Here is a 108,420-nt window from a genome sequence, read left to right as displayed (position 1 = left end):
TGCCGCTGACCACGAACGGCAAGCTGGACCGCAGGGCGCTGCCCGCGCCGGACTTCGCCCGGCTCAGCACAGCCCGCACCCCCCGCAACCCCCGCGAAGAAACCCTCTGCGGTCTCTTCGCCGAGGTCCTCGGCCTGGAGGCCGTCGGTATCGACGACAGCTTCTTCGACCTCGGCGGGCACTCCCTCCTCGCCACCCGCCTCATCAGCCGCATCCGCACCACCCTCGGCACGGAAATCGGCATCCGGGCGCTCTTCGAGACCCCGACCGTCGCCGGCCTCGCCAACCTCGCCGACCAGCTCACCGACACCACTCCCGTGCGGCCCGAACTCGTCCCCGCCGACCGGCCCGAGAAACTGCCGCTGTCGTTCGCGCAGCGCCGGTTGTGGTTCATCAGCCAGCTCGAAGGCCCCAACGCCACCTACAACATGCCCCTCGCCGTCCGCCTCACCGGCACCCTCGACGAGCAGGCACTCCAAACAGCCCTCCACGACGTCGTCACCCGCCACGAGAGCCTGCGCACCGTCTTCCCCGAGAACACCGACGGACAGCCCTACCAGCGCATCCTCGACGTGGTGGAACCGGGCGGGATCCTGAGTGTCGTCCCGGCCGACGCCGCCGGACTTCCCGCTCTGCTCGCCGCCGAGGCCAGCCGCGCATTCGACCTCGCCAGCGACCTTCCCCTCCGCGCACGCCTCTTCACCACCGGCCCGGACGAGCGCGTACTCCTGCTCGTCATGCACCACATCGCCGGAGACGGCTGGTCGACGGCACCCCTGATGCGGGATCTGTCGCAGGCCTACGCGGAACGCTGCCGGGGACTGTCCCCCGAGTGGAACGAACTGGCGGTGCAGTACGCGGACTACGCCCTGTGGCAGCGTGAGCTCCTCGGTGCCGAGGACGACGACCGCAGCCTGGTCGCCCAGCAGGTCGCGTACTGGCAGGAGCAGCTCACCGGCCTTCCCGAGGAGTTGCAGCTCCCGGCCGACCGGGCCCGCCCGGCCGTGGCGTCCTATCGAGGCGGTTCGGTGCCGCTGGTTCTCGACGCGCAGTTGCACCAGCGGGTCGTCGACCTCGCGCGCGCTCAGGGCACGAGCGTGTTCATGGTCATGCAGGCCGCCCTCGCCGCCCTGCTCACCCGCCTCGGCGCCGGCAACGACATCCCCATCGGCTCACCCATAGCCGGCCGTACCGACGACGCACTCGACGACCTCGTCGGCTTCTTCGTCAACACCCTCGTCCTGCGCACCGACACCACAGGCAACCCGACGTTCCGGGAGCTGCTGGAGCGGGTCCGGGAGACGGACCTCGCGGCCTACGCCCACCAGGACCTGCCGTTCGAGCGGCTCGTGGAGCTCGTCAACCCCGTCCGGTCCATGGCCCGGCACCCGCTGTTCCAGGTCATGCTGGCCTTCCAGAACAACACCGCCGCCGGCCTCGACCTGGTCGGTGTCGACGCCGACGTCGAGCCTCTCGACCAGGTCACCGCGAAGTTCGACCTGGGATTCACCCTGGCGGAACGTTTCGGCGCCGACGGAAGCCCGTCCGGCATCGAGGGTCAGGTCGAGTTCGCCGCAGACCTTTTCGACGCGACCACCGTGGAGCTGGTGGCGAAGCGGCTCGTGCGGCTGCTCGACGCTGTCGTGGCTGATCCCGAGCGGACCGTCGGGCGGGTGGAGATCCTCTCCGGCGAGGAGCGACAGCGACTGCTCACCGAGTGGAACGACACGTTCCATGAGGTCCCGGAGACCACTCTGCCCGACCTCATCGAGCAGCAGGCAGCCCGCACTCCTGACGCCACTGCCGTGGTCTTCGAGGGCGAGGAACTCACCTACGCCGAGCTCAACAACCGGGCCAACGAGCTCGCCCACCGCCTCATCAGCACGGGCACCGGTCCCGAGCACATCGTCGCCATCTCGCTGCCCCGATCCGTCGAGCTCATCGTCTCGCTCGTGGCGGTCCTCAAGACCGGGGCGGCCTACCTCCCCGTCGACCCGGACTACCCGGCCGACCGCATCACCTACATGCTCGGCGACGCTGCACCCACCTGCGTCATCACCGACACGCAGACCCTGCCCGTCGTCGAGTCCGCAACCACTCCCGTGATCGTCCTCGACGGCCCCGGGACCATCACCGAGCTCACGGGCAACCCCGACAGGACTCTGCGTCCCGGTCAGCCCGCCTACGTCATCTACACCTCCGGTTCCACCGGCCGGCCCAAGGGCGTGGTCGTCCCGCACAGCGGAATCGTCAACCGTCTGTTGTGGATGCAGTCGCGTTACGAACTCACCGCCGACGACCGCGTCCTGCAGAAGACGCCCTCCAGCTTCGACGTCTCGGTCTGGGAGTTCTTCTGGCCCCTGATCACCGGCGCCCGCCTCGTCGTCGCCAAGCCCGACGGCCACAAGGACCCCGCCTACCTCACCGGCCTCATACGTAAGCAGCAGGTCACGGTCACCCACTTCGTGCCGTCCATGCTCCAGACCTTCCTGGCCCACCCGGACGCCGGCCGCTGCACCACGCTCCGCCACGTCTTCGCCAGCGGCGAAGCACTCCCCCACGCAGTCCAGACCCAGTTCCACCGGGCCCTGGCCACCACCCCGCTGCACAACCTCTACGGCCCCACCGAAGCATCCGTAGACGTGACGGAATGGGAATGCCGCAACGAGGACGGAAACACCACCGTCCCCATCGGCGCACCCATCTGGAACACGAGCGCCTACGTCCTCGACGACCGCCTCCAGCCCGTCCCGCCCGGCACCCCCGGCGAGCTCTACCTCGCCGGCGCCGGACTCGCACGCGGCTACCTCAACCGGCCCGCCCTCACCGCGGAACGCTTCGTAGCCGACCCCTTCACCGGCACCGGCGCACGCATGTACCGCACCGGCGACCTCGTACGCCACCGCACCGACGGAACCCTCGAATACCTCGGCCGCACCGACCACCAGGTCAAACTCCGAGGCTTCCGCATCGAACTCGGCGAAATCGAAGCCGCCCTCACCACCCACCCCCACGTCGCCCAGGCGGTCGTGCTGGTGCGTGAGGACCAGCCCGGCGACAAGCGACTGGTCGCCTACGTCGTCGCCGAGAGCGCAAACCTGTCGACGGACACCCTCCGAGCAGCCCTCGCCGGACGCCTCCCCGACTACATGGTCCCCAGCACCGTCCTCACCCTCGACGCCCTCCCCCTCACCCCCAACGGCAAGCTCGACCGCGCCTCCCTCCCCGCACCCGACTACACGGCCCTCACCACCAACCGCACACCCCGCAACCCCCACGAAGAGACCCTCTGCGCTCTCTTCGCCGAAGTCCTCGGCCTCGACACCGTCGGCATCGACGACAACTTCTTCGAACTCGGCGGCCACTCCCTCCTCGCCACCCGCCTCATCAGCCGCATCCGCACCACCCTCGGCACCGAACTCGCCATCCGCACCCTCTTCGAAACCCCCACCGCCGCCGGCCTCGCCGACCAACTCACCGGCACCACATCCACACGACCCGAGCTGGTCCCGGCAGTCCGCCCCAACCGCTTGCCGCTGTCCTTCGCGCAGCGCCGTCTGTGGCTCATCAGCCGGCTCGAAGGCGCGAACGCCACCTACAACATCCCCATGGCGGTCCGCCTCACCGGCACCCTCGACGAGCAGGCACTCCAAGCAGCCCTCCGCGACGTCGTCACCCGTCACGAGAGCCTGCGCACCGTCTTCCCCGACGACGCGGACGGTCAGCCGTACCAGCAGGTGCTGCAGCCCGGCCGGGCCGTCGAGCTGCTCGCGTTCACCGAGGCCGAGGTCACCGGCGAGGCCGAGCTGTCCGCCGCCCTCCACGAGCACGCGGGCTGCGGGTTCGACCTGGCCGTCGATCTGCCGCTGCGGGCCTGGCTCTTCACCACCGGCCCCGACCAGCACGTACTCCTTCTCGTCATGCACCACATCGCGGGCGACGGCTGGTCCCTGGCCCCCCTCGCCCACGACCTTTCCGTTTCGTACACCGCACGCCTTCAGGGCTCTGCCCCCGCCTGGACGGCACTGCCCGTGCAGTACGCCGACTACACGCTCTGGCAGCGCGAGCTCCTCGGCGACGAGAACGACCCCGAGAGCGTCATCACCGGCCAGGCCGCGTACTGGAAGCAGACCCTCGCCGGGATTCCCGAGGAGCTGGAGCTGCCGTTCGACCGGGCGCGTCCTGCCGTCGCCTCCCACAAGGGCGGTTCGGTGCCGCTGGTTCTCGACGCGCAGTTGCACCAGCGGGTCGTCGAGCTCGCGCGTGCCCAGGGCACGAGCGTGTTCATGGTCATGCAGGCCGCCCTCGCCGCCCTGCTCACCCGCCTCGGCGCCGGCAACGACATCCCCATCGGCTCCCCGATCGCGGGCCGCACCGACGACGCGCTCGACGACCTCGTCGGCTTCTTCGTCAACACCCTCGTCCTGCGCACCGACACCACAGGCAACCCCACCTTCGAAGAGCTCCTCCAGCGCGTCCGCGACACCGACCTCGCCGCCTACGCCCACCAGGACCTGCCCTTCGAACGCCTCGTGGAACTCCTCAACCCCGTCCGCTCCATGGCCCGCCACCCCCTCTTCCAGATCATGCTGACCCTGCAGAACAACACGGAGGCCGGTCTCGACCTCCCGGGCGTCGACTTCGGCCTCGAGCCCCTCGATCTCACCACCGCCAAGTTCGACCTCGGTCTCACGCTGACGGAGCGCTTCACTCCGGACGGCGCCCCGGCGGGCATGGACGGCTGCACCGATTACGCGACGGACCTTTTCGACCGCTCCACCGTCGAGCTGCTCTCGCAGCGACTGGTCCGACTGCTCGAAGCCGTCGTCACCGACCCCACCACCACCGTCGGACAGCTGGAGATCCTCTCCGACCAGGAGCGACACCAGCTCCTCACCGGATGGAACGACACCCGCCGCGACATTCCGCGGACCTCCATCCCCGAGCTGTTCGAGCAGCAGGCGGCCCGTACTCCCGACGCCACCGCCGTGCTCTTCGAGGGCAAGGCCCTCACCTACGCCCGGCTCAACGCCCGCGCCAACCAGCTCGCCCATCACCTCATCAGCACGGGCACCGGCCCCGAGCACATCGTCGCCGTCGCTCTGCCCCGCTCGCCCGAGATGCTCGTCGCGCTCATGGCCGTGCTCAAGGCCGGGGCGGCGTACCTGCCCGTCGACCCGGACTACCCGGCCGACCGCATCACCTACATGCTCGGCGACGCGGCACCCACCTGCGTCATCACCGACACACAGACCCTGCCCGTCGTCGGGTCCACCACCGCTCCCGTGATCGTCCTCGACGACCCCGGCACCGCCGCCGGACTCGCGGCCCGTACCGACAGCGACCCCGAACGGACCGCGCACCCCGACCACCCCGCCTACGTCATCTACACCTCCGGCTCCACCGGCCGGCCCAAGGGCGTGGTGATCCCGCAGAGCGGAATCGTCAACCGCCTGCTGGCGATGCAGGCGCGGTACGAACTCACCACCGACGACCGGGTGCTCCAGCAGTTGCCGTCGAGCTTCGACGGCTCGGTGCGCGAGCTGTTCTGGCCGCTGATCACCGGGGCGGTGACGGTGCTCGCCAAGCCGGACGGGCACAAGGACCCGGCGTACATCAGTGCGTTGATCCGCGACAGCAAGGTGACGATCGCGGGCTTCCCGGCCTCGATGCTGCAGGCGTTCCTCACCGCCCGGGGCGTCGGCGAATGCACCTCGCTGCGCCACGTCTTCGTGGGTGCCGAGGCGGTCCCCTCCTCGCTGCAGACGGATTTCTTCAAGGCGCTCGACGTTCCGCTGCACAACGTCTACGGCCCGACCGAGACGACGGTCGACATGACGGAATGGGAGTGCCGGGACGAGGGCCGGGCCGACGTCTCGGTCCCGATCGGCGTCCCCGTCTGGAACACGCGGGTGTACGTGCTCGACGGCGGGCTGCGTCCGGTGCCCGTGGGCGTGGCGGGTGAGCTGTACATCGCGGGAGTGGGCCTGGCGCGCGGCTACCTCAAGCGCCCCGCCCTGACCGCGGACCGCTTCGTGGCCGACCCGTTCGGGGACCCGGGCGAGCGGATGTACCGGACCGGTGACGTGGTGCGCCGACGCGCCGACGGAAACCTGGAGTACGTCGGCCGGGCCGACGACCAGGTCAAGATCCGGGGCTTCCGCATCGAACTGGGCGAGATCGAGGCCGTCCTCGCCGCGCAGCCGCAGGTCGCCCACGCGGCCGTCGTCGCACGCGAGGACCGGCCGGGCGACAAGCGGCTCGTCGCCTACGTCGTGCCTGCCGGCGACGCCCGTCCGGCGCCGGCCGAGCTGCGCGCGGCGGTGGCCGGACGACTGCCGGAGTACATGGTTCCGGCCGCGGTCATGGTTTTGCCCGCCCTGCCGTTGTCGCCGAGCGGCAAGCTGGACCGCAAGGCCCTGCCCGCTCCCGACTTCGAGGCCCTCTCCACCGGGCGCCGTCCGCGCACGCCGCAGGAGGAGATCCTGTGCGGGCTGTTCGCCGAGGTGCTCGGCCTGGAGCGGGTCGGCATCGACGACAGCTTCTTCGACCTCGGCGGGCACTCACTGCTCGCCACGCGCCTCGTCAGCCAGGTGCGGGCGGCCCTCGGTGTGGAACTGCAGATCCGTGAACTGTTCGAGGCGCCGACAGTGGCCGGTCTGGCCGGGCGGCTCCCGGCGTCCGGCCAGGCCCGTCGCCCGGCACTGCGGCGGATGCGCAGGCCCGACTGACGCAGCGAAGACCGACAAAAGCAGTGGTTCGTTCCGTGTGCCGGCAGAACGGCACCAAGCCTGTTCGCCGTTTTGTACCGCCCTTTGGGCCCACGCGCGATGTGGGTTCAAAAATGAAGGAGATGACATGATTCCTTTGTCGTTCGCGCAGCGGCGGCTGTGGTTCATCAGCCGACTGGAAGGCCCGAGCGCCACGTACAACGGACCGCTCGCGGTGCGTATGTCCGGTGCGCTGGACCACGACGCCCTGCAGGCGGCCCTGGGTGATGTCGTCGACCGGCACGAGAGCCTGCGGACCGTCTTCCCCGAGGGGCCGGAGGGGGAGCCGTACCAGCGGATCCTGGGGCAGGCCGAGGCGGCCGGGCTGCTGGCGTTCGTCAGGGCGGAGGTCGCCGACGAGCAGGAGCTGACGTCGGCGCTGGAGCGCGCGGCACGCTGCGAGTTCGACCTGGCGCACGACCTGCCCCTGCGCGCGTGGCTGTTCGCCAAGGGTCCGGACGAGCACGTCCTGCTGCTGGTGCTGCACCACATCGCCGCGGACGGCTGGTCCATGGCGCCCCTGGCCCGGGACCTGTCCTCGGCGTACGCGGCGCGGACCGGGGGCCTGGCCCCCTCATGGGACGAACTGCCGGTGCAGTACGCGGACTACACGCTCTGGCAGCGTGAACTCCTCGGCGAAGAGGACGACCCCGAGAGCGTCGTCTCCAACCAGGTCACGTATTGGCGGAAGACTCTGGAGGGCGTTCCGGAGGAGCTGCGGCTCCCCTTCGACCGGCCCCGCCCGGCCGTCGCCTCGCACAAGGGCGGCTCGGTGCCGCTGGGGCTGGACGCGGAGCTGCACGGGCGGATCGCGGCACTCGCACGTGCCCAGGGCACGAGCGTGTTCATGGTGATGCAGGCCGGCCTCGCCGCCCTGCTGACCCGCCTCGGCGCGGGCACGGACATCCCCATCGGCTCGCCCATCGCCGGCCGTACCGACGTGGCGCTGGACGATCTCGTCGGCTTCTTCGTCAACACCCTCGTCCTGCGCACGGACACCTCGGGCGACCCGACGTTCCGGGAGCTGCTGGAGCGGGTCCGGGAGACCGACCTCGCGGCCTACGCCCACCAGGACCTGCCCTTCGAGCGGCTCGTCGAGGTCCTCAACCCGACCCGGTCCATGGCCCGGCACCCGCTGTTCCAGGTCATGCTGGCCTTCCAGAACAACACCGCCGCCGGCCTCGACCTGCCCGGCATCGACGTCGGCCTCGAACCGCTGGAGATGGTGGCCGCCAAGTTCGACCTCGGGTTCCACCTCGGTGAGTCCTTCGCCGCGGACGGCAGCCCGGCGGGTGTCGAGGGGCATGTGGAATACGCCGCGGACGTCTTCGACGCGGCCACCGTGGAGCTGGTGGCGAAGCGGCTCGTGCGGCTGCTCGACGCCGTCGTCGCCGACCCCGAGCGGCCCATCGGACGAGTGGAGATCCTCTCCGGCGAGGAGCGGCAGCAGCTGCTCACCGAGTGGAACGACACGTTCCATGAGGTCCCGGAGACCACTCTGCCCGACCTCATCGAGCAGCAGGCAGCCCGTACCCCTGACGCCACTGCCGTGGTCTTCGAGGGCGAGGAACTCACCTACGCCGAGCTCAACAGCCGGGCCAACGAGCTCGCCCATCGCCTCATCGGCACGGGCACCGGCCCGGAACAGATCGTCGCGATCGCGCTGCCCCGCTCCGTCGAGCTGATCGTCTCGCTCGTGGCCGTGCTCAAGGCCGGTGCGGCGTACCTGCCCGTCGACCCGGACTACCCGGCCGACCGCATCGCCTACATGCTCGGCGACGCTGCACCTGCCTGCGTCATCACCGACACGCAGACCCTGCCGGTGATCCCCCGGTCCGATGTCCCCGTGATCGTCCTCGACGACCACGCCGGCACCACCACGGCCGACACCGTCGACAACCCCGACCGGTCCCTGCGTCCTGGTCAGCCCGCCTACGTCATCTACACCTCCGGCTCCACCGGCCGCCCCAAGGGCGTGGTCGTCCCCCACAGCGGAATCGTCAACCGTCTGTTGTGGATGCAGTCGCGTTACGAACTCACCGCCGACGACCGAGTCCTGCAGAAGACGCCCTCCAGCTTCGACGTCTCGGTCTGGGAGTTCTTCTGGCCCCTGATCACCGGCGCCCGCCTCGTCGTCGCCAAGCCCGACGGCCACAAGGACCCCGCCTACCTCACCGGCCTCATACGTAAGCAGCAGGTCACGGTCACGCACTTCGTGCCGTCCATGCTCCAGACCTTCCTGGCCCACCCGGACGCCGGCCGCTGCACCACGCTCCGCCACGTCTTCGCCAGCGGCGAAGCACTCCCCGGCCCCGTGCAGGCCCAGTTCCGCAACACCCTCGCCACCACCCCGCTCCACAACCTCTACGGCCCCACCGAAGCATCCGTAGACGTCACCGAATGGGAATGCCGCACCGAAGACAGCAGCACCACCACCGTCCCCATCGGCGCACCCATCTGGAACACAAGCACCTACGTCCTCGACGACCGCCTCCAGCCCGTCCCGCCCGGCACCCCCGGCGAGCTCTACCTCGCCGGCACCGGACTCGCACGCGGCTACCTCAACCGGGCCGCCCTCACCGCGGAACGGTTCATAGCGGATCCCTTCACCGGCGCACGCATGTACCGCACCGGCGACCTCGTACGCCACCGCACCGACGGAACCCTCGAATACCTCGGCCGCACCGACCACCAGGTCAAACTCCGGGGCTTCCGCATCGAACTCGGCGAAATCGAAGCCGCCCTCACCGCCCACCCCCACGTCGCCCAGGCGGTCGTGCTGGTGCGTGAGGACCTGCCGGGTGACCAGCGGCTGGTCGCCTACGTCGTCCCGGACGAGGGTGCGGAGCCGACCTCCGATGCTCTCCGCTCGGCCATAGCCGGGCGTCTCCCCGACTACATGGTCCCCGGCACCGTCCTCACCCTCGACGCCCTCCCCCTCACCCCCAACGGCAAGCTCGACCGCGCCTCCCTCCCCGCACCCGACTACGCCGCCCTCACCACCAACCGCACACCCCGCAACCCCCACGAAGAAGCCCTCTGCGCTCTCTTCGCCGAAGTCCTCGGCCTCGACACCGTCGGCATCGACGACAACTTCTTCGAACTCGGCGGCCACTCCCTCCTCGCCACCCGCCTCATCAGCCGCATCCGCACCACCCTCGGCACCGAACTCGCCATCCGCACCCTCTTCGAAACCCCCACCGCCGCCGGCCTCGCCGACCAACTCACCGAAGGCTCGGAGGCGGCACACCCGGCGCTGATGCCGGCGGAAGTCCGCCCCGAGCGCCTGCCGTTGTCGTTCGCGCAGCGCCGGTTGTGGTTCATCAGCCAGCTCGAGGGGCCGAACGCCACCTACAACATGCCGCTCGCCGTCCGCCTCACCGGCACCCTCGACGAGCAGGCACTGCAGGCAGCCCTCCACGATGTGGTCACCCGGCACGAGAGCCTGCGCACCGTCTTCCCCGAGGACACCGACGGACAGCCCTACCAGCGCATCCTCGACGCCAGCGACCTCGGCCCCGTCCTCGGCATCGCCCCGGTCGACGCCGCCGAGCTCCCCGCGCTGCTCGCCGCCGAGGCCACCCGCGGATTCGACCTCGCCACCGACCTCCCCCTCCGCGCCCGCCTCTTCACCACCGGCCCCGACCAGCACGTACTCCTGCTCGTCATGCACCACATCGCCGGAGACGGCTGGTCCATGGCGCCCCTGGCCAAGGACCTTTCCGCCGCGTACGCCGCGCGCCTTCACGGCCGTGCGCCCGCCTGGGCACCGCTGCCCGTGCAGTACGCGGACTACACGCTCTGGCAGCGTGAACTCCTCGGCGACGAGAACGACCCCGAGAGCCTGATCGCCCGACAGCTCGCCCACTGGCAGCAGGCCCTCGCCGGTGCCCCCGAGGAGCTTCAGCTTCCGGCCGACCGGCCGCGTCCCGCCGTGGCGTCGTACGAGGGCGGTACGGCCTCCTTCACGGTCGACGCCGCCGTTCACCAGGGGCTGCTGGACCTGGCGGCGGAGCACCGGTCCACGGTGTTCATGGTGATGCAGGCCGCCCTCGCGGCGCTGCTCACCCGCCTCGGCGCGGGTGAGGACATCCCGATCGGCTCGCCGGTCGCCGGCCGGACCGACGACGGGCTCGACGACCTCGTCGGCTTCTTCTCGAACACGCTGGTGTTCCGCGTCGACACGTCCGGCAGGCCGAGCTTCGCCGATCTGCTGGAGCGGGTCCGTCAGGTGGACCTGGCCGCCTTCGCGCATCAGCACGTCCCGTTCGAGCACGTGGTGGAGGCGCTCAACCCCACGCGCTCGATGGCCCGGCACCCTCTCTTCCAGGTGATGTTCGGGTTCGAGAACAACGCCGAGGCGGTGCTGGAGCTGCCGGGGCTGAGCGTCGGCATGGAGCACGTGGCCGCCATCCGGTCCAAGTTCGACCTCGGTGTGCACGTCAGTGAGCAGCGGGGCGCCGACGGTGCCGCGACGGGGCTCTCGGGGACCTTCGACTTCGCGAAGGACCTGTTCGACCAGGGCACGGTGGAGACGATGGCGCGCCGCTTCGAGCGGCTGCTGGCGGCGGTGGTCGCCGATCCGCACGCGCCGCTGAGCCGGGTGGAGGTGCTGTCCGAGGACGAGCGCCACCGGCTGCTGGTGGAGTGGAACGACACCCGGCACGAGGTGCCGGCGGCGACGGTTCCGGCGTTGTTCGAGGAGCAGGTGGCCCGTACGCCCGATGCGCCGGCGCTCGTGTTCGAGGACACGGTGCTGAGCTACGCCGAGGCGAACGAGCAGGCGAACCGGCTGGCGCGGCTGCTGGTCGGCATGGGCATCGGTCCGGAGCGGGTGGTGGCGCTGGCCTTCCCCCGCTCGGAGAAGATGGTCGTGGCGCTGCTGGCCGTGCTGAAGGCCGGGGCCGCCTATCTGCCCATCGATCCTGAGTATCCGGCGGAGCGCGTGGCGTTCATGCTGGAGGACGCGGCTCCGGCGTGTGTGCTGACGGTTCGCGGGGCGGCGGGGCTGCTGCCCGCCGACGGTCCCCGGCAGGTCGTGCTGGACGACCCGGCGACCGTGGCGAGCCTGGCCTCGCTCGCCGGTACGGATGTGACCGACGCGGAGCGCACGGCGCCGTTGTCGCTGTCCCACCCGGCGTACCTCATCTACACGTCCGGCTCGACGGGCCTGCCCAAGGGCGTCGTGGTCGAGCACCACAGCCTGACGAACTACACGGTGCGGTGCTGGAGCGCGTACCCGGGTGTGAAGGGCACCGTGCTTCTGCACGCCTCGTTCGCGTTCGGGGCGATCGTGACGACGCTGCACGCCGTGCTCACCGTCGGCGGCTGTGTCCGTGTGTCGGCGATCGAGAACGTCGCGGCGGAGGATTTCGGGGACTTCACGTTCCTCAAGGTCACGCCCAGCCATCTGCCGCTGCTGGCCGACAGGTTGTCGGGGTCGTGGGCGGGGCAGCTCATGATCGGCGGCGAGGGCATCTCGGTGGAGCGGCTCCAGGCCTGGCGCGCCGCCCATCCGGACGCCGCCGTGGTCAATCACTACGGTTCGACCGAGGTGACCGTGGGCTGCCTGGACAATCCGATCGAGGTCGGGCGGCCGCTCGACGTCACGGGTCCGGTGCCGATCGGCCGGCCCATGTGGAACACCCGCGTCTATGTGCTCGACGACGGGCTGCGGCCGGTGCCGCCGGGCATGGCGGGTGAGCTGTACGTCGCGGGCGCCCAGGTGGGGCGCGGGTACATCGGGCGTCCGGGGCTGTCCGCGGAGCGGTTCGTGGCGGATCCGTTCGGCGGTCCGGGTGAGCGGATGTACCGGACCGGGGACGTCGCCCGGTGGACGGCCGACGGCCTGCTGCAGTGCCTGGGCCGTGCGGACGACCAGGTGAAGGTGCGCGGCTTCCGGATCGAGCTCGGCGAGATCGAGTCGGTGCTGGCGCAGCATCCGGGGGTCTCCCGTGCCGTGGCGCGGGTCCGCGAGGACGTCCCGGGCGACCAGCGGCTGATCGCCTACGCGGTGCCCGCGCCGGCGGCCGGCGCGGATTCGGGTGCGGTCCCGCTCGACGCGCGGGAGCTGCGGGCCTATCTGATGGACCGGTTCCCCGCGTACATGGTCCCGGCCGCCGTGGTGGTGCTGGACGCGCTGCCGTTGAACCCGAACGGCAAGCTCGACCGCGCTGCCCTGCCCGCGCCGGACTTCGACGCGCTGGCCGGGGGCCGTGAGGCGCGGACGCCGCGGGAGGAGGTGCTGTGCGGGCTGTTCGCCGAGGTGCTGGGCGTGGAGCGGGTCGGCATCGACGACAGCTTCTTCGAGCTCGGCGGGCACTCGCTGCTCGCCACGCGTCTGATCAGCCGGGTCCGTTCGGCGCTGGGCGCTGAGCTCGGCATCCGGGTGCTGTTCGAGGCGCCGACCGTCGCGGGCCTGGCCGGCCGGCTGGCCGAGGGCGGGGGCGAGGTCGTACGGCCGTCGCTGCTGCCGGCGGTCCGGCCCGGGCGGCTGCCGTTGTCGTTCGCGCAGCGCCGGCTGTGGCTCATCGGCCGGCTCGAGGGCCCGAGCGCCACCTACAACGTGCCCATGGCGCTCCGCCTCTCCGGGCCGCTCGACGTAGCGGCCCTCAGGGCGGCCCTGGGCGATGTCGTCGCCCGGCACGAGAGCCTGCGGACGGTCTTCCCCGAGGACGCCGACGCCCAGCCGTACCAGCGGGTGCTGGAGCCGGGCGAGGCCGCCGGGCTGCTGTCGTTCACCGAGACCGCGGTTTCCGGCGGGCAGGACCTGGGCGTGCTGCTGCGGAGGGACGCGGGCTTCGCGTTCGATCTGGGCGCCGACCTGCCGCTGCGGCTGTCGCTGTTCGCCACCGGCCCGGACGAGCACGTCCTGCTGCTGGTCATGCACCACATCGCCGGGGACGGCTGGTCCATGGCGCCCCTGGCCCGGGACCTGTCGACGGCCTACGCCGCACGGATCGAGGGGGCGGCGCCCGGCTGGGCGGCGCTGCCGGTGCAGTACGCCGACTACACGCTCTGGCAGCGTGAACTCCTGGGCGACGAGAACGACTCCGGGAGCCTGGTCGCCCGGCAGCTGGCCCACTGGCAGCAGACGCTGGCCGGCGTTCCCGAGGAGCTGCCGCTGCCCTTCGACCGCGGCCGGCCGGCCGTGGCGTCGCACGAGGGCGGCTCCGTGTTCTTCGGTGTCGACGCCGCACTGCACGGGCGGGTCGTCGACCTCGCGCGTGCCCAGGGCACGAGTGTGTTCATGGTGATGCAGGCGGCCCTGGCCGCTCTGCTGACCCGCCTCGGCGCGGGTACGGACATCCCGATCGGCTCCCCGGTCGCGGGCCGTACCGACGACGCGCTCGACGACCTGGTCGGCTTCTTCGTCAACACCCTCGTCCTGCGCACGGACACCTCGGGCGACCCGACGTTCCGGGAGCTGCTGGAGCGGGTCCGGGAGACGGACCTCGCGGCCTTCGCCCACCAGGACGTGCCGTTCGAGCGGCTGGTGGAGGTGCTGAGCCCGGTCCGTTCGATGGCGCGGCACCCGCTGTTCCAGGTCGTCCTGACCCTGCAGAACAACGCGGCGGCCACGCTCGGCCTCCCCGGCGTCGACGTCGCCGTCGAGCCGCTGGGGCCGGGCGCCGCCAAGTTCGACCTGGGATTCACCCTGGCGGAACGCTTCGCCGCCGACGGAAGCCCGTCCGGCATCGAGGGGCAGGCCGACTACGCGACCGAACTGTTCGACCGTTCCACGGTGGAGCTGCTGTCGCAGCGATTGGTGCGTCTGCTCGAAGCCGTCGTCGCCGACCCCGAGCGGACCGTCGGGGAGGTGGAAGTCCTCTCCGACCGGGAGCGGCACCAGATCCTGACCGAGTGGAACGACACCTCCCACTCCCCCGAGGTCCCCGCGGTCACGATCCCCGAGCTGTTCGAGCGGCAGGCGGCCCGCACGCCCGATGCCACCGCCGTGGTGTTCGAGGGTGAGGAGCTCAGCTACGCCGAGCTCAACAGCCGGGCCAACCGGCTCGCCCACCACCTCGTGGACCGGGGCACCGGCCCCGAGCAGATCGTCGCGATCGCGCTGCCCCGCTCCGCCGAGCTGGTCGTCGCCGTCCTGGCCGTGCTCAAGGCCGGGGCCGCCTACCTGCCCATCGACCCCGACTACCCCACCGACCGCATCGCGTACACGCTCGCGGACGCCCGGCCCGTGCGCGTGCTGACCGACGCGCGGACCGCGTCCCGCCTGCCGGGGAGCGGTCCCGACCGGGTGGTGCTGGACGATCCCGCGACCGGGGCGCTCCTGCGCGGCCTGCCGCACACCGACCCCGGCCGGGGCGATTCCCTGCGGCCCGGCCACCCCGCGTACGTCATCTACACCTCCGGCTCCACCGGCCGGCCCAAGGGCGTGGTCGTCCCGCACCGGAACGTGGTGCGGCTCTTCGGCGCCACCCAGGACACGTTCCGCTTCACGGGCGACGACGTGTGGACGCTGTTCCACTCCTTCGCCTTCGACTTCTCCGTCTGGGAGCTGTGGGGCCCCCTGCTGCACGGCGGCCGTCTCGTGGTCGTCCCGCACCGGACCTCCCGCACCCCGGCCGACTTCCTCGAGCTGCTGGTCCGGGAGAAGGTCACCGTCCTCAACCAGACGCCGACCGCGTTCCACCAGCTGGCGCAGGCCGACGCCGAGAACCCGGCGCTCGGCCGGGACCTGGCGCTGCGCCTGGTCGTCTTCGGCGGCGAGGCGCTCGAACCGGGCCACCTCAAGGGCTGGTACGAGCGGCACGCCGACGACGCGCCCGCGCTGGTGAACATGTACGGCATCACCGAGACCACCGTGCACGTCACGTGGAAGACCCTCACCCGTGAGTCGGCCGCCGCCGGGTCGGGCAGCCTGATCGGGCAGCGGATCGCCGACCTGACGACGTACGTCCTCGACGACAGGCTGCGGCCGGCTCCCCTCGGGGTCCCCGGCGAGCTCTACGTCGCCGGTGCCGGTCTCGCCCGCGGCTACCTCGACCGGCCCGCCCTCACGGCGGAGCGGTTCGTGGCCGATCCCCACAGCGCCACGGGTGCGCGCATGTACCGCACCGGTGACGTCGTACGCCGCCGGGCAGACGGGAGCCTGGAGTACCTGGGCCGGGCCGACGACCAGGTCAAGATCCGGGGCTTCCGCATCGAACTCGGCGAGATCGAGGCCGCCCTGGCCGCACAGCCGAACGTGGCCCACGCCGCCGCCGTCGTCCGCGAGGACCGGCCCGGCGACAAGCGGCTGGTCGCCTACGTCGTCGCCGAGAGCGCGGAGCTGTCGACGGACGCCCTCCGGGCGGCCCTCGCCGGACGCCTCCCCGACTACATGGTGCCCAGCACCGTCCTCACCCTGGAGGCCCTCCCCCTCACCCCCAACGGGAAGCTCGACCGCAAGGCCCTGCCCGCACCCGACTACACGGCCCTCACCACCGGCCGCAGGCCCCGCACGCCCCAGGAAGAGGTCTTCTGCGGCCTCTTCGCCGAGGTCCTCGGCCTGGAGACGGTCGGCATCGACGACAACTTCTTCGAGCTCGGCGGCGACAGCATCCTGTCGATCCAGCTGGTGAGCCGGGCCCGGAAGGCCGGTCTGGTCGTCTCGCCCGCGGACGTGTTCCGCTGCAAGACCGTCGAGGCGCTGTCCGCGGTCGCCGTCACCGCCGAGGCGGACGGGGCCGTGGCGGAGGATCCGCTGGAGGGGACCGGTCCCCTCCAGCCGACGCCGATCGTGCACTGGCTGCGTGAGCGCGGCGGCCCGATGGAGGGGTTCAACCAGTCCGTGCTGCTGAGCGTGCCGGCCACCCTGGGCCAGGTCCGGCTGACCGCGGCCGTGCAGGCGCTGCTGGACCACCACGACGCCCTGCGCATGCGGCTGTCCCGGACGGCCGGCGACGGCCGGTGGGAGCTGGAGATCGCGGAGCGGGGCGCGGTGCGCGCCGACGCGTGCGTCCGCCGGGTCGACGTGGCCGGTACGGACGAGGAGGCGCGGCGCGCGGTGACGGCCGAGGAGGCCCTGGCCGCGCGGGACCGACTCGCTCCCGACGACGGGGCGATGGTCCAGGCCGTGTGGTTCGACGCGGGTCCGCGCGAGTCCGGGCGGCTGCTGCTGGTGCTGCACCACCTGGTGGTCGACGGTGTGTCGTGGCGGATCCTGCTGACCGACCTGGAAGCGGCGTGGGCGGAGCTGGCGGCGGGCCGCAGGCCCGCTCCGGAGCCGACCGGTACGTCGCTGCGCCGCTGGGCCGACGGGCTGACCGCCCTCGCGCGCAGCTCGGCGCGGGCGGCGGAGCTGACGACCTGGCAGGGCGTCCTGGAGGGCGACGACCCGCTGCTGGGCGGCCGGGCGTTCGACCCGCGGGTCGATGTGGTCGGCTCGGCCCGTTCGGTCACCATGTCACTGCCGGTGGAGGAGACCGAGGCCCTGCTCACGCGGGTGCCGGCGGCCTTCCACGCCGGGGTCAACGACGTGCTGCTGACGGGCCTGGCCCTGGCGGTCGCCGACCGGCGCCGGCGGCTGGGGCGGGGCGGCGACTCCTCGGTGCTGCTGCACCTGGAGGGGCACGGCCGCGAGGAGGCCGTGGTCGGGGCCGATCTGTCGCGGACGGTGGGCTGGTTCACCAGCATCTATCCGGTGCGCCTGGATACGGCCGTCGGCGACTGGGACGAGGTGTGGGCCGCCGGGCCGGCCGTGGGCGATGCGCTCAAGCGGGTCAAGGAGCAGTTGCGGGCGCTGCCCGACAACGGGGTGGGCTACGGCCTGCTGCGCCACCTCAACCCGGAGACGGGCCCGGTGCTGGCCGCTCTGGCGCAGCCTCAGATCGGCTTCAACTACCTCGGCCGGTTCGCGGTGGGCGAGCGGGCCGGGCACGGGGCCGGAAGCGGTGTCCCGGGTGCCGGGGACTGGCGTCCGGTCGCCGAGGACACCGGTCTGACGGGCGCCGACCCGCGCATGCCGCTGCCGCACGCGCTGTCGGTCAACGCCATGACCGAGGACCACGCGGACGGTCCGAGGCTGACGGTGACGTGGTCGTGGCCCGGGGAGCTGCTGGCCGAGGCCGACATGCGTGATCTGGCCGAGGCGTGGTTCCGGGCGCTGCGGGTGCTGATCGAGCACACCCGTGATCCGGAGGCCGGCGGGCACACCCCGTCCGACGTGCCCCTGGTGTCCCTCTCCCAAGCCGACCTTGATCTGGTCCAGAAGATGTGGAGGTCGTCCAAGTGACGCCGCAGTACGGTGGCAGCGCCACTCTCCCCCAGCTCACCGGCGATCTCGCCGCGCTCGTCGCGGCGGTGCGCGAGGCCGTGGTGGGCGCGTCGGCGCCGGCGCAGGCCGCGGACCGGGTGGCGGAGCGGCTGCGGCCGTTCCTCACCCGTCCCGGGCTGCTGGCGCAGCCGCAGTGCGAGGGCGACCCGGCGGGGTACCGCCAGCACGTCCTGCACACGGAGCCGGACGGGAGCTTCTCCGTCGTCGCCCTGGTCTGGCTGCCGGGTCAGGAGACCCCGGTGCACGATCACGTCTCGTGGTGCGTGACCGGGGTGCACGAGGGCGAGGAGACCGAGCACCGCTACCGCGTCGTCGGCGGTGACGGCGGCGAGCGGCTGCTGGCCACCGAGGTGATCGTCAATTCCGCCGGCGAGGTCGGTGGGTTCGCGCCCCCCGGCGACATCCATCTCGTGCGCAATTCGGGCTCCACGCGCGCGATCTCCCTTCATGTCTACGGGGCGGACGTCGGCCGGCTGGGCTCGAGCATCCGGCGCGTCTACCCACAACCGCGCGTCAGCGCCCAGTCGTGAAAACTCCCCGCTCCGGCGGGGATCTCTGCAGGAGGTACGTCATTAATTCCGGTGATCACTACTCGCTCGTCTGCACGCGATGCGGAGCGCGGGTGGCCGATGACGGTATGAGATCGGGCTGTGCGCTGTGCGGCGACGATTCGATGCTCCGTACGGAGTACGAGGCCGAGGGCTTCGGCGTCGATCCCGGCGCGTCCGGTGTGTTCCGCTACCGCCAGTGGCTGCCCGTGCGGCGCGAGGTGGCCGGTTCCGGCAGGCCCGCGGTGTTCCGGAGCGAGGGCCTGGGCGGCGCGCTCGGGCTGCGGGATCTGTGGATCTCCTTCAGCGGCTACTGGCCCGAGCGGAACTGCGGCATGCGCTCGGGCACGTTCAAGGAGCTGGAGGCGTACACGGTCCTGGGGCGCGTCCCCGAGGATGCCGGGGTGATGGTCGTGGCTTCCGCGGGCAATACGGCGGCGGCCTTCGCGGCCGCCTGCCGGGACTACGCGTTCCCGTGCCTGCTGGTGATTCCCGAGCGGGCCGTCGCGGGCCTGGCGGTCGCCGGGGAGGTCGGGGAGCACGTGAAGGTGGTGGCGCTGGAGGGTGCCACGTACAACCAGGCGATCGCCTACAGCCGCCGGCTCGTCGCGTCCTCACCCGAGTTCTTCGCCGAGGGCGGCGTCCGCAACGTCGGCCGCCGGGACGGGCTGGCCGTGGTGGCGCTGACCGCGTACGAGGAGACGGGCCGGCTGCCGGACTTCTACTTCCAGGGGGTCGGCAGCGGGGCCGGGGCGATCGCGACGTACGAGGCGGCCGGCCGCATCATCCGTGCGTCGGCGTCGTCCGGCGGGGATGAGGCGATGCCCCGCCTGTTCCTCTGCCAGAACGCGGAGTTCGCCCCGCTCCACGAGGCGTGGACCGGGGCGGAGGGTGCGCATCCGGACGGCCAGCGCCAGGTGCTCGCACCGGAACTGGTCAACGCCGCGCCGCCGTTCTCCCTGGCCGGCGGGGTGCGGGACATCCTGACGCACAGTGCGGGCGAGATGCTCGTCGCGGACCGGACCTCCGCGCTGGCCGCGTCGGCGATGTTCGAGGAACTGGAGGGCGTGGACATCGAGCCGGCCGCTGCCGTGGCCGTCGCCTGTCTGCGCGACGCCGTTCTCGACGGCCGTGTGCCGAAGGACGCCCGGATCCTGCTCAATGTGACGGGCGGCGGGCGGCGCCGCTCCTTCGCGGAGCTGGACGGCGCATCCCACCGTCCCGACCTGCGGACGGCGCATCCCGACAGCGCACCCGAAGCCATCTCGTCCGACATCCTCAATTCCTTCTCGAAGGGGGCCCGACGTGTCCAGCTCATCTGAGAACCTGCTGCAGATCATGGATCTGCACGGTTCGCTGGGATCACCGGTCAGCGAATCCATGAACTTCCTCAACGAGGTGGCCCAGCGCTACCCCGATGCCGTCTCACTGGCGGCCGGGCGCCCGTTCGAGGGGTACTTCGACCTCGACGCGATCCCGCACTACCTCGACACCTTCCGCCGGCACCTGACGTCCGAACTGGGCGGTGACGAGGCGGCGGTGACCCGCACGATCCTGCAGTACGGGCGGACCAAGGGCATCATCCACGGCCTGATCGCCGAGAACCTGCGGGTCGACGAGGGCATCGTCGCCGACCCGGAGTCGATCGTGGTGACGGTCGGCTGCCAGGAGGCCCTGTACCTGACGCTGCGCGCCCTGCGCCGCACCGAGAAGGACGTGCTGCTGGCGGTGACGCCCACCTACGTGGGGGCGCACGGGGCGGCGCAGCTCGTGGACATGCCGGTCCTGCCCGTCCGGGAGTCGGGCGCGGGCATCGACCTGGACGATCTGGTGGCCGTCGTGGAGCGGGCCAGGGCGGCGGGGCTGAATCCCCGTGCGCTGTATGTGATCCCGGACTTCGCGAACCCCAGCGGTGCCAGCCTGAGCCGGCAGACGCGCCTGGATCTGCTGCGGATCGCGCAGGAGCACGACTTCCTCGTCCTCGAGGACAATCCGTACGGTCTCTTCGGTGACGGTGCCGGGCTGCCGACGCTGAAGTCGCTGGACAGCGACGAACGCGTGGTCTATCTGGGCTCGTTCGCCAAGACGGGCATTCCCGGTGCGCGGGTGGGCTTCGCCGTGGCCGGTCAGCGGGTGGCCGTGGCGGGCGGCGGGACGGAGAGCCTCGCCGACCAGCTCGCGAAGGTCAAGAGCATGCTCACCGTGAACACCTCGCCCATCGCGCAGGCGGTCATCGGCGGCAAGCTGCTGGAGAACGGCTGCAGCCTGCGCACGGCGAACGAGCGGGAGATCCGCACGTACCAGGACAACCTCCGCCGGATGCTGAAGGGGCTCTCCGAGCGCTTCGGCCAGGACGGGGCCCCGCAGGTCTCCTGGAACACGCCGGGCGGCGGCTTCTTCCTCGTCGTCACCGTGCCCTTCCCGGCCGGTGACGACCTGCTGGAGCTCAGCGCACAGCGCCACCGGGTGCTGTGGACCCCCATGCACCACTTCTACGCCGACTCCCGGCCCCGCAACCAGATCCGGCTGTCCTTCAGCCATCTGCTGGCGCCGGAGATCGAGGAGGGTCTGGACCGGCTCGCGGACTTCGTCCGTGAGCAGTCCGCCGGCCGTTAGTTCCCGACACACCACCGAGAGCGCGACACCAGCGCGACGCGATCAAGAGGAGCCATGGAACACTACATTCCGGTAATCCGGAGCAAGCGCAGGTCGTGGGGATGGACCTACCGATGACCATGACCGCCGACCTGCCCACCCCCCTGTCCGCCACCGCGGGCCTTCCGCACCCCGGTGCGCTGGCCACCGCCCCGCACACCGCACTCGACGTGCCCGGCGTGGCCCGCGTCGTCGGGGTGGGGACCGCCGTGCCCCCCACCTCGTACTCCCAGCAGGACCTGCTCGACATCTTCCGGATCGAGGATCCGCGGATCCGCTCGATCTTCCTCAACAGCGCGATCGACCGGCGCTTCCTCACCCTGCCCCCGCAGGGCGAGGACGGCACCCGCGTGCTGGAGAAGCAGGGCGAACTGCTCGCCAAGCACAAGGCGCAGGGCATCGACATGGGCGTCCGGGCCGTCGAGGAGTGCCTCAAGGACGCCGGCGCCGAGCTGTCCGACATCGGCTACCTGTGCTGCGTGACGTCCACGGGCTTCCTCACCCCGGGGCTGAGCGCGCTGCTCATCCGCGAACTCGGCATCAGCCGCCACTGCAGCCGGATCGACATCGTCGGGATGGGCTGCAACGCCGGGCTCAACGCCCTGAACGCGGTGAACGGCTGGGCCAGGGCGCACCCCGGCCAGCTGGCGGTCATGGTGTGCATCGAGTCGTGCTCCGCCGCGTACGTCTTCGACGGCACCATGCGCACGTCCGTCGTCAACAGCCTCTTCGGCGACGGCTCGGCCGCGGTGGCCCTGGTCGCCGGCGAGTGGGACGGCCGCGACGAGCCGCCGGCCGCACTGCCCGCGGTGGCCGCGGAGCCGGTCCCCGAGCCGCGCATCCTGAAGTTCGCCAGCTGCGTCATCACCGACGCCGTCGACGCGATGCGCTACGACTGGGACGCGGAGCAGGACCGGTTCAGCTTCTACCTCGACCCCCACGTGCCGTACGTGGTGGGAGCGCACGCCGAGATCGTCGTGGACCGGCTGCTCGAAGGCGCCGGGCTGCGCCGCAGCGACATCGCCCACTGGCTGGTGCACTCCGGCGGCAAGAAGGTCATCGACGCCGTCATGGTCAACCTCGGCCTGACGCGCTACGACCTGCGGCACACCACGGGTGTGCTGCGCGACTACGGGAATCTTTCCAGCGGTTCCTTCCTCTTCTCCTACGAACGGCTGCTCAAAGAGGGCGTCGCCCGGCCGGGCGAGTACTGCGTGCTGATGACGATGGGACCCGGCTCGACGATCGAGACCGCCCTGGTCCGCTGGTGACGATGTGACCGAGCAGAGAGGCAATGAGAAGTTGAACCCCACCGGTATTTCCCCCCGGCCCGCCGAGGACTTCACGATCCGCGTCGACGGCGCCCGGCCCCTGACGGTGGCGACGGTCGCCGAGCTGACCGCCCTCGCCGACCGCGTCGAGGACTCCGGCGCCCCGCAGGTCGCCGTCCTGCACGTCACCGGCGCCCCCGAGGACTCCTGGACCCGGGAGGTGAGCCTGCCCCTGGTCAACAAGTGGGAGCGGGCCCTGCGCAGGCTGGAGCGACTGGACGCCGCCACGGTCGCCGTGGCCACGGGCGACTGCGGCGGCGTGGCGTTCGAGGCGCTGCTCGCCACCGACTACCGCATAGCCGGCGCCGACGCCCGGCTGACGGTGCCCTCCGACGTCAACGGCGTCTGGCCCGGCATGGCCCTCTACCGCCTGGCCAACCAGATCGGCATCGGCCCGACCCGCCGCACGGTGCTCTTCGGCCTCCCCCTCCCCGCGAGCGAGGCCCTGGGCCTGCACCTGGTCGACGAGGTCGCGGACGACACCGAGGCCGCGCTGGCGAGGACGGTCGCCCTCCTCGGCTCCAGGACCGGCCAGGGCCTGGGCGTACGACGGCAGCTCATGCTGGACGCGACGACCACCCGCTTCGAGGACGCCCTGGGCAGCCACCTCGCCGCCTGCGACCGGGTGCTGCGCCGGGTGCCCGCCGAGGTCGCACCGTGACCGCGCCGGCCGGCCTCGCCGAGGCCCGCCAGGCCCTGGCACAGGAGGCCGCCGGCATCGACGAGCTGCTGGCGTCGCTCCCCGAGCCCGCGGACCGCTCCCCGGAGCAGCGCGCCCTGGCCGCCGAGGCCAAGAACCGCGGCCGGGCGCTGCGCAGCCGGTTCATGCGGACGCACGGCGAGGCGGTGTACGACGAGCTGACGCAGCGACGCACGGTCCATCTGCGCCTCGCGGAGCTGGTCGAAGCCGCCGCGGCGGCCTTTCCCGGGCTGGTGCCCACCGCCGGGCGGATGGCGGCCGAGCGGGCCCGTCCGCAGGCCGGCAAGGAAGGGCACGAGATCGACCAGGGCATCTTCCTGAGCCAGGTGCTGGGTTCGCCGGTCTCCGGTCCCCACCTCATGGACGCGATGCTCAGGCCCACGCCGCGGGCCCTGGGCCTGCTGGCTGAGTTCGAGCGCACGGGGAGCGTGGACCTGGGCTCCGTCCTGCTCGAACGGCGGGACGGCGCCGCGCATCTGACGATGTGCCGGGACGACTGCCTCAACGCCGAGGACAACCGGCAGGTCGAGGACATGGAGACGGCCGTCGACCTGGCGCTGCTGGACCCGGCGGTGCGCGTCGCGCTGGTGCGCGGCGGCGTCATGACCCACCCCCGCTACCGGGGCAGGCGCGTCTTCAGTGCGGGCATCAACCTCAAGAGCCTGCACGCCGGGGAGATCTCCCTGGTCGACTTCCTGCTGCGTCGGGAACTGGGCTACATCCACAAGATCATCCGCGGGGTGCTGACCGACCACGACCGGTCGTGGCAGTCCCGCACGATCGAGAAGCCGTGGGTGGCGGCGGTGGACGGGTTCGCCATCGGCGGCGGGGCCCAGCTGCTCATGGTCTTCGACCGGGTCCTGGCCGGCGCCGACACCTACTTCAGTCTGCCGGCGGCGCAGGAGGGCATCGTGCCCGGCGCCGGCAATCTGCGGCTGGGCCGGCTGGCCGGCGGGCGGATCTCCCGCCAGGTGGTGCTGTGGGGCCGCCTGATCCGGGCCACCGAGCCGGACGCCGGGTTCCTCTTCGACGAGGTGGTGGAGCCGCAGGAGCTGGACGCGGCGGTGGAGGACGCCCTGCGGCGCCTCGACAGCCCGGCGGTGGTCACCAACCGGCGGATGGTCAACCTGGCCGAGGAACCGCCGGAGGCGTTCCGGCAGTACATGGCCGAGTTCGCCCTGCAGCAGTCGCTGCGGCTGTACAGCGAGGACGTGATCGGCAAGGTCGGCCGTTTCACCGCGGCCTCCGCCGCCCGTAGCTGACGCGGAACGACCGGCCGCGGACACCCCTTCCCGTGAGGGGGTGTCCGCGGCCGGTTCCGCGGGGGCGTTCCGTGGCCCCCTGCAGCACCGCCTACAGCACCGCGTCCAGTGAGTCGGCGAGGATCTCCAGGCCTTCGGTGAGCTCCTCGGCGGTCGTGGTCAGCGGCGGCATGAGCTTGACGACCTCGCCCTTCGGCCCGGAGGTCTCCATCAGCAGGCCGCGCCGGAACGCCTCCTCGCAGACGGCAGCGGCCTGGTGGGGATCGGCCAGGACGATGCCCCGGGCCAGTCCACGCCCGCGCAGGCCGCTCACGCTGCCCGGCCTCGCCTCGGCGATCCCGGCGAGCGCCCGCCCGACCTGTTCGCCCTTGGCGAGGGTCTCCTTCTCGAACGCGTCGTCGCGCCAGTAGCCGAGGGCGGCGGTGGCCGTGACGAACGCGGGGTTGAAGCCGCGGAAGGTTCCGTTGTGCTCCCCCGGCTCCCATATGTCCAGGCCGCCGCGGAACAGCGTGAGAGCCATCGGCAGGCCCAGGCCGCTCAGGGACTTGGAGAGGCAGACGATGTCGGGGGTGATCCCGGCCTCTTCGAAGCTGAAGAACGCTCCGGTGCGCCCCACGCCCATCTGTACGTCGTCGACGATGAGCAGGATCCCGTGCCGCTTGCACAGCGCGTCGAGCTCGCGTAGCCACGGCGCGGAGGCCGCGTTGAGGCCGCCTTCGCCCTGGACGGTCTCGACTATGACCGCGGCCGGCTTGTCGAGGCCGCTGCCGCTGTCCCGCAGCATGCCCTCCAGCAGGGCCAGGCCGCCCACGTCCCCGGTGCCCTCGCCCAGGTAGTTCTCGTAGGGCATCGTCACGGTGTGCTCGAGTGGGACGCCGGCGCCGGCGCGCTTCATGGCGTTGCCCGTCACCGCGAGGGCGCCGAGCGTCATCCCGTGGAAGGCGTTGGTGAAGCTCACCACGGTGCGGCGGCCGGTGTACTTGCGGGCCAGCTTGAGGGCCGCCTCGACCGCGTTGGTGCCCGCCGGGCCGGGGAACTGGACCTTGTAGTCGAGTCCGCGCGGCGCCAGGACGACTTCGTGGAAGGTGCTCAGGAACTCCCTTTTGGCGACCGTGTACATATCGAGGCTGTGCACGATGTTGTCGTCGGCGAGATAGGAGAGGAGTTCCGCCTTGATGCGCGGGTTGTTGTGCCCGTAATTGAGCGTCCCGGCACCGGCGAAGAAATCGAGGTAGGGGCGCCCGCTTTCGTCGTGCATGTGGCTGCCCAGTGCCCTGCCGAAGACCACGGGCCAGCCGCGGCAGTAGCTGCGCACCACCGATTCGCGGTCTTCGAATACGCCCGTTGCCGTCATGTCGCTCCCTTGTCGGGGATCTGAGGGGATACCGGAGGGGGAATCGGGGTGGGGGTCAGGCATGGTAGGGGCCGATACGGAAGAGCGCTTCCGGCTCATGGCCGTCGGGGAAGAGTTCCGCGCCCAGGAACGGCACCTGCTCCAGCGGTGCGTCATGGTCGCGGGCGAAGGACCGAAGGAGGTTCTCCGAGGCCGTATTGTCGGGCGTGACCGTGCCTTCGAGGTAGCGGAAGCGCGGGTCGGAGTGGGCGATGTGGTCGATCATGCGCCGCGCGAGCCCCCTGCCGCGCAGGGTGGCGTCCACCCCGCTCTGCCAGGCGAACACCGTCTCCGGATCGTCCGGCCGGGCGAAGCCGATGATGTATCCGCACACGCCGTCCGCGGAGCGGGCGACCACCGAGGTCTTCGCGAAGTCACGGCACCAAAGAATATAGAAGTACGGTGAATTGACGTCGACCGTCTTCTCGTGTTCGCGGGCGAGACGCCATATTGCGTGACCGTCTTCCAGTCGCGGTGTCTCAAGCCGGATTTCCCCCGTGTGTGGGGGCTTGGGATCAGCTGGGAACGACATGATCCGCCGCCCTTTCAAGTCGTGTTCGGCTTTCCGTCCGGATCGATTGCGTAGATCAACATCCGGCCCGGTCAGCATAGTTGATCAACGTGCTGGGGTCAGCGGTCGTTCTCACCGGAAGCGGGCGGACCACGGCCCTACAGGGCGCCCTTTCGCTGGAGATAGCCGAAGCACGCCCAGCCCGGGAGTACGGGCAGCCAGAAGATGAGGATCCGGTAGAGCAGGACCGCCGGGGTGGCGATCTCGATCGGCACGTGGGCGAGCCCGACGAACGTGCCGATCAGCGCGCCCTCGATGGCCCCGATCCCGCCGGGGGTGGGAGCGGCGGAGCCGACCGCGTTCGCCGTGAGGAAGACCACGGCGACGACGGCGAGGCTCGCGTGGCCGCCGAAGGCGCGCAGCGAGGCGTCCAGGCAGGCCACGAACGCCGCGGTGAGCAGCAGGTATCCGCCGAAGCCGACGGCCAGCCGGTAGGGGCGCTGCAGGAGGTCCAGCAGGTGCGGTACGACTCCGGCGAGCAGGGGGCGCAGCCGGGCGGCGACGAAGCGGCGCAGGGGCGGGACGGCCGTGACGGTGAGGACCAGGACGGCGGCGGTCAGCAGGCCGGCGACGACGGTCCGGGAGGGAGCCAGGTCCGTGCCCTGCTCGGTGCCGCCGATGTAGCCGAAGGTGAACAGCAGCACGAGGTGGCAGGCGAGCCCGGCCAGTTGGGAGACGCCGACGCTGGCCACGGCCTGGACGGGGCGGACGCCGGCCTTCTGGAGGAAGCGGGTGTTGAGGGCGACACCGCCGACGGCGGCGGGGGTGACGAGTTTGACGAACGATCCGGCGATCTGGGCCAGGAGGGTTCGGCCGAAGGGGAGCCTGCCGGGGACGAATCCGATGAGGCACATGGCCGCCGCCAGGTGGCTGAGGGCCGCCGCGGCGAAGGCGGCGAGGACCCAGGCGCCGTTCATGTCGGCGAAGTCGATCTGGGTGGCGGGGAAGGCGGTGAGCAGGGAGTAGACGGCGATGGCGCCGCCGATGGCGGTGAAGAGGGTCTTGGGTTTGAAGCGTTCGAGCCGGACGGGGGCGGCCGGGGTCTCGGGGACCATGTCCAGGATGAGCCGGCGGATGCGGGAGAGGAGGTCCCCCTCGGTGGTGTCCCCGGTGGTGCCCTCGGTGCTCCCCTCGTCGCCGTCCGGTGCTTCGGCCTTGTGCTCCCGGTTGTAGCGGCGCAGGTCGGCGCGGGTGGAGCGGCTCAGGCCGATGGGCTGGAGCAGGGGCAGCGCGGCCGCGACCCGGGTGGGGCCGAGGACGTCGGCGGCGGTGGCGACCGCCCGCTCGGGCCCGGCGCGCAGGGCGAAGGTGGTGAGCAGTTGCGCGATGTCCATGCGCAGGGCGAAGTCGCCGGCGGCGACGTCGCCGTGGGAGAGGTTGGTCAGGTGGGCCGGGCCCTGTGCGACGGCGAGCAGGGACTCGCCGGTGAGGCGGCGGTGGGCGATCTGCCGGTCCTGCAGGGCGCGGACCGATTCCCACAGGCCGGTCAGCAGCTCGTCGGTGACCTCGGCGTCGGGCAGTTCGTCGAGGGTGCGGCCCGCGACGTGTTCGTAGACGAGGATCACCGCGTCGGGGCCCAGCTCCGAGGTGGCGACGAGGCGGGGGGCGTGGGCGCCGGCGGAGGCGGCCGCGTAGGAGATGAGGCTCTCGTGCTCCAGGGCCTGGCGCGGGGAGCGCGGGCTGCGGCGTACGGCGGCGGAGCGCAGCCGTATGCGGCGCCAGAGGCGGTAGAAGAATCCGGAGGCCTGCAGTTCGCGGTCGATGACGTGGACGTCGAGCGGCGGGCCCTGCTGTTGGGCGACGTAGTAGCGGTGGGTGCCGCCGGGCCCGTCGGGGGCGCGGTGGGCGGTGGCGGGGTGGAAGCCGGCCTTGCGGAGTTCGACGAGCAGGCTGCGGCCGGTGGTGCGGGCGTTGGGCGAGCCGAGGGCGTAGCGGGTGCCGTGGGCGACCGTCCAGCCGAGGATGACGGTCAGGGCCAGGGACATCGGGGAGTTGTAGCCGCTGATCAGTTCGGTGCCGCCGTTGAGGACGACGACCGACCACAGGGCGATGCGCCAGCGGGGTCGGCCGGGCGGGGCGGCCGCCGTCATGTAGGCGATGACCGGGACGAGGTAGCCGTGGACGGGGTCGGTGAGGCCGCCGCCCGGCTGGGGGGCTCGGGTGAGGGCGTTGCGGATGCCCTCGCCGGCGCCTTCGACGACCCACCAGTCCAGGCCGAGGGTCAGGCTGTGGGCGAGGACGGCGGCGAGGACGCCGTCGGCCAGGCGCATGCCGTCGCGCCTGGCCAGGCGCTCGACGGTGAAGGCGAGGGGGACCAGGAGGACGGCGGCGCCCGCCAGGAGGCCTGACAGGGTGGTGGACAGGCCGTGGACCTTGGTGGCCCCGGAGGTGATGTCGCTGGTGATGCCGGTGGTGGTGTTGTGGGCGATGCCGGCGAGGGCGAGGACGGCGACGACGCCGAGCAGGCCGGCGAGGAAGCGCAGCAGGTCCGAGGGCCGGTGGACGCGGGCGGCGAGCAGCGGCTCGTCGACGTGGACGCGGGCCGTGCCCGGCGGGGTCTGCGCCGGGGGCTCGCCGTCGGGGCGGGCGCTCTCGACCGCACGCGGAGGGAGGGTCACCGGTGGACGCGCCCCGCCTGCTCGACGCCGGCCCGCGCCCGGTCCCCGGGGCTGCCCCCGGCTCCGGCGACGACGGTGCTGGCGGGGGCGGGGGCGGGCCGGAAGACCCAGGTGCGGTAGGCCCAGAAGCGGAAGAGGGTGGCCAGGCCGAGGCCGATGATGTTCTTCGCGACGTTGTCGGCAAGGGCCGAGGTATAGCCGAAGCCATAGTGGGACAGCGCGAGAAGGCCGTTTTGAATGACCATTCCCACACCACTGAACAGGACGAACAGGGCGAATTCCCGGGAGCGCCGGCCACCGGTCCGGCTGCTGTATGTCCAGTAACGGTTGCCCAGATACGTGGCGACGACAGCGACTGCCGAGGCGATGAGTCCGGAGCGGACGGGCTGCAACTGCAGCAGGTGCAGGCACAGGTTGAACACCGCGGTGTCCACGACCCACCCCAGGCTCCCCACCGCCCCGAACCTGACGATTTCGCCGCCTATCCACGGGGGCCGTCGGTTCAGCATTCCCAGTCCGTTCCTCATCGTCTCGCACGTCCGTCTGTCGGCAGTGAGTCCAACACATGCTAAGCGCCGTCGACTTTGCGGACTGCTTGCTTCCGGCCGTAGTGCGTGTGACGTGCAGCGATACTGCTTGTCTTGATCCTTTAGCGACGATACGTTGTCCGGCAAGCGCACAGACGTTCTGTTCCCAAGTGCGCTATGACAAGGAGGGGTTTTCCATGGAGAAGATGGAAGAGCAGGTTTACGCGGATCTGTACGAGGCTCCCGCCCTGGTCGAGGTCGGCGAGTTCTCCGAGGACACGCTGGGCTTCGGTAGCAAGCCGCTCGACAGCTTCGGCCTCAACTTCCGGTAAAGGCTGATGTCGCGCACCGAGTTCGTCGTCCTGCCGGATGTGGCCGATGCCCGGCCCGCGGCCGCCGCGGCTCCGTTCGAGGAACCGCGGATGGTGGCACATCCGTCGGGCCGCCCTTGGCTGATCGGCCATTGGCAACCCGGCGAGGTCCTTCTGGCGACGGCGGGTTCGGTGCACGTGGCGGTGATCGGGTTCTGCCCGGTCACCGCCGGACAGCTGACCGAGCTGGCCGGCCGGGTCCGCACCGTGGCCGACGTCGACCGGCTCTCCCGGGCACTGCCGGGCAGCTTCCACCTCGTGGCCGTCGTGGACGGCCGCATCCGGATCCAGGGCAGCCTGACCGGCGTGACCCGGATCTTCCATGCCCGCTTCGAGGGCGTCACGGTGGCGGCCGACCGGGCCGACGTGCTGGCCGCGATGACGCGGGCCCCCGTCGACCAGGACATGCTGGCGACCCGGGTGGCCTGCGGTGGCATGCTGCCCCCGCCGCTGGGCGAGCGCAGCATGTGGCGCGGGGTCACGGCCCTCGCCCCCGACCACTACCTCCTGCTGGACCGGACCCGCGCGCGGGAGGTCCGCTGGTGGTGGCCGCCGGAGCCCGGGACCTCGCTGACCGAGGGCGCCCAGGCGGTGCGCGAGGCGCTGACGACGGCGCTCTCGGACCGCCGGCCCGACGACGGCCGGCTCAGCTCCGACCTGTCGGGCGGCATGGACTCGACCTCCCTGGCCTTCCTCGCGGCCCGGCACACCCCCGAGCTGCTCACCTTCCGGTGGGGCGAGGCCGAGGCGGGCAACGACGACGCCTTCTACGCCGCCAGCGCCGCACAGTCCCTGCCCCTGGCCGAGCACCTGGTCGTACCGCAGAGCGAGCTGCCGGAGATCTTCGCCGACCCGGCCGCGGCGGCCGACCCCGAGCAGCCCTACCCCTTCACCCGCACCCTCGCCCGGACCGTGCACACGGCCCGGCTCCTGGGCGAGCACGGCTCACGGCTGCACCTGGCCGGGCACGGCGGCGACGAGCTCTTCGTCAAGTTCCCCGGCTATCTGCACCGGTTGCTGCGCCGCCGCCCCCTGACGGGCCTGCGCCACATGCGCGGTCACCGCGCCCTCAGCCGCTGGCCGCTGGCCGCCACGGTCGGCGAGCTCGCCCGGCCGGGCACCGCCGCCGCATGGTGGAACGAGCAGGCCGACCACCTCGGCGAGCCGTCCGTCGCCTCACGGCACCCTCCGCTGGGGTGGGGCTTCGTACCGCTGCGCGCCCCGGAATGGGTGACCGGCGACGTACTGGCGAGCACGCGCGGGACGCTGCGGGAGACGGCCGGGCAGGTCCGCCCCTTCGCCGAGGACCGCGGACAGCACCAGTTCCTGCTCGCCCTGCGCACCACCGGCCCGGCCTACCGGCAGATGGCGCGCCTGTTCGCCGCCGAGGGCGTCGAGCTGCACATGCCGTACTTCGACGACCGCGTCGTGGAGGCCGCCCTGGCCGTCCGGCTGCACGAGCGCGCCACGCCCTGGCGCTACAAGCCGCTGCTGGCCGACGCCATGCGCGGCATCGTCCCCGACATCGTGCTGGACCGGTCCACCAAGGGCGAGTTCAGCCGTGACCTGCACATCGGCTGGCGCCGGCACCTGCCGCAGCTGCTGGAGCTGTTCACCGACTCGGCGCTGGCCGCCGACGGACTGATCGACCCGCAGACGCTGCGCGACCGGCTGCTGGCACCCCAGGCCGACAACACCCGGCACATCGCGGTGGAGCACCTCCTCGGCTGCGAGACCTGGCTCCGCGCCGCACGACGACCCGTATCCCTCCGGAGAACCGATGACCCTGCGTCTGCACCCTGACGTCGCCAGCACCGACACCGACGACGGAATGGTGCTGCTCCACCAGCGCACCGGACGGTACTGGCAGCTCAACCCCACCGGCTCGCACGTGCTGCGCAGCCTGCTGGAGGGACTGAGCACCGATCAGATCGCCACCGCCCTCGCCGACCGCCACCGCATCGACCCGCAGCTGGCGCGGCGCGACGTCCTGCGCGTGGTGGAACAGCTCGGCTCCGCCCGTCTGCTGGAGGGCACGCCGTGAGCATGCCGGTCGCCCTGTCCGGGCGGCGCCGGCTGCCCCCGCACCGGCGTCTGCTGCCGCTGGCCGCCGTGGGCGCCGCCCGGCTGCTCGCCGAGCTCAGCCCGGCCCGGCTGCGGCGCGTGTTGGAGTTCGTCCGGCGCGGTGCCCCGCCGGCCACCCCCGAGCAGGCGCTCGCCGCGCTGCAGGCGGTGACCTCGGTCAGCCTGCGCTGCACCGGCCAGGCCTGTCTGCAGCGCTCCGTCGCCACGGTCCTGCTCTGCCGGGCCCGTGGCACCTGGCCCACCTGGTGCACCGGCGTGCGCACCAGCCCGTTCGCCGCCCACGCGTGGGTGGAGGCCGGCGGCGAGCCCGTCGGTGAGCCCTACCCGGCCGGGCACTACCGGCCGCTGCTCACGGTCCCTCCCGCCTGACCCACGTACCGAAGAACAAGGAAAGACGTGTCCCAGGACAGAACCGCCGGGTCCGAACCGATGATCAAGGCGGTCGGCGTCCGCAAGAGCTTCGGCGGCGTGCACGCCCTCAACGGCGTCGACCTCGAGGTCGCCCGGGGAGAGGTGCTCGGCCTCCTCGGGCACAACGGCGCGGGCAAGACGACGCTGGTGAACATCCTCTCCACGGTCTCCCCCGCGTCCGGCGGAACCGTCGAGGTCGCCGGGTACGACGTGGCCACCCACGGCCGCCAGGTGCGCAGCAGGATCGGTGTCACGGGGCAGTTCGCCTCCGTGGACGAGCAGCTGTCCGCCTTCCACAACCTCGTGCTGATCGCGCGGCTGCTGGGCGCCGGATGGCGCGAGGCGGCGGCGCGGGCGGAGGAACTGATCGAGGCGTTCGCGCTGACCGAGGCCGCCCGGCGGCCCTCGCGCACCTACTCCGGCGGCATGCGAAGGCGGCTCGACCTGGCCGCGAGCCTGGTCGGCCACCCCGACGTGCTCTTCCTCGACGAGCCCACCACCGGGCTCGACCCCACGACCCGGATGGCCCTGTGGGAGACGGTGGAGAAGCTGGTGGCCCAGGGCACGACCGTGCTGCTGACGACCCAGTACCTGGAGGAGGCCGACCGGCTCGCGGACCGCATCACCGTGCTGTCCAAGGGCGAGGTCATCGCCTCCGGGACCAGCGCCGAGCTCAAGGCGGAGACGGGCAGCCGCTCCGTCCACGTCCGGCTCGCCGCGGCCACCGGCATGGCGACCGCCGTCGCGGCGCTGACGGCCGCGGGTTTCGAGCCGATGGCGGACACCGGGCGGACGCTGTCCATGCCGGTCGCCACGTCCGCCGACCTCGCCGAGGTGGTCCGGGCGCTCGACACCGTCGCGGCGGAGATCGACGAACTCGCCTACAAGGAACCGACGCTGGACGACGTGTACCTGGCGCTCACCCAGGCGTCCCGAGCCGTCCGCACCGCGGTCTGAGATCCCAGGAGTCCCCTTGGCCATCCAGGAAAGCGTCGCGGACACCGTCGTCCGCGCGCCCCACGACCGTGCCGCGTGGCGCGGCAACGGCCCCGCCACCCAGCTGTGGGTGCTCACCGGACGGCAGATCCGGGCGATGTACGGGGACCGGCGCCTCGCGCTCTTCGGCCTGCTGCAGCCCCTGATCATGCTGTTGCTGCTCAGCCAGGTCTTCGGCAGCATGACGCGCCCCGCCCAGCTGCCCCACGGCGTGCCCTACATCGACTATCTGATGCCGGCCCTGCTGGTGACGACCGGCATCAGCTCCGCCCAGCTCGCCGGCATCGGGCTCGTGAAGGACATGCAGAACGGCATCGTGGCCCGCTTCCGCACCCTGCCCGTGCGGCTCCCGCTGGTGCTGGCGGCCCGGTCGCTGGCCGACCTTCTGCGGATCTTCACGGAACTGGTCGTGCTGCTCGCCTTCGGAACGGTCGCCCTGGGCTTCCGGCCCGACGGCGGGGCGGCGGGCGTGGTGGCGGCGCTGCTGCTCTCGACGTTCGTCATCTGGTCGTTGATCTGGGTCTTCATCGCGCTCGCGGCCTGGCTGCGGAAGGTGGAGGTGATGACGAGCATCTCGGTGTTCTTCATGTTCCCGCTGATGTTCGCCTCCAGCGCCTTCGTCCCCCTCGACAACCTGCCCGGCTGGCTGCGGGTGGTCGCGCAGGTCAACCCGGTCACGCACGCGGTCGGCGGGGCCCGCAGGCTCGCCCTCGGCTGGGACCTGGGCTCGGCCGTGCCCGGGGCGCTCGGGGCGGGCGCGGTGGTCCTGGCGGGGGCCGGCTTCGTGGCGGTGCGCTGCTTCAGCCGTCCGCCCAACGAATAGGGACCGACCGCTTCCTACGCACGGGAGGCCGCAGCCGGAAGGCTGCGGCCTCGCGCGTGTGCGGGTACCGGCGACCGCTAGTCGCAGGGGGTGGCGCCGCGCTTGGCGTCGATGATCGCGCTGGAGGCGCCCTTGGACGTCTTCATGATCGCGTAGACGTAGCCGCAGCCGCCCTTCTTCTGGAAGACCGGGCCCGCGTACTGGGAGAAGGTGCCCTCGTTCACGGAGCAGGGCTGCGCCGTGTAGTTGGAGCACAGCTTCAGCTTCATGTACTTCGCCGAGCCGGTGTTGTTGTCGAAGATGGCGCAGGTCGGAATGTCGTCGTAGTGGCCGCCCGGGGGGATCGGCTTGGCGTAGGTGAACAGCGTGCCCTTGCGGGACGCGTCCGGAAGGCGCTCGGCGAAGTTCAGCGTGTAGCCCGCTCCGCAGAGGCTGGTGCCCGCCGCGACGGCTGCCGGGTTGGCCGCGGCGATCGCGCGGGTGTTGGCGTCGGCCTTGGCGGTGACCGTGACGCCGGGCGCCACGGTGACGTCGGCGGCCTGGGCCTGCGGCACGGCGAACCCGAGCACGCCGACGGCGGCGGCCGCACCCATGACGACGGGCCTGGCGAAAGTGAACATGTACGCCCCCTATTGCGATGGTCGTGAAATGCGCGGAAGGCGAATCCCGCGATCAGGACGGAGCGTAGAACAATCGCCCGCCCGGCGGCCGCCCCGAACAGCGAACCGGAATACGGACTTTTACTTCTGCGGCGGTGCGTGACCCTTTCACATCACTCCATCGACCCCCTTGTGGTGATCATTCGGACACCCGCCGGGCCGCGCGGTCACCGGGCGCGCACGGAAACGTCCGATGTGACGTTGACCATGCCGCCGAAATCCTCCGCAATTGCCGCAACGAACACATTCGGAGGTCCGAATTCCGTATTCCGATTTCCCGCATGTAGCATGCACGGGATTACTTGAAATTCTTTATCGGAGCTCTCCCCACTGTGTAGCGTGTGGCCTCGCTCGCCTTTCCGTGTGATTCGAGACGGGGTTACATGCGCAGACGCAGAAAACACTCGATACCCATCGCGGCAGCGGTACTGGCCGTGGGCGCCTCGACGCTCCAGGCGCCGGCGTCCTGGGCGGCGAACCGCACGTCCGCGCCCGCCGCCGAATCCCGGGCCGTACAGCAGGACGGGCCCTCGCCCGCGGCGGTGCCTCCGGCGGACCGCAAGGCCACCCTCGGCAAGGGGTGGGAGAGCTCGGCGGACCGGGCCTGGACGACCAGCAGCGACGCCGACGGCTTCCATCTGCTCGTCGCGGACAAGAAGAACGGCTACGCCTGGCGGACGGCGGCATCGCTGTCGGAGCCCGGCTTCGACACGGACATGTGGATCGGCAACGCCTGTGTGACCGGCTCCGGTCAGCGCGCGGTGGTCGCCTACGCGCCGCGGACGTTCACCAACAAGGCCCAGCTGATGGCCCGTGGCGCCTTCACCGCCGTCGTCGACCTCGCCTCCGGCAAGGTGACCAAGCTCGACCAGCAGGCCTCACTGGCCTACTTCAGCCCCGGCTGCGGTACGGGCGAGACGGCGGTGCTGACCCAGGCCGGCGGAGAGGACAAGAACGCCACCCGCCTGCTGAAGGTCGACGCCGCGGCGGGCAGGCTCGCCGAGACCGTCGAGCTCGAGGGCCAGATCACCTCGGCCGTCCCGGTCGGCAAGGACATCGTGGCGGCGGACGCCGCCCGGCTCGTGCGGATCGACGACTCCGGCAAGCGGACCGCCATCGCCACGACGGCCCAGATCCCCTTCCAGCTCAAGCCCGACAGCGACGGCGGCGTGGTCTACCTCGACCGCCCCGCCACCAAGACTCCCTCGCTCACGGCCCCGACGCCCGCCTCCGCCAAGGGCGAGGTCAAGCGGGTCACCGCCGGGGACATCGCCAAGGGGGACGCGAAGAAGGCCAGGCCGTCGGTCCTGGCCACCGGCGCGCTGACGAAGATGGACCTCTCGCGCAGCGCCCGCGGCACGGTGTTCATCACCGGTGAGACCACCGCCGGGGCCAAGCTGCCCGGTTCGGTCAAGCGGCCGTCCGGCACGCCCAAGGAGGCGCAGGCCACCACCCGTGGCGAGGCCCTCGTCACCGACACCGTCTGGGCCTCCGGCAAGGACTCGCGCATCCGGCCGGACGAGGCGCTCACCGCCCGTACGGTCAGGATCGGCTTGACGGTGCTCGGCACCGGCAAGTCCGCCGGGTTCCAGGTCACACCGGCCGGCGCCGGGAAGGCGGCGGCCACCGGCCGGGAGCGCTCGCCGAGCCTCGCCGCGGGTCCGGGCGCGAAGAAGCCGGCCGCGCCGCGCGCCCTGGCCGGTTCGCCCAACAACCCGGTCGAGGCGGAACGTTACTGCTCGGTGCCCCGCAACGACCCGGGCAAGATGGCCATGCAGCCCAAGCCCCGCCAGGTCGAGTGGGCCGTCGACCAGGCCATCACCAACAACCTGAACAAGCACATCTCCCGCCCGGCGAACTGGAAGAACACGGGCATGTCGGCGTACCAGCCGCAGTCCCTCTTCCCGCGCGCCGAGCTCGAGGGCGGCGGCCGCGTCCCGGCCCAGGTGATGCTCGGCATCACCGCGCAGGAGTCGAACATGTGGCAGGCGGCGCGGATGGCCGTGCCCGGCGTCACCGCCAACTCGCTGATCGGCAACTTCTACGGCATCGACTACAACCCCGACGGCAAGCAGGCCGACCCGTGGGCGATCAACTGGGCCGAGGCCGACTGCGGTTACGGCATCACCCAGATCACCGACGGCATGCGGATGCACGGCAAGGAGAAGAAGGACGAGAAGCCGCTCACCACGACGCAGCAGGAAGCCGCGGCGCTGGACTACACCGCCAACATCGCGGGCGGCATCAACATCCTGATCGACAAGTGGAACCTGACCCGTCGTGACGGCCTGATCGTCAACAACGGCAAGCCGCAGTACATGGAGAACTGGTTCTTCGCGCTGTGGGCCTACAACGCGGGGTACTACCCCAAGGCCCAGGCATCCAAGAACGGCGGCCTGTGGGGCGTCGGCTTCACCAACAACCCCGCCAACCCCCTCTGGAAGGCCAACCGCACGCCCTTCCTGGAGGACGAGTACGGGCGCGACCGCTACAAGGACGCCTCGCACCCCCAGGACTGGCCCTACCAGGAGAAGGTCCTCGGCTGGGCCGCACGGCCGCTGGAGGCCCTGGAGTCCCCCGGCAAGATGGTCTCCGGCTTCCGCCCCGCGTGGTGGACCACGCCCTCCCTGCGCACACTGGTCAAGCCCGCGGAAGGCCTGTTCTGCACCGAGGCCAACAACTGCGACAAGAGCAAGATCGGGCCGAACGACCAGAACACGCCCGGCCTCGGCGCCTGCAACCGGCAGGACCTCAAGTGCTGGTGGAACCAGCCGGTCAGCTGGAAGAACTGCGACTCCGCGGCCTGCGGCAACGAAATCCTGCGCTTCGACGACACGTACAAGGAGGAGGCGGACGGCGAGGCCTACAAGCCGAACTGTTCCAAGGACGGCCTGCCCGCCGGAACGCTCGTCGTCGACGAGCTGCCCGCCGGTACGCCGACGACCCGCCCCGGCTGCGGCAATGTGACCTCGGACGGCTCGTTCAAGTTCACCTTCGCCACCAACGAGGGCGCCGCCGGGCTGTACCCGTCCAAGATGGACACCCACCAGCTGGGGGCCGGGTACAACGGCCACTTCTACTTCGCCCACACCCGCGGCAGCGGCACCGTGACCGACAACCACGACCTCACGGTCACCGGCACCTGGACGCTGGGCCAGCAGATCAACGGCTGGGCCCGGGTGATGGTCCACACGCCCGACAACGGTGCGCACACCCGTCAGGCGAAGTACGTGGTCGACACCGGCAAGGGGACCAAGTTCCGCGTCGTGCCGCAGCGCACGCTGGAGAACAAGTGGGTCTCCCTCGGCGTGTTCCAGTTCTCCGGAACACCCAAGGTCTCGCTCGACAACCACTCGCTGGACGGGGACGGCAGCGAGGACATCGCCTGGGACGCGGTCGCGTTCCAGAAGCTGTCCGCCAAGCCGAAGGACTTCGTGGTCGCCATGGGCGACTCCTACTCCTCCGGTGAGGGCGCCTCGAAGTCCGGCGGCGGCGACTACTACAAGGAGACCGACCTCTACGGCGACAACGACAAGCTCCGCAACGCCTGTCACCGCTCCCGCAACGCCTGGTCGCGCCAGGCGAGGCTCGCCGACTCCGGCAGCTCCATCGGTGCCCGGGCGGACTCCTGGGACGCCTCCATGGACTACCACCTGATCGCCTGCTCCGGTGCCACCACCGACAACATCCTGCCGGGCGGCGAGAACGGCCGGGTCGCCTGGGACCAGATGCAGTACGGCGAGCTGACCCAGCTCGACCAGGGCTACCTGGACGAGAACACCTCGCTCGTCACGATCTCCATCGGCGGCAACGACTCGCGCTTCTCGAAGATCATCACCAAGTGCATCTTCGGCGGCATCGGGCTTCCCGAGGTCTGCCAGGAAGGCACGCTGGACGGCGACGGCGAGGCGCTCAAGGACGCACAGCCCAAGGTCATGAAGGGCAAGGTGCGGGCCGCCGTCGCCGAGACGCTGAAAGCGATCCACAAGAAGGCGCCCAACGCCAGGATCGTGCTCATGGGGTACCCGATCCTGCTGGAGAGGAGCGGCCAGTGCATCATCGGCATCGGCACGGCCGAAGGACCCTGGATCAACGAGATGGGTGAGCTCATGCTCCAGGTGATGGACGACGCGACGGCGGACGCCAACGCCGCCGGGGCGAACGTCTCCTTCTCCAACCCGAAGGAGTTCTTCAAGGGCAAGGCCGTCTGCGGCGACCCGGAGAGCGTGCACGGCATCGTGACGGACAAGACCCCGGGCGACAATCCGAGCACGAAGGAACAGCCGGCATCGGCACAGTCCTTCCACCCGAAGACGGAGGGCGCCCGGCTCTACGCCGACTCCCTCGAGAGCACCCTGCGGAAGATCGGCATGTAGGAAGGGGCGATGAGGATGAGAGCGGCCCGGGAGGAGCGTTCCGTGGTACGACGCGTGCTGGACGACCGCTTGACGGTCGTGGGCGCCGCCCTCGGCGGCGCGGCCGTCGGCGCGGCCGGCCTGGAGATACTGCGCCGGGCCGAGGAGGCCGAGTCCCGCGTGTGCGAGAAGGACCCCCTCCAGGGCTGCCTCACCCTCTATCCCCTGATGGGCATCGCCGGTTGGATCGCGGTGGCCCTGGCCGGCTTCGTGATCCTGCTGTGGGCCCTGCGCGTCAGGCCCCTGGCCGGTGCCGTGGCGGCCTGCACGGCGCTGTCGCTGTGCACCATGATGCTCTGGGCCGAGGTGGGAGGGCTCGCACGGTCCTGGCTCTTCTACCTGATGAGCGCGGCCGGCCCCGCTCTGGTCGTCGCCCTGCGCTCACCGCGCATGCGGCGCCCGGCGTCGGTCGTGCTCGTCGCCCTGCTCGCCCCGCTCCTGTTGTGGATGGGGTGGCGGAGCCTTGCCTGACGCGGCTCCCGCGCTCATCGCCGGAAGGTGAAGCGCAGCAGGCTCGCGTGGCCCTGCTCGAACAGCCGCACCGACGCCCGTAGACACCGTTCGTGGTCCGCCGTCGTCTCGTCGCCGACGAGGGCCGCGGCCCGCGCCCTGGAGGCGAGCAGCCGCTCCAGCCAGCAGCGGCAGGTCCGGGCGTAGTCCTCGTGGTCGTTGCGCACCCGGACGCACGTCAGGACGCCGGAACTCGCCTCGTGGATCTCCGCCAGGCCCGGCGGCTGGGCGCCGGGGAAGAGCGTGAGCGCCGTGAGCATCGCGTCCCGGGCCGCCTGCGGGCCGTCCGGCGGGTATCCCGCGGCCACGGTTTCGAGGCAGAGCCGTCCGCCGGGCCGCAGCCACGAGCGGCACCGGGTGAAGAAGGCGCGGTAGCCGGCGACCTTCTCCTCGCGGGACAGCTCCAGTCCGGCGATGTGCTCGAACGCCCCGGCGCACAGGATCGCGTCGTACCGTGCGTCCGGCCGGTGATCCGCCCAGCCCTCCAGCCGCACCTCGCAGCGGGCCGCCCGCTGCCGTGCCCGGGCGGCCTGCCGCCGGTCGAGGGTGAGGCCGACGGCATGCCCGACGCCGTGGGTGCGCACCAGGTGCTCCAGGGTGCCGCCCCATCCGCAGCCGATGTCCAGCACACGGGCGGCCCCGCCCGCCCCCGCCTGCGCCGCGAGGTAGTCCATCTTGCGGATCTGGGCGTCCTCGAGGGTGTCGCCGTCGGCCCACAGGGCGCAGGAGTAGGTCATCGTCCGGTCCAGCCACAGGGCGTAGAAGTCGTCGGGAAGGCCGCTACCCCGGTACGCCGGCATCGCCGTCAACGCCCATGGTTCTCAGCCCTTTCCCCAGCAGAGAGCAACCGTTCGCGACGCTGATATCAGTTGCCTTCCGGAACGGGCGCAAACGGACCATGCCCCCGATTCCCCCGAACTCATTCGAGTGGGTGATGCCGGCGCAGGGGTGGCCGTCCCCCTTGTGGGCATCCAACCCTTTGGCGCCGACGCGGGGCCGACGGGGACCGACGAGGGGGCGCCGTGAGCCGCACCGGACGGAGGCCGGCCGAGGGCGGAACGGCCTGGGGGAAGGCGGCACTTGTCGCCCTCCCGGCCGTGGCGGCCGTCGCGGCGATGTCCGTCGGGATGGCGGAGGGCGTGCTGGCGTCGTCCTTCGCGGTGTCGGGCAAGGCCTTTCAGGTGTCGTCGGGCCGGCTCTCCAGCAAGGGGCTGGTCTCGTTCGTCGACGTCGCCCGGGCCGCCGACGGGGAGGGCCGCCCCGGTGCCCTGCTCGGCATCGGCGACGCCCGGCTGTCGGACATCTGCCAGTCCGCCCGGATCGACACCCCCGTGGGGACCGTGGTGTTCAAGCTGACGGCCGGCGGCAAGGCCGGTCAGGTGACCGTGCGCAATCTGGTCCTGCACAGCCAGGACCTCGCCGGTGACGCGGAGTTCGGCGACGTGCAGATCGGCCGGGACGCCTCCACGCTGGACCGGGTGCCCGGCATCAGGGGCGAGCCGGGGCGGTTCGGCCTGCAGGCCGCCGATGTCACGGTGACCGGAGTGAAGTCGCACGCCTGGTCCGCCACCGGCGGCGACTTCCGCCTCAAAGGGCTCAGCCTCGATGTGAGCCTCGACGGCCGGACGTGCTTCTGAGGACGGCACCGGGCCACGGCCCCTCCGGCCCGCCGCCGACGGCACGCGCCGTGCGCCTCGCGCGGGCCCTGCGCGGCTGGCGGCGCACCCGCCCGTTCTGGGCGGGGGCCCTGCTGATCCTGGGCGGCGCCGAACTGCTCGTCGTCCCGCTCGCGCCGTGGACGGTGCTGGTCGGGCTGGGGCTCGGCGGCATCGCGGCCCTGGGCATCGGGGCCGCGCTGGCGGCCGCCGGGCTGTTCCTGTGGTTCCTTCCGCACACCCGGCACTACGTGGGCATCCACGCGGTGATCCTGGCGGTGGTGTCCTTCGCGGCCACCAACCTCGGCGGTTTCCTCCTCGGCGCGCTGCTCGGCATCGCGGGCGGCGCGATGGGCTTCGCCTGGACGCCGGCGCCCGCGCCGGAGCCCCCGCGGCCGCACTCCCCCGAGCCGGCCCCCCTGCGTCCCGAGGGCCCGCCCAGGAGCCTCGCGGCCGTGCTGCCCGTCGTGCTGCTGGCCGGTCTGACGGTCCCCCAGCGGGCGGACCGGGTGCCCGCGGCCGGCACGGCGCCCCGTACGCCGACGACGGTGACCACCACGCGCTTCGCCCCCAGCGGCCTCACCCTGGCCGGGGTCGAGGAGGTGCGCACCGCGGACGGCCCGCGCCGGGTCATGGTGCTGCGCATGCGGGCGGCCTCGCTGTCCGACTACCGGCTGCGGACCCACGACGGCGGGGCCGAGTTCGCCCTCGACGTGGCCGAGCTGCACCTGAGCGGTGACGTCACGCTCTACCTCACCCGGTTCAGCGGCTGCGTCCAAGGCCTGGTGTGCACCACGTTCACCCCCGACACGCTGCCCGTGCCGCCGGTCGTGCCGCCCTTCGTCTTCCTGACGGACGTCGACGCCGAGCAGGCCCTCGTCACCAGCGACACGATCGTCGCGGACGGGCTGCGCATCGGGCCGGCCCCGGTGGAGGAGGCCGGGCCGTAGTGCGGGGGCGGTGATACGGGACCGCCCCGGTCGGCGGGTGCCGACCGGGGCGGAACGCGGTGCCGTCTCGGATCAGCCGAGGGTCGCGATGGCCTCGTTGAAGGTCTTCGACGGACGCATCACGGCCGAGGCCTTGGCGGCGTCGGGCTGGTAGTAGCCGCCGATCTCGACCGGCTGGCCCTGCACGGCGATCAGCTCGTCGACGATCGCCTGCTCCTGCTCGGACAGCGTCGCGGCCAGCGCCGAGAACGCCTGCGCGAGCTGGGCGTCGTCGGTCTGCTTGGCCAGCTCCTGGGCCCAGTAGAGCGCCAGGTAGAAGTGGCTGCCGCGGTTGTCGATGCCACCGAGGCGGCGGCTCGGCGACTTGTCCTCGTTGAGGAACGTGGCGGTCGCGCGGTCGAGAGTGTCGGCCAGGACCTGGGCGCGCGCGTTGCCCGTGGTCTGCGCGAGGTGCTCGAAGCTGACCGCGAGGGCGAGGAACTCGCCCAGGCTGTCCCAGCGCAGGTAGTTCTCCTTGACGAGCTGCTGCACGTGCTTCGGGGCGGAGCCGCCGGCACCGGTCTCGAAGAGACCGCCGCCGTTCATGAGCGGGACGACCGAGAGCATCTTGGCGCTCGTGCCGAGCTCCAGGATCGGGAAGAGGTCGGTCAGGTAGTCGCGCAGGACATTGCCGGTGACCGAGATGGTGTTCTCGCCGCGGCGGATGCGCTCCAGGGAGAACGCGGTGGCCTCGACCGGCGACATGATCTCGATCTGCAGGCCCTCGGTGTCGTGCTCGGCGAGGTAGGTGCGGACCTTCTCGATGAGCTGCGCGTCGTGGGCGCGGCCCTCGTCGAGCCAGAACACGGCCGGGTCGCCGGTGGCGCGGGCGCGGGTGACGGCGAGCTTGACCCAGTCCTGGATCGGCGCGTCCTTGGTCTGGCACATGCGGAAGATGTCGCCGGCGCCCACGACCTGCTCGAGGACGACGTTGCCGGCCCCGTCGACGACGCGCACGGTGCCCGTGGCGGGGACCTCGAAGGTCTTGTCGTGGCTGCCGTACTCCTCGGCCTTCTGCGCCATCAGACCGACGTTGGGCACCGAGCCCATGGTCGACGGGTCGAAGGCGCCGTTGGCGCGGCAGTCGTCGAGGACGACCTGGTAGACGCCGGAGTAGCTGCTGTCCGGGAGGACCGCGAGGGTGTCGGCCTCCTGGCCGTCCGGGCCCCACATGTGACCGGAGGTGCGGATCATCGCCGGCATGGAGGCGTCGACGATGACGTCGCTCGGGACGTGGAGGTTGGTGATGCCCTTGTCGGAGTCGACCATCGCCAGGGCGGGGCCCTCGGCGAGCTCGGCGTCGAAGGAGGCCTTGATCGCGGCGCCCTCGGGCAGGGCCTCCAGGCCCTTGAAGATGCCGCCGAGGCCGTCGTTCGGGGTCAGGCCCGCGGCGGCGAGCTGCTCGCCGTACTGCGCGAACGTCTTCGGGAAGAAGGCGCGGACCACGTGGCCGAAGATGATCGGGTCGGAGACCTTCATCATCGTGGCCTTCAGGTGCACGGAGAACAGCACGCCCTCGGCCTTGGCGCGGGCGACCTGCGCCGTGAGGAACTCGCGCAGGGCCGCGACGCGCATGACGGACGCGTCGACGACCTCGCCCGCGAGGACCGGGACCGACTCGCGCAGGACGGTGGTGGAGCCGTCGTCACCGGAGAGCTCGATGCGCAGCGTGCCGGCCTCGGCGATGACCGCGGACTTCTCGGTGGAGCGGAAGTCGTCGACGCCCATGGTGGCGACGTTCGTCTTCGACTCGGACGTCCAGGCGCCCATGCGGTGCGGGTGCGCCTTGGCGTAGTTCTTGACCGACGCGGGGGCACGGCGGTCGGAGTTGCCCTCGCGCAGGACCGGGTTGACGGCGCTGCCCTTGACCTTGTCGTAACGGGCGCGGACGTCGCGCTCCTCGTCGGTCTTCGGGTCGTCCGGGTAGTCCGGCAGCGCGTAGCCCTGCTGCTGCAGCTCGGCGATCGCGGCCTTCAGCTGCGGGATCGAGGCCGAGATGTTCGGCAGCTTGATGATGTTCGCCCCGGGGGTCTTCGCCAGCTCACCGAGCTCGGCGAGCGCGTCGTCGATGCGCTGACCCTCCTCGAGACGCTCCGGGAAGCTGGCGATGATCCGCCCGGCCAGGGAGATGTCCCGGCTCTCCACCGTGACCCCGGCCGTCGAGGCGTAGGCCTCGACCACGGGCAGGAACGAGTACGTCGCCAAGGCCGGGGCCTCGTCGGTGTGGGTGTAGATGATGGTCGAGTCAGTCACCGGGTGCTCCGCTTCACGTCTGTAACATTGCTCGACATCAAGATATCCCCTGGGCGCCGCTCCCTCGGCCCTGCCCCCGCCGACGGCGGACGCGCGGCCCGGGCAGGCGGCCTAACCGAGCTCGGCGAAGCGTTCCACCGCCGTCGTCCTGCCGGTGACGACGAGGATGTCGCCGGCTTCGACGACGGTCTCGGCCGTGGCGTGGGTGAAGTCCTGGCCGGGCCGTTTGATGCCGACGACCGTCACCCCGTACTTGGTGCGGACGTGGCTCTCGCCGAGGGGCAGCCCGGTGACGACGCCCGGGGCGCCGGTCTTGGCCAGGGCGTAGTCGTCGTCGAATTCGATGAAGTCCAGCATCCGGCCGGCCACCAGGTGGGCGACGCGCTCGCCCATGTCGTGCTCGGGGAGGACGACGTGGTGGGCGCCGAGCCGTTCCAGGATCCGGCCGTGCTGCCGGCTGATGGCCTTGGCCCAGATGTTGGGCACGCCCGCCTCCAGGAGGTTGGCGGTGACCAGGATGCTGGCCTCGACGTCGGTGCCGATGCCGACGACGGTGCTGGTGAAGTCGTGCACGCCGAGCTGCTGGAGGGCCATCGGGTCGGTGCAGTCGGCCGTCGCGGCGTGGGTGATCTCCTCGCTGAGCTTCTGGACCAGCCGTGGGTCGGTGTCCACGCCCAGGACGTCCCAGCCGCGGCGCATCAGTTCGTGGGCGAGCGAGCTGCCGAACCGGCCGAGGCCGATCACGGCGATCCGCTGGTCCCCGGTGGGGCGGGCCCGCCGGGCGCCTCGTTCGGTGCGGCGCAGGCGTCGGCGGAGGGGGTTGGGGTGATCAGCCAATGACGGGTCGCTCCTCGGGTAGCTGGTAGCGGCGACGGCGTTCGCGCAGCGCCAGGGCCGACACCAAGGTGACGGGCCCGAGCCGGCCGACGAACATCAGGGCGATGAGGATGAACTGGCCGGACGTGGGGAGGTCCGGGGTGATGCCGGTCGACAGGCCCACGGTCCCGAAGGCCGAGACGATCTCGAACAGCACCGCCGCCAGCGGCATGCCGGAGACGGTGAGGAGCGCCAGGGTGGCGACCACCACCAGGCCCACGCCCAGCAGGGCGACGGTGACGGCCTGGCGGAGCACGGACGGCCCCAGGCGCCGCCCCATGACCTCGGCCGCGGGCTCGCCGCGGACCTCGGCGAGCATGGCGACGGCCAGGACGGCGAAGGTCGTGACCTTGATGCCGCCGGCGGTGCCCGCGCTGCCGCCGCCGATGAACATCAGCATGCAGGTCGCCAGGAGCGTCGAGGGCCGCAGGGCGCCGATGTCGAGGGCGTTGAAGCCGGCGGTGCGGCTCACCGCCGAGTGGAAGAAGCCGTTGAGGACCTTCTCGTCCCAGTCGAAGGGGCGCAGCGTCTCGGGGTTGGTCCATTCCAGCAGGCAGGTCAGCACGGTGCCGACGGCCAGCAGCAGCACGCTGGTGAGCAGGGTGAGCTTGGTGTGCAGCGACCAGTTGCGCTTGCCCGTGGTGCGCCTGCGGCGCCGGTGGCGCACCAGCTCCAGCAGGACGGGGAAGCCGAGCCCGCCGAGGATGACGGCGCCCGCGACCGGCAGCGTCACCCACGGGTCCCGGGCGTACGGCACGAGGTTGTCGGCGCGCAGTCCGAAGCCGGCGTTGTTGAAGGCCGAGACGGCGTGGAAGAACCCGAGGTAGGTGGCGTCGTCGGCGTCCTCGCCGTACCCGAAGTGGAAGCGCAGGGCGAGGATCGCGCCCACGCCGGCCTCCACGACCAGGGTGGACCCGGCGACGCCGAGCAGCACACGCCGTACGGCGCCGATGTCCAGGCTCTTCGTCTCCGCCTGTGCGGTCAGCTGCATCCGCAGCCGCAGCCGGCCGGAGACCAGGAGCGCCAGCAGCGAGGCCATGGTCATGATGCCGAAGCCGCCGACCTGGATCAGCAGGAGGATGACGCCTTCGCCGAAGCCGCTCCAGTACGTGCCGGTGTCCACCGTGACCAGTCCGGTCACGCAGACCGCGGAGGTCGAGGTGAACAGCGCGGTGACCCAGCCCGTGCCGCCCCCGCGCTCGGCGGCGGGCGGCAGCGCCAGGAGGGCCGCCCCGGCCAGGATCACCAGCGCGAAGGCCAGGACGAGGGTCCGGGCGGGGTGGACGGTGAGCAGCGACCGCAGCAACCGCCGCGACCGCGTCGCCAGACGTCCCGCCACGTGCCGACCTCCCGTCGCCGACTCGTCGGTGCCAGGCCGCACCCTATCCGTACATATCACCCATACCCGGCCATTGCGCCGATCGGTGGGGACGTGGGAAGGGGCGTGGGAGCGGGCCTCCCGGGGCGGTCAGGAGCCGGGCTCCGCCCGGAAGGTCGCGCGGTAGGCCTTCGGTGTGGTGCCGACGTGCCGTGCGAAGTGGTGCCGCAGGGCCTCGATCGACCCGAAACCCGCGGCCCGGGAGATCCGCTCCACCGGGAGGTCGGTGGTCTCGAGCAGCTCCCTGGCCCGTTGCAGACGCCGGTGGAGCAGCCACCGCAGCACAGTGGTCCCCGTCTGGGCGCGGAAGTGCCGGGAGAGGCTGCGCGGGCTCATCGCGGCCCGGGCCGCGACGTCGGCGACGGTCAGCGGCCGGTCGAGATTGTCCTGCATCCACTGCAGGGTGGGGCCGAGGTCGGCGCAGTCGCCCGCGGGGTCGCGGTACTCGATGAACTGGGCCTGCCCGCCGGCGCGCTGCGGAGCCATGACGGTCATCCGCGCGGTGTGGGCGGCCGCCGCGGCGCCGTGGTCGCGTCGCACCATGTGCAGGCACAGATCGAGCCCCGCGGCGACGCCGGCGGAGGTCAGGACGTGCCCGTTGTCGACGAACAGGACGGACGGGTCCACTTCCACTTCGGGGAAGGACTTCGCCAAATGCTCGGCGAACATCCAGTGGGTGGTCGCCCGGTGCCCGTCGAGCAGCCCGGCCGCCGCGAGCACGAACGCCCCCGTACAGATCGACGCCACGCGCACGCCCGCGGCGGCCGCGTCGCGCAGGAGCCGCACGGAGCGCGGGGACGGCGGCCGGTGCGGATCGACGCCGGGGACGATCACGGTGTCGGCGTCACGGACGCCGGCCAGACCGTACGGCGCGGAGATGCGGAAGGGAGACTGCTCCCCCGCGGTCGCCGTGACCGTCCGTTCGGCGCACACCCTGACCTCGTAGGCGGGCGTGCCGTCGGGCTTGCGGGCGAGCGCGAACACCTGGCACGGAATGGCCAGATCGAAGGCCGACACGTCATCGAGGGCGAGGATGGCGACGATGTGCATGTGGCCGCATCCTACGCAGGGGCGGCATTCGTGCCACGGCCGGTGGCCGGGCGCACGGCGTCCGCGGCCTGCCGCCGGTACACCGAGTACTGCAGCTGGTCCTTGGCGGGGCCGGCGGCATGCCAGCGCAGGTGCCATTCGTCCGGGGAGAGGACGGTGAACGTCCCGTCGTAGAGATCACGGGCACAGGGGTGGCGGGCGGTCCAGCGGCCCGCGCGGAGGTCCAGATCGTGGAACGGCCGGCCGTCGGCGAAGGTGACGTCGGCGGTGCCGTCCGGCTTCGGGCGCAGCCCGAGCGTCCGGCCGGCCTGGTTGACGGCACCGTTCCAGGTCAGCTCGCCCCGCTCGACGTGCACGAGCCCGGCGCCGTCCTCGGCCGCCCGGAACTCGGCCGTGCCGCGGAACGTCCCCCGGTGACCGGTGGCCAGGTCGACCAGCGTGCGGTCGACGGTCCACCGCCCGGTCAGATAGGCCGCGACGTCGGGGACCGGATGCGGTGCCGGATCAGGGGCGGTGCTGTTCACCGGGCCATTGTCCCCCGGCGCGCGAGGCGCCCGGCGGGGCCCGCCGGCCCCCGGGCACCGTGGTCGGCGACGGGCATTTCCTCAGGTAATATTCATGTCGCGCGCCGCTAGCTCAGTTGGTTAGAGCAGCTGACTCTTAATCAGCGGGTCCGGGGTTCGAGTCCCTGGCGGCGCACCCGGAGGTAGAGCCCCCGCCGTTCGACGGCGGGGGCTTTACTCATTCCCGCTACGACAGTGCGCCGGTGACCACGGACGTCGCTTCCGCGATCAGTTTGTTGTCGTACTTGGCGTCCTTCTTGGTGCGGTTCGACATGATCGCCATGACGACGGGGGCCGCGCCGGGGCGCCACACCACCGCGATGTCGTTACGGGTCCCGTAGCCCTGGCCGGCTCCGGTCTTGTCGCCGACCGCCCAGCCCTTGGGCACTCCGGCCCTGATGAGCTCGCCTCCCGTGGTGTTGTTCCGCAGCCACTGCTCGAGCTGTGCGCGTTCACCCTTGCCGAGGGCGTCCCCGAGGACGAACGCGCGCAGGTCCTTGGCCAGCGCCCGCGGGGTGCTCGTGTCCCGCGTCTCGCCCGGGGCCCACAGGTTCAGCTCGGGCTCGCGGCGCTCCATCTGCGTGACGTCGTCGCCCATCCCTTCGAGGACGGCATCCAGGCCCTTGGGGCCGCCGAGCGCGTCGAACAGCAGGTTGCCCGCGGTGTTGTCGCTGTAGCGGACGGCGGCGTCGCACAGCTCGCGCAGGGTCATTCCCGTCTCGACGTGCTTCTCGGTCACCGGGGAGTAGTCGACGAGATCGTCCTTGGAGTACGTGACCCTCCGGTCCAGCCCGCTCAGCGAGTACTTCTTCAGCACGGCACCGGCGGCCAGCGCCTTGAACGTGGAGGCGTGGGCGAACCGCGCGCCGTCGTTGTAGGCCACCTCGCGCCCGGTGCCGGTGTCGACGGCGTAGACGCCCAGCCGCGCGTCGAACTTGCGCTCGAGCTCCTTGAGCTCGCCTATCGACTTCTCGGCCGCACCCGGCGTCGCGGCGGACGACGAGGCGGCCGGGGAACCGCCCTGGCCGCAGGCCGTGAGCGGGATGAGGGCGAGCGCGGCGAGCGCGCCGAGAACGGCGCGGCGGGCACGGCTGTGCTGCATGGTCCAAACCTCCAGGGGCGCCCGGCACAGGGCGCGTCGGGGACGGGTGGCACGGACCGTCCCGATGGGCGATCACGACTGCTGGGACCACCCTCACCGCCGGAGGTCCATGCGGTCCAATACGCTTCTGCGCGGTTCCATGCCGATTTCGCATAGAGTTGGGGCCGTGGATCTTGTGGGGGCATGTCGCGCGTTCGTCAGCGTCAGCAAGCACGGCAGTTTCACCGACGGAGCGGCCGCCGCCCGGATGTCCCAGTCGGTGGCCAGCCGTCGTGTCGCCGCCCTGGAGGAACGCTTCGGTGAGCAGCTGTTCGAGCGCACCTCGCGGCGGGCTGTCCTCACCCCCTTCGGCCGGGACATGCTGCCGGTGGCCAGGCAGCTCGTGCAGGCGGCCGACGTGCTGCTCCACGAAGCGGAAGCCGCCAAGCGGAAGCCGTGGCGGCTCGCGGTGCCCGGCACCTGCTCCACCGTCGACCTCGCCCGTCTCGTCGCCGAGGCACGGGGGCACGACGTCACGCTCGACCTCCGCGTCGCGGCGCCCGCGCAGCGCATGGAGCTCATCCACGCGCAGCAGGTGCGTGCCGCCCTGCTCGCGGTGCCGCCGGCCGAGGCGACGTGGACCGTGCCGCTCGGGCTCGCCGGCGCCCACGATCCCGGCGTGAAGCGCGTCTACCTGGAGACGCTGCGGGTCGGACGGGCCTCCCCCGACCCCGCCCGTCGCGTCTGGCTCCAGCCGGAGGACGACGTGCCGCACATCCGCGACCCGCTCACGCGACTGCGCGACGCGCTCGGCCTGCGCCCCGCGCAGCTCGTCGCGGCGTCCGACCTGACGACGGCCGCGGCGGAGGTCCTGTGCACACGCGACCTGCTCCTGTGCTCCCCCGCGCAGGCCGCGGAACTCGCCCTGGACTGGCGCCCCATCGGCGAGATCGGGCTCGGCCGGGGGTACGCCCTCGCGGCGGCCGCGGACGGCAATCCCCAGCACATCGAAGCGCGCCTGGGCGACGCCATCGCCTGCTGCCTCGGCGCGGGCACCCGGGCGGACACCGTGAGAGGGACGACTGCATGAACACCGAGGCGCTGCTCCACGACCTGCGCCGGCAGCTGCTCGACGGCGGCCTGCGCGGCTGCCTGCTCGTACGGGACCTCCACACGGGAGAGGAGCTGGGGATCGACCCCGACACCCCGCTGCCGTCCGCGTCCCTGGTCAAGGTCCCGCTCGCGCTGGCGACGGTGGAGCGCATACGACGGGGCGAGCTCGACGGAGCCACGCTGCTCGACGTGCAGCCGGGGCGGATCACCACACCTGGCCCCACCGGGCTGAGCCGTTTCCGCCACCCCGCCCGGATCGCGATCGACGACCTGCTCTACCTGAGCACCTGCGTGAGCGACGGAATCGCCGCCGACGCGCTGTTCGCCCTCACCCCGCCCGCCCAGGTCACCGACATCCTCCACGAGCACGGCCTGCGCGGCATCACCGTCCGGCACGTCACCGGCGAGCTCTCCGACACCCCCGAGGAGCGCTTCGGCGCCGCCCAGGCCCATCTCGCCCACGCCCTCGCCATCGACGCCGGCACCGGCGGCCGTGGACACCGGGTGCCCCAACTCGACACCACCCGCGCCAACACCGGCAGCGCACGCGCCTGGGTCGCGCTGCTCCAGGCCCTGTGGTCCCCGTCGACGATCCACCCCGAGGTGGCGGAGCGCGTGCGCGGCCTCATGGCCCACAACCTGCTCCTGCACCGCCTCGCCCCGGACTTCAGCTCCGACGCCACCACCTGGTCCTCCAAGACCGGCACGCTCCTGAACCTGCGCCACGAGATCGGCGTCGTCGAGCACTCCGACGGCCAGGCGTTCGCCATCGCCGTCCTCACCGAGTCGCTCGTTCCGGCCAGTTCCCAGCCCGGCGCCGAAGCCCTCATGGCCCAGGTCGCCCGAACCCTGCGCGACCACCTCCGGCACCTGTAGCCGTATTCGCGCTTACGGATGCGCCCGGGTCCGGTGGAGGTCCATCGGACCCGGGCGCTCCCCGGGCGGTCAAGGGGTCGGTCAGTCGACCCAGACGATTCCGTCGCCGCCGTCATGGCCGATGGTCTTCGCCATGATGTTGCCTTCCTGCCAGTACTTGGGGTGCTGCTGCAGGAAGCCGCCGACGGACGCCACCGAGGTCGCGTCGCACACCCCGTCGGTGCGCAGGCAGAAGCGCTGCACCGGGATGCCCTCGAACTTCGCCGGGCCGGCGCCCGGAGAGGTGAATCCGAAGGCGCTCCAGCCCTTGGGGATCTTGGCCCAGATGCCGGTGCCGGGCTGCAGCGGGTCGGCGTAGAGCATGCCGTTCACCTGCGAGCGGGGAATGCCGGTGCCGCCCTTGGCGATCGTCTGGAGCACCTGGTCGGCCACGTGCGCGCCCTGGGAGTACCCGACGATCGTGAGACGGGCGTTCGGGTCGCGACGGTGGGTGTCCTCGGCGGCGGCCAGCAGGTTCTTGTATCCCTCGCGCACGCTGGCGTCGAAGCTCGGCGCGGTCACGTCCGGGACGTTGCGACCGTTGAGCCAGGGTCCGGCGCTCGCCGGGTAGCACACCGGCACCGGAATGCCGCCGTTGAGGTACTTGTTGGCGATGGCGAAGGTGCTGGTGCAGTCGGGGGCGGGCGCCGCCGAGCCCGTGCCGCCGATCTCCAGGTAGTAATGACGTACCGGATCGGCGTGGGCCGCGGTGGGCGTGATCGCGGTGGCGGCCACGACCGCCGCCGTCGCACCGGCTACGGCGAGGGCCTTCTTCCATCTGCTGACCAGGGTCATTCTCTGCTCCTCCATGAGGTGATACGGCACACAACTGCCGTGAACCGCTACGACGTTAGGCACGGCCGTTGACATCGCGATGAAACAGCTCGACGAGCGCGCGCAGGATGAAGAGGTTGGGAATCCCGGAGGCCGTGGGGCCCAACCGGTGCCACGTCCCGTCGGCGTCGAGCTCGACGACTCCCTTCCGGACCCGGATGCCGCGGACCTGCGGCCACGGCGCACAGACCTCTGCGTACCCGATCTCCTCCCTGGTCAGCCAGATATCGCCGAAGGTCAGACGTTCGCCCTCGTCAAGCGCGAAGAGGGCACGGGGCAGTTGGGCGCTGATGACGCCCCGCTGGATCGCGGAGCGCCATTCCGCCGCGTCGCCCCGCTCCGGCCGGGCGCGCAGCACGACCCGCTCCCCGTCGACGTCGGTGAGCGTGCAGGTGGTGCCGGCGCCGGCCGCGTCGTGCCGGTCGGGGAAGCCCGTCCGGAACACGGAGGTGGCGTCGTAGCGGACGACATGGATCCGCCCCTTCACGGCCACCGTCAATCCGTGCACGTACAGGTCGAGTCGCGCCTCGTCGCGCGCGTTCGCCCCGGACGACCTGCCGTACCGGACGAAGTCCAGCAGACTCCGCATCCCCCGGGCCTGCGGGTCCTTCGCAGGTGCCGTGTGCGCGTACCCCGCGTAGGTGGCACGCCGCTTGCCCAGGCGCTCGCGGCCGGCCGCTGCCGAGATCCTCGCCAGCAGCAGCTCCTCGCCGCGCGTACGCCGCGTCGGTCCCGTCACTGTGCGGTTCCGGTGAGGCCGAGGCGGGCTTCGTCCCCGCGCAGGATCATCTGGTGCGTCCGTCGCAGCATCGGGCCCGGATAGACCCCCAGCTCCTCGGTCAGACGGCGGCGGGTGCGATCGAACACGGTCAGGGCGTCGACCTGTCGGCCGCCGAGGTACAGGGCGCGCATGAGCATCGCGGCCACCGGTTCGTTCAGGGGCTGCGCCCCGGCCAGGGCCGACAACTCGGCGATCGCTTCGGAGTGCTGGCCCAGCCGCAGCTGCCAGTCGAGCTTGCGCTGCACCAGGACGATCCTGCGCTCGGTCAGCCGCAGCCGCTCCAGCTCGGCCAACGGGCCGGGCAGGCCGGCCAGGGGCTCGCCGCGGAACAGGTCCAGCGCCTGGGAGCAGGCGCGGACCGCCTCGGTCAGCTCGCCCGCCCGCTCGGCCGTACCGGCCGCGGAGACCAGTTCCTCCACGCGCGCCACGTCCACGGCGACCGCCCCGGGGAGCAGCCGGTAGCCGCACCGGTCGCGCCCGATCACCGAGTCCGGGCCGCCCACCACATGCAGGATCTTGCGCAGCCGGTAGATGTACACCGGCACCACCTTCGTGCTGGGCGGCTCCTCCCCCCACACCCCGTCGAGCAGTTCCTGCTGACTGACCGTCCGGCCCTGGCACAGTGCCAGCGCGGCCAGTACGGCTTGCTGGCGCAGATGCCCGAGGTCCAGGGGCTGTCCGTCGCGCCAGGCCCGCAGCGGTCCGAGCAGCGATATCCGCAGCCGCGGTCCGGGCACCCGACGGGTGGCGGTCGGTGGCACCGGGCTCGCCGCCCGCCTGCGGGGGCCGCGGCCGGGGGCGACCAGACCGCAGTCGAAGGCGTGGACGATGGCGGCGGCCCGGTCGCGCAGCCCGAGTTCGGCGAGGATCCGTGCGAGGTATCCGGCCACGGCGTCCTCGGGGATGGCGAGGGCGGCGGCGATCTCGTCGTCCCTCAGGCCGCAGCCGACCGCGTAGAGCACCTCGCGCTCCTGGTGCCTGAGCGTGGTGACGGTGGGCTGGCCGGTGGTTGCGGTGATCGGCATCGTGGCTCCCCGAGGCTCTGTGCCGCTTCCTGCGGCGACGCCGTCGACGCTGGCCCCGGGGCCGGGAATCGGACAGGCCAAGGGACCGGCCGTATGCGGCCGGTGGCCGCGCTAGAGTCCCTCACCTGGGGAAACTACATATCGAGGGGGAAGGCCGTGACCTGTGGCCAGTGAGTTCAGCGCGCTGTTACGGCGGCTGCGGCGCGACGCGGGAATGACTCAGGAGACCCTGGCGGAGCGCGCCGGAGTGGGCGTGCGCACCATCCGCGGGCTGGAGACCGGCGAGCGCGCCGACCCCCGGGTGACCACGGTGCGGCTGCTGGCCGACGCGCTCGGGCTGGCGCCGGAGGACCGCGAGGAGCTGTTGGCCGCCGCCATCAGCCGGACCGGGAACGGAAATCAGCCGGACGACCCGAGCGGGCACCGGCAGCCGGACGGTTCCCCGGGATCCGGGAACCGGCCGGACCTCCCCACCGGGCGCGCGAACCCGCCGGACGCGTCGACCGCCCACGCCCGGCCCGTCACCGGGCAGCCGGGCTCGGCGTTCCAGGAGGCCCTGGCCGACGTCGGCGAGCAGCTCGCGCAGGCGGTGGCCGCCCGCTGGCAGCGCGAGGAGGAGCACCGGCAGGTCCACGACCCCTACCCGCTGCCGGTGCGCTGGCAGCCGGCTCCCGAGGAGCTGACCGACCACTGGGCCAACATCCGCTGTCTGCCCGCCGGGGTCGGGGACGGTCCGCTGGACCTGAGCGGGCGGCTGGACGAGATCGTGGGCGTCTACCGGCGGATACCGTCCGGGCGGCTGGTGGTGCTGGGCCGGCCCGGCTCCGGCAAGACGGTCCTCGCCGTGCGGTTCGTCCTGGACCACCTGAAGTCGAGGGCCCGCACCGACGCCGTACCGGTGATCTTCAGCATCGGCTCGTGGGATCCCACCGCCCTCACGTTCCGGGACTGGCTGACGCGGCAGTTGACGCGCGATCACCCCGGTCTCGCCGCGTCGGGGCCCGCCGGGGCGAGCCTGGCCGCCGCACTGGTCGAGAGCGGCCGGGTGCTGCCCGTGCTGGACGGCTTCGACGAGATCGCCGGCGGTCTGCGCCGGCCGGCGCTGGAGGCGCTGAACGCCACCACCCTGCCGCTGGTGCTGACGAGCCGGCCGTCCGAGTACGCCGCCGCGGTGGCGGAGACCGATGTGCTCACGTCCGCCGCGGCGGTGAACCTGACCGATCTCACCCTCGGCGACCTGGCCGACTACCTGCCGCGCACCACGCGCAAGGCCCACGGCGGGGACCCCGCGAGAACCGCCTGGGACCCCGTGCTGAGCGAACTGCGCGAGAGACCGCGCAGCCGGGCCGGCGCCGACCTCGCCGCGGTGCTCACCACCCCGCTGATGGTGACGCTCGCCCGAGCCGTCTACAGCGACACCCCCGGCCACGACCCGGTCTCGCTCCTGGACACCGGACGGTTCGGCAGCCCCGCGGAGCTGGAGGAGCACCTCCTCGACAATTTCGTCGCCGCCGTCTACCGCCCCCGGCCGGAACACCGCCCGGGCGGCGGTGCGCGCCGCGACGTCGACCCGGAACGCGCCCGGTACTGGCTCGGCTACCTCGCCCACCACCTGGACCGGCTCGACACCCCCAACCTGGAGTGGTGGCGCCTGGGTTCAGGGCTGCGCCGCTCCACCCGCACGCTGGTGACCGCGCTGGTGATCTGCCTGGTCATCGGGCTCGTCGACTGCGTCGTCGGCACCCTCTTCGACACCCTGGAGTTCCAGCTCCCGGACGGGCTGGTCGTGGGAACCATCGGCGGGTTCATGTTCGGGATCCTGCACTGGTTCATGGTCGCGGCCAGGAACACGGCGGTGGCGCCGTCGGGCGTGCGCATGAAGATGTCCGGCAGGGACGGGAAGGCCGCGCGGAGGGCCGCCTCCCAACTGGTGATCGGATTGCTGGCCGGGCTCGTCTTCGGCTTCGGCTACGGCTTCATCCGCGGCATCCACGACGGCATCGTCTTCGGCGTCGGGCCTGCGATGACCCTGCGCGCCGGCCTCTACGACGGCATGATCTACGGACTCCCGTTCGGCCTGGCGGCCGGTCCCACCTTCGGCCTGCTGGGCCTGCTGCAAACGCCCCTCGACATCCGGTCCGCCATCAGTCCGGCCAGCCTGCTGCGCACCAACTGCCGGACGGTCACGGCTCAACTGCTCGTGTGGGCTCCCACCTTCGGGCTCCTGGTCGGTGTCGGGGCCGGGGTGGCGGTGCGCATCCTGCCGGCCCTCCTGGGCCCGATCGCCTGGAACACCGCGTCCTCGCTCAAGCTCGGCCTCATCAGCGGGCTCTGCGGCGTACTCGGCTACTCCCTCAGCCTGACGGCCTGGGGCCAGTGGGTAGTCTTCTCCCGGATCTGGCTGCCGCTGACCGGCCGGCTGCCCTGGTCCGTCGTCGGCTTCCTCGAGGACGCCTACGAGCGGGGCGTCCTGCGCCAGGCGGGCGCGGTCTACCAGTTCCGCCACGCCCGCCTCCAGGACCATCTCGCCCGCACCTACCGCGCGCCACGCCCCCCGGCAGCCGGAGAGGCGTAGGTGATCACGCGGCACCGAACACGACCGCCGAGTTCTGACCCCCGAATCCGAAGTTCTGCTTGACGGCGACGTTGATCGGGGCGGACCGGCCCACGACCGGGGTGTAGTCCAGATCGCAGTCCGGGTCCGGGTGGTCCAGATTCGCGGTGGGCGGCACGTACTTCTCGCGGATGGCGAGCAGCACGCCGACGCTCTCCAGCACCCCGCACGCGCCGCAGGCGTGGCCGATGACCGATTTGGGCGCCGTGATCGCCACGTGCCGGGCGTGGGAGCCGAACGCGCGCTTGATGGCCGCGGTCTCCGCCCGGTCGTTGAGCGGTGTCGACGTTCCGTGCGCGCTGACCAGGTCCACGGCGGCGGTGTCGAGGCCGGCGTCGGCACAGGCCAGCTCGATCGTCCTGGCCGCCACCGCGCCGTCCGGCCGGGGAGCCAGGGCGTGGTGGGCGTCGCAGGTGGACGCGGCGCCGAGCACCTCGCCGTGCACGGTCGCGCCACGGCGCAGCGCGGATCGTTCGGACTCCAGCACGAGCACGGCGGCGCCTTCGGCCGGCACCATGCCGTCACGATCGCGGTCGAACGGCCGGGAGGCGACCGCCGCCTGCTCGGCGGGTCGCTGGGAGAGCGCGTCCAGCAGGCAGAACGACGCCAGGCACGGCAGGTCCAGCCAGCTCTCCACGCCGCCGACGAGGACCACGTCGGCGGTGCCGTCGCGCACCGCGCGCATTCCGGCTCCGATGGCGTCCGTCGAGGAGGCGCAGGCGGTGGAGATGGTGAGCACCGGGCCGGTGATGTCCAGTTCCTGGGCGACGAGGCCTGCGGCCTGGTTGGGCAGCAGCCGGAGCAGGCCGAGCCGGTTCATCTGCGACCAGCCGCTCTGGCGCAGGGTGGTCACGAGGCGTGCGGCTTCGTCGAGCCCGCCGCCGCCGGTGCCGACGTACAGCGCCCCCGGTGGCGTGGTCAGCCCCGCGTCCGCCCGTGCCTTCATCGCCGCGGCGAACAGCAGTTGCTGGAAGCGTGAGGTGCGGCGGATCTGCTGGGCGGACATGTGCTCGCGGGGGTCGAATCCCTTGACCACGCCGCCGACCTTGCACGGCAGCGGTTGTTCGAGTTCCAGTGCCGAGATCGCGGGACGCCCCGCGGACAGGGCGTCCCACAACTCGTCCGGTGTGGGACCGGCACACGACTCGACGCCGATGCCGGTCACCAGCACCCGGTTGCGCGGGGCCTCGAACATCACAATGCCCCCGCCATCGCGTCGACCACGTCCCCGACCGTGCGGAGGTCGGAGATCCTGATGTCGGTGTCCGCCAGCTCGACCTTGAATTCCTTCTCCAGCGTGGATATCAGCTCCAGCGCCTCCATGGAGTCGAGGCCCAGCACCGGCTGGCCGGGGTCGGCGGCGTAGAACAGGGCCGCGTCGCGGGTTATCGCCTTCGGAGATTCGCCCAGGTCCGGCCGGATTCCGATGATGGCCTGGGTGACGACGTTGAACACCTCGGTCATGATGAATTCCTTTCGTGGGGTTTTCACGGCCGTACGGCGGAGAAGTACACGCAGCGTCGCGTGATCGTGAACGGGGCGCGCTCGTATTGCTGTTCCAGCGTCTCGGTGAGCAGTTCGCCCGCGGTGTACCGGTCGATTCCGGGCAGCGCGGCGGTGGCGAACATCGGGGTCGAGCACAATGCGGCGAGAAAGCGCGGGCCGAGGGTGAACGCCCGCTCGGTGGCGACCACGTCGGTGAAACCGCCCGCGTCGAGGGCGGCCCGGTAGTCCTCGGCGCTCCTGCGCAGCCCCGAGGGCCGGCCGGCGACCGACCGGGTCAGGGGGAGCCCGCGCGTCCGGGCGACGCGGCGGGCCGTGCCGACCAGCTCGGCGTACAGCGGCAGGTCGGCCGAGCTCTCCGCACCCGAGTAGAAGGCAGAGTTGAACACCAGGCGTCCGCCGCCGGTGAGGACCTGCCCGATCGCGTCGAGGGCCTCGCCGAGGTCCGGGACGAGATGAATGCAGTTGGCCAGCACGACGGTGTCGAAGACGCCCGGCGGGAACAGCCGGGAGACGGAGGCCGCGTCGCCCTCGACGAATCGGGCCCGGTCGCCCAGCCGGGCCCGTGCCGCATCCAGCAGGGCGGCGTCGGGGTCGGCGCCGACCAGGGACATGGCCGGGTCGCGCCGCAGCAGTTGCTCGCTGACGGCACCGTCGCCGCACCCCAGGTCGAGGACGGCCGGCCCGGAGCCGACCGGGACCAGGTCGAGCAGCGTACGGTTCAACTCGGCGTATTCCCGGTCGAGACGCAGCGCGACATAGTCCGTGGACGGTGGTGAGCCGCCCACGGCCCGGGGGGATTTGGTGTCTGCTCGCGCGTTCATGAATTGACCCTCCGTCGAATACGGTCGATGAATCGGCGCAGTGCGGAATCGATGACGGGAGCGGACGCTACCAGCGCGTTCGGGGGGCAACAAGAGGATTGGTTTTCCATGGTGCCGCCCCGGTCCGCCTGACCAGCGAACACGTCTCCGTTTCATCTTTGTTTCATCGCGGCCCGATAGCTTCGGCAAGCTGCATCGAGGCGTCATAAGGAGAGCATCGTGATGATGGTTCGCGGCCGGCGCCGCACTGTGTTGGGTCGGCAATAAATTGGAATTCATAGAATTGGGTGACTGCACGGTTCCCGCCGGCCGGCTGGTGTTCTGGACACCGTCCGCCCCGGCCACTTCCTGGGCGGACGACCCGCGGGCGCCCGCGCTCGTCCACGAGCACCATGTGCGTGCCGCGGCCGCGCGAGGCCTGCGGCATGTGGATCCGGCGTGGGTCGGGGTGTCGTTCGGCGTGGGCCGGGTCGGCCGGGACCGGATGGGTGCCGCCTTCTCGTCCTGGCTGCGCCGGCACGAGCACCTGCGGAGCAGGCTGGTGCCGACCCGCGAGGGCTGTGTGCGCCGCACGCTCCCCGCGAGCGCGGTCACGCTGCGGCGGGAGGAGATCGGCGTCTTCGCCGACGGCACCTCGGCGCGGCGGCAGATCGAGGCCTTCTTCGACCGCGGCGCCGGACCGCTGGGCTGGCCGCAGGTGGTCTTCGCGACGGTCGAGGGCGCGGGCGGGGTGACGGTGTTCGTGGGGGCGGATCACGGCATCGTGGACGGCTATACCCTCGCCATGATCCCGGGGCAGATCCGCGGCGCCCTGGCGGGCCGCGCCGAGGGCGCGCCCAGGCCGACCTTCCTGGACTTCGGGGCCGCGGAACGGCGCCTGGTCGACCGGCTGCCGATGGGGCCCGAGCACGCGGACCGCTGGCGGACCCTGCTCGGCGACGACCGTGGCAGGACGCCCGCCTTCCCCCTGCCACTCGGCGCCTCCGAGGCGCCGCTCACGCAGGGCAGCGCCTACCGCCGCCTCCTCGACGGGCCGGCGACCGCCAGGTTCGCCGCCGCGTCACGCGCGGGCGGAGGCACCACCGCCGCGGGGCTGCTCACCTGCCTCGCGCTCGCCGCGGAGGAGGTCGCGGGTGAACGGCACCTGTCCGTGGTGAGCCTGGCCAACACCCGGCCCGACCGGTGGCAGGCATCGCCGGGCTGGTTCGTCGGGCTGCACCCGGTGCGGATCCCGACGGCTCCCGGGTCGGCCTTCGAGGACACCGTCGCCCTCGCCGCCGCCGAACTGCGCCGGCACAGACCGGGGCCGGGCAGTTCGCTGCCGCACATCAGCCGGATGCTGCGCAGGGAGATCCGCCCCCGGTTCGTCGTGTCCTACCTCGACGTACGCCGGGCGGCGGGCACCCCGCCCCAGCCGGAAGACATGATGCTGCGCAGCCGGATCCACGGCCAGGCCGAGGTGTACGTGTGGCTGACCAGGGGCGAGCACGGTGTGCACCTGTCGACCCGCTTCCCCGATACGGCCGTGGCGCGCGAGAGCGTCGGGCGCTTCGTGCTGGCCGCCGCGCACGCCGCCGCCCGGGTCGCCGGCGGCCACCGGGCGGCCGAAGCCGTGCCGATGCCCGCCTAGCCGGCCACCCCCATGAAGGAGGAGACCCCACCGTGCGTATGACCCAGATCCTCGACTGGCGGCCCGATCCGGGTGAGGTGATCGAGTTCGAGCCGACCACCGACCGGGCGCCCGTACCGCACGACGTGCCCGCGTCGTACTTCCAGCGGTCGCACATGCAGTCGGCGGCCGCCCACCGCGCCGCCGGGCGGCGGCAGTCGCCGTGGGTGGCCATGGTGTTCGACCTGCCGGGCCGGGCCGATACCGACGCGCTCGCCGCCGCGTGGCAAGGGCTCGTGCGTCGGCACGAGGCGTTCCACACCTGGTACGAGCCGGAGGGCGACGACCTGGCCGGGTTCCGCCTGCCACCCGGCTCCGTCACGGTGCGCCCGTCGCACGTGGGCGACTTCACGAGCACGGGCGACCTGCGCGCCTACCTGCACCGACGGCTCGACGAGCAAACCGCGACGACGAGTTGGCCGGGTCTGCTGGCCGGAGTGGTCCGCCGGGACACGACGTCCACGGTGTACTTCGCGATCGACCACGCCTACACCGACGGACACTCCCTCGCGCTGCTGTTCGACGAGCTCCGCACCCGGTACGACGCGGCCCTCGCCGGCGCCCCGGTCGACCTGGCACCGGCACACGGCTACCTGGACTGCAACCGCCGCGAGCGGGAGCGCTCCGCGGCGCTGACGGCGGACGCGCCGGAGCTCGCCGCCTGGTCGGAGTTCCTGGCCGTGGGGGACGGCGGCTTCCCCCACTTCCCCGTCGAGCTGGGCAACGACACCGGCGAACTGCTGCCCGGCACACGGCTCCACTACCCCGTGCTCACCGGCGCCCAGGCACGCGCGTTCCGCGCCTACTGCGGCCGGCACGGCGGCGGATTCGGTGCGGGCGCCTTCGCCGCGCTGGCCCTCGCCCAGTGGGAGTTCACCGGCAACGACGTCTACCGCGTGCTCACCGCCGTGTCGACCAGGGCCTACCCCCGGCTGCTCCACACGCACGGCTGGCTGGTCAACCTCGTGCCCTTGCTGTTCCGCCTTCCCTCCTCCCCCACTCTCGCCGGCGCGATCGCCGCCGCCCAACAGGGCTTCCAGCAGGCCCGCGCGGGATACGACGTGCCGGTGCACCGGGCGCTGGAACTCCTCCTCACGGAAGGCGACGTCCCCGCCATCCCTCCGATGGCGTCCTACCTGGACGGCCGGACCGCGCCGGGATCCGCCGACTACCTCCGTGCGGACACCAGGCTCCTGACCGGCCCCGACAACGCCAGCGGCGTGTCGATGTGGTTCAACTGGTTCCCCGACCGGGCCGACCTGGTGGTGAGCATGCCCGACACCCCACAGGCCGCGGCGGGCGTGCCGAAGTACCTCGACCGGGTCAGGGAGATCATGCTCACCGCATCAGGTGGGCCCGGTGCCGGCCGGGACCCCGGTCAGCCGCCGACGTAGTCCGCGAGGTGCTCGCCGGTGAGGGTGGAACGGGCGGCGACGAGGTCGGCGGGTGCGCCCTCGAAGACGATCCTGCCGCCGTCGTGGCCGGCGCCGGGGCCCAGGTCGATGATCCAGTCGGCGTGCGCCATGACCGCCGGGTGGTGCTCGACGACGATGACCGACTTGCCGGAGTCGACGAGCTGGTCGAGCAGGCCCAACAGCTGCTCGACGTCGGCGAGGTGCAGGCCGGTGGTCGGCTCGTCGAGGACGTAGACGCCGCCCTTCCCGGCCATGTGGGTCGCGAGCTTCAGGCGCTGCCGCTCGCCGCCGGAGAGCGTGGTGAGCGGCTGGCCGAGGCTGAGGTAGCCGAGACCGACGTCGGCGAGCCGGGTGAGGATCTTGTGCGCGGCCGGGATGCGCGCCTCGCCGTCGGCGAAGAACTCCTCGGCCTCGGTCACCGACATCGCCAGCACCTCGCTGATGTCACGACCGCCGAGGAGGTATTCGAGGACCGACGCCTGGAACCGCTTGCCCTCGCAGTCCTCGCAGGTGATGGCGACACCGGCCATCATCGCCAGGTCGGTGAAGACGACGCCCGCACCGTTGCACGTGGGGCAGGCGCCCTCGGAGTTGGCGCTGAACAGAGCCGGCTTCACGCCATTGGCCTTCGCGAAGGCCTTGCGGATCGGGTCGAGCAGCCCGGTGTACGTCGCCGGGTTGCTGCGCCTGGAGCCGCGGATCGCACCCTGGTCGACCGACACCACCCCTTCGTCGGAGGGGATCGACCCGTGCACGAGCGAGCTCTTGCCGGAGCCGGCGACGCCGGTGACGACGACCAGCACCCCGAGCGGGATGTCGACGTCGACGCCCTGCAGGTTGTGCGTCGACGCGCCACGGATCCGCAGCGTCCCGGCGGGCTCGCGCACCGTCTCCTTGAGGGCGGTCCGGTCGCCGAGATGGCGGCCGGTGACGGTGTCGCCGGCCCGCAGCCCCTCCACGCTGCCCTCGAAGCAGACGGTGCCGCCTCCCGTACCGGCGCCGGGCCCGAGGTCGACGACATGGTCGGCGATCGCGATCGCCTGCGGCTTGTGCTCCACGACGAGCACCGTGTTGCCCTTGTCCCGCAGCCGGAGCAGCAGGTCGTTCATCCGGCTGATGTCATGGGGGTGCAGGCCCGTGGTGGGCTCGTCGAAGACGTACGTGACGTCGGTGAGCGAGGAGCCGAGGTGGCGGATCATCTTGACGCGCTGCGCCTCACCGCCCGACAGCGTGCCCGACGGCCGGTCGAGCGAGAGATAGCCGAGACCGATCTCCACGAACGAGTCGAGGGTCCCCTGCAGGGCGGTGAGCAGCGGCGCCACCGACGGCTCCTTCAGAGCGCGGACCCACTCGGCCAGGTCGCGGATCTCCATCGCGCAGGCGTCGGCGATGCTGATCTTCTTGATCTTCGACGAACGGGCCCCCTCGCTGAGCCGGGTGCCGTCGCACTCGGGGCAGGTGGTGAACGTCATCGCCCGCTCCACGAACGCGCGGACGTGCGGCTGCAGCGCGTCGATGTCCTTGGCCAGCATCGACTTCTGGATCTTCGGGATCAGCCCCTCGTACGTCAGGTTGATGCCATCGACCTTGATCTTGGTCGGCTCCTTGTGGAGGAGGTCGTGCAGTTCCTTCTTCGTGTACTTCCGGATCGGCTTGTCCGGGTCGAAGAAGCCGCAGCCGATGAAGATGCGGCCGTACCAGCCGTCCATGCTGTAGCCGGGGATCGTGAGCGCGCCCTCGCCGAGCGACTTGGAGTCGTCGTAGAGCTGGGTGAGGTCGATGTCGGAGACCGTGCCGCGGCCTTCGCAGCGCGTACACATGCCGCCGGTGCGGGAGTAGGTCGCCTTCACCGCCTTCTTGGCGCCGCGCTCGACCGTGATCGCCCCGCTCGCCCGGACCGAGGCGGTGTTGAAGGAGTACGCGCTGGGCGGGCCGATGTGCGGCTTCCCGAGCCGGCTGAAGAGGATGCGCAGCATCGCGTTGGCGTCGGTGGCGGTGCCGACGGTGGAGCGGGGGTCGGCGCCCATCCGCTGCTGGTCGACGATGATCGCGGTCGTCAACCCCTCGAGGACGTCGACCTCGGGCCGCGCCAGCGTCGGCATGAAGCCCTGGACGAAGGCGCTGTACGTCTCGTTGATCAGCCGCTGCGACTCCGCGGCGATGGTGTCGAACACCAGCGAGCTCTTGCCCGAGCCGGAGACGCCGGTGAACACCGTCAGCCGGCGCTTGGGGATCTCGACGCTGACGTCCTTGAGGTTGTTCACACGCGCGCCGTACACCCGAATCAGATCGTGGCTGTCGGCATCGTGCTGCGCGGACGGCTGTGCGCCCGTCCTCTTCGCCGTGCTCATCGTGTCTCCATCCGTCAGACGGGGCCGCCTTCGCGGTTTCCGCCGTGGTCGCCTGGCTCGATCTGAACGGCTCCGAGGGTACGCGTGTGCCCACCGAGCCGTACGAGACGGTCAGTTGCACGCACACGGAAGCGGAGAGACAGCGACTCACCGGTCCTGGAGCAGCCCGAGGACGTTGCCGTCGGGGTCGGTGACGGTGGCCACCATGCGGCCGCCGCCGACGTCGTGCGCGGGCTCCTTCACGGTGGCCCCCGCGGCGGTCACCTCGGCCAGCTTCGCCTCGATGTCCGGTACGTGCCAGTAGGCCACCGGCGAGGTCATGCCCTGCGGTCCACCGCCCGGCACCAGCCCGATGTGCTGGCCCCCGGCCTCGAAGCCGACGTAGTAGGAGTCGTCGGCCAGCGGCGGCACGCCGAGCAGGGCGGCATACACCTTCTTGGCGGCCGCCAGGTCGGAGACGGGGTGCAGCACGGTCTTGATCCCCTGGGTGGAAGAGCCGGTCATGATCACTCCTGAAGTCGTTCAACCGGATCGAAATCGTCCGATATACACGCTATGTGCGACTCAGCACTCCGGCAGCCGGCGGACCTCACCCGTGCCCAGCGCGATCACGACCCGGGGCCGCATGGGCCCCTCGCCGCGCCGGGAGAGCAGGACCACCTCCTCGACCACGGCCGGCAGCGCGCCGAGCCGGGCGGCGCACTCAGCGGCCAGACGCCGCGTTTCCCGTGTGCGCCCGAGGGAGAGATGCGGGGCGAAGCGCCCGCCGCGCCCGCGGCAGAGGGGGAACCACGACCCCAGCGCCTGATGGAGCCGGTCCCAGGGCGCCGCCCCCGCCGCGGCCGGATCGAGCCACACCGTCGCGTAGTCCCGGTGCCGGAAATACTTCACGCCGGCCAGCCGCACCGCGAACACCGGACTCTCCGCCGCCCCGGCGGCGAGCAGCGGCACGGCCCGCGCGAACTCCTCCTCCGGCACGAACCCGAACAGCAGATTCACATGCGGCGGCCACCGCCGCACCTGAGGATCGTGCTCCCAGCGGATGTCCTGAATCGCCGGCCACAGCTCCCGCGGCGGCAACCACGCCACCGCCGTCCGCGCCGTAGGCGCCACCTCGAGCACACCCACCGGCCCGGCCCCACCGAAAACCGGGTTCCCGTCCACACCGCCATGGTCCGGCAGGGCAGCCGCCGACGCAGGGCGGCGGAAGCCGACGGAATATCAGAAAAGGCCGCTCCCTCTTACGAGGAAACGGCCTCCGACCTGCGAAAATCGCTGGTCGGGACGGCGGGATTTGAACCCACGACCCCTTGACCCCCAGTCAAGTGCGCTACCAAACTGCGCCACGTCCCGGTGCTTGTCCGGCCCGGGCTCTCGCCCTCGCCGACCGCGCATGAGAACAATACCGCACTTCGCGAGGTGGTCGCGCACGGCTTTGCGCCCCGTGGAGCCAGGTGCGGGGCACCACCCCGCCGCTACGCACGGTGACGACGCTCCGACGCCGCGTCGAGCGTCGACGCCACACCCCCGTGCCCCGTTCGGATGAAGAATCCCGGCGAGCCCCAGTGATCGACCGGAGTGATCGACCGGCGGTCGGCCGGTGATCGACTCCGGGCGGACCTCCTCACCCACGCGCCGCCCACCCGTCACGCGCGCACCCCGGGTCGCCCCCTCACGCCATCGGCCCCGTACCGACATTCACCTGTTTTTGGCAGTTGATGAGGTGTTGACCTATCCCGTGTGTGCCGTGCAACGATCGCCTTTTGGATTTTAGCTGCCACCTCGCGTAACTCCCTTGACACAGGAGGACAGTTGAACACCAGCATCTCCCGGCGCAGATTCCTGCAGACGGCGGCGGCCGGGACCGCCGCCGTGGCCGGTGCGGCCGGGGCGGCCGGCGCCGCCGTCGCGCTGCCCGGGGGCGCGACGGCGCCCTCGGCGGCGGGCTCGGGGCGTACCGTCCTCTCCTTCACCGGGGCCACCAACGGGGCCGCTTCCCTCTCCCCCGCCGGTGACCGGCTGATCGCCGAGGTGCAGAACGTCCTGTGGTCCGTCCCGCGCAAGGGCGGGGACGCCGTGGCGATCACTCCGGTGGATCTCGAGCCCACACGGCCCGTGCACTCGCCCGACGGCAAGTGGCTCGCGGTGTGCGCCTACCGGGACGGGGGGTTCCACATCTGGACGCTGCGGACCGACGGGTCGGGGCTGCGGCAGGTGACGGACGGGCCGTGGGACGACCGGGGGCCGGCGTGGTCGCCGGACGGGACGCGGATCGCGTTCGCCTCCGAGCGCGGGGGTGATCCGGTGGCGGGCAGTCCGTACCGGGTGTGGGTGGTGGACGTGCGGACGGGTGGGCTGACGCAGGTCACCGGGGTGGCCGGGCAGGAGGGGCCGGGGCAGGACGGGGCGTGGGAGGACTTCGATCCCGTCTGGTCGCCGGACGGGAGCCGGCTGTGGTTCGTGCGGGGCCGCGTGGTGGGGACGTCGCTGGAGGCCCGTACGGTCGCCTCCGTGCCGGCCGACGCGCGGGGGCCGGTGCGGACCGAGCACACCGAGAGCGTCGCGGCGCAGGTCATGACGCCCGCCGTCGCGCCGGGCGGGCGGCTGGCCTATCTGCGGACGACGGCCTCGCCCGAGGCCACCTGCACCCTCGTCGTGGACGGCGGCGCGGTCGCCGTCGACGGGGACGTGGAGCCCGTGCCCCCGCGGTGGGTGTCCGGCGAGGAGCTGCTGCTGACGGTGAGCGGCCAGTTCCGGATCATCCGGCCGGAGGTGGCCGGGGCCCCGAAGGCACCGGCCGCCGACTCCCTGCCGCACCCCTCGGCGGCCCCCGCGCCCACCCCGCCGGCCGGGGCCCGCACCGCGCCCTCGGTCACGGTCCCCTTCACGGCGAAGCTGCCGGTGGACCGTCCGCGCTACGAGGTCAAGCGGTACGACTTCGCCGCGGGCGGCGGCGCGCGGCGCGTGCGTGCCGTGCATCTGCCCGCGCTCTCCCCGGACGCGCGCCAGGTCCTCTTCGCCGCGCTCAACTCCCTCTGGGTCGCGGACGTCTCCGGCGGCCGGGCGCCCCGGCAGGTGGTACGGGCCGATCCCACCCGTTTTCTCCACTCGCCCTCCTGGACGCCGGACGGGAGGGCGCTGCTCTACGCCGACGACCGCGACGGGCTGTTCGCCGTCCGCCGCCACGACCTGGCCTCCGGCGAGGAGACCGTGCTGGCGGACGGGGGGCGCGTACAGCCCGCGCTGTCGCCGGACGGGACGCGGCTCGCGTGCCTGGACCTGTCCGGGAACCTCCTCGTCCGCGACCTGGTGGCCGGCGAGGACCGGGTGCTGGCGGCGCCGCTGGGCGCCGGCGGGCTGCCGGGCAGACCCAGCTGGTCACCGGACGGGCGCTTCGTCGCCCTCTGCGACCGCAACCGCCTCAATCAGCGGTTCCGCGAGGGCTACAACCTCATCCGCGTCGTCGACACCCGGCACGACAGCGTCCCCCGCCTGCACGCCATCGCGCCGCACGCCTCGATCTCCGACCGCTTCGACGCGGGGCCGATCTGGTCGCCGGACGGCCGCTCCATGGCCGTGATCAGCGAGTCCGCGCTGTGGCTGGTGCCCGTACGGGCCGACGGGACGCCCGAGGGCGCACCGCGCCGGCTGACGGACGAGGCCGCCGACCACCCGTCGTTCTCCGCCGACGGGCGCAAGATCCTCTATCTGTCCGCCGGGCGGCTGCGGCTGCTGGACACGGCGAGCGGCAGCACCCGTACGCTCCCGGTCGCGCTCGACTACCGGCGCCCGGCCCCCGCCGACACCGTCGTGCGCGCCGGCCGGTTCTGGGACGGCACGGGCACGACCGTGCGCGAGGACATCGACATCGTGGTGCGGGACGGCCGCATCGCCGCCGTCGAGCCGCACCGGGCGCGGCGGTCCGCCCGGCGCACGGTCGACGCCTCGCACCGGACGGTGATCCCCGGCCTGTGGGACGCCCACACCCATCCGTGGCAGCTCACCTACGGCGGCCGGCAGACGGCCCTGCAGCTGGCCTACGGCATCACGACGGCGGTCTCCTTCGGCGGAGGCGCCTACGAGCAGGCCCGGATCCGCGAGGCCGTGGCGGCCGGCGCCCTGGCCGGGCCGCGGCTGCTGAGCACCGGGGAGCTGCTCGACGGGTCGCGCGTCGCGTACAGCATGGGGCGCGCGCACCGCACCCGGGAGGGGCTGCGCCGGTCGCTGAGCCGGGGCGAGGCCCTGGACTGGGACTTCGTCAAGACCTACGTCCGTGCGCCGGGCTGGGTGATGCAGGAGGCGGCGCGCTTCGCGCACGAGCGGCTCGGGGTGCGCTCCGGGAGCCATCTGTGCTCGCCGGGCATGCAGCTGGGCCAGGATCTGACGACCCATCTCCAGGCCACGCAGCGGCTGGAGTTCGGGCACGCCACGTCGGCGACGGGGCGTTCGTACCAGGACCTGACCCAGATCTACACCGCGGGCGACTTCCATCTGATCGCCACGCCCTTCACCTCGGTGCCGCTGCTGGGCCAGGACCCCGCCCTCGCCAAGGACCCCCGCGTCACCGAGCTGATGCCGCCCTGGGACGTCACGCTCGTCCAGCAGACGGCCGCCAAGGCGCCCACCGCCGCCCAGTTGGACACGCTCCGTCGTGAGCTGGAGGTCTACCGGCGGGTGCTGGAGGGCGGTGGGATGGTCGCCCTCGGCACGGACGCCCCGCTGGTGCCGGTCGGCCTCTCCCTGCACATGGGGCTGCGGGCCCTGCACCGGCACGGGCTGTCGGCCGCGCAGGCGTTGCGCACCGCGACCGTGCTGCCCGCGCGGGTGTTCGGCGCGGAGCGGGACCTGGGCACGCTGGAGGTCGGCAAGCTCGCCGACGTCACGGTCGTCGACGGCGACCCCTTCACCGACTTCGACACGCTCGTACGGACGACGTCGGTGCTGAGCGGCGGCGTCGAGTACCGGCAGAGCGAGCTGGTCGGGGCCTACGAGCGGGTGGGGAAGCCGGCGGTGCGCCACGGCCGGCCGCACGAGGACTGGCCGGCCGTCGGGCGGCAGCTGCGCCGTGACTCGTGCTGCGACATGGAGCACGGCCCGGGCCACTGACGCCCGGCTCCGGGAAGCCGACCGCCCGCGCACTCCCCCGAGGCGGGTGCGCGGGTGGTCGTCCCGGTGGGCCGTTTCCTACTCCTTGATCTCGTAGGAGTCGCCGTAGACCTTCCACTTCAGCGGCGGCTGGAAGTCGAAGTTGCCCTCCTTGACGAACACGCGCTGCGCGGTGTCGACGCGGCTGGTGTCCTCGTGGGCCTTCTCGCTCTGCATGGCCTTCTTGCGGGCGTCGAGGAAGGCGTTGAGGTACGTCTTCTCGTCGCCGCCCTGCGCCGGGGGCTTCGCCTTCGACAGGGCGGTCTTGCGGATGCCGCCGAAGCTGTACTTGCCGTCGCCGCCGCCGTGCATGACGATCGCGTCGTAGTAGATGAACTGGCCGAGCGCGCGCAGACCGTCCTGCTTGGCCTGCTTGACCGAGGGGTTGAAGTACACCCGGTCGCGCTCGGACTCCTGGGCGTCCTGGAACGCCTTGTCCTGGGCGGCCTTGCGCCAGGCGTCCTCGAAGGACTTGCCCAGGCCGTCGTGCGAGTCGCCGCCGTTGACCTTGCGCAGGGCGGGGAGGAATTTGGCGAGCGGGTTGCCCGGCTTCTGCTTGGTGTAGAGCTCGACGAGGTCGAGCATGTCGCCGGTGCCCGAACAGAAGCCGATGATGCCGGCGGTGTAGCCGCGGCCGTCGCCTATGTCCTCGATGTACTTGAACTGGCCGCGCCAGTCGAGCGAGGAGTTCTCCGCGCTGGAGACCACCCGCATGGCGATGTCCTTCTTGTGCGGGTCGTCCAGGCTGGTGGCGGCCGCGGCCGACACACCCGCGTCCGGGAGTCTCGAGGGTGCCGCCGCCTGCCCGACTCCCCCCAGGGCCAGGGAGAACGGCAGGGCCACCGCCATCCCGGTGAGGACGACCCGAGCGGTCCTCCTCGTCATCTGCGCCGTCATCTGCGTCGAGGTGCGCGTGGGCATGCAGAACTCCGTTCCCGATCGTCCGGAATGGGTTAGGAAGCTTTCCTAACCGTTGTCAGGCATTGAAGCGGCCGGTCCACTTGCCTGACAAGAGGGACACGCACGCGTGTGCGTAAAAACGTCAAACGTTCGAAGATCGTCGGCTGACGCCCCATCGGATCCGGCCAACGGCGTTGCTACGCCCGCAGGATGGACTCCGCCTCGCTCGCTCCGGCCGACCCCGCCCCGGCGGCCGGAGCACCGGCGGACGCCTCCGTGCCCGCGACGACGCCGTCGGCCGGCACCGCGGCCTCCCGGCCCGCCGGACGTGCCGCGACCGCCCGCCACCACAGCTCGAGCGGCAACCCCACACCCGGTTCGAAGGGCTGGCCGGGCCGTGGGGCGACGACCCGCGCTCCGGTGCGCCGCGCCGCGGTGACCGTCCCCTCGGCGGGCTCATCCCAGGGGTGCGGGGCGAGGTTGAACGTGCCCCAGTGGATCGGCAGCATGACGCCCGCCGCCGCGTCGCCGCCCTGGAGGTCGAGGTGGGCGCGCATGCCCTCCTCGGGCGTCATGTGGATGTCCGGCCAGAACTCGCTGTACGCACCGATCTGCACCATCGTGGCGTCGAACAGCCCGTACCGGTGGCCGATGTCCGCGAAGCCCGGGAAGTAGCCGGTGTCGCCGCTGTGGAAGATGCGGTGCTTCTCGCCCGCGACCACCCACGAGGCCCACAGCGTGTGCTGGGTGTTGCGCAGCGCCCGGCCGCAGAAGTGCCGGGCCGGGGTCGCGGTCAGGGTGAGTCCGGCGACGTGGGTCGATTCGTGCCAGTCGAGCTCCGTGACGCGCTCCGCCGCGACGCCCCAGTGCTCCAGGTGGGCACCGACGCCGAGCGGGACGACGAAGGCCACCCCGGTCCGGGCCAGCGCCCGGACCGTCGCCATGTCCAAATGGTCGTAGTGGTCGTGGGAGATGACCACGGCGTCCAGGGGGCCGGTCTCGGCCAGCGGCACCGGCACGGGGTGCAGCCGTCTGGGGCCCGCGAAGGAGAACGGCGAACAGCGCTCCGACCACACCGGGTCGAACAGCACCCGGGCGCCGTCGATCTCGGCCAGCACGCTGGAGTGGCCCATCCAGGTGAGCCGCAGCCCCGAGGCGGCGGGCGTGGCCAGGTCCGCGACGGTGGTGGGGTGGACGGGCACGGCGTGGGCGGGGGCCCTGCGCAGGCGCTCCTCCTTGCGGAAGTACGTGGGCAGGAACGCCAGCATGGACGAGGACGGCGTGGCCCGGGTGCCCTCGGGGTTGACGAACACGCCGCCGGAGAAGTTCGGCGACCGCCGGATACGCGCCATCCGCTCCCCCGCCGGATCCGCGCCGAACGCGGCCGGGCGCAGCGAGTCGAGTGGTGAGTACGTCGGGCGGGAGCCGGTCACGGCGCCTCCAGGGCAGTGGGGGCACCCCCATGCCGTCGGGCCGTGGGGGAGGCGGGTCACCCTCATTATCCGGCCACGCCGGTCACAGCCCGCTCACCCGCAACGTGATGTTCAACCGTCCCTTCAGCCCCAGGGCCGCGGGAGCGGTGCCCGGCAGCGTCCGGGGGACGCCGTGGTAGGCCAGGCGCGAGGGGCCGCCGAAGACGAAGAGGTCGCCGCTGCGCAGCTCGACGTCCGTCCAGGGGCGGCCCCGGTCCTGGGTGTTGCCGAACCGGAAGACGCAGCTGTCGCCGAGGCTGAGCGAGACGACCGGCGCGTCGGACTTCTCGTCACTGTCGCGGTGCAGGCCCATCTTCGCGGCGTCGTCGTAGAAGTTGACGAGGGCGATGTCGTACGCCTCCGGGCCGGCCTCCCGCCCGTAGGCGTCCGCCACCGCGCGCCGGGCCAGCTCCTCCAGCCAGGGCGGGAACGGCTTGACGGGCGATCCGTCGCCGTCGACGACGGTACGGGCGTAACCATAGGGGAACCAGTGCCAACCCAGTCCGACCGATTGGACGGACATCTGCCCTCCGCTCGGCATCCGCACCCTGTGCAGGCCGGCGGGTGGCCTGGCCCACTGGCGGCAGGCCTGGAGCAGGCGGAGCTGGGCGGCCCCGTCCAGCCAGGCGGGGAGGTGCACCGCGCCGGGGGCGATCTCCGCCGGGGGCCGGGGGAAGAGCTCACCATCCATGCCGCCACCCTAGGACAGGCCACTGACACCGCCCCTGACCTGCGCATTTAAAAAACTTTCGGAACGGTGTCACGTTTTCGCGGGGCCGGTCCGTCGTACGGTCGAAAGCAACCGCTCCTCTTCTGCTGGAGGCACCGGCCATGGCCCGCATTCCGCTCGATCCGCCCCGCACCCCGCTGACCCGTCTCGCCGCGTGGTACAGCAGGCGTACCTACGGCAAGGTCCTCGAACCGCTGATGGCGCTGGCGCACAACCGCCGGGTCCTGGTCTCCGACTCCCTGTTCGAGTTGTCGGTGGCCCGCTGGAAGAAGCTCGACCCCGGCCTGAAGGACCTCGCCGTCATGGCGTCGTCCGCGGCCATCGGCTGCTCCTGGTGCATGGACTTCGGGTACTGGGAGAGCCGGCGGCGGGGCGTGTCGCACGAGAAGCTGCGCGACGTGCCGTGCTGGCGGGACAGCGAGGTCTACACCCCGCTGGAGCGGGACGTGCTGGAGTACGCCGAGGCGATGACCGCCACTCCGCCGGTCGTCGAGGACGACCTGGTGGAGCGGCTGCGCGGGCGCCTGGGCGAGGCCGCCCTCGTGGAGCTGACGGCGATGGTGGCGGTGGAGAACCTCCGCTCGCGCATCAACTCCGCGCTGGGGCTGACCAGTCAGGGCTTCAAGGACCGCTGCGAGATCCCGGTGCGCCCCGGGGCGTGAGGGCGGCGCGGCGCCCGTTCAGCCCTTGCGGCCCACTCCTCCGTAGAAGATGGTGTTGCTGAGCTCCTCGGGGCCGGGCACCGGGCCGTCGGGTCGCCACAGCGGCACCCGTACGAGGCCGGGGTCGAGGAGCTCGAAGTCGCCGAAGAGCGGCTCGATGGCGGCCTTGCCGCGCAGGTTGAGGGCGGCGGTGGCGTTCTTGTAGACGTCCAGCACGCCGTCGCGGGCCACGGTGTCGGTGCGGCCGGCGGCGTAGCCCTCGTACGGCTCCTCGGTGGCGTGGGAGAGGACGAGCACGCTGCCGGCGGGCAGGGCGTCGCCGAGGGTGGCGACGATGCCCGCCGGGTCCTCCTCGTCCTTGACGAAGTGCAGGACGGCGACGAGGAGCAGGGCGACGGGCTCGTCGAAGTCGATCAGCTCGCGGACGACCGGGTCCTCCAGGATCGCCCGGGGGCGGCGTACGTCCGCGAGCGCGAAGCCGGCGCCGCCCGCGTTGGTCAGCTTCGCCCCCGCGTGGGTGGCCACGATGGGGTCGTTGTCGACGTAGGCGACGCGGACGTCCGGGGCGATCTCCCGTGCCACCTCGTGGGTGTTGGGCGAGGTGGGGATGCCGGTGCCGATGTCGAGGATCTGGCGGATGCCGCCGCGCACCGCCTCCTGCACCGCCCGGCGCAGGAAGGCGCGGTTGGCGCGGGCGGACAGCCGCACCTGGGGGTGGACCTCGATGACGCGCTCGGCCGCCGCGCGGTCGACCTCGTAGTTGTCCCAGCCGTCGAGGTAGTAGTCGTACATGCGGGCCGGGTGCGGCCTGCTGGTGTCGATCTCCTCGGCGGGGAAACCCTGTCCGCCCGCGCCTATGCCGGGCATGCCTTGCTCGATCACGCCGTGTTCCCCTTCGGTACGCATGCAGTTGTCGCCGCTCGGTCGGATGCGGCCGGCCCCTCGCGCCTGTCCGGCCCTACTCGGCGCTCACGCTCGGTCCCGCCAGCAGGAAGTCGGCCTCGCCGGCCTTCGCGCCGCGGATGAAGGTCTCCATCTCGTGGTGCGTGTAGATCAGCGCGGGGCCGCCGGGGTCGGTGGACTGCCGCAGGGCGATGCGGCCGTCCACCAGTCGCATGACCTCGACGCAGCTGCCGCCGTTGCCGCCGCTCCACGGCTTGCTCCAGCCCTCGGTGCCGAGGTCGCTCGCGGGCATGCCGTTGTATATGTGATCCAGATCCATGGTTCAGATCTCCTTACGAATGCCACCCAGGATCGCCTTGGTGGTGTGTGCCGGCGCGGCCTGCGCGCACATCCGGTCCAGGGCTTCCAGGAAGGACGAGACGTCGTCGCGCTGGTCGAAGTACGAGGCTCCGACGAGGTTTTCGGCGTACGCGATGTCCGGCAGCTCCTGGATGGGGAACCGGAAGATATGGAAGGGGCCGTACATCGCCGGATGCGGGCCGGCGGCGAACGGCATGAACTGCAGCCGTACGTTGGGCATGTCCGTGGCCTCGATGAGCCGGTCGATCTGAGCGCGCATCACCTCCGGCCCGCCGATGGGCCGGCGCAGGACCGTCTCGTCCATCACCACCCACAGCAGGGGCGCCCGGTCCCGGGTGAGCAGGGCCTGGCGCTGGCGGCGGACGGTGACGGCGCGCTCGATGTCGGCCTCGCGGGCGTGCGGCATGCCGGCGCGGAGCACGGCGCGGGTGTAGTCCTCGGTCTGCAACAGGCCGGGGATGTAGTGGGGTTCGTAGGCGCGGATGAGGTTGGCCTCACCCTCCAGGCTGACGAACGCGCTGAACCACTCGGGGAGCACGTCGCGGAACCGGTGCCACCAGCCGGGGCGGTTGGCCTCGCGGGTGAGGGTGAGGAAGCCTTCGACCTCCTCGGGGTCGAGGACGCCGTAGACGTGGAGGAGCTTCTCCACATACGGGATCTTCAGCCCGACCTCGGCCTTCTCCATCCTGCGGACGGTGGCGTGCGTGACGTCCAGGGCGCGGCCCGCCTCCTCGTAGGAGAGCCCGGCCTTCTCCCTCAGGTCCTGCAGCCGTCTGCCGAGCACGACCCTCAGGACCGTCGGCGCGCCTGCCGGCCGCGAGTCCGCCACTGTCCACCCCCTCCAACTGCCGTCATATGCCAGCAGTGTGCCACGCAGTCTGTCGACCGGACAGACTGTCCTTGCGATTCTGTAATTTGCAGATTGAACCTTGCCACAGATGAGCTCTATCGCACATAGTTGCGGAGTGCTCCCCTCCCATGACGCACCCTCGCTCGGGTTCTGCGGCAGCTACCTCGCCGGCCGCCTGCAGGACGCCTTTCACTTCCCCGCCCTCAACGCCTCGGTGGCGGAGGCGCGAAAACGAGTTCTCGCGCGGCTGCGGGAGTGGGGCATAGACGAAGTGGCCTGCGACGACGCCCAGTTGGTGGTGTCGGAGCTGTTCACCAACGCGGTGCGGCACACGGACAGCGACAAGGTCAGCTGTCAGCTGCGGATCAGCGCGGTGGCTCTGCGCATAGAGGTCGCGGACCAGGGGCACACCCCGACGGAGCCCAGAGCGCGGTGCAGCGGTGCGGACGAGGAGAGCGGGCGCGGACTGCTGCTGGTCGGTGCGCTGTCCCAGGCCTGGGGGGTCCGGCCCGACGACACCGGCCGAGGCCGTGTCGTCTGGGCCGACCTGCCGCACGGGCGGCTCCCCCGCTGACCCCCTCGTATATGGCCCTAGAGCGGCAGCAGATCCGGCCGCTTGGGCTCGACGTTGTCGCCCGAGGACTCGCCGCGCAGCCGGCGCCCGATCCACGGCACCAGGTGCTCGCGCGCCCAGTGGATGTTGTCGCGGCGCACCTCGGCGGGCGACCGCTGGCCCTCGTCCGGCCATTCCTGGTCCGGGTCGGCCGGCACCCGCAGACCGAGCACCTGGGCGGCGCGCAGCGCCACGCGGGTGTGCCCGTCCGCCGAGAGGTGGAGCCGGTCCTCGTCCCAGGCCCGCCGGTCCTGCACCGAGCGCAGCGACCACAGGTCGAGCACCGGGCAGTCATGACGGTCGGCGATGGAACGCACATGGGCGGTGTAGGTCGCGATCTTGCCCCGCAGGTGACGCAGGACCGGCACGCCGCGGGTGTCGAATCCGGTGCACAGCAGCACCGTGCCGACGGAGTCCTTGAGCCGGACCACGGCCGCCTCGTAGCGCTCCGCCACGTCGTCCGGGTCGCTGCCCGGCCGCAGGATGTCGTTGCCGCCCGCGCAGAAGGTCACCAGGTCCGGGCCGAGCTCGACGGCCCGCGGCACCTGCTCCTCGACGATCTGGTCCAGGAGGCGCCCCCGGACGGCGAGGTTGGCGTACGTGAAGGAGTGCTCCGCCTGCTGGTCGGAGAGGAGTACGGCCAGTCGGTCGGCCCACCCGATGAAGGTGCCGTCGGGTCCTGGATCGCCGACGCCCTCGGTGAAGCTGTCCCCGACGGCTGCGTACGACCCGATCGCGCTCTTGCTGAATGAATTCGAATCGTCTGCCACGTCAGTACATCTTTCACCTTACGGAGTGACCTACGCCACCGTAACCAGGGGTTGACGTGCCGTGATGTATCCCACCCCGGCAAAATCCCGTCAGCCGGAATACGATCGGCTGCGGCATCCGCGACCCGAGGAGCGCACGTGACACAGACGCCGCACGTCCCGTCGACCGAGCCCGAGCTGGCCGGAATCCGCAACTTCCGCGACCTGGGCGGGCTGCCGGCCGCCGACGGGCGGCGGGTACGGCCCGGCGTCCTGTTCCGCAGCGGCCACCTCGCGCACGCGACGGACACGGACGCGGCCTTCCTCGACTCGCTCGGCCTGCACACCGTATTCGACTTCCGCAACGCCGCCGACATCGCCCTGGAGGGCCCGGACGTCGAGCTCACCGGGGTGCGGAACGTGAACATCCCGCTGTCCGACCCCGCGGACGGCAGCGAGTTCTGGCGGATGGTCCGCGACGGCGGCCTGGACACCCTGCGGTCGGTCCTGGGCCAGGGCCGGGCCGCGGACCGGATGGCCGAGTCGTACCGCGCGATGATCGTCACCCGCACCGCCGAGCACGGCCGGGTGCTGCGCACCCTCGCCGACGACAGCGTGCCCGCCCTGATGCACTGCGCCGCCGGCAAGGACCGGGCCGGACTGTCGATCGCGGTGACGCTGCTCGCGCTCGGCGTTCCCCACGAGGCCGTCGAGGCCGACTACCTCGAGTCGAACGCGCCGCACCGCCGCTACCGCGTGCGGCGCGGCGACGGTACGGACGCGGACCGCTCGCCCGAGGTGAGCGAGCTGCTCTCGCCGCTGTTCGAGGCGCGGGCGGCGTATCTGGCCGCCGCGTTCGCCGCGATCACCGAGACCTGGGGGACCACGGAGCGGTATCTGGCCGAGGGGCTGGGAGTGGACCCGCTGATGCGCGAGCGGCTGCGGGAGCTGCTGCTCACGGACTGACCGGGCGACGTGGGGGCCGTGCGCCGCGGCCCCCACGGTCCCCTCAGCGCCCGCCCACCGCCTGCTTGACCAGCGTGCGCCCGAAGTCCCACATCAGGGCGCCGCCGTCGTGGGCGTCGTCCATGACCGCCTCGAAGGCCGTCACGAAGCGGTCCACCTCCCGCTCGCCGATGATCAGCGGCGGGATCAGTTTGATGACCTCCAGATGGTCGCCCGAGACCTGGGTGAGGATGCGGTGCCGCTGCAGCAGCGGCACCACGACCATCTGGGCGAACAGCCCCTTGCGGGCCGCCTGCAGCATCGTCCAGCGGCTGCGCAGGCCAAGGGACTTGGGCTTGCCGAACTCGATGCCGATCATCAGGCCGCGGCCGCGCACCTCGTGCAGCAGCTCGTACTTGCCGACCAGCGCCGCCAGCCGGGAGCGCAGCAGCTCGCCGGTGTCACGGGCGTTGGCCACGATGTGCTCGTCCTCCATGACGGCGAGCACCGCGAGGCCGGCCGCCATGGCCTGGGCGTTGGAGCCGAAGCTGGCCGAGTGGACCAGCACCCGGTCCATCGAGGAGTAGACCTTCTTGAAGATCCAGTCCTTGCCGAGCGTCGCACCGACCGGGACGTAGCCGCCGGAGAGCGCCTTGGCCACGCACACCAGGTCGGGCTCGACCCCCTGCTCGTGCTGATAGGCGAAGAACTCCCCCGTGCGCCCGACGCCGGTCTGCACCTCGTCGGCGATGAGCAGCGCCTTGTGCCGGTGCAGCAGCTCCTGTGCCGCGCGCAGATGGCCCGGCGGCGCGAGCTGGACGCCCTTGCCCTGGATCGGTTCGATCACCAGGGCCGCCACGTCGCCGCGGCCCAGCTCCCGCTCCAGCTGCTCCAGGTCGCCCATGGGGACCGCGGTGTCCGGCAGCAGCGGCGCGAAGCCGTCCCGGAAGCCGTCCTCGCCGTTGACCGACAGCGAGCCGGCCGTGAGCCCGTGGAAGGCGTGGGAGCAGTACAGCACCCGGGGCCTGCCGGTGGCGTACCGGGCGAACTTCAGCGCGGTCTCGACGGCCTCGGTGCCGCTGTTGCCGAAGAACACCCGGTCCAGGTGGGGCGCGTAGGACAGCAGCTTCTCGGCGAGCAGGCCCGGCAGCGGCGAACAGTCGAAGCGGGTCAGGTCGGCGAGGGAGGCGTCGAGGACGTCGTGGAGCGCCTGGCGGACGACCGGATGGTGGCGCCCCACCCCCATCACCCCGAAGCCCGCGAGCATGTCGAGGTAGTCCTGCCCCTCGGAGTCCCAGAAGTAGGCGCCCTGGGCCCGCTCGTAGACCTTGTCGAAGCCGATGGTGCGCAGCATGCGCGGCAGCTGGTGGTTGAGGTGCCGGGCGTGCAGGTCGTACCGTTCGCCACCGCGCTCGGCCAGCAGCCGGGTCAGGTCGAATCTCTTGGTGCCGTCGGCCGTCATGCGTTGTCGCTCTCCTTACCGACCAGGGCGGCCTCCTTGCGGCCGGGTCCGGCTTCCCCGGGGGCCTGCGGGGCCTCCTTGCGGGCCAGGGCCGCGCTGATCCGCCCGGCGATCTCGGCGGGGGTCAGCCCCAGGTCCGCCAGCACCTCGGCCCGTTTGGCGTGCGCCAGGAACTGCTCGGGGATGCCGAAGGTGCGCACCGGCAGGTCCACGCCGGCGTCGCGCAGCGACTGGGCCACGGCCCAGCCGACGCCGCCGGTGCGGCTGTTGTCCTCGATGACGGCGACCAGGCGGTGCCGGCCGGCGAGCGCGGGCAGCGCCTCGTCGACGGGCTTGACCCAGCGGGGGTCCACCACGGTACAGGTGGTGCCGCGGGCCTCGAGCAGCTCGGCGGCGTTCAGCGCCACCGGCGCCATGGCGCCGACCGCGACGAGCAGGACGTCCGTGACCGCGGCCTCCTGGTCCGGGCGGGCGAGGACGTCCATGCCGCCGACGCGGCCGAGGGCGGGGACGGACTCGCCCACGTTCTCCTTCGGGAAGCGCACGACGGTCGGCGCGTCGTCGACGTCGACGGCCTCGCGCAGCTGGGCGCGGAGCTGGTCGGCGTCGCGCGGTGCGGCGATGCGCAGGCCGGGAACGACCTGGAGGATCGACATGTCCCACATGCCGTTGTGCGAGGCGCCGTCGGTCCCGGTGACACCGGCCCGGTCCAGGACGAAGGTGACGCCGCACTTGTGCAGGGCCACGTCCATCAGGACCTGGTCGAAGGCGCGGTTGAGGAAGGTGGCGTAGACGGCGAAGACCGGGTGCAGACCGCCCGTGGCCAGGCCAGCGGCCGAGGTCGCGGCGTGCTGCTCGGCGATGCCGACGTCCCAGACCCGCTCGGGGTAGGCCTCGGCGAACTTCGTCAGGCCCACGGGGTGCAGCATCGCCGCGGTGATCGCGACCACGTCCGGCCGTTCGGCCCCGATCCTCAGCATCTCGTCGCCGAACACCGAGGTCCACGACGTCCCGCCGCCGATGGACAGCGGCTGGCAGGTCAGGGGGTTCATCACCCCGACCGTGTGGAAGCGGTCCGCCTCGTCCTCCAGGGCGGGCTGGTAGCCGCGGCCCTTCTGGGTCCGGCAGTGCACGACGACGGGCCCGTGGAATCGTTTGGCCCGGCGCAGCGCCGATTCGACGGCGGCGACGTCGTGCCCGTCTATCGGGCCGAGGTACTTCAGTCCCAGGTCCTCGAACATGCCCTGTGGGGCGAAGGCGTCCTTGAAGCCCTTCTTCGCGCCGTGCAGCGACTCGTACAGCGGTTTGCCGAGGAGGGGCACGCGCTGGACGGCGTCCTTGCCCCAGGACAGGGCGCGTTCGTAGCCGTCGGTGGTGCGCAGGGTGGCGAGGTGGTTGGCGAGGCCGCCGATGGTGGGGGCGTAGCTGCGTTCGTTGTCGTTGACGACGATGATCAGCTGCCGGTCCTTGGCGGCGGCGATGTTGTTCAGCGCCTCCCAGGCCATGCCGCCGGTCAGGGCGCCGTCGCCGATGACGGCGACGACGTGGCGGTTCCAGCGCCCGAGCACCTGGTTGGCCTTGGCGAGGCCGTCGGCCCAGCCCAGCACCGTGGAGGCGTGGCTGTTCTCGATGACGTCGTGCTCGGACTCCTCGCGCGAGGGGTAGCCGGACAGGCCGCCCTTGCCGCGCAGCTTGGAGAAGTCCTGGCGCCCGGTGAGCATTTTGTGGACGTACGACTGGTGGCCGGTGTCCCACAGGATGCGGTCCGCGGGCGAGTCGAAGGCGCGGTGCAGGGCGATGGTCAGCTCCACCACGCCGAGGTTCGGGCCGAGATGGCCGCCGGTCCTGGCCACGGCGTGGACCAGGAAGTGGCGGATCTCCTCGGCGAGGTCGGTCAGCTCCTCACGGTCCAGTGCCTTCAGGTCGCGCGGACTGCGGATGTTCTCCAGCAACGACACGCCGGCCCCCTCCTTTGTCGGCCTGCCCGTACAGGCCTCGTTGTCGGACTCCGCCGGTCAGAGCACGGTGACGGCGGGCGGCCCGGAGAGGGCGCCGTCCGCCTCCATCTGCTCGGCGAGCTTTATCGCTTCGTCGATGAGGGTCTCCACGATCTTGGACTCGGGGACGGTCCTGATGACCTCGCCCTTGACGAAGATCTGGCCCTTGCCGTTGCCGGACGCCACGCCCAGGTCGGCCTCGCGGGCCTCGCCGGGGCCGTTGACGACGCAGCCCATCACCGCGACGCGCAGGGGCACCTCCATGCCCTCCAGGCCCGCGGTCACCTGGTCGGCGAGTTTGTAGACGTCCACTTGCGCCCGGCCGCAGGACGGGCAGGAGACGATCTCCAGACGGCGCTGGCGCAGCCCCAGGGACTCCAGGATCTGGATGCCGACCTTGATCTCCTCGGCGGGCGGGGCGGACAGCGAGACGCGGATGGTGTCGCCGATGCCCTCCGAGAGCAGCGCGCCGAAGGCGACGGCGGACTTGATGGTGCCCTGGAACGCCGGGCCGGCCTCGGTGACGCCCAGGTGCAGCGGGTAGTCGCACTGGGCGGCCAGCTGGCGGTAGGCGTTGACCATGACGACCGGGTCGTTGTGCTTGACCGAGATCTTGATGTCGCGGAAGCCGTGCTCCTCGAAGAGCGAGCACTCCCACAGGGCGGACTCGACGAGCGCCTCGGGGGTGGCCTTGCCGTACTTCTCCAGCAGGCGGCGGTCCAGCGAGCCGGCGTTGACGCCGATGCGGATCGGGGTGCCGGCGTCGGAGGCCGCCCTGGCGATCTCCTTGACCTTGTCGTCGAACTGCCGGATGTTGCCCGGGTTCACGCGGACCGCCGCGCAGCCGGCGTCGATGGCCGCGAAGACGTACTTCGGCTGGAAGTGGATGTCCGCGATCACCGGGATCTGGGACTTCCGGGCGATGACCGGCAGGGCGTCGGCGTCGTCCTGCGACGGGCACGCCACCCGTACGATCTGGCAGCCGGAGGCCGTCAGCTCGGCGATCTGCTGCAGCGTCGCGCCGACGTCGGCCGTGACCGTCGTCGTCATCGACTGCACCGACACCGGCGCGTCCCCGCCGACCGCCACCGTCCCGACCTGGATGCGCCGGGCGGGGCGGCGCACCGCCAGGGCCCGGGCCGGTACGGCGGGGAGCCCGAGGGATACCGGCTCCGTCGTGGCCATGACCGTCAGCCCCGGTTGCCGGAGACGGTCTCGCGGGCCGCGCGCAGCGACTCCTTCAGCGAGCCCATGGTGGCCAGGACCGCCGTCGGTTCGTAGCCGCAGTGGGCCATGCAGTTGGCGCACCGCGGGTCCTTGCCGCGCCCGTACTTGTCCCAGTCGGTCTCCTCGATCAGCTCCCGGTACGTCGGGACGTAGCCGTCGCTCATCAGGTAGCAGGGGCGCTGCCAGCCGAAGAGGGAGTAGTTGGGGATGGCCCAGGCGGTGCAGGGGAAGTCCGCCTTGCCCTCGAGGAAGTCGAGGAACAGCGGGCTGTGGTTGAGCCGCCAGCGGCGCCGGTTGCCGCCGGCGAAGGCCTTCTTGAACAGCTCGCGGGTCTGCTCGACGCCCAGGAAGTGCTCCTGGTCGGGTGCCTTCTCATAGGCGTAGGCGGGCGAGATCATCATCTCGTCCACCCGCAGGTCGTCGTTGAGGAAGTTGAGGACCTCGACGATGGTCTGCGGGGTGTCGGTGTTGAAGAACGTCGAGTTGGTGGTGACCCGGAAACCGCGCCGCTTGGCCTCCTTGATGGCCTCCACCGCTTCGTCGAATACGCCTTCCTTCGCAACGGACTCGTCGTGCCGCTCACGCAGTCCGTCGATGTGCACCGCGAATGCGAAATACGGGGAAGGCGTGAACTTCTCCATTTTCTTCCGCATCAGCAGGGCGTTGGTGCACAGGAAGACATACTTCTTCCGGGCCACCAATTGGCGTACAATCTCATGGATCTGAGGGTGCATGAGCGGTTCGCCGCCCGCGATCGAGACCATTGGCGCACCGGACTCCAGAACCGCGCCGACCGCCTGAGCAACGGGCATGCGCTGCTTGAGCACGCCTGCCGGATGCTGGATCTTGCCGCAGCCCTCGCACTTGAGATTGCAGGCGAAGAGCGGTTCGAGTTCGACGATCAGCGGGAACTTCTCCCGCTTCCGGAGCTTCTGCTCAAAAAGATAGGTCCCGACCCGGATGGTCTGGCGGAGCGGCATGGCCATCTAGCTCACCTCCTGGGGAGCAGCAAAGAACGGTGCCATTCGAAAAAGGCCGGCAGGACGGTGCGGAGCACGCGGAAAGCCGATATTCCACCCCGCAAGGTCCCGATTCGTACGAGTTCATGTTCTGGAGCGTCCACGACCACTCTTACGGCCGCAACCGGGCGTGAGCCGGCCCGCGCGGCGCTTCGGAGCGTCGCGGCCGACTCCATGTCCACGGCCAGTGCGCCGGCGGCGTGCAGGGCCGCGCGTTCCGCGCCGCGCACGACGTGGTCGGACCCCACGAGCAGGCCGGTGTGGATGACGCGCCGGGGCGCCACGTGCGCCAGCTCTTTGGCGAGCAGTTCCACGCCGGTGCACTCCGTGCGCCCCGTCGCGTCCCGCGTCTCGTCGGCGACGACCAGGTCGCCGGGGTGCATTCCGGGGGCCAGGCCGGCGCAGAAGCCGGTGGCGATGACGGCCGCGTCGGCACGGATCGTGCCGTCGGTCAGGGCCCGGGTCACCGCCCGTTCCGCCGCCTGGGGCCCCATGCCGGTGCGCAGTACGGTCACGGGCCCGGCGGCGCCGCCCGCACCGCCGCGCAGGGCCAGGCGCTCGATGCCGAGCGCGCAGGCGACCAGCAGCGGTGCGGGGGCGGGGGTGCCCGTGCCGGGTGTCATCAGACCTCCAGCCGTTCGGTGGCGAAGGGCTCGCCGTGCACGTACCGGCCGAGCGCGGTGAGCGGGAACACCTGGCGGTAGAGGTGGTAGTTGATGGAGAAGTCCCAGGGGAAGCCGGTGCCGGTGAACTGCGGCTCGTCCCAGGAGCCGTCCTCGCGCTGGGTGTCCGCCAGCCAGTGCACGCCCCGCTCGACGGCCTCGCTGTCGTGCTCCCCGGCGGCCAGCAGGGCCAGCAGCGCCCAGGCGGTCTGCGACGCGGTGGAGGCGCCGCGCCCGATCCACTCGCGGTCCCGGTACGAGCGCAGGTCCTCGCCCCAGCCGCCGTCGCCGTTCTGCACGCCGCGCAGCCAGGCCACGGCCCGGCGGATCGCCGGGTGGGCGGGGGGCAGTCCGGCGGCGACCAGGGCCGGGACGACGCAGCCGGTGCCGTAGACGTAGTTGACGCCCCAGCGGCCGAACCAGGCGCCGCACTCCTCCTGCTCGGCCAGCAGCCACTCGATGCCGCGCCGGGTGCGCGGGTGGTGCTGTTTGCCGAGGACCGCCAGCATCTCGACGACGTGCGCGGTGACGTCGGCGGAGGGCGGGTCGACGACCTCGCCGAAGTCGCAGAACGGCAGCCGGTTGGGGAACGGGCTGGTGTTGTCGGCGTCGAAGGCGCCCCACGCGCCGTTCCCCGACTGCATGCCCGCGGTCCAGCGGGCGGCCCGGCGGACGGCCTCCTCGACCCGGCCGGGGTCGGGGTGGCGGACGCGCTTGAGGGCGAGGACGACCTCGGCGGTGTCGTCGATGTCGGGGTAGTTGTCGTTGTGGAACTCGAACGCCCAGCCGCCCGGGGGCAGTTCGGGCCGTCGTACGGCCCAGTCGCCGGAGCGCAGGATCTGCTCGTCCAGCATCCAGTCGGCGGCCTTGACGAGCGCCGGGTGGTCGGGGCGCACGCCCGCGTCGGCGAGGGCGACGGTGGCCAGACAGGTGTCCCACACCGGGGACTGGCAGGCCTCGATCATCCGGACCGGGGCGCCGTCCGGGTCCTCGTGCCATACGGCGAAACGGTCCAGCGACTGGAGCCCGGCGCGCAGCACCGGGTGCTCGAGGTCGTAGCCGAGGAGGTGGAGGGCGATGACGGAGTAGACGGCGGGCGGCTGGATGCCGCCCCAGCAGCCGTCGTTCTCCTGCCGCTCGACGATCCAGCGCGCCGCCGAGGCCAGTGCGGCACGGCGCAGCGGGCGGATCGGGAAGCGGTGGTAGGCGTGCAGCACCTTGTCCAGGCGCTGGAAGAGGCCGTCCCAGCCGGTGAGGGGGGCGAGCGGGCGGGGCGGGACGGGCCGGCGCGGGTCGGTGTGCAGCTCGTCGAGGGCGAAGGGCGCCGGGCGCACGGGGCGCAGCGCGGAGACGATGGTCAGCGGCACGATGGTCTGCCGGGCCCAGCAGCCGAAGGCGTAGATGCCGAGCGGGAACTTCTTCGGCAAGTAGACGATTTCCGGGGGGAGTTCGGGGAGGTCCTCCCAGCGCCACCAGCCGAAGAGGGCCAGCCAGATGCGGGTGAAGACGCGGGCGGCGGCGATGCCGCCCTGTGCGCGGATCCAGGCGGAGGCCGCGGCCATGTGGGAGGCGTCGGGGGCGTCCCCGGCGAGCCGCAGGGCGACATAGGCCTCGATGGTGGTGGAGAGTTCGGCGGGGCCGCCGTGGAAGGTGGCCCAGGTGCCGTCGGGGCGCTGCTGGGAGCGGATCCAGCGGGCGGCGGCCGCTGTGGTCCGCTCGTCCTGGATGCCCAGGAACCGGCGGAGCAGCAGGTCCTCGGCGTCCATGGTGACGTTGGTCTCCAGGTCGCCCTTCCACCAGCCCTGGGGGTCCTGGCGGGACAGCAGGTGTTCCACGGCGCGGGTGGCGGCCCGCTGCGCGGCTTCGTACGTCTTCGGCGACCCGGTGGCCGCCACGTGCGGAGGCAAAACGGTTGTGCTCGGGCCGGCCTCGGCTGCACGGGGCGGCAAGGCCCCGGTGCCGTCGGTCGTCGCTGTCATGGCTTCCCCTAATGCAGTGAGTTTCTTCTCTGCCGTACTGCTTGTGACTGCCGTACTGGGGGGCTTCCGTCGGCCGGTGCCGCACAATTGACACCGGCCGGCGACCGCGAGGGCTAGATCGGGCTAATGGCGATCAACTCTTCCGTACGACGACGAAGTCCGCCAGCGCGATCAGCTGCGCGCGGACCTCTGCGGGCATGTCGACGCCGCTCAGGGCCTCGATGGCGGTGGCGTGCTGGCGGCGGGCCTCCTGGGAGGTCCACTCCCGGCCGCCCGCCTCCTCGATCAGCGCCGCGCGGGCCGCGAACTCGTCCTCGTCGAAGTCGGCGGCCTGGGCGTCGGTGAGCTTGGCGTCGGCGGCGAGCAGGGCGGCGAGCCGCTCGGAGGCGGGGCCGCCGGCGGCGAGGGCGGCGACCACCGGGAGGGACTTCTTGCGCTGGCGCAGGTCGCTCCAGGTCTGCTTGCCGGTGGTCTCCGGGTCGCCCCAGATGCCGAGCAGGTCGTCGACGGCCTGGAAGGCGAGGCCGAGGTGGTAGCCGTAGGCCTCCAGGGTGTCGGCCGTACGGTCGTCGGCGCCGCCGAGGACCGCGCCGATGGAGACCGCGCAGGCCAGCAGGGCGCCGGTCTTGTTGCCCTCCATCTCCAGGCACTCGGCCACGGTGACGCGCTCGCGGTGCTCGTAGGAGATGTCCTGGGCCTGGCCGTCGATGAGCTTGCGGGTGGCGGTCGTCAGCCGCCGGGTGGCCCGGCCCGCCTCGACGGTGCCCAGCTCCAGCAGCACCTCGTTCGCGAGCGCGAAGAGCGCATCGCCGACGAGGATGGCCTGCGCGGGGCCGTGCGCCTTCCAGACGGTGTCACGGTGGCGGCGCTGCTCGTCGCCGTCCATCAGGTCGTCGTGCAGCAGCGAGAAGTTGTGCACGAGCTCGACGGCGACGGCGCCGGGGATGCCCACCTCGGGTGCGGCGCCGGCGGCCTCGGCCGAGAGCAGGGCGAGGGCGGGCCGCACGGCCTTGCCCCCGTCGCCGTGCGTCGGCCGTCCTTCGGCGTCGATCCAGCCGAAGTGGTAGGCGGCGACGGTGTCCATGGGTGCCGCGAGCCGGTTGACGGCGGCACGCAGCACCGGCGTGGCAAGCGTCCGTCCGCGCTCCAGCAGGGCACTGACGCCTGCGGTGTCGACAGCTGGGATCGCCGATGTCACGGTCTCTCCTCTGGTGGTCGTGCTCACGCGCGCCCCGTTCCGGGAACGCGCGCCTTGATGGCTCGCTGGGTCATACCGCCGCCTCCCGCAGGGGGTCCCGATGCGGCCGGCCGAGCTCGCCGAGGGCCGCGCCGGCGGCAGCCAGACCGCTGCGCACCGCGCTCTCCATGGTCGCGGGCCAGCCGGTGGCGGTCCACGCACCGGCCAGGAAGAGGCCGGGCGCGTTCGTGGGGGCGTGCGGCCGCAGCCGGCCCACGCCGGGGGTGGGGGCGAACGTCGCCGTCCGTTCCCGGGTGACGAAGAAGTCGCGCACGCCCGCTCCCCGGGCGGCGGGCAGCAGCCGCTCCAGCTCGGGGAGGTAGCGCTCGCGCAGCTCGGCGACCGGCCGGTCGATGTCGTCCTGCGCGGCCGACTGGGACACGGCCAGGTACTGGGCCGCGCCGTCGAGGGCGGCCAGCCCGGAGGAGTCGGTGCGGTCGAAGACCCACTGCACCGGGCTGCCGAGGGCGGTGAAGAACGGCTGCCGCATGACTTTGCGGTCGTATACGACGTGCAGGTTGAGGATGGGGGCGGTGTCGATGCCCAGCAGCCGGTCCGGCTCGTCCAGGGCGCCCTCGGGCAGCAGCGCGTGGGTCTCGCGCTGGGGCACGGCGAGCACCACGGTGCCGGCGTCGAGCCGCTCGGCGCTGCCGGGCCCGGCTTCGATGTCCACGTGCCAGCCGCCGTCGGCGGCACGGGAGATCCGCGTGGCGCGCGTGCGCAGGGCGGTGCGCACGCCCGCGGCGTCGAGGGCGGCGCGGGCCCGGGTGTCGTGCAGCTCGCCCAGCGGGACGTGCGCCCAGCCGATGTCGGCGGCGCCGGGCTCGGAGAGCAGGCCGGTCTTGAAGACCATGGCGGCCAGGCCCAGCGAGGAGCGGTCGGCGGTGGCGTTGAGGGTGGCCACGCCCACCAGGTCCCACAGCGCCTCGACCGTGCGGTCCGACTGGCCGCGGCGGCGCAGCCAGGTGGCGAAGTCGACGCCGTCCAGCGCCGGGTCCATCGGGTCCAGGCCGCGCAGGGCCAGCGCGGCCCGTCCCACGCTCGCGCGCTCGGCGAGCGAGAGGTGCGGGTACGTGGCCAGGCTCGCCGCGAGGTGCAGCGGCACGGGCAGCGCGGTGCGGCGTAGCCGGCCGAGGCGGGGGCGGCCCGAGGGGTGGCCGACGTCGAGGACGGGCACGTCGAGCCGGTCCTGCAGGGGGGCGAGGTGCCGGGCGCCGACCCGGTCGAGGAACCACTGGTAGGCGGTGCAGCAGCGCAGGTAGACGTGCTGGCCGTTGTCGATGGCCAGCTCGCCCCGGCGGAAGGAGAAGGCGAGCCCGCCCAGGCGGGGCCGGCCCTCGACAAGGGTGACCCGCACTCCGGCGGCGGCGAGCTCGAGCGCCGCCGTGATGCCGGCGAGGCCGCCCCCGATCACCACCGCGGCCGCTCCGTCGGAGCGGCCTGCCTGTGTGGGGAGCCGGTCGGGCCGGGTTGTCGTCCGTGATGTCATGCGCCCACTCCCTCGGCTTCTGTCAGGGACGCGATCGCCGGGCGGAGGGTTGCGCACCGCTTGCCGCCGCGGCGGCGCCCGGTGCCGGTGTGCGTGCGGGTCATCAAGCGCGCCCCCTGGCGGTCTGCCGGTGGACGCTGCGGGCGTCGTACCCGGACAGTCCGCGCACGGCGACGAAGGCCTTCTCGCGCCCGGGCAGGGAGACCCTGCCGCGCAGCACGGCCTGCGGCTCCTCGGCGATGCGGTCCAGCAGCCGGCGGTAGATGCCGGACATGGCGGCGACGCAGGCGCCGCTGCGCCGGTCGAGCATGGGCAGCAGCCGCATGCCCTCGGCGAACAGGGCGCGGGCGCGGCGCACCTCGTAGTGCACCAGGCCGGTGAAGTCGGCGCCGGCCGGGGGCCGCACGGAGTGGAAGCCGGCGGAGCAGCCGAACTTGGCGAGGTCCTCGGAGGGCAGGTAGGTGCGGCCGTTGGCCGCGTCCTCGCGCACGTCCCGCAGGATGTTGGTGAGCTGCAGGGCGAGGCCGAGCGTATCGGCGTACTCGGGAGCGCGTGCGGCGTCCCGGGCGCCGGGCACGGTGCCGAACACGCCGAGGGAGAGCCGTCCGATGGCGCCGGCGACACAGCGGCAGTACGCGGCGAGCTCGTCCCACGTCTCGTAGGTCTCGCCGCGCACATCCATCTGAACGCCGTCGATCAGTTCGTCGAGCCCTCCGATGGGAATGGGAAAGCGGCGCACGGCGTGCGCGAGCGCGACGGCCACCGGGTCGGTGTCGTCCTCGTCGACGGCGCCGTCCCGGATCCGGTCCAGCGTCGTACGGGCCTCCTCGAGCCGCAGCCGCTTGGACTCGGGGTCCAGGGGGCCGTCACCGATGTCGTCGACGCGCCGCGAGAAGGCGTACAGGGCCGACATGGCCCGTCGCTTGGCCGCGGGCAGCAGCCTGATGCCGTAGCTGAAGTTGCCGGCCTGCTGTCCGGTGACGGCCTCGCAGTAGCTGTACGCGGCGAGTACCGGTGCGGACGCGTGTGGCGTTCCGTTCACGGTCCCGCTCACCCCTCTCTTCGCAGTGTCGCCCCCACCTCGCGCAGCACGCTGAGCTTGGTGGGCTTGGGCGGTCCGGGGAGTACGTCGTGTCCCGCGGCGGTGACCGCCCGGAGCGCGGCCCTCCCCCCGCCCACGAACCCCGCGAGCAACAGCTTCAGCCTGCCGTGGACGCTACCCACCAGTGGGGTGCCTTCATTCAGCAGGCGCCCGGCGCGTTCCGCCTCGTACGCGACCAAGGCGCGCACCGATGCGCCGGCGGTCGGCAGGGCGAGGTCGGACTCCGTCACACGGAAGCGTTTCATGTCCTCGGCGGGGAGGTAGACGCGGTCGCGTCCAAGGTCCTCGGCGACGTCCTGTAGGTGTTCGATGATCTGCAGTGCGGTGCACACCGCGTCCGAGTGGCGGATCCGCTCGGGGCTCGCTGTGCCGGTGATGCCGAGGACGAGACGGCCGACGGGGTTGGCGGACAGCTCGCAGTAGGCGAGCAGCTCGTCGTACGTGGCGTAGCGGCTCACCCGCTGGTCCTGGCGGTTGGCCTCGATCAGCCCGAGAAAGGGCTCGGGGGTCAGACCGCACCGGCGGACGGTCGGACGCAGGCGGATCAGCAGCGGGTGGCGGGGGCCCGTGCCGGTGGGGTCGAAGACGCGCAGGAGGTCGGCCTCGAAGGCGTCGAGCATGGTGAGACGGTCGTCACTCTGCTCGCGGTCCAGGCCCAGCAGCTCGGCGTCGCGGCCGCCGGGAGCCAGGTCGCCGTCGCCGATGTCGTCGACGAGACGGGCGTAGCCGTAGATCGCCATGAGATCGGCACGCCAGGCGCGGGGCACGAAGAAAGGCGCCACGGGAAAGTTTTCGTGCGCGGCCTTGTCGAGCACGGCGCGCGCGTGCGCGTCCGTCCCCGCCGTCATCGAGGGCTGCCCGGACCGGGGACGGCGTACGCGTCTCTGATCTGGAGAGAGCCCCTGGCCAATACGGCCAATGCAGCCATTGCCGTCACATCTCCCGTTCTACACTGCCGACCCAGAACATCCTATTTCGGACACGCCGCAGGGTAGGGGCGTCGCCCCGGGCTCCCCATCGAGCCTCCCCCTGTGCACCCTCGGCAGCGGGGTGCGCGGGTATCGCCATGCCCCACCACAAACAGCAGCAAAAGAGCACGCTACAGCGTACGCCGCACAAGTGTCCGACGCCCGCCGGGGTGCGTGCTTGATCCATACAATGCCACGCGATGCCCGAATCGGCCCTGACAATAAGCGAGTTGATCGTCACGGAACGGTCAAGGCCCCCGCCGGCACACGCCTGCGGGGGCCCGGTGCGACCGGTGCTTCCCGGGGTGCTCCGGGGAAGCACGGGCGCGGATTCCGCTAGCGGGCCGTCTCCTTCTCGTACGCCCGGACCACCTCGTCGGTCGGGCCGTCCATCAGCAGCTCGCCGCGCTCCAGCCACAGCACCCGGTCGCAGGTGTCCCGGATGGACCTGTTGTTGTGGCTGACCAGGAAGACCGTGCCGGCCTCCTTGCGCAGCTCGCGGATGCGCTCCTCGGAGCGCTTCTGGAAGGAGCGGTCGCCGGTGGCCAGGGCCTCGTCGATCATCAGGACGTCGTGGTCCTTGGCCGCCGCGATGGAGAAGCGCAGCCGGGCCGCCATGCCGGAGGAGTAGGTCCGCATGGGCAGCGTGATGAAGTCGCCCTTCTCGTTGATCCCGGAGAAGTCGACGATGTCCTGGTAGCGCTCGCGGATCTGCTCGCGCGACATGCCCATGGCCAGACCGCCGAGCATCACGTTCTTCTCGCCCGTGAGGTCGTTCATCATGGCCGCGTTCACGCCCAGCAGCGAGGGCTGGCCATCGGTGTAGATCTTGCCGCGCTCGGTGGGCAGCAGCCCGGCCACCGCCTTGAGCAGGGTGGACTTGCCCGAGCCGTTGGAGCCGATCAGGCCGATGGCCTGGCCCCGGTAGGCGGTGAAGCTCACCCCCTTGACCGCGTGCACCTCGCGCACGCCCGCGCCGGGCTTGCGCTTGACGATCCGGTTCAGGGCGGCGGTCGCGCTGCCGCGGCCGGTGTTGCCGCCGTAGACGCGGTAGACGATGTGGACGTCGTCCGCGATCACGGTGGGCAGGGGTGCGGACGCCTCGGTCCCGGTGTTCTGATCAGCCACGGCCGTACTTCTCCTCAGCCTTCCAGAAGTACACGAAACCGCCGACGCCCACGACCAGCGCCCAACCGGCCGCCAGCGCCCATACGTGCGGCGGCAGGTGGATGTGGCTGCGGTCGTCGATCAGCGCCCAGCGCATGAGGTCGATGTAGACGGCGGCCGGGTTGGCGGCCAGCAGGTCGGCGACCCACTTCGGCGCGTGCGTCTTCTCCAGCGCCGTGGACAGGCTGTACATCACGCCGGACGCGTACATCCAGGTGCGCGTGATGAAGGGCAGCAGCTGCGCCAGGTCGGGGGTCTTGCTGCCCAGCCTGGCCAGGATCATCGCCAGGCCGGTGTTGAAGAGGAACTGCAGCACCAGCACCGGAACGATCAGCACCCACGACAGCGCGGGCATGTGGCCGAAGCCGAGCAGGAAGAGGAACAGCACCAGCATCGAGAGCAGCAGCTGCTGCAGCTGCTGCATCGCGAAGGAGATCGGCAGCGCCGCCCGCGGGAAGTGCAGGGCGCGCACCAGCCCCAGGTTGCCCGCGATCGAGCGCACGCCGGCCATCGCCGAGCTCTGCGTGAAGGTGAAGACGAAGATCCCCGTCACCAGGAAGGGGATGTAGTTGCGGATCCCCATGTCCTTGCCCTGCTGCATCAGCAGGCCGAAGATCAGGAAGTACACCGAGGCGTTCAGCAGGGGGGTGGCCACCTGCCAGACCTGGCCCAGCTTGGCCTGGCTGTACTGGGCGGTCATCTTCGCCCGGGAGAAGGCGATGATGAAGTGCCGCCGGTCCCACAGCTGCCGGACGTAGTCCGGCAGGCTCGGCCGGGCGCCGCTCACCGCGAGCCCGTACTTCCGGGCCAGCTCGGCGGCGGGCAGACCGTCGTCGGGTGACGGCGGGGCACTCATGGCGACCGCACTGTCGTGCGTTGTCTCGCTCACAATTGACACTTTCGTCCTCAAGGTGCGCTGCCGGGGCCGGGCCCCGGCTCGCGCCCGGTGCTCTCAGACAAGAGCTTGTCAGATCACGGGCGGGCGACCCAGTCGGGTCAGGCGCCACACGGTACGCCACTTCATCGGGCGCCGTGGACCGCAAGGAGTCGTCCAGCCCTCCCGGAATCCGCCGAACCACGCGCGCAGCGCGGGCAGCGACGGACGCCGGGCCAGGGTCAGCAGCAGCCACACCCCGACGTAGACGGGGACCAGCGGTGCCGGAAGGTTCCGGCGGGCCAGCCACACCCGGTTGCGGGCCACCATGCGGTGGTAGACGGCATGCCGGCTGGGGGCCGTGGTCGGGTGGTGCAGCACCATGTCCGACCGGTAGTCGATCATCCAGCCCGCGTCGAGGGCCCGCCAGGCGAGGTCGGTCTCCTCATGGGCGTAGAAGAACTCGTCCGGCAGCCCGCCGACGTCGGCGAAGACCCGCGTGCGGACCGCGTTCGCGCCACCGAGGAAGGTGGTCACGCGCGAGGAGCGCATGGGGTCTGCGGCCCGCAGCCGCGGCACGTGGCGGCGCTGGGTCTCGCCGGTGTCGGGGTCGGCGATGCGGAAGCTGATGATGCCCAGCTCGGGGTCGGCGGCGAAGGCCTCCCGGCACAGCTGTGCCGTGTCCTGGCCCGGCAGCAGGCCGTCGTCGTCGAGGAAGAGCAGGATGTCCACGTCCCGGCCGGCCGGGCCGAACGCCTCGATGCCGACGTTGCGGCCCGCCGGGATGCCCACGTTCTCGGGCAGCTCGACGGTCCGCACGCTCAGCCCGGGGACGCTCAGCTCGGGCAGCGGGGAGCCGTTGCCGACGATGACGACCTCGATCGCCTCGCCGGTCTGCTTGGCGACCGACTCCAGCAGGGCGCGCAGCTCCTCGGGGCGGTTGCCCATGGTCAGCACGACCGCGCCGACGCGCGCGGCGGCGGCGCTCATCGCAGCCTGCTCGAGGCGAGGATGGACACGAGGTGCAGCAGCGTCTGCAGGACGGCGATGCCCGCGAGGACGGCCGTGCCGAGGCGGGTGAAGAAGAGGTCGCCCCGGGCCGCGTCCACGATCGCGAGGACGAGGATCAGCAGGGACGCCTCGATCCCGAGGATCAGCCGGTGGAACTTCAGCGCCGCGGCGGCCTTGCGGGCCAGCGCCATGCCGGAGGAGCGCGGCTCGGAGGCCGCCTCCTTGACCGGCGGCAGCCCGGCCTGGTGGCGGGCGACACCGACGAGGTCGGTCTCGGCCTTGATCAGGACGGCGCCGAGCGCGGCGAGGGTGCCGAGGAAGGCCCACAGCCAGTCGATCCGGCCGCTCCCCCACAAGTCGGCGGCGCGCAGGCCGAGGCCGAGCAGGACCGCGGCGTCGCACAGGTAGGCGCCGACCCGGTCCAGGTACACCCCGGAGTTCGAGTACTGCTTCTTCCAGCGGGCGATCTCGCCGTCGACGCAGTCCAGCAGCAGGTAGAGCTGGACCATGACGACGCCGAGCACGGCGCCCGTGATCCCCGGCACCAGCAGGGCCGGGGCCGCGAGGACGCCCGCGACGGTCATCAGGTAGGTGAGCTGGTTGGGCGTGATCCGGGTGTTCACCAGATACCGGTCGCAGCGCAGCGAGATCTCTCGCATGTACAGGCGACCGGCCCAGTGCTCACCGCTGCGCCGGTCCTTCACACCTGCGGGGTGGACGACCGGGCGGAGTTCAGCGACTGACGGTTTGTGCATAGTCGGCGTAGGCGTCCCTGATCTGGTGGGTGGAGAGGTCGAGGTGCTCCAGGATCGTGTACCGCCCCGGGCGGGTCTGCGGTGCGTACTCCACCACCTGCACGAACTCGTCGTCGGTGAAGCCGATCTCGCCGGGCAGCACGGGCAGGCCGTGCCGCCGCAGCACCTCGACCATCAGCGCGGACTCCTCGCGGGCACCGCGCAGGTGCATCGCGAAGGCGGCCCCGAGGCCGCACTGCTCGCCATGGCTGGCGGCGCGCTTGGGGAAGAGGATGTCGAAAGCGTGGTTGATCTCGTGGCAGGCGCCGGAGGCGGGGCGGCTGTCACCGGCGACGGACATCGAGATGCCGGTGAGGACCAGGCCCTCGGCCAGCACCTGCAGGAAGCCGTCGTCGCCGACGCCGCCGGGGTGGCGCAGCACGGCCTCGCCGGCCTGGCGGGCCATCGCGGCGGCCAGGCCGTCGATCTTCTCGCCGCGCTCGCGGTGGGCGAGCTCCCAGTCCGCGACGGCGGAGATGTTGGAGACCGCGTCGCCGATGCCGGAGCGGACGTAGCGGACGGGGGCCTCGCGGATGACGTCGAGGTCGATGACGACGGCGATGGGGTTCGGCACGCCGTACGAGCCGCGGCCCGCGTCGTTGTCGAGCGTGGCGACCGGCGAGCAGAGACCGTCGTGCGAGAGGTTGGTGGCCACGGCGACCAGCGGCAGGCCGATCCGCGCGGCGGCGTACTTCGCACAGTCGATGATCTTGCCGCCGCCGAGGCCCACGACGGCGTCGTAGTGCCCCTTCTTCATGCGGTCGCCGAGCCTGATGGCGTCGTCGAGGGTGCCGCCGCCGACCTCGTACCAGGAGGCGCCGGGCAGCGCCGGGGCGAGCCGCTCGCGCAGCGCCGCCCCGGAGCCGCCACTGATGGCGATGGCGAGCTTGCCGGAGCTGGAGATCCGCTGGTCGGCGAGGACGCAGGCCAGATCGTTCAGCGCACCGGCGCGGATGTCGACGACGACCGGCGAGGGGATGAGCCTCGTCAGTACTGGCACGCGATCTCCCGGCCCTTGGCGAGGTCGTCGTGGTTGTCGATCTCGACCCACTTCACATCGCCGATGGGGGCCGTGTCGATCTTGAAGCCGCGGTTGACGAGCTCCTGGTAGCCGTCCTCGTAGTACAGGTCGGGGTCGCGCTCGAAGGTGACCTTGAGGGCGTCGGCCAGCTCGGCGGCGGCGTCGGCCTCGATGAGCGTGACACCGATGTACTCGCCGGTGGCGTCGGACGGCTCCATCAGCTTGGTGATCTTCTGGACGCCCTTCTCGCCGTCCACGACGACCTTCATCTCCTCGTCGGCGAGGTTCTTCACCGTGTCGAGGGCGAGGATGATCTTCTGGCCGTCGCCGCGGGCGGCGAGCAGCGTCTTCTCGACGGAGACCGGGTGGACGGTGTCGCCGTTGGCGAGGATCACGCCGCGGCCGAGGACCTCACGCGCGCACCACAGGGAGTAGGCGTTGTTCCACTCCTCGGCCTTGTCGTTGTCGATCAGGGTGAGCTTGAGGCCGTACTTGGCCTCCAGCTCCTCCTTGCGCGCGTACACGGCCTCCTTGCGGTAGCCGACGACGATCGCGACCTCGCTCAGGCCGACCTCGGCGAAGTTGCCGAGGGTGAGGTCGAGAACGGTGAGCGACTCCTCGGCACCCTCGGGGCCGACCGGCACCAGGGCCTTGGGCAGGGTGTCGGTGTAGGGACGCAGACGCCGTCCGGCGCCGGCTGCCAGCACGAGGCCGATCATGCGGGTTCTCCTGTTTCGTCGTGTACTGCGGGCGCCCCGGCGGACACCCAGAACCGGATGCTCTCGCTGAGCACCAGGAGCGTGATGGCGGCCGCGAGGACCGTCAGCGCGATGGTGAAGCCCCGGCCGTGCCAGAGGGCGGCGGCGGCCGTGACCGCCACGACCCGCCCCTCGTGCCCGCCGATCGCCCGCACCAGCCAGTGCGGCGGGGCACCGGTGCCGCCACGGATGCGGTACACCGTGTCGTAGTGATGGTAGGCGACCGCGGCGACGAGGCCGAAAGCCGCGGGCAGGGCGCCCGGGGCGCCGGAGAGCGCCGCCAGGCCGAGGATCATGCCGTACTCGGCGCCGCGGAAGATCGGCGGCACCAGCCAGTCGAGGGGGCCCTTGAGGCTGTGGTGGACAGCGATGGCCGCGAACCCGGCGTAGGCCACGGCCTGGGCGAGGGCCGACCAGGTGCCGGCCCCGCCGAAGAGGAGCGGACGGATCAGCAGCAGGGCGGCGGCCGCCAACGCCCACAGGGGCGCGGCGTACGCGGCGCCGGGCCTCTTGCGGGCCGGTTCCACGGTGAGCCAGAACGAGTCGGTGAGGTCCGCCAGCGCCTGGGCGGCCCGGTCGGTCCTCTTGGCCTTGCGGGTCAGCGAGCGCAGCACGCGGCCGGCGGTGGTGTAGCAGGCGGCGAAGGCACAGCCGATCAGCAGCACGACGAAGACGACGCGGGGGGTGGTGAGCGCGGTGAGGACCGCGATCAGCGCCCAGCGCTCGCCGATGGGCAGCACGATCATGCGCCGTACCCAGACCGTCCAGCCGACGCTGTCGAGCCTGTCGGAGAGGGCGGCGGTGGGGCTGGTGTTGGCGGTGGCGTCGTGGTTGGCCTCGTTGAAGGAGAAGTCGACCACGTGCCGGCAGGTCTGCAGGATCATCGCGCCGAGCGCGAGGGCCCATACGTCGTCCCCGCCCCGGGCCGCGCCCAGCGCGAGGCCCGCGTAGTAGGCGTACTCCTTGGCGCGGTCGAACGTCGCGTCGAGCCAGGCGCCGAGGGTGGAGTACTGGAGGGAGTAGCGGGCGAGCTGGCCGTCGGTGCAGTCGAGCACGAACGACGCGATCAGCAGGACGCCCGCGGCGACGTACCCGGGGCGCGTGCCGGTCGCCGCGCAGCCGGCCGCGATCAGCGCGGTCAGCAGCGAGGCGGTGGTCACCTGATTGGGGGTGAGGCCGCGGCGGGCGCACCAGCGGGCGAGGTAGCGGGAGTACGGGCTGATGCAGAAGGTGGTGAAGAAGCCGTCGCGGGACTTCACGGCGCTGCGCAGCCGGACGGCCTCGTCGTCGACGGCGGCGGTCTCGGCCGCCGCCTTGGCGCGGATGTCGTCGTCCGCCGGTACGGCCGCGACCAGGACGCCCAGCTCCGGGCGGTGCACGGCCAGGCCGTCGGCGGTCAGCCGCTCGGCGGTGGCGTCCGGCAGGCCGGCCTCGGCGGCGCCCGACGGCTGCGCGGACGGCGCGGGCCGGCCGGCGAGCGCCGTGAGCGCGCGCGTCAGCGCCGCGCGGGCCGCCGGCTGCGCGGTGAGCGCGCCGGTGACGGCGGCGGCGGGGAAGCGCGGGTCGGTCAGGGCGAGCCGCAGGGCGTGGACGTGGCCCACGAAGCGGTGGTCGACGAGGGCGACCCGCTCGGCGGCCGGGACGGCGGCCAGCGCCGAGGCGGCGCCGGCGGCGTCAGGGGCCGTGCGGACGTCGAAGCCCAGGGACCGCAGGTCGTCCTCGAGGGAGGAGCCGGCGGGCGGCGTGCCGGTGAGGATGGCGGTCGACAGACGAACTCACTCCTTGGAAGCTGGCGTGGCCGCCTCGGGGTCCGCGAAGTGACCGGGCGGCGTGCGTGGCGCGCCAGGCCCCGGCCGCGGGGCGGCGTGCGGCACGTCGGCAGAGGCTATCGGATCACCGGAAGCCACCGTTCACCGCACGTGCACCCGGGCGTCCCGTCACTGACAGGACGCCCGGGGAATCCGGACGGTTCCCACGGACGGACGAAACGTTTCCCGTCGTCTGGCTGGAATAGGCTGCCGTCATGACGTGGCTGATCACAGGCGGAGCGGGGTACATCGGGGCGCACGTGGCGCGGGCGATGACGGAGGCCGGGGAGCGGGTTGCCGTGCTGGACGACCTGTCCTCCGGCGTGGCCGGCCGGCTGCCCGACGGCGTCCCGCTGGTGCGGGGCTCGGTGCTCGACCGCGAGGTGCTGGACCGCGCGTTCGCGGAGCTGGACGTGACCGGTGTGGTGCACCTGGCGGCGAAGAAGCAGGTCGGGGAGTCGGTGGAGAAGCCGCTGCTCTACTACCGCGAGAACGTGCACGGGCTGACGGTGCTGCTGGAGGCGGTCGTCGCCGCCGGGATCCGCAGCTTCGTCTTCTCCTCCTCCGCGGCCGTCTACGGCATGCCCGACGTGGACCTCGTCACCGAGGACACACCGTGCCTGCCGATCAATCCCTACGGCGAGACGAAGCTGGCCGGCGAGTGGCTCGTCCGGGCGACGGGTGCCGCGCACGGCATCTCGACGGCGTGCCTGCGCTACTTCAACGTCGCGGGCGCGGCCCGGCCGGAGCTGGCCGACACCGGCGTCTTCAACATCATCCCGATGATGTTCGACCGCGTCACCCGTGGCGAGCGCCCGCGGATCTTCGGCACCGACTACGACACGCCGGACGGCACCTGCGTCCGTGACTACATCCACATCGAGGACCTGGCCACGGCCCATCTGGCCGCCGCCCGCCGCCTCGCCGAGCGGCCGGGCACGGGCGATCTGACGCTGAACGTGGGCACCGGGCGCGGGGTGTCGGTGCGGGAGATGGCCGATCTGATCAGTGAGGTCACCGGCCGGCCCGAACTGACGGCCGAGACCGGGCCACGCCGTCCGGGTGATCCGGCGCGTGTCGTGGCGTCCGGGGAGCTGATCGCGAAGGAGCTGGGCTGGAGTGCTCGGCACGACCTGCTGAGCATGGTCACTTCGGCCTGGGAAGGGTGGTGCCTCCACCACCCGGAGGCACGTCGCAGCTGATCCGGCCGATATCGGCAGCGTGGGCATCGTCGCAGGTCAGGGCAATGACAACGGTGTTCAGTGCCGCGTTGCCCGATACCCCCCACCCGTAGTTCACTGGGGCTCGGCCGGCACCCGCCGGCCGTTCCGGGCGATCTTCGGAGGCGGCATTCATGGGAGCGGGGCACGACCACGGCCACTCGCACGGGGGACCCCCGCCCGGCACGAGCGGCACCGCGGCCGCCGCCTACAAGGGGCGGCTGCGCATCGCGCTGGGCATCACCGTGACGGTGCTGGTCGCCGAGATCGTCGGCAGTGCGCTGACCGGATCGCTGGCGCTGCTCGCGGACGCCGGGCACATGGCCACGGACGCGGTGGGGGTCTCGATGGCGCTGGTGGCGATCCACTTCGCGAACCGGCCGCCGGGCGGACGGCGCACGTACGGATACGCCCGCGCCGAGATCCTGGCGGCGCTGCTGAACTGTCTGCTCCTGCTGGGGGTCGGCGGCTTCATCCTCTTCGAGGCGGTCGAGCGGCTGCGCAACCCCACCGAGGTGCCGGGCGGGATGACGGTGGCCTTCGGTCTGGTGGGCGTGATCGCCAACCTGATCTCGCTGGCCCTGCTGATGCGCGGCCAGAAGGAGAGCCTCAATGTGCGCGGGGCGTTCCTGGAGGTCCTCTCGGACGCGCTGGGCTCGCTGGCCGTGGTCCTCTCGGCCGTGGTGATCATGCTGACGGGCTGGACGCAGGCCGACCCCATCGCCTCCCTGATCATCGGGCTGATGATCGTCCCGCGCACGCTGAAGCTGCTGCGGGAGGCGCTGGACGTGCTGCTGGAGGCGGCGCCGAAGGACGTCGACATGGACGACGTGCGGGCGCACATCATGGCCCTGCCGGGCGTGGAGGACCTGCACGACCTGCATGTGTGGACCATCACATCGGGGATGCCGGTGCTGTCCGCGCACGTGGTGGTCGACCCGGCGGCGCTGGACTCGGCCGGGCACGGGAAGATACTCCACGACCTGCAGGGCTGCCTCGGCGAGCACTTCGCCGTCGAGCACTGCACCTTCCAGCTGGAGCCCAGCGGGCACGCCGAGCACGAGGCCAGGCTCTGCCACTGACCGGCCGCCGCCCGGCGGGCCGGCCAGGACTCATCCGTCGCCGCCCTGGGCATCTCGTACGGCAGACTTGAGGGTCGAAGACAGACAACGAGGATGGTCAATGCCGATCACATCAGCCACGGACCGCTCCGCCGACTCCGCCGCGGTACCCGCTTCCGCCGACGCCGCTGAACCGATCATGCTGGAGCTGGTCGACGAGGACGGCACGACCATCGGCACCGCCGAGAAACTCTCCGCCCACGTGGCGCCCGGCCGGCTGCATCGTGCCTTCTCGGTCTTCCTCTTCGACGACGAGGGCCGGCTGCTGCTGCAGCGCCGGGCCCTGGGGAAGTACCACTCCCCCGGCGTCTGGTCGAACACCTGCTGCGGCCACCCCTACCCGGACGAGCCGCCCTTCGTCGCCGCCGCCCGCCGCACCGGCGAGGAGCTGGGCCTGGCGCCCGCGCTGATGCGCGAGGCCGGGACCGTGCGCTACAACCACCCCGACCCCGCCTCGGGCCTGGTCGAGCAGGAGTACAACCACCTCTTCGTCGGGACCGTGCGGGCGGAGCCCGACCCGGACCCCGAGGAGATCGCCCAGACCGCGTTCGTCACCCCGGCCGAGCTCGACGAGCTGCGGCGGACGGGCACGTTCTCCGCGTGGTTCTCGACGGTGCTGGACGCCGCGCGTCCCGCGATCCGCGAGGTCACCGGGGCCTCAGCGGGCTGGTAGCGGCAGCGCACGGGTGCAGCGGCAGGGCGGCCCAGACCACCTTGCCGCCGCTCGCGGTGTGCTCGACGTCGCACCGGCCGCCCACCTCGTCGACGGTCGCCTGGACGAGCAGCAGGCCCCGGCCGCCGGTGCGCGGCTCGTCCTCGGCGAACGCCTCCAGCGCCTTGGGGCGGTAGGGGTGGCTGTCCTCGACGGCCACGCGCACCCACTCGGGGCCGATGGAGACCTCCACGGCCACCTCCGGGGAGAGCAGCGCCGCGTGCCGGACGGCGTTGGTGACCAGCTCGGAGACGATGAGCAGCAGCCCGTGCAGCAGGTCCTCGCGCAGCGGTACCCGCCGGCGCCGGATGAGGTCGCGGACGGCGTGTCTGGCCCGGGGCACCGAGCAGTCGAGCGCGGGTGTGGTGTACCGCCAGGTCCCGTCGTACTCGGCCGGCTTCCGGGGCGGGGGCGCCTGGCCCGGCTCGGGCGGTACGCCCCCGAGGATCTCCATGTCCGATACCAACCCCTCGCCGTGGCTCGACCGCACAGGTCGAGTGTTGGGAATCAGGGGGTCCGCACCGGTCGGCTGAACAGAAGTCAGCTGCTATCGACGGGTTTTGATCGCGTACGTGTGCCGCGGCCGCTTCGGCGACTGTTCCTGGCTGTCGCGTTCATCCTTCAATGAACGATGCGGACTGTCATCTTCCGAGACCTGCCGGTGATCATGAGCAGGGTCGTCCCGGCTAGCATCCGGCGCATGGAGCCCGCACTGCATCTGGACGTCGCCGACGCCACCGCCACCGTCCGCATCGCCAACCCGGCCAAGCGCAACGCCATGACCACGGCCATGTGGCAGGCGCTCCCCGCCCTGCTCGAGCGGTGTGCGGCCGACCCGGCCGTACGGGTGCTGGTGCTGACCGGCGAGGGCGGGACGTTCTGCGCGGGCGCGGACATCTCCGGCCTGGGCGAGGACGGCGGCGAGCGGGCCCGCGGCCTCGCGGTCGCGGCCGAGGAGGCGCTGGCGGCCTTCCCCAAGCCGACGATCGCCGCCGTGCGCGGCCACTGCGTGGGCGGCGGCTGCCAGCTCGCCGCCGCCTGCGATCTGCGGTTCGCCGCGCAGGACGCCTCCTTCGGCATCACCCCGGCCCGGCTGGGCATCGTCTACGCGGCCTCCTCCACCCGGCGCCTGGTGGACCTGGTCGGCCCGGCGACGGCCAAGTACCTGCTGTTCTCCGCCGAGCTGATCGACGCCGAACGGGCGCTGCGCACGGGCCTGGTGGACGAGGTGTGGCCGGCCGGGGCCCTGGACGAGCGGGTCGCGGAGTTCGCCGCGACCCTCGCCTCCCGCTCCCAGCTGACGCAGGCCGCGGCGAAGGAGTTCGCGGCCGGGCCGGCGGGCGAGGACCGCCTGGCGCACTGGGCCGGGCAAGCGCGCGGCAGCACGGACCCCGCGGAGGGGGTCGCCGCCTTCCTCGAGCGCAGGCGGCCGCGGTTCACCTGGACGGTGTGACGCCCTCCTCCCCGGCCCGGATCTTCCGCCACTCGGCCACGAGGTCGGCGGGCGCCTTCTGCGGGGAGCCCGCGTCGTACGGCGGCTGCGGGTCGTACTCGATCATCAGCTGAACGGACTGGGCGGCGCGGTCGCCCTCGATCCGGCCCACGAGCGTGAGCCCCATATCGATGCCCGAGGAGACCCCGGCGGCCGTGACGTACTTGCCGTCGGTGACGACCCGCTCCCCCGTCGCGTCGGCACCGTAGGCGGCGAGGTCCTCCAGGTACAGCCAGTGCGAGGTGGCCCGGCGGCCCGTCAGCAGCCCGGCGGCGCCCAGGATCAGGGAGCCGGTGCACACGGACGTCGTCCACGTGGCCGTCCGGTCCGCCTCCTTCAGCCAGTCCTGGACGGGGCCGGGCGCGAGGGGCAGGTTCTCCGGCGGGCCGCCCGGCACCACGATGATGTCCGGGTGCGGCACGTCCGCCAGCGCGGCCTCGGCCACGAGCGCCTGCGTTCCGCTGTCGTTGACCACGGGGCCGGGCCGCTCGGCGACGAAGGTCCTCTCCCCGCCGGACAGGCGCAGCGACTCGTACGGGCCGATGGCGTCGAGCGTGGTGAAGCCGGGATAGAGCAGGATGGCGATCTGCATGCGGTGTTCCTTCTCTCGTGTGGTGAACGGGCCTCAGGCGGTGGTCAGGGAGGGCGCCGGGGTCCTGAACCGGCGCCGGTATTCGGCGGGCGCCGTGCCCAGGGTGCGGACGAAGGCGCGGCGCATGGCCTCGGGCGTGCCGTAGCCGCAGGCGCGGGAGACCTCGGCGACGCTCTGCGCGGTCTCCTCCAGCAGGCGGCGGGCGGCCTCCAGCCGCACGCCCTCGACGTAGCGGCCGGGAGTGACGCCCACTTCGGCCTGGAAGGCGCGGGCGAAGTGCCGGGGCGAGAGGCTGGCGCGGCCGGCGAGGGCCTCGACGCTCAGGTCGGCGCCGGGGTGTTCGGCGATCCAGTGCTGGAGGTCGCGCAGCGCCGGCCGGTCGGCGGTCTGGGCGGCGAGCTGGGTGCTGAACTGCCGTTGGTTGCCGGGGCGGCGCAGGAAGACGACGAGGTGGCGGGCGACGGCGAGCGCGGTCCGCCGGCCGTGGTCCTCCTCGACGAGGGCCAGCGCGAGGTCGATGCCGGCGGTGACGCCGGCCGAGGTGGCGATGCCGCCGTCGCGCACGAAGACGGGCTCGGGATCCAGCCGTACGGCGGGGTACCGCCGTGCGAAGTCCTCGCAGAACGCCCAGTGCGTGGTGGCGCGGCGGCCGTCGAGCAGCCCGGCGGCGGCGAGCAGGAACGCGCCCGTGCACACCGAGACCAGCCGCCCGGCGCGCGGGCCGTCGCGGCGCAGCCAGTCCAGCAGCCGCGGGTCGGCGTCGGCCATGCACTGGCCGCCGGGTACGAGCACGATGTCCGCCGCGGCGCACTCGTCGAGCGCGGCGTCCGGGGCGAGGCGCAGTCCGCTGCCGGTGCGCACCGGTGCGCCGTCGACGGTCGCGGTGCGCACCCGGTAGGTGCCCAGGTCGCCGAGCAGGACGCCGGCGCCGTGGAACACCTCGAGCGGGCCGGTGACGTCGAGGCTCTGCACCCCTTCGTAGAGGATGATCAGCACGGTGCGGCGGGAGGTCATGGTCCTCATGCTGCGGCGGGCGGGCGATGGCCGCAATGACGAGCTCCCCACCTTTCCTGCCATGGCGACCCCGGCCTTCCGCGCCAAACCAACCAGTCGGTAACGTGCGGGACATGAGCTCTCTTCCCGCGCGCGCCGGACGCCGCTGCCACAACGTCGTCAACCCCTTCCACTCGGTCGTCTACTTCTCCCCCGACTCCGTCCGCGAGATGGCCGGGCTCGGCATCGAGGAGCGCAGCGCCGTCTATCTCGCCGCGCGGTCCGCCGCGTTCGGCCGGGTCGGCGCGGGCGTCGTCACGGCGACGTTCCACAGCTTCAAGCACGAGATGGTGGCGCGGCACGTCCCGCGGGTGTGGGACCTCGCCTCGCCTCAGGAGGTCCTCGACGCACGTCTGCGGGCCGCCGACGCCACGCTGCGGCGCCTGCTGGGCGAGGAGGCTCTGGCCTCCGCTGAGATGGCCGAGGCCGCGGAGCTGGCGCTGCGCGCGACGGAGGCCTGCGAGCGTCCCGTGCGCCCGCTCTACGCCGCCCACGCCGACCTGCCCGTGCCGGGCGCCCCGCACCTCGCCCTGTGGCACGCGGCGACGCTGCTGCGCGAGTACCGCGGCGACGGACACCTGATCGCCCTCGCGCGGACCGGGCTGGACCCCGTCGAGGCGCTGGTCAGCCACTCCGTCACCGGGCGCGGCATGTCGCTGAAGTGGCTGCTGACCACGCGCGGCTGGAGCGAGGAGGAGCTGACCGCGGGCCGGGAGCGGCTGGAGCGGCGCGGACTGCTGGGCGCGGACGGCCGGTTGACCGAGGCCGGCATCACGCTGCGCGAGACCCTCGAGGACGAGACGGACGTCCTGGACGCGGCGCCCTACGAGCACCTGGGCGCGGCGGGCGTCGAGCGCCTGACCGAGCTGCTGACGGCGTTCACCACGGCCGTCGTGGAGGCGGGCGGATTCCCGGCGGACCTGCGGGGGTAGGACGCGGCCCCCGTCGGCGGCACCTGCCACAATGCAGATCGCGGCTCGAGGAGAGATCCCGGAAGAAAGCAGAGCGTGATCGTGACGACGTCGACGTCGATCGAAGGCAGGATCGCCGAGGAGCTCGGCGTACGGGAACGGCAGGTGCGGGCAGCCGTCGAATTGCTCGACGGCGGCTCGACCGTCCCGTTCATCGCGCGCTACCGCAAGGAAGCGACCGAGATGCTCGACGACGCGCAGCTGCGCGCCCTGGAGGAGCGGCTGCGGTATCTGCGGGAGCTGGAGGACCGGCGGACGGCCGTGCTGGAGTCCGTGCGTTCGCAGGGCAAGCTGGACGAGGCGCTGGAGGCGCGGATCCGCGCCGCCGACTCCAAGGCCCGGCTGGAGGACATCTACCTGCCCTTCAAGCCCAAGCGGCGCACCAAGGCGCAGATCGCGCGGGAGGCCGGGCTGGAGCCGCTGGCCGAGGGGCTGCTCGCCGACCCCGGCGTCGAGCCGGCGGCGGCCGCCGCCGCCTTCGTCGACGCGGACAAGGGCGTCGCGGACGCGGCCGCCGCGCTGGAGGGGGCCCGGGCCATCCTCACCGAGCGGATCGGCGAGGACGCGGACCTCATCGGCGAGCTGCGCGAGCGCATGTGGTCGCGCGGGCGCGTGGCCGCGAAGGTGCGCGAGGGCAAGGAGGAGGCGGGCGCGAAGTTCGCCGACTACTTCGACTTCGCCGAGCCCTTCACCGAGCTGCCCTCGCACCGGGTGCTGGCGATGCTGCGGGGCGAGAAGGAGGAGGTCCTCGACCTCACCCTGGAGCCGCAGGCGCCGGACGAGACGAGCGCGGGCCCGAGCGCGTACGAGCAGGCGATCGCGCGCCGCTTCGGCGTCGCCGACCGCGGCCGGCCGGGCGACAAGTGGCTGGGCGACACCGTCCGCTGGGCCTGGCGCACCCGGGTCCTGGTCCACCTCGGCATCGACCTGCGGCTGCGGCTGCGCCAGGCCGCCGAGGACGAGGCGGTCCGGGTCTTCGCCGCGAACCTGCGCGACCTGCTGCTCGCGGCGCCGGCCGGCACGCGCGCCACGATGGGCCTCGACCCCGGCTTCCGTACGGGCGTGAAGGTCGCCGTCGTGGACGCCACGGGCAAGGTGGCCGCCACCGAGACGATCTACCCGCACGTTCCGCAGAACAAGTGGGACGCCTCCCTGGCCGCGCTGGCCCGGCTCGCCCGTGAGCACGCCGTGGAGCTCGTGGCCATCGGCAACGGCACGGCCTCCCGCGAGACCGACAAGCTGGCCGCCGATCTGATCTCCCGTCACCCCGAGCTGGGGCTCACCAAGGTGATGGTCTCCGAGGCCGGCGCCTCGGTCTACTCCGCCTCCGCCTTCGCCTCGCAGGAGCTGCCGGACCTCGACGTGTCGCTGCGCGGCGCGGTGTCCATCGCCCGCCGCCTGCAGGACCCGCTCGCCGAGCTCGTCAAGATCGACCCGAAGTCGATCGGCGTCGGCCAGTACCAGCACGACCTGTCCGAGGTGAAGCTGTCCCGGTCGCTGGACGCGGTCGTGGAGGACTGCGTCAACGGCGTGGGCGTCGACGTCAACACCGCCTCCGCCCCCCTGCTCTCGCGCGTCTCGGGCATCAGCTCGGGCCTCGCCGACAACATCGTCGCCCACCGCGACTCCAACGGCCCCTTCCGCTCCCGGAAGGCCCTCAAGGACGTGGCCCGGCTCGGCCCGAAGGCCTACGAGCAGTGCGCGGGCTTCCTCCGCATCCGCGGCGGCGACGACCCCCTCGACGCCTCCAGCGTCCACCCCGAGGCGTACCCGCTGGTCCGCGCCATGGCGAAGGCCACGGGCGGCGCGGTGGGCTCCCTCATCGGCGCCACGGCGACGCTGCGCTCGCTGCGGCCCGACGACTTCGTCAACGACTCCTTCGGTCTGCCGACGGTCACCGACATCCTGCGCGAGCTGGAGAAGCCCGGCCGCGACCCGCGTCCCGCGTTCAAGACGGCGACATTCAAGGAGGGCGTCGAGAAGATCGGCGACCTGGCGGCGGGGATGCTCCTGGAGGGCGTCGTCACCAACGTCGCCGCGTTCGGGGCGTTCGTGGACATCGGCGTGCACCAGGACGGGCTGGTCCATGTCTCGGCGATGTCGAAGACGTTCGTCAAGGACCCGCGGGACGTGGTGAAGCCGGGGGACATCGTGCGGGTGAAGGTGATGGACGTCGACATTCCGCGCAAGCGGATTTCGCTGACGCTCAGGTTGGACGACGAAGCGGCGGCCGTGGCGGGCGGCGGGGCCAAGGACAACGCCGGTGCCCCGCGGGAGCGCGCGGAGCGCGGTGGGCAGCGGCGCGGGGGTACGCCCCGCCCGCGGCGCGAGGCGGGGGGCCGCGATGCGGCTCCCGCCGACAGCGCGATGGCGGATGCCTTGCGGCGCGCGGGCCTGCTGAGCGGGCCGAAGGGCCGCTAGGCCGGGGCCGGGGGGATTTCTCCCCCACCCCGCCCCTTCCCGTAACCGGGGCTCCGCCCCGGACCCCGGTCCTCAAACGCCGGACGGGCTGATTTTGTCGCCCGGAACCGGCGGAAGATCCA

General features: G+C 72.1%; 81 protein-coding genes and 2 tRNA genes. 34 read left to right on the top strand and 49 right to left on the bottom strand.

Annotated elements, in window-relative coordinates; all coding sequences use genetic code 11:
* The 8 genes from AB0G59_RS23170 to dpgC all read left to right on the top strand — a co-directional run.
* Window positions 1-6,731: amino acid adenylation domain-containing protein (locus AB0G59_RS23170; RefSeq protein ID WP_360914629.1), on the top strand; the 6,731-nt coding region annotated here is incomplete at its 5' end.
* 127 nt (window positions 6,732-6,858) lie between these two features.
* Window positions 6,859-18,006 (top strand): amino acid adenylation domain-containing protein, encoded by an 11,148-nt coding sequence (locus AB0G59_RS23165; protein ID WP_360914626.1) that lies wholly within the window; start codon window positions 6,859-6,861, stop codon window positions 18,004-18,006.
* Window positions 18,007-18,074: 68 nt separating this feature from the next.
* The gene (locus tag AB0G59_RS23160) at window positions 18,075-18,578 is read left to right on the top strand and encodes a cysteine dioxygenase family protein (RefSeq protein ID WP_360914656.1); all 504 of its coding nucleotides are present in this window, start codon (window positions 18,075-18,077) and stop codon (window positions 18,576-18,578) included.
* Window positions 18,575-19,918 (top strand): cysteate synthase, encoded by a 1,344-nt coding sequence (locus tag AB0G59_RS23155; protein ID WP_360914623.1) that lies wholly within the window; start codon window positions 18,575-18,577, stop codon window positions 19,916-19,918. The genes AB0G59_RS23160 and AB0G59_RS23155 overlap by 4 nt, the downstream gene beginning before the upstream one ends.
* 16 nt (window positions 19,919-19,934) lie before the next feature.
* Window positions 19,935-21,212 carry a PLP-dependent aminotransferase family protein gene (locus AB0G59_RS23150; protein WP_360914653.1) on the top strand — a complete coding sequence of 426 codons (1,278 nt, stop codon included), beginning with the start codon at window positions 19,935-19,937 and terminating at the stop codon, window positions 21,210-21,212.
* A gap of 119 nt (window positions 21,213-21,331) precedes the next feature.
* Window positions 21,332-22,522, top strand: coding sequence for a 3,5-dihydroxyphenylacetyl-CoA synthase DpgA (gene dpgA, locus AB0G59_RS23145; RefSeq protein WP_360914650.1), 1,191 nt, complete (start codon window positions 21,332-21,334; stop codon window positions 22,520-22,522).
* Between the two features lie 4 nt (window positions 22,523-22,526).
* Entirely contained in the window at window positions 22,527-23,243 is a 717-nt protein-coding gene (gene dpgB, locus AB0G59_RS23140; protein WP_360914620.1) for an enoyl-CoA-hydratase DpgB, read from the top strand.
* A 35-nt stretch (window positions 23,244-23,278) separates the two neighbouring features.
* Complete coding sequence (gene dpgC, locus AB0G59_RS23135; RefSeq protein WP_360914647.1) at window positions 23,279-24,544, top strand: (3,5-dihydroxyphenyl)acetyl-CoA 1,2-dioxygenase DpgC; 1,266 nt, start codon at window positions 23,279-23,281, stop codon at window positions 24,542-24,544.
* Window positions 24,545-24,635: 91 nt separating this feature from the next.
* Here the strand turns inward: dpgC and ectB are convergent, their stop codons facing one another.
* From ectB to AB0G59_RS23115, 4 genes are read right to left on the bottom strand one after another with little or no spacing between them, the layout of a single operon-like run.
* Window positions 24,636-25,898, bottom strand: coding sequence for a diaminobutyrate--2-oxoglutarate transaminase (gene ectB, locus AB0G59_RS23130; protein WP_360914617.1), 1,263 nt, complete (start codon window positions 25,896-25,898; stop codon window positions 24,636-24,638).
* Window positions 25,899-25,953: 55 nt separating this feature from the next.
* On the bottom strand, window positions 25,954-26,547 hold the full coding sequence (gene ectA / locus AB0G59_RS23125) for a diaminobutyrate acetyltransferase (protein WP_360914614.1): 594 nt from the start codon (window positions 26,545-26,547) through the stop codon (window positions 25,954-25,956).
* 59 nt (window positions 26,548-26,606) lie between these two features.
* Window positions 26,607-29,126 carry a lysylphosphatidylglycerol synthase transmembrane domain-containing protein gene (locus tag AB0G59_RS23120; protein WP_360914611.1) on the bottom strand — a complete coding sequence of 840 codons (2,520 nt, stop codon included), beginning with the start codon at window positions 29,124-29,126 and terminating at the stop codon, window positions 26,607-26,609.
* A complete protein-coding gene (locus AB0G59_RS23115) occupies window positions 29,123-29,581 on the bottom strand; it encodes a GtrA family protein (protein WP_360914608.1) in 459 nt (152 codons plus the stop codon). Before AB0G59_RS23115 ends, AB0G59_RS23120 begins: the two co-directional genes overlap by 4 nt.
* 269 nt (window positions 29,582-29,850) lie before the next feature.
* On the opposite strand from AB0G59_RS23115, the gene AB0G59_RS23110 reads away from it, so the two are divergent.
* The 6 genes from AB0G59_RS23110 to AB0G59_RS23085 are packed head-to-tail and all read left to right on the top strand — an operon-like array spanning window position 29,851 to window position 34,339.
* Window positions 29,851-29,985 carry a lasso RiPP family leader peptide-containing protein gene (locus AB0G59_RS23110; protein ID WP_104531718.1) on the top strand — a complete coding sequence of 45 codons (135 nt, stop codon included), beginning with the start codon at window positions 29,851-29,853 and terminating at the stop codon, window positions 29,983-29,985.
* A gap of 6 nt (window positions 29,986-29,991) precedes the next feature.
* Window positions 29,992-31,827 (top strand): lasso peptide isopeptide bond-forming cyclase, encoded by a 1,836-nt coding sequence (locus tag AB0G59_RS23105; protein ID WP_360914605.1) that lies wholly within the window; start codon window positions 29,992-29,994, stop codon window positions 31,825-31,827.
* Window positions 31,805-32,068 (top strand): lasso peptide biosynthesis PqqD family chaperone, encoded by a 264-nt coding sequence (locus AB0G59_RS23100; RefSeq protein WP_360914602.1) that lies wholly within the window; start codon window positions 31,805-31,807, stop codon window positions 32,066-32,068. Before AB0G59_RS23105 ends, AB0G59_RS23100 begins: the two co-directional genes overlap by 23 nt.
* Before the next feature lie 2 nt (window positions 32,069-32,070).
* Window positions 32,071-32,478, top strand: coding sequence for a lasso peptide biosynthesis B2 protein (locus AB0G59_RS23095; RefSeq protein ID WP_360914644.1), 408 nt, complete (start codon window positions 32,071-32,073; stop codon window positions 32,476-32,478).
* 60 nt (window positions 32,479-32,538) lie between these two features.
* Window positions 32,539-33,477 carry an ATP-binding cassette domain-containing protein gene (locus AB0G59_RS23090; RefSeq protein WP_360914641.1) on the top strand — a complete coding sequence of 313 codons (939 nt, stop codon included), beginning with the start codon at window positions 32,539-32,541 and terminating at the stop codon, window positions 33,475-33,477.
* Between the two features lie 16 nt (window positions 33,478-33,493).
* Complete coding sequence (locus AB0G59_RS23085; RefSeq protein WP_360914599.1) at window positions 33,494-34,339, top strand: ABC transporter permease; 846 nt, start codon at window positions 33,494-33,496, stop codon at window positions 34,337-34,339.
* Between the two features lie 77 nt (window positions 34,340-34,416).
* Here the strand turns inward: AB0G59_RS23085 and AB0G59_RS23080 are convergent, their stop codons facing one another.
* The gene (locus tag AB0G59_RS23080; RefSeq protein ID WP_360914596.1) at window positions 34,417-34,959 is read right to left on the bottom strand and encodes a hypothetical protein; all 543 of its coding nucleotides are present in this window, start codon (window positions 34,957-34,959) and stop codon (window positions 34,417-34,419) included.
* Window positions 34,960-35,381: 422 nt separating this feature from the next.
* Here AB0G59_RS23080 and AB0G59_RS23075 point away from each other — a divergent pair, with 422 nt between their 5' ends.
* A complete protein-coding gene (locus AB0G59_RS23075) occupies window positions 35,382-39,374 on the top strand; it encodes an SGNH/GDSL hydrolase family protein (RefSeq protein WP_360914593.1) in 3,993 nt (1,330 codons plus the stop codon).
* Between the two features lie 9 nt (window positions 39,375-39,383).
* Window positions 39,384-39,884 (top strand): hypothetical protein, encoded by a 501-nt coding sequence (locus AB0G59_RS23070; RefSeq protein ID WP_360914590.1) that lies wholly within the window; start codon window positions 39,384-39,386, stop codon window positions 39,882-39,884.
* 14 nt (window positions 39,885-39,898) lie between these two features.
* On the opposite strand, the gene AB0G59_RS23065 is transcribed toward AB0G59_RS23070, so the two are convergent.
* Window positions 39,899-40,723, bottom strand: a complete 825-nt coding sequence (locus tag AB0G59_RS23065) for a class I SAM-dependent methyltransferase (RefSeq protein ID WP_360914587.1) — start codon at window positions 40,721-40,723, stop codon at window positions 39,899-39,901.
* A 222-nt stretch (window positions 40,724-40,945) separates the two neighbouring features.
* On the opposite strand from AB0G59_RS23065, the gene AB0G59_RS23060 reads away from it, so the two are divergent.
* Together AB0G59_RS23060 and AB0G59_RS23055 are read left to right on the top strand one after the other, a co-directional pair.
* Entirely contained in the window at window positions 40,946-41,560 is a 615-nt protein-coding gene (locus AB0G59_RS23060) for a DUF6230 family protein (protein WP_360914584.1), read from the top strand.
* Window positions 41,551-42,528, top strand: coding sequence for a DUF6114 domain-containing protein (locus AB0G59_RS23055; protein WP_360914580.1), 978 nt, complete (start codon window positions 41,551-41,553; stop codon window positions 42,526-42,528). The genes AB0G59_RS23060 and AB0G59_RS23055 overlap by 10 nt, the downstream gene beginning before the upstream one ends.
* Window positions 42,529-42,600: 72 nt before the next feature.
* On the opposite strand, the gene AB0G59_RS23050 is transcribed toward AB0G59_RS23055, so the two are convergent.
* The 5 genes from AB0G59_RS23050 to AB0G59_RS23030 form a co-directional block, all read right to left on the bottom strand.
* Window positions 42,601-44,820, bottom strand: a complete 2,220-nt coding sequence (locus AB0G59_RS23050; RefSeq protein WP_360914577.1) for an NADP-dependent isocitrate dehydrogenase — start codon at window positions 44,818-44,820, stop codon at window positions 42,601-42,603.
* 111 nt (window positions 44,821-44,931) lie between these two features.
* Window positions 44,932-45,657 carry a TrkA family potassium uptake protein gene (locus tag AB0G59_RS23045; protein ID WP_360914574.1) on the bottom strand — a complete coding sequence of 242 codons (726 nt, stop codon included), beginning with the start codon at window positions 45,655-45,657 and terminating at the stop codon, window positions 44,932-44,934.
* Window positions 45,650-47,035 carry a potassium transporter TrkG gene (locus AB0G59_RS23040; RefSeq protein WP_360914571.1) on the bottom strand — a complete coding sequence of 462 codons (1,386 nt, stop codon included), beginning with the start codon at window positions 47,033-47,035 and terminating at the stop codon, window positions 45,650-45,652. Before AB0G59_RS23040 ends, AB0G59_RS23045 begins: the two co-directional genes overlap by 8 nt.
* Window positions 47,036-47,164: 129 nt before the next feature.
* A complete protein-coding gene (locus AB0G59_RS23035) occupies window positions 47,165-48,124 on the bottom strand; it encodes a helix-turn-helix domain-containing protein (protein ID WP_360914568.1) in 960 nt (319 codons plus the stop codon).
* Window positions 48,125-48,135: 11 nt separating this feature from the next.
* Entirely contained in the window at window positions 48,136-48,648 is a 513-nt protein-coding gene (locus tag AB0G59_RS23030) for a DUF6314 family protein (RefSeq protein WP_360914566.1), read from the bottom strand.
* Between the two features lie 101 nt (window positions 48,649-48,749).
* On the opposite strand from AB0G59_RS23030, the gene AB0G59_RS23025 reads away from it, so the two are divergent.
* Window positions 48,750-48,823, top strand: a tRNA-Lys gene (locus AB0G59_RS23025).
* Between the two features lie 51 nt (window positions 48,824-48,874).
* Here AB0G59_RS23025 and bla read toward each other — a convergent pair.
* The gene (bla, locus tag AB0G59_RS23020; protein ID WP_360914564.1) at window positions 48,875-49,789 is read right to left on the bottom strand and encodes a class A beta-lactamase; all 915 of its coding nucleotides are present in this window, start codon (window positions 49,787-49,789) and stop codon (window positions 48,875-48,877) included.
* A 166-nt stretch (window positions 49,790-49,955) separates the two neighbouring features.
* Between bla and AB0G59_RS23015 the strand changes: the two genes are divergently transcribed.
* On the top strand, window positions 49,956-50,858 hold the full coding sequence (locus AB0G59_RS23015) for a LysR family transcriptional regulator (protein WP_360914561.1): 903 nt from the start codon (window positions 49,956-49,958) through the stop codon (window positions 50,856-50,858).
* A complete protein-coding gene (locus AB0G59_RS23010; protein WP_360914558.1) occupies window positions 50,855-51,757 on the top strand; it encodes a serine hydrolase in 903 nt (300 codons plus the stop codon). The genes AB0G59_RS23015 and AB0G59_RS23010 overlap by 4 nt, the downstream gene beginning before the upstream one ends.
* An 81-nt stretch (window positions 51,758-51,838) precedes the next feature.
* Here AB0G59_RS23010 and AB0G59_RS23005 read toward each other — a convergent pair whose 3' ends face one another.
* Genes AB0G59_RS23005 through AB0G59_RS22995 form a run of 3 tightly spaced genes read right to left on the bottom strand, consistent with a single transcriptional unit; the run spans window position 51,839 to window position 54,436 of the window.
* Complete coding sequence (locus AB0G59_RS23005) at window positions 51,839-52,591, bottom strand: PE-PPE domain-containing protein (RefSeq protein WP_071965385.1); 753 nt, start codon at window positions 52,589-52,591, stop codon at window positions 51,839-51,841.
* Window positions 52,592-52,646: 55 nt separating this feature from the next.
* A complete protein-coding gene (locus tag AB0G59_RS23000) occupies window positions 52,647-53,369 on the bottom strand; it encodes a DUF6585 family protein (RefSeq protein ID WP_360914555.1) in 723 nt (240 codons plus the stop codon).
* Window positions 53,366-54,436 (bottom strand): BTAD domain-containing putative transcriptional regulator, encoded by a 1,071-nt coding sequence (locus AB0G59_RS22995; protein ID WP_360914552.1) that lies wholly within the window; start codon window positions 54,434-54,436, stop codon window positions 53,366-53,368. The genes AB0G59_RS23000 and AB0G59_RS22995 overlap by 4 nt, the downstream gene beginning before the upstream one ends.
* 163 nt (window positions 54,437-54,599) lie before the next feature.
* On the opposite strand from AB0G59_RS22995, the gene AB0G59_RS22990 reads away from it, so the two are divergent.
* Window positions 54,600-57,011 (top strand): helix-turn-helix domain-containing protein, encoded by a 2,412-nt coding sequence (locus AB0G59_RS22990; RefSeq protein WP_360914549.1) that lies wholly within the window; start codon window positions 54,600-54,602, stop codon window positions 57,009-57,011.
* A gap of 4 nt (window positions 57,012-57,015) precedes the next feature.
* On the opposite strand, the gene AB0G59_RS22985 is transcribed toward AB0G59_RS22990, so the two are convergent.
* From AB0G59_RS22985 to AB0G59_RS22975, 3 genes are read right to left on the bottom strand one after another with little or no spacing between them, the layout of a single operon-like run.
* Window positions 57,016-58,245 carry a beta-ketoacyl-[acyl-carrier-protein] synthase family protein gene (locus AB0G59_RS22985; RefSeq protein WP_360914546.1) on the bottom strand — a complete coding sequence of 410 codons (1,230 nt, stop codon included), beginning with the start codon at window positions 58,243-58,245 and terminating at the stop codon, window positions 57,016-57,018.
* Entirely contained in the window at window positions 58,245-58,514 is a 270-nt protein-coding gene (locus AB0G59_RS22980; protein WP_360914543.1) for a phosphopantetheine-binding protein, read from the bottom strand. Before AB0G59_RS22980 ends, AB0G59_RS22985 begins: the two co-directional genes overlap by 1 nt.
* Before the next feature lie 23 nt (window positions 58,515-58,537).
* The gene (locus AB0G59_RS22975; protein ID WP_360914540.1) at window positions 58,538-59,377 is read right to left on the bottom strand and encodes a methyltransferase domain-containing protein; all 840 of its coding nucleotides are present in this window, start codon (window positions 59,375-59,377) and stop codon (window positions 58,538-58,540) included.
* Between the two features lie 283 nt (window positions 59,378-59,660).
* On the opposite strand from AB0G59_RS22975, the gene AB0G59_RS22970 reads away from it, so the two are divergent.
* Entirely contained in the window at window positions 59,661-61,007 is a 1,347-nt protein-coding gene (locus AB0G59_RS22970) for a condensation domain-containing protein (RefSeq protein ID WP_360914537.1), read from the top strand.
* Window positions 61,008-61,045: 38 nt separating this feature from the next.
* Window positions 61,046-62,440, top strand: coding sequence for a condensation domain-containing protein (locus AB0G59_RS22965; RefSeq protein WP_360914638.1), 1,395 nt, complete (start codon window positions 61,046-61,048; stop codon window positions 62,438-62,440).
* Here the strand turns inward: AB0G59_RS22965 and AB0G59_RS22960 are convergent.
* From AB0G59_RS22960 to AB0G59_RS22945, 4 genes are all read right to left on the bottom strand, one after another.
* Window positions 62,425-64,812, bottom strand: coding sequence for an excinuclease ABC subunit UvrA (locus AB0G59_RS22960; RefSeq protein ID WP_360914534.1), 2,388 nt, complete (start codon window positions 64,810-64,812; stop codon window positions 62,425-62,427). The genes AB0G59_RS22965 and AB0G59_RS22960 overlap by 16 nt on opposite strands.
* Before the next feature lie 147 nt (window positions 64,813-64,959).
* Complete coding sequence (locus AB0G59_RS22955) at window positions 64,960-65,316, bottom strand: VOC family protein (RefSeq protein WP_360914531.1); 357 nt, start codon at window positions 65,314-65,316, stop codon at window positions 64,960-64,962.
* A gap of 60 nt (window positions 65,317-65,376) precedes the next feature.
* Complete coding sequence (locus AB0G59_RS22950) at window positions 65,377-65,976, bottom strand: 2'-5' RNA ligase family protein (RefSeq protein WP_360914528.1); 600 nt, start codon at window positions 65,974-65,976, stop codon at window positions 65,377-65,379.
* 112 nt (window positions 65,977-66,088) lie between these two features.
* A tRNA-Pro gene (locus AB0G59_RS22945) sits at window positions 66,089-66,165 on the bottom strand.
* Between the two features lie 459 nt (window positions 66,166-66,624).
* Between AB0G59_RS22945 and AB0G59_RS22940 the strand changes: the two genes are divergently transcribed.
* The gene (locus tag AB0G59_RS22940; RefSeq protein ID WP_360914525.1) at window positions 66,625-69,918 is read left to right on the top strand and encodes an amidohydrolase family protein; all 3,294 of its coding nucleotides are present in this window, start codon (window positions 66,625-66,627) and stop codon (window positions 69,916-69,918) included.
* A 78-nt stretch (window positions 69,919-69,996) separates the two neighbouring features.
* Here the strand turns inward: AB0G59_RS22940 and AB0G59_RS22935 are convergent, their stop codons facing one another.
* The 3 genes from AB0G59_RS22935 to AB0G59_RS22925 form a co-directional block, all read right to left on the bottom strand.
* Complete coding sequence (locus AB0G59_RS22935; RefSeq protein ID WP_360914522.1) at window positions 69,997-70,878, bottom strand: chitosanase; 882 nt, start codon at window positions 70,876-70,878, stop codon at window positions 69,997-69,999.
* A 176-nt stretch (window positions 70,879-71,054) separates the two neighbouring features.
* Window positions 71,055-72,290, bottom strand: coding sequence for an MBL fold metallo-hydrolase (locus AB0G59_RS22930; RefSeq protein ID WP_360914519.1), 1,236 nt, complete (start codon window positions 72,288-72,290; stop codon window positions 71,055-71,057).
* A gap of 82 nt (window positions 72,291-72,372) precedes the next feature.
* Window positions 72,373-73,020 carry an alpha-ketoglutarate-dependent dioxygenase AlkB gene (locus tag AB0G59_RS22925; RefSeq protein WP_360914516.1) on the bottom strand — a complete coding sequence of 216 codons (648 nt, stop codon included), beginning with the start codon at window positions 73,018-73,020 and terminating at the stop codon, window positions 72,373-72,375.
* A gap of 140 nt (window positions 73,021-73,160) precedes the next feature.
* On the opposite strand from AB0G59_RS22925, the gene AB0G59_RS22920 reads away from it, so the two are divergent.
* Window positions 73,161-73,721 carry a carboxymuconolactone decarboxylase family protein gene (locus AB0G59_RS22920; RefSeq protein ID WP_360914513.1) on the top strand — a complete coding sequence of 187 codons (561 nt, stop codon included), beginning with the start codon at window positions 73,161-73,163 and terminating at the stop codon, window positions 73,719-73,721.
* 18 nt (window positions 73,722-73,739) lie between these two features.
* Here AB0G59_RS22920 and AB0G59_RS22915 read toward each other — a convergent pair whose 3' ends face one another.
* The 3 genes from AB0G59_RS22915 to AB0G59_RS22905 form a co-directional block, all read right to left on the bottom strand.
* The gene (locus AB0G59_RS22915; RefSeq protein ID WP_360914635.1) at window positions 73,740-74,588 is read right to left on the bottom strand and encodes an SAM-dependent methyltransferase; all 849 of its coding nucleotides are present in this window, start codon (window positions 74,586-74,588) and stop codon (window positions 73,740-73,742) included.
* Window positions 74,589-74,679: 91 nt separating this feature from the next.
* Entirely contained in the window at window positions 74,680-74,943 is a 264-nt protein-coding gene (locus AB0G59_RS22910; RefSeq protein WP_071965397.1) for a DUF397 domain-containing protein, read from the bottom strand.
* 3 nt (window positions 74,944-74,946) lie between these two features.
* Window positions 74,947-75,813: a Scr1 family TA system antitoxin-like transcriptional regulator gene (locus tag AB0G59_RS22905; protein WP_071965398.1), complete on the bottom strand. Its 867-nt coding sequence runs from the start codon at window positions 75,811-75,813 to the stop codon at window positions 74,947-74,949.
* 136 nt (window positions 75,814-75,949) lie between these two features.
* Between AB0G59_RS22905 and AB0G59_RS22900 the strand changes: the two genes are divergently transcribed.
* A complete protein-coding gene (locus tag AB0G59_RS22900; RefSeq protein WP_360914509.1) occupies window positions 75,950-76,408 on the top strand; it encodes an ATP-binding protein in 459 nt (152 codons plus the stop codon).
* 17 nt (window positions 76,409-76,425) lie between these two features.
* On the opposite strand, the gene AB0G59_RS22895 is transcribed toward AB0G59_RS22900, so the two are convergent.
* Entirely contained in the window at window positions 76,426-77,217 is a 792-nt protein-coding gene (locus AB0G59_RS22895; RefSeq protein WP_071965399.1) for an SGNH/GDSL hydrolase family protein, read from the bottom strand.
* Window positions 77,218-77,355: 138 nt separating this feature from the next.
* Between AB0G59_RS22895 and AB0G59_RS22890 the strand changes: the two genes are divergently transcribed.
* Entirely contained in the window at window positions 77,356-78,162 is an 807-nt protein-coding gene (locus AB0G59_RS22890; RefSeq protein WP_360914505.1) for a tyrosine-protein phosphatase, read from the top strand.
* Between the two features lie 43 nt (window positions 78,163-78,205).
* Here the strand turns inward: AB0G59_RS22890 and AB0G59_RS22885 are convergent, their stop codons facing one another.
* From AB0G59_RS22885 to AB0G59_RS22805, 17 genes are all read right to left on the bottom strand, one after another.
* Window positions 78,206-79,603 carry an aspartate aminotransferase family protein gene (locus AB0G59_RS22885; RefSeq protein WP_360914502.1) on the bottom strand — a complete coding sequence of 466 codons (1,398 nt, stop codon included), beginning with the start codon at window positions 79,601-79,603 and terminating at the stop codon, window positions 78,206-78,208.
* Window positions 79,600-81,561 carry a 1-deoxy-D-xylulose-5-phosphate synthase gene (gene dxs, locus AB0G59_RS22880; RefSeq protein WP_360914499.1) on the bottom strand — a complete coding sequence of 654 codons (1,962 nt, stop codon included), beginning with the start codon at window positions 81,559-81,561 and terminating at the stop codon, window positions 79,600-79,602. Before dxs ends, AB0G59_RS22885 begins: the two co-directional genes overlap by 4 nt.
* A gap of 57 nt (window positions 81,562-81,618) precedes the next feature.
* Window positions 81,619-82,785, bottom strand: coding sequence for a flavodoxin-dependent (E)-4-hydroxy-3-methylbut-2-enyl-diphosphate synthase (gene ispG, locus AB0G59_RS22875; protein ID WP_071965403.1), 1,167 nt, complete (start codon window positions 82,783-82,785; stop codon window positions 81,619-81,621).
* 5 nt (window positions 82,786-82,790) lie between these two features.
* Window positions 82,791-83,813 (bottom strand): adenosyl-hopene transferase HpnH, encoded by a 1,023-nt coding sequence (hpnH, locus tag AB0G59_RS22870; protein WP_071965404.1) that lies wholly within the window; start codon window positions 83,811-83,813, stop codon window positions 82,791-82,793.
* A gap of 5 nt (window positions 83,814-83,818) precedes the next feature.
* A complete protein-coding gene (locus tag AB0G59_RS22865; protein WP_360914495.1) occupies window positions 83,819-84,469 on the bottom strand; it encodes a 1-hydroxy-2-methyl-2-butenyl 4-diphosphate reductase in 651 nt (216 codons plus the stop codon).
* On the bottom strand, window positions 84,469-86,487 hold the full coding sequence (gene shc / locus AB0G59_RS22860) for a squalene--hopene cyclase (protein WP_360914492.1): 2,019 nt from the start codon (window positions 86,485-86,487) through the stop codon (window positions 84,469-84,471). Before shc ends, AB0G59_RS22865 begins: the two co-directional genes overlap by 1 nt.
* Window positions 86,488-86,620: 133 nt before the next feature.
* The gene (locus AB0G59_RS22855) at window positions 86,621-87,685 is read right to left on the bottom strand and encodes a polyprenyl synthetase family protein (protein ID WP_360914489.1); all 1,065 of its coding nucleotides are present in this window, start codon (window positions 87,683-87,685) and stop codon (window positions 86,621-86,623) included.
* Between the two features lie 70 nt (window positions 87,686-87,755).
* Entirely contained in the window at window positions 87,756-89,213 is a 1,458-nt protein-coding gene (hpnE, locus tag AB0G59_RS22850; protein WP_360914486.1) for a hydroxysqualene dehydroxylase HpnE, read from the bottom strand.
* A 103-nt stretch (window positions 89,214-89,316) separates the two neighbouring features.
* Window positions 89,317-90,267 (bottom strand): presqualene diphosphate synthase HpnD, encoded by a 951-nt coding sequence (gene hpnD, locus AB0G59_RS22845; protein WP_071965409.1) that lies wholly within the window; start codon window positions 90,265-90,267, stop codon window positions 89,317-89,319.
* Entirely contained in the window at window positions 90,264-91,163 is a 900-nt protein-coding gene (gene hpnC, locus AB0G59_RS22840; protein WP_071965410.1) for a squalene synthase HpnC, read from the bottom strand. Before hpnC ends, hpnD begins: the two co-directional genes overlap by 4 nt.
* Before the next feature lie 456 nt (window positions 91,164-91,619).
* Window positions 91,620-92,411, bottom strand: a complete 792-nt coding sequence (locus tag AB0G59_RS22835) for an ABC transporter ATP-binding protein (protein ID WP_360914481.1) — start codon at window positions 92,409-92,411, stop codon at window positions 91,620-91,622.
* Window positions 92,404-93,339 carry an ABC transporter permease gene (locus tag AB0G59_RS22830; protein WP_360914478.1) on the bottom strand — a complete coding sequence of 312 codons (936 nt, stop codon included), beginning with the start codon at window positions 93,337-93,339 and terminating at the stop codon, window positions 92,404-92,406. The genes AB0G59_RS22835 and AB0G59_RS22830 overlap by 8 nt, the downstream gene beginning before the upstream one ends.
* Before the next feature lie 78 nt (window positions 93,340-93,417).
* A complete protein-coding gene (locus AB0G59_RS22825; protein ID WP_360914474.1) occupies window positions 93,418-94,314 on the bottom strand; it encodes a glycosyltransferase in 897 nt (298 codons plus the stop codon).
* Window positions 94,311-95,090 (bottom strand): CDP-alcohol phosphatidyltransferase family protein, encoded by a 780-nt coding sequence (locus tag AB0G59_RS22820; RefSeq protein ID WP_360914471.1) that lies wholly within the window; start codon window positions 95,088-95,090, stop codon window positions 94,311-94,313. Before AB0G59_RS22820 ends, AB0G59_RS22825 begins: the two co-directional genes overlap by 4 nt.
* Window positions 95,068-96,129, bottom strand: coding sequence for an iron-containing alcohol dehydrogenase family protein (locus AB0G59_RS22815; protein WP_071965416.1), 1,062 nt, complete (start codon window positions 96,127-96,129; stop codon window positions 95,068-95,070). Before AB0G59_RS22815 ends, AB0G59_RS22820 begins: the two co-directional genes overlap by 23 nt.
* Window positions 96,117-96,869 (bottom strand): phosphocholine cytidylyltransferase family protein, encoded by a 753-nt coding sequence (locus AB0G59_RS22810; RefSeq protein WP_360914468.1) that lies wholly within the window; start codon window positions 96,867-96,869, stop codon window positions 96,117-96,119. Before AB0G59_RS22810 ends, AB0G59_RS22815 begins: the two co-directional genes overlap by 13 nt.
* Window positions 96,866-98,677, bottom strand: coding sequence for a DUF5941 domain-containing protein (locus AB0G59_RS22805; RefSeq protein WP_360914632.1), 1,812 nt, complete (start codon window positions 98,675-98,677; stop codon window positions 96,866-96,868). The genes AB0G59_RS22810 and AB0G59_RS22805 overlap by 4 nt, the downstream gene beginning before the upstream one ends.
* A gap of 254 nt (window positions 98,678-98,931) precedes the next feature.
* Here AB0G59_RS22805 and galE point away from each other — a divergent pair, with 254 nt between their 5' ends.
* The 3 genes from galE (at window position 98,932) to idi (ending at window position 101,730) form a co-directional block, all read left to right on the top strand.
* Entirely contained in the window at window positions 98,932-99,918 is a 987-nt protein-coding gene (galE, locus tag AB0G59_RS22800) for a UDP-glucose 4-epimerase GalE (protein ID WP_071965419.1), read from the top strand.
* Window positions 99,919-100,070: 152 nt separating this feature from the next.
* Window positions 100,071-101,018 (top strand): cation diffusion facilitator family transporter, encoded by a 948-nt coding sequence (locus AB0G59_RS22795; RefSeq protein ID WP_360914464.1) that lies wholly within the window; start codon window positions 100,071-100,073, stop codon window positions 101,016-101,018.
* A gap of 100 nt (window positions 101,019-101,118) precedes the next feature.
* Complete coding sequence (idi, locus tag AB0G59_RS22790; protein ID WP_360914461.1) at window positions 101,119-101,730, top strand: isopentenyl-diphosphate Delta-isomerase; 612 nt, start codon at window positions 101,119-101,121, stop codon at window positions 101,728-101,730.
* On the opposite strand, the gene AB0G59_RS22785 is transcribed toward idi, so the two are convergent.
* On the bottom strand, window positions 101,705-102,223 hold the full coding sequence (locus AB0G59_RS22785; protein WP_360914458.1) for an ATP-binding protein: 519 nt from the start codon (window positions 102,221-102,223) through the stop codon (window positions 101,705-101,707). The genes idi and AB0G59_RS22785 overlap by 26 nt on opposite strands.
* 246 nt (window positions 102,224-102,469) lie before the next feature.
* On the opposite strand from AB0G59_RS22785, the gene AB0G59_RS22780 reads away from it, so the two are divergent.
* Entirely contained in the window at window positions 102,470-103,222 is a 753-nt protein-coding gene (locus AB0G59_RS22780; protein WP_360914455.1) for an enoyl-CoA hydratase/isomerase family protein, read from the top strand.
* On the opposite strand, the gene AB0G59_RS22775 is transcribed toward AB0G59_RS22780, so the two are convergent.
* A complete protein-coding gene (locus tag AB0G59_RS22775; protein ID WP_360914452.1) occupies window positions 103,206-103,853 on the bottom strand; it encodes a DJ-1/PfpI family protein in 648 nt (215 codons plus the stop codon). The two genes, AB0G59_RS22780 and AB0G59_RS22775, sit on opposite strands and share 17 nt — an antisense overlap.
* A 33-nt stretch (window positions 103,854-103,886) precedes the next feature.
* Window positions 103,887-104,867 carry a GlxA family transcriptional regulator gene (locus AB0G59_RS22770; RefSeq protein WP_360914449.1) on the bottom strand — a complete coding sequence of 327 codons (981 nt, stop codon included), beginning with the start codon at window positions 104,865-104,867 and terminating at the stop codon, window positions 103,887-103,889.
* A 113-nt stretch (window positions 104,868-104,980) separates the two neighbouring features.
* On the opposite strand from AB0G59_RS22770, the gene AB0G59_RS22765 reads away from it, so the two are divergent.
* The gene (locus AB0G59_RS22765) at window positions 104,981-105,838 is read left to right on the top strand and encodes a hypothetical protein (RefSeq protein ID WP_360914446.1); all 858 of its coding nucleotides are present in this window, start codon (window positions 104,981-104,983) and stop codon (window positions 105,836-105,838) included.
* A gap of 75 nt (window positions 105,839-105,913) precedes the next feature.
* Window positions 105,914-108,298 (top strand): Tex family protein, encoded by a 2,385-nt coding sequence (locus AB0G59_RS22760; protein WP_360914443.1) that lies wholly within the window; start codon window positions 105,914-105,916, stop codon window positions 108,296-108,298.
* Window positions 108,299-108,420: the final 122 nt, after the last annotated feature.

This window comes from Streptomyces sp. NPDC021096 (assembly GCF_040641275.1).
GTDB lineage: Bacteria > Actinomycetota > Actinomycetes > Streptomycetales > Streptomycetaceae > Streptomyces.
The sequence above is the reverse complement of the archived record's forward strand: the minus strand, read 5'-3'. Positions and strand labels throughout refer to the sequence as shown.

What these genes read in the sequence shown, in the direction of transcription:
- AB0G59_RS23165 (WP_360914626.1), top strand. Translation starts at nt 6,859, where the DNA reads ATGATTCCTTTGTCGTTCGCGCAGCGGCGGCTGTGGTTCATCAGCCGA.
- AB0G59_RS23150 (WP_360914653.1), top strand. Translation starts at nt 19,935, where the DNA reads ATGGATCTGCACGGTTCGCTGGGATCACCGGTCAGCGAATCCATGAAC.
- dpgA (WP_360914650.1), top strand. Translation starts at nt 21,332, where the DNA reads ATGACCGCCGACCTGCCCACCCCCCTGTCCGCCACCGCGGGCCTTCCG.
- ectB (WP_360914617.1), bottom strand. Translation starts at nt 25,898, where the DNA reads ATGACGGCAACGGGCGTATTCGAAGACCGCGAATCGGTGGTGCGCAGC.
- ectA (WP_360914614.1), bottom strand. Translation starts at nt 26,547, where the DNA reads ATGCTGACCGGGCCGGATGTTGATCTACGCAATCGATCCGGACGGAAA.
- AB0G59_RS23110 (WP_104531718.1), top strand. Translation starts at nt 29,851, where the DNA reads ATGGAGAAGATGGAAGAGCAGGTTTACGCGGATCTGTACGAGGCTCCC.
- AB0G59_RS23105 (WP_360914605.1), top strand. Translation starts at nt 29,992, where the DNA reads ATGTCGCGCACCGAGTTCGTCGTCCTGCCGGATGTGGCCGATGCCCGG.
- AB0G59_RS23100 (WP_360914602.1), top strand. Translation starts at nt 31,805, where the DNA reads ATGACCCTGCGTCTGCACCCTGACGTCGCCAGCACCGACACCGACGAC.
- AB0G59_RS23095 (WP_360914644.1), top strand. Translation starts at nt 32,071, where the DNA reads ATGCCGGTCGCCCTGTCCGGGCGGCGCCGGCTGCCCCCGCACCGGCGT.
- AB0G59_RS23090 (WP_360914641.1), top strand. Translation starts at nt 32,539, where the DNA reads ATGATCAAGGCGGTCGGCGTCCGCAAGAGCTTCGGCGGCGTGCACGCC.
- AB0G59_RS23080 (WP_360914596.1), bottom strand. Translation starts at nt 34,959, where the DNA reads ATGTTCACTTTCGCCAGGCCCGTCGTCATGGGTGCGGCCGCCGCCGTC.
- AB0G59_RS23075 (WP_360914593.1), top strand. Translation starts at nt 35,382, where the DNA reads ATGCGCAGACGCAGAAAACACTCGATACCCATCGCGGCAGCGGTACTG.
- AB0G59_RS23070 (WP_360914590.1), top strand. Translation starts at nt 39,384, where the DNA reads ATGAGGATGAGAGCGGCCCGGGAGGAGCGTTCCGTGGTACGACGCGTG.
- AB0G59_RS23065 (WP_360914587.1), bottom strand. Translation starts at nt 40,723, where the DNA reads ATGCCGGCGTACCGGGGTAGCGGCCTTCCCGACGACTTCTACGCCCTG.
- AB0G59_RS23035 (WP_360914568.1), bottom strand. Translation starts at nt 48,124, where the DNA reads ATGCACATCGTCGCCATCCTCGCCCTCGATGACGTGTCGGCCTTCGAT.
- bla (WP_360914564.1), bottom strand. Translation starts at nt 49,789, where the DNA reads ATGCAGCACAGCCGTGCCCGCCGCGCCGTTCTCGGCGCGCTCGCCGCG.
- AB0G59_RS23010 (WP_360914558.1), top strand. Translation starts at nt 50,855, where the DNA reads ATGAACACCGAGGCGCTGCTCCACGACCTGCGCCGGCAGCTGCTCGAC.
- AB0G59_RS23005 (WP_071965385.1), bottom strand. Translation starts at nt 52,591, where the DNA reads ATGACCCTGGTCAGCAGATGGAAGAAGGCCCTCGCCGTAGCCGGTGCG.
- AB0G59_RS22995 (WP_360914552.1), bottom strand. Translation starts at nt 54,436, where the DNA reads ATGCCGATCACCGCAACCACCGGCCAGCCCACCGTCACCACGCTCAGG.
- AB0G59_RS22985 (WP_360914546.1), bottom strand. Translation starts at nt 58,245, where the DNA reads ATGTTCGAGGCCCCGCGCAACCGGGTGCTGGTGACCGGCATCGGCGTC.
- AB0G59_RS22980 (WP_360914543.1), bottom strand. Translation starts at nt 58,514, where the DNA reads ATGACCGAGGTGTTCAACGTCGTCACCCAGGCCATCATCGGAATCCGG.
- AB0G59_RS22975 (WP_360914540.1), bottom strand. Translation starts at nt 59,377, where the DNA reads ATGAACGCGCGAGCAGACACCAAATCCCCCCGGGCCGTGGGCGGCTCA.
- AB0G59_RS22965 (WP_360914638.1), top strand. Translation starts at nt 61,046, where the DNA reads ATGACCCAGATCCTCGACTGGCGGCCCGATCCGGGTGAGGTGATCGAG.
- AB0G59_RS22960 (WP_360914534.1), bottom strand. Translation starts at nt 64,812, where the DNA reads ATGAGCACGGCGAAGAGGACGGGCGCACAGCCGTCCGCGCAGCACGAT.
- AB0G59_RS22955 (WP_360914531.1), bottom strand. Translation starts at nt 65,316, where the DNA reads ATGACCGGCTCTTCCACCCAGGGGATCAAGACCGTGCTGCACCCCGTC.
- AB0G59_RS22935 (WP_360914522.1), bottom strand. Translation starts at nt 70,878, where the DNA reads ATGCCCACGCGCACCTCGACGCAGATGACGGCGCAGATGACGAGGAGG.
- AB0G59_RS22925 (WP_360914516.1), bottom strand. Translation starts at nt 73,020, where the DNA reads ATGGATGGTGAGCTCTTCCCCCGGCCCCCGGCGGAGATCGCCCCCGGC.
- AB0G59_RS22920 (WP_360914513.1), top strand. Translation starts at nt 73,161, where the DNA reads ATGGCCCGCATTCCGCTCGATCCGCCCCGCACCCCGCTGACCCGTCTC.
- AB0G59_RS22915 (WP_360914635.1), bottom strand. Translation starts at nt 74,588, where the DNA reads ATGCCCGGCATAGGCGCGGGCGGACAGGGTTTCCCCGCCGAGGAGATC.
- AB0G59_RS22910 (WP_071965397.1), bottom strand. Translation starts at nt 74,943, where the DNA reads ATGGATCTGGATCACATATACAACGGCATGCCCGCGAGCGACCTCGGC.
- AB0G59_RS22885 (WP_360914502.1), bottom strand. Translation starts at nt 79,603, where the DNA reads ATGACGGCCGACGGCACCAAGAGATTCGACCTGACCCGGCTGCTGGCC.
- ispG (WP_071965403.1), bottom strand. Translation starts at nt 82,785, where the DNA reads ATGGCCACGACGGAGCCGGTATCCCTCGGGCTCCCCGCCGTACCGGCC.
- hpnH (WP_071965404.1), bottom strand. Translation starts at nt 83,813, where the DNA reads ATGGCCATGCCGCTCCGCCAGACCATCCGGGTCGGGACCTATCTTTTT.
- AB0G59_RS22865 (WP_360914495.1), bottom strand. Translation starts at nt 84,469, where the DNA reads ATGACACCCGGCACGGGCACCCCCGCCCCCGCACCGCTGCTGGTCGCC.
- shc (WP_360914492.1), bottom strand. Translation starts at nt 86,487, where the DNA reads ATGACAGCGACGACCGACGGCACCGGGGCCTTGCCGCCCCGTGCAGCC.
- hpnE (WP_360914486.1), bottom strand. Translation starts at nt 89,213, where the DNA reads ATGACATCACGGACGACAACCCGGCCCGACCGGCTCCCCACACAGGCA.
- hpnC (WP_071965410.1), bottom strand. Translation starts at nt 91,163, where the DNA reads ATGACGGCGGGGACGGACGCGCACGCGCGCGCCGTGCTCGACAAGGCC.
- AB0G59_RS22825 (WP_360914474.1), bottom strand. Translation starts at nt 94,314, where the DNA reads ATGAGCGCCGCCGCCGCGCGCGTCGGCGCGGTCGTGCTGACCATGGGC.
- AB0G59_RS22820 (WP_360914471.1), bottom strand. Translation starts at nt 95,090, where the DNA reads ATGCACAAACCGTCAGTCGCTGAACTCCGCCCGGTCGTCCACCCCGCA.
- AB0G59_RS22810 (WP_360914468.1), bottom strand. Translation starts at nt 96,869, where the DNA reads ATGATCGGCCTCGTGCTGGCAGCCGGCGCCGGACGGCGTCTGCGTCCC.
- galE (WP_071965419.1), top strand. Translation starts at nt 98,932, where the DNA reads ATGACGTGGCTGATCACAGGCGGAGCGGGGTACATCGGGGCGCACGTG.
- AB0G59_RS22795 (WP_360914464.1), top strand. Translation starts at nt 100,071, where the DNA reads ATGGGAGCGGGGCACGACCACGGCCACTCGCACGGGGGACCCCCGCCC.
- idi (WP_360914461.1), top strand. Translation starts at nt 101,119, where the DNA reads ATGCCGATCACATCAGCCACGGACCGCTCCGCCGACTCCGCCGCGGTA.
- AB0G59_RS22785 (WP_360914458.1), bottom strand. Translation starts at nt 102,223, where the DNA reads ATGGAGATCCTCGGGGGCGTACCGCCCGAGCCGGGCCAGGCGCCCCCG.
- AB0G59_RS22780 (WP_360914455.1), top strand. Translation starts at nt 102,470, where the DNA reads ATGGAGCCCGCACTGCATCTGGACGTCGCCGACGCCACCGCCACCGTC.
- AB0G59_RS22775 (WP_360914452.1), bottom strand. Translation starts at nt 103,853, where the DNA reads ATGCAGATCGCCATCCTGCTCTATCCCGGCTTCACCACGCTCGACGCC.
- AB0G59_RS22770 (WP_360914449.1), bottom strand. Translation starts at nt 104,867, where the DNA reads ATGACCTCCCGCCGCACCGTGCTGATCATCCTCTACGAAGGGGTGCAG.
- AB0G59_RS22765 (WP_360914446.1), top strand. Translation starts at nt 104,981, where the DNA reads ATGAGCTCTCTTCCCGCGCGCGCCGGACGCCGCTGCCACAACGTCGTC.